99 protein-coding genes and 3 pseudogenes (2 of these 102 running past the window's edge) are annotated in these 115343 nt (G+C 70.1%); 64 read left to right on the forward strand and 38 right to left on the reverse strand.

The genetic code is table 11. The features are described from left to right. From ABXJ52_RS34325 to ABXJ52_RS34340, 4 genes are all read right to left on the reverse strand, one after another. Positions 1-371, reverse strand: the 5' portion of a protein-coding gene (locus ABXJ52_RS34325) for a peroxiredoxin (protein WP_367047610.1). Its footprint begins 139 nt before the window's first position; only the first 371 of its 510 coding nucleotides appear in the window; the start codon lies at positions 369-371; its stop codon lies beyond the left edge, outside the window. A gap of 809 nt (positions 372-1180) precedes the next feature. After that, a complete protein-coding gene (locus ABXJ52_RS34330; RefSeq protein WP_367047612.1) occupies positions 1181-2023 on the reverse strand; it encodes a SigB/SigF/SigG family RNA polymerase sigma factor in 843 nt (280 codons plus the stop codon). Positions 2024-2341: 318 nt separating this feature from the next. Further along, the gene (locus tag ABXJ52_RS34335; protein WP_367047613.1) at positions 2342-2581 is read right to left on the reverse strand and encodes a DUF5133 domain-containing protein; all 240 of its coding nucleotides are present in this window, start codon (positions 2579-2581) and stop codon (positions 2342-2344) included. 93 nt (positions 2582-2674) lie between these two features. Then, positions 2675-3613, reverse strand: a complete 939-nt coding sequence (locus ABXJ52_RS34340) for a LysR family transcriptional regulator (RefSeq protein ID WP_367047615.1) — start codon at positions 3611-3613, stop codon at positions 2675-2677. A 73-nt stretch (positions 3614-3686) separates the two neighbouring features. Between ABXJ52_RS34340 and ABXJ52_RS34345 the strand changes: the two genes are divergently transcribed. Then, a complete protein-coding gene (locus tag ABXJ52_RS34345; RefSeq protein ID WP_367047616.1) occupies positions 3687-4568 on the forward strand; it encodes an EamA family transporter in 882 nt (293 codons plus the stop codon). 80 nt (positions 4569-4648) lie between these two features. Here the strand turns inward: ABXJ52_RS34345 and ABXJ52_RS34350 are convergent, their stop codons facing one another. Further along, positions 4649-5557 carry an RNA polymerase sigma factor SigF gene (locus tag ABXJ52_RS34350; protein WP_367047617.1) on the reverse strand — a complete coding sequence of 303 codons (909 nt, stop codon included), beginning with the start codon at positions 5555-5557 and terminating at the stop codon, positions 4649-4651. Positions 5558-5862: 305 nt separating this feature from the next. Here ABXJ52_RS34350 and ABXJ52_RS34355 point away from each other — a divergent pair, with 305 nt between their 5' ends. After that, positions 5863-7023 carry a PP2C family protein-serine/threonine phosphatase gene (locus ABXJ52_RS34355; RefSeq protein ID WP_367047618.1) on the forward strand — a complete coding sequence of 387 codons (1161 nt, stop codon included), beginning with the start codon at positions 5863-5865 and terminating at the stop codon, positions 7021-7023. Positions 7024-7101: 78 nt separating this feature from the next. Here the strand turns inward: ABXJ52_RS34355 and ABXJ52_RS34360 are convergent, their stop codons facing one another. After that, positions 7102-7599: a MarR family transcriptional regulator gene (locus ABXJ52_RS34360; RefSeq protein ID WP_367047620.1), complete on the reverse strand. Its 498-nt coding sequence runs from the start codon at positions 7597-7599 to the stop codon at positions 7102-7104. Positions 7600-7968: 369 nt separating this feature from the next. Here ABXJ52_RS34360 and ABXJ52_RS34365 point away from each other — a divergent pair, with 369 nt between their 5' ends. After that, positions 7969-8697, forward strand: coding sequence for an FCD domain-containing protein (locus ABXJ52_RS34365; RefSeq protein ID WP_367047622.1), 729 nt, complete (start codon positions 7969-7971; stop codon positions 8695-8697). A 23-nt stretch (positions 8698-8720) separates the two neighbouring features. Here the strand turns inward: ABXJ52_RS34365 and ABXJ52_RS34370 are convergent, their stop codons facing one another. Together ABXJ52_RS34370 and ABXJ52_RS34375 are read right to left on the reverse strand one after the other, a co-directional pair. Next, a complete protein-coding gene (locus ABXJ52_RS34370; protein ID WP_367047624.1) occupies positions 8721-10337 on the reverse strand; it encodes a VWA domain-containing protein in 1617 nt (538 codons plus the stop codon). 18 nt (positions 10338-10355) lie between these two features. After that, a complete protein-coding gene (locus ABXJ52_RS34375; RefSeq protein WP_367047625.1) occupies positions 10356-11555 on the reverse strand; it encodes an AAA family ATPase in 1200 nt (399 codons plus the stop codon). A 215-nt stretch (positions 11556-11770) separates the two neighbouring features. Between ABXJ52_RS34375 and ABXJ52_RS34380 the strand changes: the two genes are divergently transcribed. Then, positions 11771-14182 (forward strand): phosphoketolase family protein, encoded by a 2412-nt coding sequence (locus tag ABXJ52_RS34380; protein ID WP_367047627.1) that lies wholly within the window; start codon positions 11771-11773, stop codon positions 14180-14182. 104 nt (positions 14183-14286) lie between these two features. Next, the gene (locus tag ABXJ52_RS34385) at positions 14287-14904 is read left to right on the forward strand and encodes a TOPRIM nucleotidyl transferase/hydrolase domain-containing protein (protein ID WP_367047628.1); all 618 of its coding nucleotides are present in this window, start codon (positions 14287-14289) and stop codon (positions 14902-14904) included. 68 nt (positions 14905-14972) lie between these two features. Here ABXJ52_RS34385 and ABXJ52_RS34390 read toward each other — a convergent pair whose 3' ends face one another. Next, entirely contained in the window at positions 14973-15215 is a 243-nt protein-coding gene (locus tag ABXJ52_RS34390) for a DUF6411 family protein (protein ID WP_367047630.1), read from the reverse strand. A gap of 186 nt (positions 15216-15401) precedes the next feature. On the opposite strand from ABXJ52_RS34390, the gene ABXJ52_RS34395 reads away from it, so the two are divergent. Then, positions 15402-16634, forward strand: coding sequence for a phospholipase D-like domain-containing protein (locus ABXJ52_RS34395; protein ID WP_367047631.1), 1233 nt, complete (start codon positions 15402-15404; stop codon positions 16632-16634). A gap of 19 nt (positions 16635-16653) precedes the next feature. Here ABXJ52_RS34395 and murJ read toward each other — a convergent pair whose 3' ends face one another. Continuing rightward, positions 16654-18339, reverse strand: a complete 1686-nt coding sequence (gene murJ / locus ABXJ52_RS34400; RefSeq protein ID WP_367047633.1) for a murein biosynthesis integral membrane protein MurJ — start codon at positions 18337-18339, stop codon at positions 16654-16656. 49 nt (positions 18340-18388) lie between these two features. After that, complete coding sequence (locus ABXJ52_RS34405; RefSeq protein ID WP_367047634.1) at positions 18389-19033, reverse strand: hypothetical protein; 645 nt, start codon at positions 19031-19033, stop codon at positions 18389-18391. A 360-nt stretch (positions 19034-19393) separates the two neighbouring features. Here ABXJ52_RS34405 and ABXJ52_RS34410 point away from each other — a divergent pair, with 360 nt between their 5' ends. The 5 genes from ABXJ52_RS34410 to ABXJ52_RS34430 all read left to right on the forward strand — a co-directional run bounded on the left by ABXJ52_RS34410 (position 19394) and on the right by ABXJ52_RS34430 (position 24881). Next, positions 19394-20386: a helix-turn-helix domain-containing protein gene (locus tag ABXJ52_RS34410; protein ID WP_367047635.1), complete on the forward strand. Its 993-nt coding sequence runs from the start codon at positions 19394-19396 to the stop codon at positions 20384-20386. A 118-nt stretch (positions 20387-20504) separates the two neighbouring features. Next, complete coding sequence (locus ABXJ52_RS34415; protein WP_367047637.1) at positions 20505-21134, forward strand: cysteine hydrolase family protein; 630 nt, start codon at positions 20505-20507, stop codon at positions 21132-21134. Between the two features lie 354 nt (positions 21135-21488). Then, positions 21489-21899 (forward strand): VOC family protein, encoded by a 411-nt coding sequence (locus ABXJ52_RS34420; protein WP_367047639.1) that lies wholly within the window; start codon positions 21489-21491, stop codon positions 21897-21899. Positions 21900-22083: 184 nt separating this feature from the next. Further along, complete coding sequence (locus tag ABXJ52_RS34425) at positions 22084-24477, forward strand: excinuclease ABC subunit UvrA (protein WP_367047641.1); 2394 nt, start codon at positions 22084-22086, stop codon at positions 24475-24477. Between the two features lie 197 nt (positions 24478-24674). Next, positions 24675-24881: a hypothetical protein gene (locus ABXJ52_RS34430; RefSeq protein WP_367047643.1), complete on the forward strand. Its 207-nt coding sequence runs from the start codon at positions 24675-24677 to the stop codon at positions 24879-24881. A gap of 18 nt (positions 24882-24899) precedes the next feature. Here ABXJ52_RS34430 and ABXJ52_RS34435 read toward each other — a convergent pair whose 3' ends face one another. Both ABXJ52_RS34435 and ABXJ52_RS34440 read right to left on the reverse strand, forming a co-directional pair. Further along, the gene (locus tag ABXJ52_RS34435) at positions 24900-25190 is read right to left on the reverse strand and encodes a hypothetical protein (protein WP_367047645.1); all 291 of its coding nucleotides are present in this window, start codon (positions 25188-25190) and stop codon (positions 24900-24902) included. Positions 25191-25408: 218 nt separating this feature from the next. After that, positions 25409-26080 (reverse strand): hypothetical protein, encoded by a 672-nt coding sequence (locus ABXJ52_RS34440; protein ID WP_367047647.1) that lies wholly within the window; start codon positions 26078-26080, stop codon positions 25409-25411. Between the two features lie 243 nt (positions 26081-26323). Here ABXJ52_RS34440 and ABXJ52_RS34445 point away from each other — a divergent pair, with 243 nt between their 5' ends. From ABXJ52_RS34445 to ABXJ52_RS34455, 3 genes are all read left to right on the forward strand, one after another. Then, a complete protein-coding gene (locus ABXJ52_RS34445; protein WP_367047649.1) occupies positions 26324-27802 on the forward strand; it encodes an esterase in 1479 nt (492 codons plus the stop codon). 124 nt (positions 27803-27926) lie between these two features. Further along, entirely contained in the window at positions 27927-28079 is a 153-nt protein-coding gene (locus ABXJ52_RS34450) for a hypothetical protein (protein WP_367047651.1), read from the forward strand. 138 nt (positions 28080-28217) lie between these two features. Then, positions 28218-29063, forward strand: coding sequence for an aldo/keto reductase (locus ABXJ52_RS34455; RefSeq protein ID WP_367047653.1), 846 nt, complete (start codon positions 28218-28220; stop codon positions 29061-29063). Here ABXJ52_RS34455 and ABXJ52_RS34460 read toward each other — a convergent pair. Together ABXJ52_RS34460 and ABXJ52_RS34465 are read right to left on the reverse strand one after the other, a co-directional pair. Further along, positions 29041-29601 carry a GNAT family N-acetyltransferase gene (locus ABXJ52_RS34460; protein WP_367047656.1) on the reverse strand — a complete coding sequence of 187 codons (561 nt, stop codon included), beginning with the start codon at positions 29599-29601 and terminating at the stop codon, positions 29041-29043. The two genes, ABXJ52_RS34455 and ABXJ52_RS34460, sit on opposite strands and share 23 nt — an antisense overlap. Before the next feature lie 82 nt (positions 29602-29683). Continuing rightward, complete coding sequence (locus ABXJ52_RS34465; protein WP_367047659.1) at positions 29684-31003, reverse strand: aminotransferase class I/II-fold pyridoxal phosphate-dependent enzyme; 1320 nt, start codon at positions 31001-31003, stop codon at positions 29684-29686. Between the two features lie 169 nt (positions 31004-31172). Between ABXJ52_RS34465 and ABXJ52_RS34470 the strand changes: the two are divergent. Beyond that, a pseudogene (locus ABXJ52_RS34470) lies at positions 31173-32102 on the forward strand (MFS transporter); the annotation flags it as partial. A gap of 366 nt (positions 32103-32468) precedes the next feature. On the opposite strand, the gene ABXJ52_RS34475 reads toward ABXJ52_RS34470, so the two are convergent. From ABXJ52_RS34475 to ABXJ52_RS34490, 4 genes are all read right to left on the reverse strand, one after another. After that, positions 32469-33536 (reverse strand): YncE family protein, encoded by a 1068-nt coding sequence (locus tag ABXJ52_RS34475; protein WP_367047663.1) that lies wholly within the window; start codon positions 33534-33536, stop codon positions 32469-32471. Between the two features lie 170 nt (positions 33537-33706). Continuing rightward, the gene (locus ABXJ52_RS34480; protein ID WP_367047665.1) at positions 33707-34654 is read right to left on the reverse strand and encodes an aminoglycoside phosphotransferase family protein; all 948 of its coding nucleotides are present in this window, start codon (positions 34652-34654) and stop codon (positions 33707-33709) included. Positions 34655-34682: 28 nt separating this feature from the next. Then, positions 34683-35627 (reverse strand): aldo/keto reductase, encoded by a 945-nt coding sequence (locus ABXJ52_RS34485; protein WP_367047667.1) that lies wholly within the window; start codon positions 35625-35627, stop codon positions 34683-34685. Between the two features lie 61 nt (positions 35628-35688). Further along, positions 35689-36723 (reverse strand): LacI family DNA-binding transcriptional regulator, encoded by a 1035-nt coding sequence (locus ABXJ52_RS34490; RefSeq protein ID WP_367047670.1) that lies wholly within the window; start codon positions 36721-36723, stop codon positions 35689-35691. A gap of 336 nt (positions 36724-37059) precedes the next feature. Here ABXJ52_RS34490 and ABXJ52_RS34495 point away from each other — a divergent pair, with 336 nt between their 5' ends. From ABXJ52_RS34495 to ABXJ52_RS34535, 9 genes and pseudogenes are all read left to right on the forward strand, one after another. Further along, positions 37060-38331, forward strand: coding sequence for an extracellular solute-binding protein (locus ABXJ52_RS34495; protein ID WP_367047672.1), 1272 nt, complete (start codon positions 37060-37062; stop codon positions 38329-38331). Then, positions 38332-39342, forward strand: coding sequence for a sugar ABC transporter permease (locus tag ABXJ52_RS34500; protein WP_367047675.1), 1011 nt, complete (start codon positions 38332-38334; stop codon positions 39340-39342). It abuts the gene before it with no gap. 101 nt (positions 39343-39443) lie between these two features. Further along, entirely contained in the window at positions 39444-40250 is an 807-nt protein-coding gene (locus ABXJ52_RS34505; protein WP_367049463.1) for a carbohydrate ABC transporter permease, read from the forward strand. Between the two features lie 74 nt (positions 40251-40324). Then, entirely contained in the window at positions 40325-41974 is a 1650-nt protein-coding gene (locus ABXJ52_RS34510) for a glycoside hydrolase family 13 protein (protein ID WP_367047677.1), read from the forward strand. After that, complete coding sequence (locus tag ABXJ52_RS34515; protein WP_367047680.1) at positions 41962-43047, forward strand: LacI family DNA-binding transcriptional regulator; 1086 nt, start codon at positions 41962-41964, stop codon at positions 43045-43047. Before ABXJ52_RS34510 ends, ABXJ52_RS34515 begins: the two co-directional genes overlap by 13 nt. A gap of 89 nt (positions 43048-43136) precedes the next feature. Continuing rightward, positions 43137-44534: pseudogene (locus tag ABXJ52_RS34520) on the forward strand (alpha-amylase family protein); the annotation flags it as partial. A 133-nt stretch (positions 44535-44667) separates the two neighbouring features. After that, entirely contained in the window at positions 44668-47373 is a 2706-nt protein-coding gene (gene pulA / locus ABXJ52_RS34525; RefSeq protein WP_367047683.1) for a pullulanase-type alpha-1,6-glucosidase, read from the forward strand. Positions 47374-47485: 112 nt separating this feature from the next. Then, complete coding sequence (locus tag ABXJ52_RS34530) at positions 47486-47875, forward strand: VOC family protein (protein WP_367047686.1); 390 nt, start codon at positions 47486-47488, stop codon at positions 47873-47875. Positions 47876-47966: 91 nt separating this feature from the next. Next, positions 47967-48524: a dihydrofolate reductase family protein gene (locus tag ABXJ52_RS34535; protein WP_367047689.1), complete on the forward strand. Its 558-nt coding sequence runs from the start codon at positions 47967-47969 to the stop codon at positions 48522-48524. On the opposite strand, the gene ABXJ52_RS34540 is transcribed toward ABXJ52_RS34535, so the two are convergent. Next, the gene (locus tag ABXJ52_RS34540; RefSeq protein ID WP_367047690.1) at positions 48509-49453 is read right to left on the reverse strand and encodes an MBL fold metallo-hydrolase; all 945 of its coding nucleotides are present in this window, start codon (positions 49451-49453) and stop codon (positions 48509-48511) included. The genes ABXJ52_RS34535 and ABXJ52_RS34540 overlap by 16 nt on opposite strands. A 108-nt stretch (positions 49454-49561) precedes the next feature. Between ABXJ52_RS34540 and ABXJ52_RS34545 the strand changes: the two genes are divergently transcribed. From ABXJ52_RS34545 to ABXJ52_RS34565, 5 genes are all read left to right on the forward strand, one after another. Next, positions 49562-49777, forward strand: coding sequence for a hypothetical protein (locus ABXJ52_RS34545; protein ID WP_367047692.1), 216 nt, complete (start codon positions 49562-49564; stop codon positions 49775-49777). After that, positions 49764-51131: an amidase gene (locus ABXJ52_RS34550; RefSeq protein WP_367047694.1), complete on the forward strand. Its 1368-nt coding sequence runs from the start codon at positions 49764-49766 to the stop codon at positions 51129-51131. The genes ABXJ52_RS34545 and ABXJ52_RS34550 overlap by 14 nt, the downstream gene beginning before the upstream one ends. 17 nt (positions 51132-51148) lie before the next feature. Then, positions 51149-51706, forward strand: a complete 558-nt coding sequence (locus ABXJ52_RS34555; protein WP_367047696.1) for a TetR/AcrR family transcriptional regulator — start codon at positions 51149-51151, stop codon at positions 51704-51706. 157 nt (positions 51707-51863) lie between these two features. Beyond that, complete coding sequence (locus tag ABXJ52_RS34560; RefSeq protein ID WP_367047698.1) at positions 51864-52745, forward strand: MEDS domain-containing protein; 882 nt, start codon at positions 51864-51866, stop codon at positions 52743-52745. Next, a complete protein-coding gene (locus ABXJ52_RS34565; RefSeq protein ID WP_367047700.1) occupies positions 52745-53176 on the forward strand; it encodes an ATP-binding protein in 432 nt (143 codons plus the stop codon). The genes ABXJ52_RS34560 and ABXJ52_RS34565 overlap by 1 nt, the downstream gene beginning before the upstream one ends. A 7-nt stretch (positions 53177-53183) precedes the next feature. Here the strand turns inward: ABXJ52_RS34565 and ABXJ52_RS34570 are convergent, their stop codons facing one another. Continuing rightward, positions 53184-53894 (reverse strand): class I SAM-dependent methyltransferase, encoded by a 711-nt coding sequence (locus tag ABXJ52_RS34570; RefSeq protein WP_367047702.1) that lies wholly within the window; start codon positions 53892-53894, stop codon positions 53184-53186. A gap of 83 nt (positions 53895-53977) precedes the next feature. Between ABXJ52_RS34570 and ABXJ52_RS34575 the strand changes: the two genes are divergently transcribed. After that, entirely contained in the window at positions 53978-54601 is a 624-nt protein-coding gene (locus ABXJ52_RS34575) for a helix-turn-helix domain-containing protein (protein WP_367047704.1), read from the forward strand. Positions 54602-54628: 27 nt separating this feature from the next. On the opposite strand, the gene ABXJ52_RS34580 is transcribed toward ABXJ52_RS34575, so the two are convergent. Next, positions 54629-56686 carry a phosphocholine-specific phospholipase C gene (locus ABXJ52_RS34580; RefSeq protein ID WP_367047706.1) on the reverse strand — a complete coding sequence of 686 codons (2058 nt, stop codon included), beginning with the start codon at positions 56684-56686 and terminating at the stop codon, positions 54629-54631. Between the two features lie 94 nt (positions 56687-56780). Between ABXJ52_RS34580 and ABXJ52_RS34585 the strand changes: the two genes are divergently transcribed. The 3 genes from ABXJ52_RS34585 (at position 56781) to ABXJ52_RS34595 (ending at position 61317) form a co-directional block, all read left to right on the forward strand. Further along, positions 56781-57986, forward strand: coding sequence for a damage-control phosphatase ARMT1 family protein (locus ABXJ52_RS34585; protein WP_367047707.1), 1206 nt, complete (start codon positions 56781-56783; stop codon positions 57984-57986). Positions 57987-58334: 348 nt separating this feature from the next. Beyond that, the gene (locus ABXJ52_RS34590) at positions 58335-60017 is read left to right on the forward strand and encodes an ATP-binding cassette domain-containing protein (RefSeq protein ID WP_367047708.1); all 1683 of its coding nucleotides are present in this window, start codon (positions 58335-58337) and stop codon (positions 60015-60017) included. A 64-nt stretch (positions 60018-60081) separates the two neighbouring features. Beyond that, positions 60082-61317: a glycosyltransferase gene (locus ABXJ52_RS34595; RefSeq protein WP_367047710.1), complete on the forward strand. Its 1236-nt coding sequence runs from the start codon at positions 60082-60084 to the stop codon at positions 61315-61317. A 268-nt stretch (positions 61318-61585) separates the two neighbouring features. Here ABXJ52_RS34595 and ABXJ52_RS34600 read toward each other — a convergent pair whose 3' ends face one another. From ABXJ52_RS34600 to ABXJ52_RS34620, 5 genes are all read right to left on the reverse strand, one after another. Then, positions 61586-62041, reverse strand: coding sequence for an RDD family protein (locus ABXJ52_RS34600; RefSeq protein ID WP_367047712.1), 456 nt, complete (start codon positions 62039-62041; stop codon positions 61586-61588). A gap of 161 nt (positions 62042-62202) precedes the next feature. Beyond that, positions 62203-62769: a DoxX family protein gene (locus ABXJ52_RS34605; protein WP_367047714.1), complete on the reverse strand. Its 567-nt coding sequence runs from the start codon at positions 62767-62769 to the stop codon at positions 62203-62205. Between the two features lie 98 nt (positions 62770-62867). Continuing rightward, positions 62868-63260 carry a hypothetical protein gene (locus tag ABXJ52_RS34610; RefSeq protein WP_367047716.1) on the reverse strand — a complete coding sequence of 131 codons (393 nt, stop codon included), beginning with the start codon at positions 63258-63260 and terminating at the stop codon, positions 62868-62870. A gap of 84 nt (positions 63261-63344) precedes the next feature. Continuing rightward, entirely contained in the window at positions 63345-64934 is a 1590-nt protein-coding gene (locus ABXJ52_RS34615; protein ID WP_367047718.1) for an alpha/beta hydrolase, read from the reverse strand. A gap of 100 nt (positions 64935-65034) precedes the next feature. Next, positions 65035-65850: an AraC family transcriptional regulator gene (locus ABXJ52_RS34620; RefSeq protein WP_367047720.1), complete on the reverse strand. Its 816-nt coding sequence runs from the start codon at positions 65848-65850 to the stop codon at positions 65035-65037. Between the two features lie 50 nt (positions 65851-65900). Here ABXJ52_RS34620 and ABXJ52_RS34625 point away from each other — a divergent pair, with 50 nt between their 5' ends. The 3 genes from ABXJ52_RS34625 (at position 65901) to ABXJ52_RS34635 (ending at position 68898) form a co-directional block, all read left to right on the forward strand. Next, positions 65901-66290, forward strand: a complete 390-nt coding sequence (locus ABXJ52_RS34625) for a cupin domain-containing protein (RefSeq protein WP_367047722.1) — start codon at positions 65901-65903, stop codon at positions 66288-66290. A gap of 240 nt (positions 66291-66530) precedes the next feature. Continuing rightward, complete coding sequence (locus ABXJ52_RS34630; RefSeq protein ID WP_367047724.1) at positions 66531-67799, forward strand: aminotransferase class I/II-fold pyridoxal phosphate-dependent enzyme; 1269 nt, start codon at positions 66531-66533, stop codon at positions 67797-67799. A 154-nt stretch (positions 67800-67953) separates the two neighbouring features. Then, complete coding sequence (locus ABXJ52_RS34635; protein WP_367047726.1) at positions 67954-68898, forward strand: hypothetical protein; 945 nt, start codon at positions 67954-67956, stop codon at positions 68896-68898. A 169-nt stretch (positions 68899-69067) separates the two neighbouring features. Here the strand turns inward: ABXJ52_RS34635 and ABXJ52_RS34640 are convergent, their stop codons facing one another. Beyond that, positions 69068-69625: a GNAT family N-acetyltransferase gene (locus ABXJ52_RS34640; RefSeq protein WP_367047728.1), complete on the reverse strand. Its 558-nt coding sequence runs from the start codon at positions 69623-69625 to the stop codon at positions 69068-69070. A 519-nt stretch (positions 69626-70144) separates the two neighbouring features. Next, positions 70145-70714, reverse strand: a complete 570-nt coding sequence (locus tag ABXJ52_RS34645; RefSeq protein ID WP_367047730.1) for a helix-turn-helix domain-containing protein — start codon at positions 70712-70714, stop codon at positions 70145-70147. A 70-nt stretch (positions 70715-70784) separates the two neighbouring features. Here ABXJ52_RS34645 and ABXJ52_RS34650 point away from each other — a divergent pair, with 70 nt between their 5' ends. The 7 genes from ABXJ52_RS34650 (at position 70785) to ABXJ52_RS34680 (ending at position 79929) form a co-directional block, all read left to right on the forward strand. Further along, entirely contained in the window at positions 70785-71678 is an 894-nt protein-coding gene (locus tag ABXJ52_RS34650) for an NADP-dependent oxidoreductase (protein WP_367047732.1), read from the forward strand. 128 nt (positions 71679-71806) lie between these two features. Next, the gene (locus ABXJ52_RS34655; protein WP_367049464.1) at positions 71807-72919 is read left to right on the forward strand and encodes a LacI family DNA-binding transcriptional regulator; all 1113 of its coding nucleotides are present in this window, start codon (positions 71807-71809) and stop codon (positions 72917-72919) included. 125 nt (positions 72920-73044) lie between these two features. Next, positions 73045-74655 carry an FAD-dependent oxidoreductase gene (locus ABXJ52_RS34660; protein WP_367047734.1) on the forward strand — a complete coding sequence of 537 codons (1611 nt, stop codon included), beginning with the start codon at positions 73045-73047 and terminating at the stop codon, positions 74653-74655. Positions 74656-74751: 96 nt separating this feature from the next. Then, entirely contained in the window at positions 74752-76881 is a 2130-nt protein-coding gene (locus tag ABXJ52_RS34665; protein ID WP_367047736.1) for a hydantoinase/oxoprolinase family protein, read from the forward strand. Next, positions 76878-77531, forward strand: coding sequence for a hypothetical protein (locus ABXJ52_RS34670; RefSeq protein WP_367047738.1), 654 nt, complete (start codon positions 76878-76880; stop codon positions 77529-77531). Before ABXJ52_RS34665 ends, ABXJ52_RS34670 begins: the two co-directional genes overlap by 4 nt. Before the next feature lie 4 nt (positions 77532-77535). Next, on the forward strand, positions 77536-78816 hold the full coding sequence (locus ABXJ52_RS34675; protein WP_367047740.1) for a TRAP transporter large permease subunit: 1281 nt from the start codon (positions 77536-77538) through the stop codon (positions 78814-78816). A 66-nt stretch (positions 78817-78882) separates the two neighbouring features. Next, a complete protein-coding gene (locus ABXJ52_RS34680; protein ID WP_367047742.1) occupies positions 78883-79929 on the forward strand; it encodes a hypothetical protein in 1047 nt (348 codons plus the stop codon). Positions 79930-79965: 36 nt separating this feature from the next. On the opposite strand, the gene ABXJ52_RS34685 is transcribed toward ABXJ52_RS34680, so the two are convergent. Beyond that, positions 79966-83085: a discoidin domain-containing protein gene (locus ABXJ52_RS34685; RefSeq protein WP_367047744.1), complete on the reverse strand. Its 3120-nt coding sequence runs from the start codon at positions 83083-83085 to the stop codon at positions 79966-79968. Between the two features lie 386 nt (positions 83086-83471). Here ABXJ52_RS34685 and ABXJ52_RS34690 point away from each other — a divergent pair, with 386 nt between their 5' ends. Then, entirely contained in the window at positions 83472-85604 is a 2133-nt protein-coding gene (locus ABXJ52_RS34690; protein ID WP_367047746.1) for a hypothetical protein, read from the forward strand. Here the strand turns inward: ABXJ52_RS34690 and ABXJ52_RS34695 are convergent, their stop codons facing one another. Continuing rightward, entirely contained in the window at positions 85605-86045 is a 441-nt protein-coding gene (locus ABXJ52_RS34695; protein ID WP_367047748.1) for an STAS domain-containing protein, read from the reverse strand. A 222-nt stretch (positions 86046-86267) separates the two neighbouring features. Between ABXJ52_RS34695 and ABXJ52_RS34700 the strand changes: the two genes are divergently transcribed. The 3 genes from ABXJ52_RS34700 (at position 86268) to ABXJ52_RS34710 (ending at position 88425) form a co-directional block, all read left to right on the forward strand. After that, complete coding sequence (locus ABXJ52_RS34700) at positions 86268-86567, forward strand: DUF6506 family protein (protein WP_367047750.1); 300 nt, start codon at positions 86268-86270, stop codon at positions 86565-86567. 284 nt (positions 86568-86851) lie between these two features. Continuing rightward, on the forward strand, positions 86852-87373 hold the full coding sequence (locus ABXJ52_RS34705; protein WP_367047752.1) for an N-acetyltransferase: 522 nt from the start codon (positions 86852-86854) through the stop codon (positions 87371-87373). Between the two features lie 92 nt (positions 87374-87465). After that, positions 87466-88425, forward strand: a complete 960-nt coding sequence (locus ABXJ52_RS34710; protein WP_367047754.1) for a GNAT family N-acetyltransferase — start codon at positions 87466-87468, stop codon at positions 88423-88425. A 26-nt stretch (positions 88426-88451) separates the two neighbouring features. Here the strand turns inward: ABXJ52_RS34710 and ABXJ52_RS34715 are convergent, their stop codons facing one another. Next, complete coding sequence (locus tag ABXJ52_RS34715; protein WP_367047755.1) at positions 88452-89390, reverse strand: oxidoreductase; 939 nt, start codon at positions 89388-89390, stop codon at positions 88452-88454. Between the two features lie 105 nt (positions 89391-89495). Here ABXJ52_RS34715 and ABXJ52_RS34720 point away from each other — a divergent pair, with 105 nt between their 5' ends. Beyond that, positions 89496-90083, forward strand: coding sequence for a TetR family transcriptional regulator (locus ABXJ52_RS34720; RefSeq protein ID WP_367049465.1), 588 nt, complete (start codon positions 89496-89498; stop codon positions 90081-90083). A 146-nt stretch (positions 90084-90229) separates the two neighbouring features. Then, positions 90230-90919, forward strand: coding sequence for a ribonuclease H (locus ABXJ52_RS34725; protein WP_367047757.1), 690 nt, complete (start codon positions 90230-90232; stop codon positions 90917-90919). 219 nt (positions 90920-91138) lie between these two features. Here the strand turns inward: ABXJ52_RS34725 and bla are convergent, their stop codons facing one another. Further along, positions 91139-92083 (reverse strand): class A beta-lactamase, encoded by a 945-nt coding sequence (gene bla / locus ABXJ52_RS34730; protein WP_367047758.1) that lies wholly within the window; start codon positions 92081-92083, stop codon positions 91139-91141. 188 nt (positions 92084-92271) lie between these two features. Between bla and ABXJ52_RS34735 the strand changes: the two genes are divergently transcribed. From ABXJ52_RS34735 to ABXJ52_RS34745, 3 genes are all read left to right on the forward strand, one after another. Then, positions 92272-93183, forward strand: a complete 912-nt coding sequence (locus ABXJ52_RS34735) for a LysR family transcriptional regulator (protein ID WP_367047760.1) — start codon at positions 92272-92274, stop codon at positions 93181-93183. Positions 93184-93274: 91 nt separating this feature from the next. Beyond that, positions 93275-94177: a serine hydrolase gene (locus ABXJ52_RS34740; RefSeq protein ID WP_367049466.1), complete on the forward strand. Its 903-nt coding sequence runs from the start codon at positions 93275-93277 to the stop codon at positions 94175-94177. Between the two features lie 186 nt (positions 94178-94363). Next, positions 94364-95149, forward strand: a complete 786-nt coding sequence (locus ABXJ52_RS34745; protein WP_367047762.1) for an SAM-dependent methyltransferase — start codon at positions 94364-94366, stop codon at positions 95147-95149. Positions 95150-95189: 40 nt separating this feature from the next. Here the strand turns inward: ABXJ52_RS34745 and ABXJ52_RS34750 are convergent, their stop codons facing one another. Then, entirely contained in the window at positions 95190-95537 is a 348-nt protein-coding gene (locus ABXJ52_RS34750) for a hypothetical protein (RefSeq protein WP_367047763.1), read from the reverse strand. A 225-nt stretch (positions 95538-95762) separates the two neighbouring features. Here ABXJ52_RS34750 and ABXJ52_RS34755 point away from each other — a divergent pair, with 225 nt between their 5' ends. The 6 genes from ABXJ52_RS34755 to ABXJ52_RS34780 all read left to right on the forward strand — a co-directional run bounded on the left by ABXJ52_RS34755 (position 95763) and on the right by ABXJ52_RS34780 (position 104215). Then, complete coding sequence (locus ABXJ52_RS34755; protein WP_367047765.1) at positions 95763-96773, forward strand: LacI family DNA-binding transcriptional regulator; 1011 nt, start codon at positions 95763-95765, stop codon at positions 96771-96773. A gap of 215 nt (positions 96774-96988) precedes the next feature. After that, positions 96989-98398 (forward strand): extracellular solute-binding protein, encoded by a 1410-nt coding sequence (locus tag ABXJ52_RS34760; RefSeq protein WP_367047767.1) that lies wholly within the window; start codon positions 96989-96991, stop codon positions 98396-98398. Beyond that, positions 98398-99357 (forward strand): sugar ABC transporter permease, encoded by a 960-nt coding sequence (locus ABXJ52_RS34765; protein WP_367047769.1) that lies wholly within the window; start codon positions 98398-98400, stop codon positions 99355-99357. The genes ABXJ52_RS34760 and ABXJ52_RS34765 overlap by 1 nt, the downstream gene beginning before the upstream one ends. An 18-nt stretch (positions 99358-99375) precedes the next feature. Continuing rightward, on the forward strand, positions 99376-100251 hold the full coding sequence (locus ABXJ52_RS34770) for a carbohydrate ABC transporter permease (protein ID WP_367047771.1): 876 nt from the start codon (positions 99376-99378) through the stop codon (positions 100249-100251). A gap of 79 nt (positions 100252-100330) precedes the next feature. Continuing rightward, the gene (locus ABXJ52_RS34775) at positions 100331-101938 is read left to right on the forward strand and encodes a glycoside hydrolase family 13 protein (RefSeq protein ID WP_367047772.1); all 1608 of its coding nucleotides are present in this window, start codon (positions 100331-100333) and stop codon (positions 101936-101938) included. 63 nt (positions 101939-102001) lie between these two features. After that, positions 102002-104215: a discoidin domain-containing protein gene (locus ABXJ52_RS34780; RefSeq protein WP_367047774.1), complete on the forward strand. Its 2214-nt coding sequence runs from the start codon at positions 102002-102004 to the stop codon at positions 104213-104215. 60 nt (positions 104216-104275) lie between these two features. Here the strand turns inward: ABXJ52_RS34780 and ABXJ52_RS34785 are convergent, their stop codons facing one another. Further along, complete coding sequence (locus tag ABXJ52_RS34785) at positions 104276-106501, reverse strand: MMPL family transporter (protein WP_367047776.1); 2226 nt, start codon at positions 106499-106501, stop codon at positions 104276-104278. 228 nt (positions 106502-106729) lie between these two features. Here ABXJ52_RS34785 and ABXJ52_RS34790 point away from each other — a divergent pair, with 228 nt between their 5' ends. The 5 genes and pseudogenes from ABXJ52_RS34790 (at position 106730) to ABXJ52_RS34810 (ending at position 112802) form a co-directional block, all read left to right on the forward strand. Further along, the gene (locus ABXJ52_RS34790; RefSeq protein WP_367047778.1) at positions 106730-107446 is read left to right on the forward strand and encodes a TetR/AcrR family transcriptional regulator; all 717 of its coding nucleotides are present in this window, start codon (positions 106730-106732) and stop codon (positions 107444-107446) included. 276 nt (positions 107447-107722) lie between these two features. Next, on the forward strand, positions 107723-109135 hold the full coding sequence (locus ABXJ52_RS34795; RefSeq protein WP_367047780.1) for a family 2B encapsulin nanocompartment shell protein: 1413 nt from the start codon (positions 107723-107725) through the stop codon (positions 109133-109135). 152 nt (positions 109136-109287) lie between these two features. Next, positions 109288-110415: pseudogene (locus tag ABXJ52_RS34800) on the forward strand (family 2 encapsulin nanocompartment cargo protein terpene cyclase); the annotation flags it as partial. Between the two features lie 14 nt (positions 110416-110429). Then, a complete protein-coding gene (locus ABXJ52_RS34805) occupies positions 110430-111314 on the forward strand; it encodes a geranyl diphosphate 2-C-methyltransferase (protein WP_367047782.1) in 885 nt (294 codons plus the stop codon). A 186-nt stretch (positions 111315-111500) separates the two neighbouring features. Continuing rightward, on the forward strand, positions 111501-112802 hold the full coding sequence (locus tag ABXJ52_RS34810; protein ID WP_367047784.1) for a cytochrome P450: 1302 nt from the start codon (positions 111501-111503) through the stop codon (positions 112800-112802). Here ABXJ52_RS34810 and ABXJ52_RS34815 read toward each other — a convergent pair. Next, positions 112727-113173 (reverse strand): tautomerase family protein, encoded by a 447-nt coding sequence (locus ABXJ52_RS34815; RefSeq protein ID WP_367047786.1) that lies wholly within the window; start codon positions 113171-113173, stop codon positions 112727-112729. The genes ABXJ52_RS34810 and ABXJ52_RS34815 overlap by 76 nt on opposite strands. Before the next feature lie 119 nt (positions 113174-113292). Here ABXJ52_RS34815 and ABXJ52_RS34820 point away from each other — a divergent pair, with 119 nt between their 5' ends. After that, positions 113293-114168: a LysR family transcriptional regulator gene (locus tag ABXJ52_RS34820; RefSeq protein WP_367047788.1), complete on the forward strand. Its 876-nt coding sequence runs from the start codon at positions 113293-113295 to the stop codon at positions 114166-114168. On the opposite strand, the gene ABXJ52_RS34825 is transcribed toward ABXJ52_RS34820, so the two are convergent. Beyond that, the gene (locus ABXJ52_RS34825; RefSeq protein WP_367047790.1) at positions 114159-114539 is read right to left on the reverse strand and encodes a hypothetical protein; all 381 of its coding nucleotides are present in this window, start codon (positions 114537-114539) and stop codon (positions 114159-114161) included. The genes ABXJ52_RS34820 and ABXJ52_RS34825 overlap by 10 nt on opposite strands. A gap of 243 nt (positions 114540-114782) precedes the next feature. After that, on the reverse strand, positions 114783-115343 hold the 3' portion of the coding sequence (locus tag ABXJ52_RS34830; protein ID WP_367047791.1) for an alpha-ketoglutarate-dependent dioxygenase AlkB. 69 nt of this gene lie beyond the right edge of the window; 561 of the gene's 630 nt are visible here — the last part of the coding sequence; its start codon lies off the right edge, out of view — the gene reads right to left on this strand; the stop codon is at positions 114783-114785.

Here is a 115343-nt window from a genome sequence, read left to right on the forward strand (position 1 = left end):
GGTCCGATGACGAAGGTGGCCCGCTTGGTCGGCAGGGGGCCGAAGCCGCGTGCCACGCCGAACCGGCCGCGCACCACGCCCTCCGGGTCGGACAGCAGCGGGAACCCGAACGTGTGCAGCCCCGCGAACTCACGCTGGCGCTCGACGGCGTCCGAGCTGATCCCCACCGGCCTTGCGCCCACCGCGGCGAACTCGGCTGCCAGGTCCCGGAAGTGGCACGCCTGGGCGGTGCAGCCGGGGGTCATCGCCGCCGGGTAGAAGAAGACCACCACCGGGCCTTCGGACAGGAGCGCCGAGAGGGTCGTGGGCGTGCCCGTCTCGTCGGGCAGGGTGAAGTCATCGACGAGGGAGCCGACTTGCACGCGGGTCATCGCTGAGCTCCTTGGCCGGGGTGGAGGCGGGCGGGCGAGAACATGAGGCTCCTGACGGCTCGGGATCGCGTGGCAGCGTGGGACGCGATACTACTCGGCGGTAAGAAGCCGGGGGTTCGGCTTGGTTCGCCCCCGGGGGCGCGGACGCGGGCTAGGGCGAGGGCGGGGGGCTCGCGGCGGTTGGCGGGTAGCGGCTGACCGGCTGACGGCTGACGGCTGCCTGGCCGATGGCCGCTAGATCGCCGTCTGGCGGTCTGGCGGTTTCGCGGTCTCGCCGTCTGGCGCCCTCGCGGTCTGGCCGTCTGGCGGTCTCGCGGTTTGGCCGTCTCGCCGTCGGGCGGGCTTGCCCTGGCGCCCTCGCTCTCTGACGCCCTCGCCGCCTGGCGCCCTCGCGCCCTCGCGGTCTCGCCGTCTCGCCGTCTCGCGGTCTCGCGGTCTCGCGGTCTCGCCGTCTCGCCGTCTCGCGGTCTCGCGGTCTCGCGGTCTCGCGGTCTCGCCGTCTCGCGGTCTCGCGGTCTCGCGGTCTCGCGGTCTCGCGGTCTCGCGGTCTCGCGGTCTCGCGGTCTCGCCGTCTCGCCGTCTCGCGGTCTCGCGGTCTCGCCGTCTCGCCGTCTCGCGGTCTCGCGGCTTCGCGGTCTCGCCGCCGAGCTTCACCGCCCCCGTCGGCGGTCTCCAGTGCGCAACCCCTGGAGCCGCGGGCCCCCGTAGCGCCCGCGCGGACTCCGCACTCCTCGTCGTCTGAGCCCCTGGGGCGGCCCTGGCGCCCCAGGGACTCGGCGCGGGCAGCGCACTTCACGTGCGGCCCGCGGTCATGCCGCCTGCGCGTGCCCGACGCCGTCCTCTCCGCGGACGGCCTCCGCGCGCACGCGGGCGCAGCTGGTGGTGATGAGGCGGGAGACGTGCATCTGTGAGATGCCGAGCTCCTCGGCGATCCTGCTCTGCGTCATGTCCTCGAAGAAGCGCAGGTACAGGATGGTGCGCTCACGCTCAGGCAGCCGCCGCAGGCCGGTCTTGGCGGCCTCGCGGTCGGTGATGCAGTCGTAGGCGGGGTCGGTCGCTCCGAGGGTGTCGGCCAGGCTGAACCCATCGGGGTCGGCGGAGATCTCGGCGTCCAGCGAAAGGGCGCTGTAGCTCGTCATGGCCTCCATCCCCTCGCGGACCTCGTCCTCGGTCAGTCCCGCGTGCTCTGCGATCTCCGCGATACCGGGTTCGGCGTCGCTGCCCGGCCGGTCCATGAGTTCGCGCCGTACGACCCGGACCTTGTTGCGCAGCTCCTGGACACGACGGGGAACCCGGACGTCCCACATGCGGTCGCGGAAGTGCCGACGCAGTTCTCCGGTGATGGTGGGGACGGCATAGCTCTCGAAGGCCCCGCGCTCGGGCTCGTACCGGTTGACCGCCTTGATCAGACCCATCGCGGCAACCTGCCGCAGGTCTTCGAGGTTCTCGCCCTTGTTGCGGAAACGGCTCGCCAGACGGTGTGCCATGGGCAGCCAGGCCGTCACGATCTCTTCGCAGAGCAGGTCGTACTCGGGTCCGCCCTCGAGCGTCGCCAGGCGCGCGAACGCCGCCTCGGTGTCGGGAGCGTCGTCGTGGAGGTGCCGGGTTCCCGTGCGACGGCGGGTGGAGGGGGCGGCGAGATCGGTAAGCATAAGGAATCGCTCCTCAGCGGTGGGCGAACAGGTGACCGCGGAGAAACGGGAGGGCCCGGAGCCGGACGTCCGACGGGAGTGGGCATACCGCTCCCCGCGAATGCGCCTCCGGTCCGAAGCACGAACTCCGCCTGCCCCCGGACTCGGAGGGGAAACAACCACCAGCTGGACGCGTTGCGTTCGGAGCCACGCGGCATCGGACTCCGAACCGCGTCGAGCGGCCGCACGGGGGTGCGGCCGCTCGATGGCTCCCCGGGCGGGGCCCGGTGTCATGGCGTCAGGGCGAGGGAGCACCGCCCGCGGTGTGCCGGCGGTGCGTCAGCAGGGTGCTTCTACGGACAGCAAGGAGTCGTCCGCGGGCCGGGCGCCGGGCAACTGGTGGCTCGCGGCCACCAGGGCGGCGTCGATGTCGCTGGTGCCGGTGGCCAAGCACAGGCTGTAGGCGACGTCTTCGTACTCCTGGCGGCTCTCGGCGCTTCCCTGGTCGGCCCGCAGCACGGCCAGGGCCTTGTAACGTTCCACCAGGTCTTCCAGGACCACGGGGTGTGCCAGCAGCATGAGCATCCTCTCTCGGGGGTTTGCGGTGCGACCGTCGCTTCGCCCGTCTGCCCGTGGCGGAACTGACCAATCCGCGGTGCGGTGAGGCGAGGGTCACTTCGGACGGGACCCCGCTGACGCCCCTGAGCGAGCCGACGCCGCGTCGCGCAGGGCGTGCAGCCCGGCGGCCACCAGAGGATGTGCCGCGCTGCCGCGCCGCACGGCGGTCAGGAAGCGTCGCGTGGGAACGGGCGTGCCGAGCAGCGGTACCCGTACGACCGCGTGTTGGGGGAGTGGCACGATCCCCGGCATGAGACAGATGCCGAACCCCGCGGCCACGAACGAGGAGACCGCGTACCACTCCTTGACCTGATGGGTGACGCGGGGAGTGAAGCCGGCCGCCGTGCACGCCGCCATCACCAGTGGGTAGGTGTCGTTGTTCGCCTTCTTCACGATCCACGACTCCCCTGCGGCTTCCGCGAGTTCGACTCCTTCGGGCCTGGCGAGCCGGTGCCCCTCGGGGACCAGCAGGTCCTGGCGGTCCGTCAGCAGCGGCGCCTGCTCGAAGCGGGCGTCCGTCACGGGCGGCGCGTCGGGGCCGGGCAGTACGAGGGCCACGTCGGCCTCCTCCGCGAGCAGCATCCGGTAGCACTCGGCGCTCTCTTCTTCGACGACCAGCGACTCCACCTGGGGATGGGTCTCCCGCAGCAGGGCGGCGGCCGGAGCGCCGAGCGCGGACAGCGCCGAGGACACTCCGCACATCCGCAGCGTGCCCCGCGTCCCCTCGGTGCTGACAGCCTGCTGGGCCAACTCGGCCCGGGCCGCTTCCCATTGCGTCCGTAGCGCGCTGGTGTGCCGCAGGACGATGTGCGCGGCCGGTGTCAGGCGGACCCGTCGCCCCTCGGGACTCAGCAGCTCCACTCCCAGATCGCGGGCCAGCAGCCGCAGTTGCTGAGATACGGCCGAGGGGGTCAGGTGCAGGGCCGCGGCGGTCGCGGTGACCGTGCCGTACTCGGCGAGCGCCTGGAGGACGTGGAGCCGGTGGTCGATCATGCAGGCAAGCCTAAACGGTCGTATGCGGAATCATTTGCTGGACGTGCACGTTCGCTGTGCTGAGCCTGGACGCATGACGAAGTTTCCCGCCCCCGCGCTGATGCTCGGCAGCGTGCTGAGCCTCCAGTTCGGGCAGGCCCTGGGCAAGCAACTCGCCGATGCCGTCGGCGCGCCCGGAGCCGTGGCCCTGCGCCTCGGCCTCGCCGCGGTGCTCCTGCTGCTCCTGTACCGGCCCTCATTGCCGCGCAACCGTACGGACGTGGCCCTGATCCTCGGCTTCGGAACGGCCATCGCCGGGATGAACCTGATCTATCCCGCGCTGCTCCTGCTGCCGCTGGGGCTGGCCAGCGCCCTCCAGCTCCTCGGCCCGATCACCCTGGCGGTGCTGACCTCACGTCGCTGGCGCGACGCGGGCTGCGCCCTCCTGGCCGGATGCGGGGTGTGCCTCTTCCACGTCCCCCACGGCGCCGGGTTCCCGCTCCCCGGCGTGCTGCTCGCGCTGGCCGCGGGAGCGTCGATGGCCGCCTACCTTCTCCTGAGCAAGAAGGCGGGAGCCCGGAGCGTGGGAGGCGGTTCGCTGGCCCTGGCGGTGAGTTGGGCGGCGGTTCTGACGCTCCCCCTGGGTGTGGCCGACGCGGGGACCGAACTGCTCACCCCTCGCAACCTGCTGCTCGGCATCGCGCTTGCCGTGCTCTCGGCCGTCATCCCGTACTCCTTGGAGCTGGCAGCTCTGCGGCGGCTGCCCGTCCGAACGGTGAGCGTCCTGACCAGCCTGGAGCCGGCGAGTGCGGGCCTGGCGGGCGTACTGGTCCTGGGCGAGGACCTGGGCGTCCCGCAGTGGCTGGCGTTGGCGTGCGTGGGAGCGGCGAGCGCCGGGGTGGTGGCCCCACGGCAGACGCCCGTCGGCGCCCGGCGTGAAAGCGAACGCACGGCAAGGGCCTCGGGACGTCCTTGACGCCCCGAGGCCCGCAGTTGGCGATCCGCTCACAGTGATCCCCCGGCAGAACTGTCCACCGGGGAGTTCAGAGGAGAGCGTCAGGCCAGCATCCCCCTGCGGAGCTTGGTGAGGGTGCCGGTGAGCAGACGGGAGATGTGCATCTGGGAGACGCCGAGTTCGGAGCCGATCTGCGACTGGGTCATCTCCTGGCCGAAGCGCAGTTCGAGGATGCGGCGCTCCCGTTCGTCGAGTTCGTCGAGGAGCGGTGCCAGGGTGTGCAGATTCTCGACGGCTTCCATGGCCGGGTCCGGTCCGCCCATCACATCGGCCAGGGTGCGCGTCGGCGTGGCCGCGCTCTCACCACCATCCGTGGGCGCCTCCAGGGAACCCGCGGTATAGCCGTTCGAGGCGACGAGGCCTTCGTTGACCTCTTCTTCGGTGAGGGAGAGGTAATCGGCGAGTTCCTTGACGGTCGGGTCATGGTCCAGATGGGCGGAGAGCTGCTCCTTGGCCTTGGCGAGCTCCGCGCGCAACTCCTGGAGCCTGCGCGGCACATGCACGGCCCAGGTGGTGTCCCGGAAGAACCGCTTGATCTCGCCGAGGATGTACGGCACGGCGAAGGTGGCGAACTCGACCTCACGGCTGAGGTCGAACCGGTCGATCGCCTTGATGAGGCCGATGGTGCCGACCTGGACGATCTCCTCCATGTCGCCGTTGCCGCGGTTGCGGAACCGGCGGGCCGCGAACTGCACGAGCGTCAGGTTCATCTCGATAAGGGTGTTACGTGCGTACTGGTACTCGTGCGTGCCCTCTTCCAGGGTCTGCAGCCGGTCGAAGAACAGCTTCGAAAGGGCTCGGGCGTCCTTCGGGGCAATCTTGTCGGTGTCCTCGATCCACGGCAGCTCGCCCTCGACGGCGGACACCTCACCCAGGGCCGGCGTCTCGCCCAGGCCAGGCGTCTCGTCGTTTCGTACGGTCTCGGCAGCCGATTCAGAGATCAGTGACATGTTTCTAACTCCCCTGGTCTACGAAGCTTCCTCGTACCGCCCCTGCCCCGGCTGGGGAGAGGCATGTGCGTTGACCCAATTTTTCTTGCTGTGGGGAAATAGTTGTCCCCGTGCATCGTACGATGTTGGAGGTTGCCCGGCGTTCGGCCAGGCAGTCGCCGGGCTGACAGTCCCAGCCACCGGAGTGACTCATCGGGCGCGCCGTGTTGGACTGAGTGCACGCCCCCAAACGCCGAAGGCCGACGGACGGGGTGTGCTGTCGGCTGGGTCCTCAATTCGGCGTGGCTTAGTGAGAAGCAGGAAACGTGGACAGATTCGCTGTCGTCGAGCGGGCGCTGCGCAGTGCGGCGCCCCATGCGCTGCTCGATGTCGTGACGGGGGCGTTGCGGGAGCAGTACGGGGTCGAGAGTGTGGAACTGCGGCTCGCCGACTACGGCTTGACGACCCTCCAGATGGTGGAGGACGTGCCGTTCACCACCGAGCCGGTGCCCATTCATGCCAGTCCGCAGGGCAGGGCCTTCGGTGCGCAGGAACCGCGCGTCGAGTCGGTGGTGGCGGGCACGGCGACCATTCATCTGCCGGTGACCGTCCGGGGTGACCGGATGGGCGTACTCACCGTCACCCTTCCCGAAGCGCGCTTCGAACCGGCCTACCTGCTGGAGATGCAGCGCATCTGTGAGGCGCTGGGCCACGAGATCCGGGTCGCCGAACGAGACACCGATCTGTACCTTCTCGCGCGCAGGGCCGTGCGCCTCACGCTCGCCGCCGAGATGCAGTGGCAGTTGCTGCCGGGGCGTTCCGTGTCGCGTCCGGAGTTCCAGTTGGGCGCACATCTGGAACCGGCGTACGCGATCTTCGGCGACAACTTCGACTGGTCGGTCTCGCCGCGCCACCTCACGCTCACCGTCACCAACGGCATGGGTCAGGGGATGGAGGCGGCGCTGCTCACCAACCTCGTGGTGAACGCGCTGCGCAACGCACGCCGCGCAGGCCTCGATCTGCCCGGTCAGGCGAGCCTCGCCGACCAGGCCGTGTACGCGCAGTACAGGGGCGAGTTGCACGCCTCCGTCCTGCTGCTGCGCTTCGATCTGGCCACCGGTGAGGTGGAGGCCGTCGACGCCGGCTCGCCCCGCATGTGGAGGTATCGCGGGCGAACGGTCGAGTCCGTCGACTTCGACGCGCAGCTCCCCCTGGGGATGTTCGAAGAGACGGCCTACGTCTCGGAACGCCTGCGACTGGAACCGGGCGACCGCATCCTGGTGGGCAGCGACGGGGTCTACGACAGTGTCTCGAAGGCGGGGGAGCGGTACGGGGAGCGGGCGCTTGCCAGGTCCCTGTCGGCACATCGTCTGCTGCCGGCGTCGCAGGTGCCGCAGGCGGTGCTGCGAGATCTCGGTGAATACCGTGACTCGTTGCCGTTGGACGATGACGCTCTCGTGGTCTGCCTCGACTGGTTCGGACGGTAGTCGAGGGCAGGGCGAGGGCGAGGCCGCAGAGGAAGGCGACGGCGGAGACGGAGCGGTCTGAGCGCTCGACGGCTTGGTCTAGCCGACCGAGCGCCAGGTTCTGACTCCGTCGTTGTCCTCGGCTTCGGTCGCCACGTCACGGAAGCCCCTGAGTCCTTCGAGCAGGGCACGGCGTGCCTTGGGCGGCATGGCGTCGATGGTGGCCATCAGTATGCTCTCGCGCCGCTTTCGCAGGTCGGAGAGGTAGGCCTTGCCGTGGCTCGTCAGATGAAGCTCCAGTTCCCGTCGGCTGACGGGGCTGGGTGTTCGTTCGATCAATCCCGTGGCCTGGAGGCGGTCGCACAGGCGGCTCACCGAAGGGGGAGCCGAGCCCAGGGCTTCGGAGAGCATCCGCAGGTTGATGCCCTCCTCGCGGTCCAGTGCGTAAAGGAGGCGCAACTGGGACGGTGAAACAGGTCGTCCCGTCGGGACAGCCTCACGCCCCCGCTCCCACATGACTTCGAGCAGTTCGATGAACTCGGAACCCGCATGAGCCGCATCCCGAGACCTGCGATCGGGTTCGGGACTCAGACCCATATCGATGACACTCCGATCGGCGTTGTCTCACTTGTACATCTTGCCACCGGGGCACGGTCCACACCCTCTGTCCCGGTCGGCCGGTGAAGACACTCAGGTCGCGGAGCCCGGGGGCCCCGATGGGGCACAGTGCGAGAGGGCGCCTGCGGAGCACGCGGCACCGGATCGCGTCTCGGCGCGGGCGGTTGTGCCAGGAAGCATAGTGGAAACCGCCCTGAGCTTTGCTGGCCGGTCGAGGATTTGCGGAACGATTCGCCGCTGGTGCCCGATCCGGCTCCCTCAGGCATGAGACGTCAGATGTCTGATGCCTTGCTAGCGTGGAGACTCGGCTCGGGTATCGAGAGGGGTCAAGAGGTGGGGAGGTCATCCGTGTCCGGTGCGAAGCCCGGCCGGCAACTGCTCCGGCAGGAAGTCGTCGAGGGCATCAAGCGCTACATCCTGGAGGAGCGGCTGCGCCCCGGCGACCCGCTGCCCACCGAGCCGGCTCTGTGCGAGGCGCTGGGCGCGAGCCGCTCCAGCGTGCGCGAGGCCGTCAAGATCCTCAACGCCCTGGACATCGTCCAGGTCCGCCACGGCCACGGCACCTACGTCGGCCGGCTGAGCCTCTCGGCCCTGGTGGAGAGCCTCACCTTCCGTGGGCTGCTCTCGCCGGGCGACGACTTCCAGGTCCTCGCCGACCTCGTCGACGTGCGCGAACTCGTCGAGCGCGGGATGGCCGACCGGATCGTCACCACGCTCAGCGCCGGCCAACTCGACGCGCTGGAGCGCCTCGTGGCTTCCATGCGCGAGGGCGCGGGGGAGGGGGCCGGGTTCGTGGCGGCGGACCGGGCGTTCCACGCGTTGCTCGTGGAACCGCTCGGCAATGAGCTCGTCGACCAGCTCTCGATGGCCTTCTGGGATGTGTTCGCGATCCTCGCGCCCCAACTGGACGGGTTCACGCACGCCGACGAGACCGAGACCATCGCCGCGCACCAGAGCATCGTGGACGCCGCGCGGGCCGGTGATGTCGCCGCCTTCCTGAAGTCCCTGGGCGAGCACTACGCGCCGGTGCGGCGCAGGATCGCCGAGGCTCGCACCCGGGACGCCGCGCGGGCCTGACCACCGACCGCATCTGACCGGGGTCAGATCACGCGGAAGAGATCGGCTGCCGCGTGGACGTCGGTGAGGTCCTCGACGGCGCGGAGGTTGTCGCACAGGGCATCGAGGACCGAGCCCGCCTCGGCGGCGGGCGGGGCGCCGACGGCCACACCGAAGACACGGAAGCCCAGCCGGCGCTTGGCCTCGTTCCAGCCGCGCGTCCATTCCTCGCTCACGCCGCACTCGTCGTCGGTGAGCAGCACGATGTCGCCGCGCGAGCGGGCGGCGTCGTCGAACTCCTCCTCAAGGAGGTCGACGGCTGCCGACAGCGGTCTCTGGTAGCTGGTGCCGCCGCCGAGGAAGGTCTCCGCGAAGTCGACGACCCGGGCGATGTCGGCGGCCTCGTCAGCCGGGAAGCGGAAGACCTGGAGCTTGTCGGCGGCGGCGAACAGGATGCCGACGAAGTCCCGGCCGGCGCGGCGGGCCTGGTCGAAGAGCGCCAGGGCGCACGCCTTGGCCCACGCCTCCCGGGTGACCCCGCCCGGCCCCTCCACATACATGGAGTGCGAGGTGTCGACGCAGGCGATGACGGCGCCCTTGCCGGTGGACTGCTCTCCTTGGTTGTCGTAGAGCATCAGTTCCCCGGCGGCGTAGCGTGCGGCGAACACCGCTCGCAGCTCGGGCAGGCCGAGGTTGGCCAGCTCGGAGGGGATGACGCGGGAGAGATCGTCGCCGAGGGTGACGCCGACGAGCTCCCCGGTGGCGTTCTCCACCTTGCGGGCGCGCTCGCCCTCGGCCATCTGCCGGAAGCGGCCGATCAGCTCGGCCCACTGCGCGAGACGGCTGGAGCGCAGCCGCTCGGCGAGGCGGGCGCGCTGTTCGAACGGCATCCGCTCCAGCCGGCCGGGGCCGACACCCCAGGCCCGCATCAGCGAGGCTTCCTCCCGCACGGCCTCGGCCGCCTGCGATGCCGCGTTCCGTGCGCCCGAACGGATACCGGGAGCCGCAGTCGCGATGGTCTGTTCGGCGTACTGGGCAGCCTGCCGCGCAGCCGTGTGGGCGGACTCGGCGGCGTCGATCGCCCGTTGGAGGGCGTCGGCTTCGGGGGCCTCCACGGCGCCCTCCGCGTCGGTGCTGTCAGCAGCCTCCTGGAGCGCCTCGCACACGGCGGTTGCCGCCTCCTCGGCGTCCTGCTGGGTCTTCGTCGCCCGCTCGGCCTTCTCCTGGGCATCGCGGGAGTGATCGAGGAGTCGGCGCAGTGCGGGGGCCTGGGCCAGTACGGCCATGGCGGCGGCGTAAGGATCACCGGCTGTCTCCCGGTGCAGCTCGGCGAAGTCCGGCGACCCCATCAGGGAGGCCATGACCTGGTGGTTGACCAGCCGGGACGGAGCCATGTGCGCGCGCTCGCGCAGCCGCGGGCCCGCCTTGTAGGCGGCCAGGAACACGTCGGTCAGAAGATCAGTGGCGTGGTCGTGCCGCTCGTTGAGTTCCTCGGCGAACTCGCGCAGCCCGGCCGACTGCTCGTAGGTGTCGCGCCACGCGAGCTGTTCGAACCGGTCCGCGAGCACGGCCGCCGTGTGCCGCTCGGGAGCGGTGGGGAGCGCGAGCCACTTCCCGGCGCCTTTCGCCAGCTCGTCCAGCCTGTGCGGTGTCTCGGCCATGTTCCTGATGCCCCGGTGTCAGACCTGGGCCTGCACCATGCTCGCGTCCACGCCGAGGGCCTCGGTGAGAACGCGGGCGCGGACGGCGCGCTGGCGGCCTGTGACGCGGTCGATGGCTGCGGTGGAGCGGCCGGCGCCCGCCGCCTCGGCACGCAGCGTCTCCAGACGCTTCCCCGCCATGGCGAGCTTGTTGTGGGCCTTCCTGATGACCCAGTCGCTCAGCGCCTCGCGGGACTGCCCGGCCATGGCGTCGAGCTGTGCCTCTATCTCCTCGATGGCGTCGGCGAGCTCGAGCGCCTCCTTGGCGTCGGGGTTCACCAGTTGCAGTACCTCGCGCTCGACGGTCGGGCGCTCGGCGGGGGAGTTCCACAGCACGTGGGTCAGGATCGACAGGTCGGTCTCGGCGACCGCCGGGCGGTCGTCGAGGTAGGCGGAAGCCTGGAGCAGGCCCACCGCTTGGCGCCAGCGGCGGTCGGACGCGATGAGCTCCTTGCGGCGCAGGGCGGCCCGCAGGGTGCATATCGCGTCCACGATCGCGTCAGGGACGTCCACGGCCGGGACGGCTTCGGCCACGGCGTGTTGCAACGCGGCCAGGTCGACCGTGGTCCGGGCCGGCGCCGCCGGGCGGCCCACGGCGGAGCGGACCAGTGCGGCGAAGTTCGAGGGGTCCGACAGATAGCCGACCTCGATCCGTACGAGCAGCCGGTCGTAGATCGCGGCCGAGTCCTCGCCGGTGGGCAGTTCGTTGCTCGCCGTGATGGCTCCGATCAGCGGGCAGCGGATGGGATCGCCCCCGCTCTCGGGGTGGTAGATCCGCTCGTTGAGGTAGCCCAGCGTCTCGTTCAGGGCGGCCGTGGAGCACTTGAAGATCTCGTCGATGAACGCCACGTGCGCGGTCGTGGCACGGCCCTCGTAGACCTGGCGGTACTCACCCCGGGCCAGCGCGGCGACGTCGATGGGGCCGAACATGCGCGTCGGCGCGGTGAACTTGGAGAGGAGGATCTCCCAGTACGACGCGCCGTCGACCCTGCCCGTCAGCTCGCGGGCCAGCTCGGACTTGGCCGTGCCGGGCGGGCCGAGCACCAACGAGTGCTGTCCGGACAGGAGCGTCACCACCAGCGTCCGCACCACGTCGGCCCGCTCGTAGAAGCGGTCCGACAGCTCGTCGCTGATCGCCCGCAGCCTCCTGGCCGTGTCCTGCGCTTCCGGTGCCCCCACCAATTCGCTCCTTGCCTCTACCCCGCCGGGTCCGGACTCCCGTACGGCCCCTCCGTTCTCCCGTACGGCCCCTTCGCCCGAGCACGATAGCCGTGTAGATCTCTCCCAGTGGGAACCCGGGGGCGCTGAACATGCGTCCGGCCGACTCCGGGAGGCGTGGGGCCCAGTGCGCCGCTACGTTGAGCGTGGCCGGTCATTTATCGGAAGGAACAGCCATGGGCGAATCCGCGGTGAACCCGGCCGCACCCACCGAACCACCCACCGATGCCGAACTGCGGGCGCTTGAGCGGTACTGGAGGGCGGCGAACTACCTCTCGGTGGGGCAGATCTACCTGATGGACAACGCCCTGCTGCGGCGCCCCCTCGCCGTCGAGGACATCAAGCCACGCCTCCTCGGCCACTTCGGTACCTCGCCCGGCCTCAACCTGGTGCACGCCCACCTCAACCGGGTCATCAAGGCCCGGCAGCTGGACACAGTCTGCATCTGGGGCCCCGGGCACGGCGGGCCCGCCGTACTGGCCAACTCCTGGCTGGACGGGACGTACACAGAGACCTACCCCGACGTCACCCGCGACGAAGAGGGGATGACCCGGCTCTTCCGCCAGTTCTCGTTCCCCGGCGGAGTGCCGAGCCACGTCGCCCCCGAGACGCCCGGCTCCATCCACGAGGGCGGCGAGCTCGGCTACTCCCTCTCGCACGCCTACGGCGCCGCGTTCGACAACCCCGACCTCCTGTCGGTGTGCGTCATCGGCGACGGAGAGTCCGAGACCGGACCGCTGGCCGCCTCCTGGCACTCCAACACCTTCCTGGACCCGGTGTACGACGGCGCGGTGCTCCCCGTCCTGCACCTGAACGGCTACAAGATCGCCAACCCGACGATCCCGGCCAGGCTGCCCGAGGGACAACTCGACGAGCTGATGCGCGGCTACGGGTACGAGCCCGTGCACGTCACCGGCGACGACCCCATGACGGTCCACCGTGACTTCGCCGCCGCCCTCGACCGCTGTCTCGACCGCATCGCGGCGATCCAGCGCGAGGCCAGGGCGGACGGCGCCGCCGAGCGCGCCAAGGACGCCCCCGGGCCCCGCTGGCCCATGATCGTGCTCCGTACCCCGAAGGGCTGGACCGGCCCCAGGACGGTGGACGGCAAACCGGTGGAGGGCACGTGGCGCGCGCACCAGGTGCCGCTGTCCAACGTCAGGGAGAGCGCCGAGCACCGCCACCAGCTGGAGGAATGGCTGCGCTCCTACCGTCCCGACGAGCTCTTCGACGACCAGGGGCGCCCGGCCTCCGGGCTCCTAGACATCGCCCCGCGGGGCACGCTGCGCCTCGGCGCCAACCCGCACGCCAACGGCGGGCTGCTCCTGCGCTCGCTGCCGCTGAAGCCGCTGGAGGAGTTCGCGGTCGACGTGGACAAGCCCGGCGCCACCATGAACGAGCCGACACGGGTGCTCGGCGGCTATCTGCGGCAGGTGATGGCCGACACCGCGGAGCGGCGCGACTTCCGGCTCGTCGGCCCGGACGAGACCGCGTCCAACCGGCTCGACGAGGTCTACGGGGCGTCCGGAAAGGCATGGCAGGAAGAGATCTACGACGTCGACGAAGACCTCACCCGGCACGGACGGGTGATGGAGATCCTCTCCGAACACACCTGCCAAGGGTGGCTGGAGGGCTATCTCCTGACGGGCCGTCACGGACTGTTCTCCTGCTACGAGGCGTTCGTGCACATCGTGGACTCGATGGTCAACCAGCACATCAAGTGGCTGCGCACCACCCGCGAGTTGCCCTGGCGCGCGCCCATCGCCTCACTGAACTACCTGCTGACCTCGCATGTCTGGCGCCAGGACCACAACGGCTTCTCGCACCAGGACCCCGGCTTCATCGGCCACGTACTCAACAAGAGTCCAGAAGCGGTACGGGTCTACCTGCCCCCGGACACGAACACCCTGCTCTCCACCGCCGAGCACTGCCTCGCCTCACGTGACTACGTGAACGTGATCGTGGCCGGCAAGCAGCCCGGTTTCGACTGGCTGAACCTGGACGAGGCACGGGCCCACTGCGCGCGGGGCGCCGGTGTGTGGACCTGGGCCGGCACGGAGGCCCCCGATCAGGAGCCCGACGTCGTACTGGCCTGTGCCGGGGATGTGCCCACCCTGGAGGTGCTCGCCGCCGCGAGCCTGCTCCGCACCCACCTGCCGAACCTCGCCGTGCGGGTGGTGAACGTGGTGGACATCGCGCGACTGATGCCGGAGGGCGAGCATCCGCACGGCATGCCGGACGCGGAGTTCGACGCGCTGTTCACCCGCGACAAGCCGGTGATCTTCGGATTCCACGGCTACCCGTGGCTGGTGCACCGGCTCGCCTACCGGCGCGCGGTCCACCCGCACATGCATGTCCGCGGCTACAAGGAACGCGGCACGACCACCACGCCCTTCGACATGGTGGTCGCCAATGACCTGGACCGTTTCCGCCTGGTGATGGACGTCGTCGACCGGGTGCCGGGCCTCGGCGTCCGTGCGATCGAGGTACGCCAGCGGATGAAGGACGCGAGGCTGCGCCACCACGCCTATGTGCGCACACACGGCGTGGACCTGCCGGAGGTGCGGGACTGGGCCTGGCAGGACTGAAGGCCTGGCAGGACTGAAGGCCCGGCAGGACTGAAGGCGCGGCAGGCTGATCCGGCCGTCGAATTTCGGGTGCCGTGGCGAGGGTGTCGGTGCAGACTCGCCCCATGGCGGACATGGGGGCGTTCCGGGACGCGGTCACCGACTGGGCGGCCGACGGGCTCGGCAGGGCGGCCAGTGAGTTGGCCCTGCGGGCGGGGGTGCGGACGGCGGTGCTGCTCGAGGGGCCGAGTGATCGCGAGGCCGTCGAGGCGCTGGCAGTGCGGCATGGCCGGGACCTGGCCGCCGAGGGGGTCTGCGTCGTCCCGATGGGCGGCGCGATGAGCATCGGCCGCTACACCGAGCTCCTCGGGCCGCCGGGCCTCGGGCTGCGTCTCGCGGGACTGTGCGACGTGGGCGAGCGGCCCTTCTACGACCGTGCTCTGGAGCGGGCGGGGGCGTCGCGCCGGGATTTCTTCGTGTGCGTGGCGGACCTGGAGGACGAACTCATCCGCGCACTGGGCACGGCGAGGGTCGAGGAGGTCGTCCGGGCCGAGGGGGACCTGCGGGCCTGGCAGACCTTCGTCCACCAGCCCGCACAGCATGACCGGCCCCGGCAGCAGCAGTTGCGGCGCTTCCTCGGAACGAAGAAGGGGCGCAAGATCCGCTACGGCCGCCTCCTGGTCGAGGCCCTGGACCCCGGAACGACTCCGGCCCCGCTCGATGACCTCCTCGCGAGCTTGTGAGGATGACCTCCTCGCGAGCTCGCGAGGAGGGTCAGAAGGGCACGGTGGGTCAGAAGGGCATGCGGCGGTCAGAAGGGCATGCGGCCCCGGGTCCGCCGGCCGGCCGAGCCGCTGCGGCCCACCGCCTTGGAACTGCTGCGGAACGGCTTGCTGAAGAGCCGGCCAAGGATGCCGGGGGCCTTGCTACCGGCGCGTGAGCCGGCCCCCAGAGTGCGCTGGGTTCCCCGCTCGGGGTGTCGCGAGAGACGCGGCACGAAGAAGGCGAGTACGGCCAGAACGATACAGACAGCGACTATGCCGACAATGATCACGAAAAGCTCCCTGTGTCGAGGCGTTCCTGCCGTGTTCCCTGCCCGGCGAGGTGTATGCCGGGGCCCACCCCCGTCCCCCTCACGGCCTCGGCATTCCGACCGGTACAGTCGGCTCGCCGCTCAGCCCGTGCCGGACCGGGCGCCGCGGCCCGATGCTCTCTCGTCGCGTACCGGCCAGGTGACACCATGACCAGTACGAAGGAACCGCCCGAGCTGACTCCGCGGGCCACGGAAGGGGCGGTCGCGCCGGTCGCGCCATCCGTGGAGGACCGGGTCACGCGGATACGGCGGCGCCTCGAGCGGCTGATAGGCATCGCGGCGACCGAGGGGAACGCGCTCACCCCCCTGCGCAACGGCGACGAGATCTTCGCGGCGATGCTCGCCGGAATCCGCCGTGCCGAGCACACCGTGGACATGATGACGTTCGTGTACTGGAAGGGTGACATCGCTCTCCAGTTCGCCGAGGCGCTCGCGGAGCGGGCCCGTGCCGGGGTGCGGGTGCGGCTGCTTCTGGACGGGTTCGGCAGCCGCCTGATCGAGAGCGAGCAGCTCGACGCGATGGAGCGGGCGGGGGTGCAGGTCGCGTGGTTCCGCAAGCCGCTGTACCTCTCCCCGCTCAAGCAGAACCACCGCTGCCACCGCAAGGTGCTCGTCGTCGACGAGGAGACCGCGTTCACGGGCGGGGTGGGGATCGCGCAGGAGTGGTGCGGCAACGCACGCAACGAGCACGAGTGGCGTGACACGCATGTCGAGGTGCGCGGGCCCGCGGTGGACGGCATGGCGGCGGCGTTCGCACAGAACTGGGCGGAGTCCCACGACGAGCTCTTCGACCACCGGGACCGCTTCATCGAGCAGCAGCCGCGGGGCGAGGCCATCGTGCAGGTGGTGCGCGGCTCGGCCAGCCTCGGCTGGCAGGACATGCAGACCTTGATCCGGGTGATGCTGGAGTCGGCCGAGGAGCGCTTCCGGCTGTCCACCGCGTACTTCTCCCCGGACGCGTACTTCATCGAGCTGCTGTGCGACGCCGCGCGGCGCGGGGTCGAGGTGGAGATCCTGCTGCCGGGCCCGCACACCGACAAGCGGGTCAGCCACCTCGCAGGCCAGCACTACTACGAGGATCTCACCGCCTGCGGGGTGAAGATCTTCCAGTACCAGCCGACGATGATGCACGCGAAGATCATCACTGTCGACGGTGTGGCCTCGCTCATCGGCTCGACGAACTTCAACCGTCGCTCCCTCGATCACGACGAGGAAGTCATGCTCGCGGTCCTCGACCCGGAGTTCACCGCAACGCTCGACGACCACTTCGAGGACGACGTGACGGCCAGCGAACTGATCAGACCGGGCCGCTGGAAGAGGCGCTCCGTACTCCAACGGATCAGAGAACTCTCCGTCCGCCCGATCCGCCGCTTTCTGTGACGTGGGGCCCTGGCCGGACTCAGCGCATTCCGGGTAGCCGCCGGAGTTCGCTGATCTTCATCAACCGCGCGAGGAAGAGGTATCCGAGGACCGTCGTGCACACTCCCGCAGCGAGCGCGGCGGCGGTCGGCCACGTTCCACTTCCGGGCCCGGCGCACACCTGTGCGACGGCCCAGCCAAGACCTGCGGCGGGGCCCGCGGCACAGAACAGCTTGCCGTAGGTGCGGCGCAGGCTGCCGTCGTCGATGCGGGCTCCGAGTTTCCTGCGCAGCAGGTACGCCGTGAGCGCGAGGCCGGCCAGGTAGGACAGGGTGTAGGCCCCCGCCATGCCGACGACCGCCCAGCGGGTGGGCAGCAGCAGATGGCAGACCGTGGCCAGAACGATGTTCACCCCCGCGATCCAGGCCGCCATGAAGAAGGGCGTACGCGTGTCCTCCAACGCGTAGAAGCCGCGCAGCAGGAGGTACTGGGCGGAGAACGGGATGAGGCCGAGGGCGAAGGCCTGCAGCATGTACCCCAGAGGGCGGGCCGATGCGGCATCCGCCGCTCCGTGGGCATACAGCAACGACGCGATCCGCGGCCCCAGGGCGAGGAAGAGGAACGCGGCGGGCACGATGACCACGCCGCTGACCCGCAGGGCCCGGGACAGATCCGCGCCCAGGTCCTTGACTCGCCCTTCCGCCGCGGCCCGGCTCATGCGCGGCAGCAGGGCCGTGACCAGAGACACCGTCACGATGGACTGGGGGAGCAGCCAGATGGTCTGCGCATAGGTGTAGGCGGAGTAACCGGCACCGGCCTCGGGCAGCTCCTGGTCGGCGGTGTTGGCGTAATTCGTGACCACTGTCAGGGCGGCCTGGTTGGCCAGGACGAACAGCAGCGTCCACTTCGCCGCGTGGACGCTGCTGCCCAGACCGGTGCCCCGCCAGTCGAAGCGCGGCCGGAACCTGAATCCCGCCGCCCGCGCGAACGGGATGAGCGCCAGGGCCTGCACGGCGATACCCGCCGTCGTGCCGAGTCCGAGCAGCCGTACCTGACTGGTGGTGATGTCCTCCACCTTGTCGGGAACCGTCATCAGCGTCAGGTAGGCGGCGAACATGCCGATCAGCACGACGTTGTTGAGGACCGGCGTCCACATCATCGCGCCGAACTTCTCACGGGCGTTGAGGATTTGTCCGTAGATGCTGAACAGGCCGTAGAAGAAGATCTGCGGAAGCAGGAACCTGGCGAACGTCACCGTAAGCTCGTACGCCTCGTGATGCTCCGGGGTGTCGCGCATGTACAGGCCCACGATCTGTGGAGCCGCCCACACCGCGAGCGCCGTTCCGACGCCGAGCACGCACACCACGAGCGTGACCAGACGTTGCTCGTAGGCACGGCCGCCGTCGGGTTGTGTCGTCCTGGCCCGCACCAACTGCGGTACCAGGACGGCGTTGAGTGCTCCACCGATCAACAGCGTGTACAGGCTTGTCGGCACGGTGTTCGCCGTGTTGTAGGTGCTGGCCAGCAAGCCCGTGCCCAGCGCGGCGGCTTGCAGCACCTGCCGGATGAGACCCGTCGCCCGCGACACCACCGTGCCGACAGCCATCAGCATCGACGAACGGGCCAGCCCGCCCTGCTTCTTCTTACGCCCGGCGGCAGCATGCCGTCCGCTCGTCCGCCGCTCCGGCGGCATGGTCCGCGCCGCCGGGCTCGCCCCCTTAACCATGCGGTCAACCTACGTTGCCCGGCAGCCGCGGCTGTTGCCGCCCCAGGGTTCACCCCGTGATGGATCCGGTGTACTCCGGGTAGTCCAGGTCGTAGTCCTCGCTGTCGCGCTGCACAGTGACGACGATTTTCTTGCCGTACTTCGTTTCGAGCGCGTTGTCGTCGGTCTTCGTTGTGGACACCCCGGGAGCCAGGCGCCCTTCGAGCGGCTCCGCCCCCTTCTCGAAGGCGGTCACCGAGGCCTGGCCGCCCTTTGTGGCGCCCTCGATGATGAGGGACAGGTCGTTCAGGGCGACGGCGGACTTTCCGGAGTTCGTCAGCTTCAGTTTCACGCGGAAGTCGGTGTTGCCCGGCTCGGCCGACTCCATCAACTCGGTGTCGTAGTCCGTGAACACCTTCGCCTCCGTGACGGACACCTTCAGGCCGTCGGGCCACGTATAGGACTCGCCGAACTTCAGGCCTTTCGGCTTCGCCTCAACTCCGTCTGCGTCGGCTCCCGCGCCCTCGTCGGAGCAGTACTTCGTCCAGTCGGCCTGACTGATGTCCTCGTCGGCGCAGTCGACCTTCTTCGGCGCCGAGTCCTTCGAGCCGTTCGACGACTTCGCGTCGGCCTTGTCACCACCGCCACTGCCGCTGCACGCGGTGAGCGCGGCCAAGAGCATGGCGGCCAGAGCCGCAGTAGCGCGAACGCGCATATTTCCCCCCAAGGTTGAGCCAGGCGAGACACGGTAGCCGCTCAACCACGATCACGTTGAGGTCGGTGAGGTACGTGAGTCCGGCCGGAGCCGTCCGGAACCGAGTGGAAGAAACCTCCGGCCACCAACGAGCAACGCCTTGTGAGCCGTTGGCGCTCCAGCGTCGCTGGCGCCCGGGCCAGGATCTCCTCGTCTGGTCATGGGCTGCGGAAGTGCTCCGGTCTCGGTGGCGATCTCGGCCGCCGGTCGTTCCTTGTCGCCGAGCAGCTCCATCACCCGCGGTCGGACGGTCGCGCGCATGTCCGGATGTGACAGAGAACCGTCATTGCGGCCATCGGTGGCGGCGGTGAGGATGGAGCCATGTCCACTCCGCACCGCGTCGTCATCGCGGTCTTCCCCGATGTCGATCTCCTCGACGTCACCGGCCCTGCCGAGGTCTTCGCGCTGGCCGGCCGGGAGACCGCGGGCCGCGCCGACTACCAGGTCCGCCTCGCCGGGCCCGTCGCAGGCGAGATCCGTACGTCGGCGGGGGTACGCCTGGTGGCCGACCTCGGCTTCGACGAGGTGGGCGGGCAGGTGGACACCCTCCTGGTGCCCGGCGCCGTCGACATGACGGACGAGGGGCCGATCGCCCGCATCGACGCGGACGTCGTGGAGTGGGTGAAGGCCACCGCACCGCACGCCCGCCGCGTGGCTTCGGTGTGTGTGGGCGCGCACGTCCTCGCCGCGGCCGGACTCCTCGACGGGAAGACGGCGACCACCCACTGGTCGACCGCCGCCCAGCTCGCCGCCGAACACCCCGCCGTCACGGTCGACCCGGACCCCATCTTCGTACGCACCGACCGGGGCCGGTTGTGGACCGGGGCCGGGATCAGCGCTTGCCTGGATCTCGCGCTGGCGCTCGTGGCCGAGGACCAGGGCGAGGACGCGGCCCTGGCGGTGGCCCGGCAACTGGTGATGTACCTCAAGCGCCAGGGCGGTCAGAGCCAGTTCTCCGTACCGCTCAGCCGCCCCGCGTCCGCCCGGCGCGACATCGACGAACTGCGGCTGTGGATCGCCGAGCACCTCGACGAAGACCTGTCGGCGGCGGCACTGGCGGCCCGGATGTGCCTGAGCGAGCGGCACTTCGCCCGGGTGTTCAAACAGGAGACGGGCACCAGCCCGGCGGACTACGTGGAAGCCGCTCGCGTCGAGGTGGCGCGCCGCCTCCTCGAGACCACCGACAGCCCGCTCGACCAGGTCGCGACCGCCGCCGGGCTCGGCTCGGTGGAGACGCTCCACCGAGCGTTCAACCGACAGCTCGCCACCACCCCGGCGGCATACCGCCGCCGCTTCCGCGTCCAGACCACCTGACCCTCCGCACCCCCGCCGGTACCCCAGGCCACACAAGCAGGCCCTGCGGCTTCGCCATGCCTCATTCCGCCATGCCGTATCCGGCATCCACCGCGCAACACGAAAGGCACCTCACACCATGAGCACCTCCACGAATCAGCCCTCCACGACCCTGCGTGACGTGATCGGCCTGGACAGCCGGCCGCCCCGGCTGAGTGAATCCGCGCTGATCTTGATCGACTTCCAGAACACCTACCGCACCGGCGTCATGGCCCTGGACGGCGCGGAGGAGGCGCTCGCGGCAGGCGCCCGCCTGCTGGAACGCGCCCGTGCGGCCGGCACCCCGGTCGTCCACATCCTCAATGACGGCGGCGAAGGATCCCCGTACGACATCCGTGCTCACATCGGGGCCATCAGCGACGAGGTCGCCCCGGTGAGCGGCGAGGCGGTCGTGGTCAAGCAGTTCCCCAACTCCTTCCACGCCACCGAACTGGAGAAGACGCTCACCGGCCTGGGCTTCGCCGCGGGCAGCGGCAAGGATCTGGTGCTTGCCGGGTTCATGACTCACATGTGCGTCAACCACACCGCTCAGGGCGCCTTCAACCTCGGCTACCGCCCCACCGTCGTCGCCGAAGCCACCGCCACCCGCGCCCTCGCCGCCCCCGACGGCACCGTCCTGCCCGCCGCCGCACTCCAGAGCGCCGCGCTGACGACGGTCACCGACCTGTTCGGAACAGTTGTTCCCTCCGTCGACGGGGTCCCGGCCTGAGCATGCACCTGATCCCGGCCTGAGCATGCACCTCTTTCGTGTCATAGGACACGTCATTACCCGGCGCCGTCCTGGGTAGGGGGTGCATGATCGCCTGGGCTCAAGCCCAGGAAGCAACACCGGAACCACGGAGGTATCCATGTCCTCGAAGCGACGTCGCAAGAAGAAGGCCCGCCGCAAGAACGGCGCGAACCACGGCAGCCGCCCCCAGTCCTGACGGCGGGCGCGGCGATCGGGGGCGGCACCATCTGGTGCCGCCCCCGAAGCATGTCCCGACCCGACCCGACCACACCGGACCGGAACGGTCAGGAATCGAGAAGCACCGGCACCCGAGCCGCGCCTAGCGTGAAGTCCATGGACGTCACCCTGCACGCGAGCTTCCTCCCGCACAGCGACCCCGACGCCTCCCTGGCCTTCTACCGCGACATCCTCGGCTTCGAGGTCCGCCACGACATCGGGCACGACGGGATGCGCTGGATCACCGTCGGCCCCGCCGGCCGGCACGGTACCTCCCTCGTCCTTCAGCCCCCGGCCACCGGCCCCGGCATCACCGACGCCGAGCGCCGCACCATCGACGAGATGATGGCCAAGGGGACCTACGCCGGCATCCTGCTGGCCACCGCCGACCTGGACTCCACCTTCGCGCGGCTCCGTGCCGAGGACGCCGAGATCGTCCAGGAGCCGACCGAGCAGCCTTGCGGCGTACGCGACTGCGCGGTCCGCGACCCCGCGGGCAACCTGCTCCGCATCCTGGAGCTGGGCTGAGGGCGCCGGACCCGAGATCGCGCGCACCGAGCCGGCACCGCCAAGCGGAAGAACGGCGACCCGTTGCCGCGAACACGCCGACGAAGTAGAACCTGACGTATCGCTCGACGATGATCAGATCGAGCCAGGCGGCACCGACGGACCCGCGCAGGCGGCTCCGCACGACAGATGGAGACAAGACACCATGAGCCCGGCCAAGAGAAAGACCGCGCAGTCGCCTGCGCTCCACGCCGCCGACAGTCACGACTTGATCCGTGTGCACGGCGCGCGCGTGAACAATCTCAAGGACGTCAGCATCGAGATCCCCAAGCGGCGCCTCACGGTGTTCACCGGAGTCTCGGGCTCGGGCAAGAGTTCGCTGGTGTTCAGCACGATCGCCGCCGAGTCGCAGCGGATGATCAACGAGACGTACAGCGCCTTCGTGCAGGGCTTCATGCCGACGCCGGCCCGCCCCGAAGTCGACGTACTCGACGGTCTGACGACGGCGATCATCGTCGACCAGCAGCGGATGGGCGCCGACCCGCGCTCCACCGTGGGCACCGCCACCGACGCCAACGCGATGCTGCGCATCCTGTTCAGCCGGCTCGGCAAGCCACAGATCGGCCCGCCCAGCGCCTACTCCTTCAACACCGCGTCGGTACGGGCGAGCGGCGGGATCACCGTCGAGCGCGGGGGCGACAAGACCAAGACCGTGAAGGCCACCTTCAACCGCACCGGCGGCATGTGCACGCGCTGCGAGGGCCGGGGCTCGGTCTCCGACATCGATCTCACCCAGCTCTACGACGACTCCAAGTCGCTCTCCGAGGGCGCGTTCACCATCCCCGGCTGGAAGTCGGACAGTCAGTGGACCGTGCAGGTCTACGCGCAGTCGGGCCTCGTCGACCCGGACAAGCCGATCCGCAAGTACACCAAGAAGGAACTGCGGGACTTCCTCTACGGGGAGCCCATGAAGGTCAAGGTCAACGGCGTCAACCTCACCTACGAGGGGCTGATCCCCAAGATCCAGAAGTCGTTCCTCTCCAAGGACAAGGAGGGGATGCAGCCGCACATCCGGGCCTTCGTGGAGCGCGCGGTCACCTTCACCACCTGCCCCGAGTGCGACGGCACCCGTCTCAGCGAGGGGGCCCGGTCCTCGAAGATCAAGAAGATCAGCATCGCCGACGCCTGTGCGATGGAGATCCGCGACCTGGCCGAGTGGGTCCGCGGCCTCAAGGAGCCCTCGGTCGCTCCGCTGCTCACGGCGTTGCAGCAGACCCTCGACTCGTTCGTGGAGATCGGCCTCGGCTACCTCGCACTCGACCGCCCCGCGGGCACGCTGTCCGGTGGCGAGGCACAGCGCGTCAAGATGATCCGGCACCTGGGCTCCTCGCTCACCGACGTCACGTACGTCTTCGACGAGCCCACCATCGGCCTGCACCCGCATGACATCGAGCGGATGAACAAGCTGCTCCTTCGCCTGCGGGACAAGGGCAACACGGTCCTCGTCGTCGAGCACAAGCCCGAGGCCATCGCGATCGCCGACCATGTCGTCGACCTCGGCCCCGGGGCCGGTACGGCGGGCGGAGCGGTCTGCTTCGAGGGCACCGTCGACGGACTGCGGGGCAGCGACACCGTCACCGGGCGCCACCTCGACGACCGTGCCGCGCTCAAGGAGACGGTGCGGAAGCCCTCCGGCACGCTGGAGATCCGCGACGCCACCCGCCACAACCTCCAGGGCGTCGACGTCGACGTCCCGCTGGGGGTGCTGTGCGTCGTCACCGGCGTCGCGGGCTCCGGCAAGAGCTCACTGATCCACGGCTCGATCCCCGCGTCCGAGGGTGTGATCTCGGTCGACCAGGCGCCGATCAAGGGCTCGCGGCGCAGTAACCCGGCCACGTACACCGGACTGCTCGAACCGATCCGCAAGGCGTTCGCCAAGGCCAACGACGTGAAGCCGGCGTTGTTCAGCGCCAACTCCGAGGGTGCCTGCCCCACGTGCAACGGCGCGGGCGTCATCTACACCGACCTCGGGATCATGGCCAGTGTCGAGACCCTCTGTGAGGACTGCGAGGGGAAGCGGTTCCAGCCCGCGGTGCTCGAATACACCTTCGGTGGCCGGGACATCAGCGAGGTACTCGCGATGTCGGTGGCCGAGGCGGAGGAGTTCTTCGGCGAGGGCGAGGCCCGTACGCCCGCCGCGCACAAGATCCTCGAACGCCTCGCCGACGTGGGGCTCGGCTACCTCAGCCTCGGGCAGCCGCTCACCACGCTCTCCGGCGGCGAGCGGCAGCGGCTCAAGCTGGCCACCCACATGGCGGACAAGGGCGGCGTCTACATCCTCGACGAACCGACCACGGGCCTGCACCTCGCGGACGTCGAGCAACTGCTCGGCCTGCTGGATCGCCTCGTCGACTCCGGCAAGTCGGTCATCGTCATCGAGCACCACCAGGCGGTCATGTCGCACGCCGACTGGATCATCGACCTCGGCCCCGGCGCCGGACACGACGGCGGCAAGATCGTCTTCGAGGGCACGCCGGCGGATCTCGTCGCCGACCGCTCCACGCTCACCGGCGAACATCTCGCGGCGTATGTCGGCTGACCGGCGGGGCACGGCTCCAAGGCTCGGCTGCTCTCGTTTGGGTACGAATCCGAAGATTGCACGCAGACGGTCCATGGAGTCAGTAATCTGCGTCTGACGTCCCATTGAGCCCGTGGCATCCGCATGCCACGGGCTCAATGCCGGACGTGGGCGGATTCCTGAAGGTGCCGGGAGCGGAAAGGAACGTTGGACTGCGCATGAGCGATGCGGGCAACGGAATTCCTTCGCCGCGGCCGCCCCGTGCCGGGACAAGGACCGGTGGCGAAGAGACCGCGTCGCCGTCCCCGATCTACGACGCGCTGGTACGGGAGTGGCAGGCCCGGAACCGGGAGGTGCCGCGTACGCCGGCCCCGCGCTCGCGCTGGGAACGCGTCGACCCGCAGGACCTGTTCCACCGGGGCTGACCGGCGGGCGTCGACGCGTCATGTGAGCGGCGCCGCCGGATGGGCGTGAGTGCTGAGCCAACGGCAGATCGCCAGGGCGACGGTGTCGTCGAGGGTGCTCAGCGCGTCGATGGCCTTGGCGTCGTCGGGGTGGGGAGGGACCGCGGCCGTGGTGAGCGTCGCGTGCAGGCTCAGACGGTGCCGGTCGCGGGGCGTGAGTGCGGCCGGGGGTGCCATGTCCAGACGCTGCGTCGGGTCGGGCGGGGGCAGCAGGAAGTCGGCCTCCGCGTCCCAGTTGACGGTCGGCAGGATGGTGGCGGGTGAAGTCATGGCGGCTTCCTCACGACGTGCGGGCGATGCCTGTGTCGGACAGGAAGCGGTCGGGTGGCTCTCCGGTTGCGCGGGTCCCGCCAAGACACCCGAATGCGCTAATCATTGGGCGTCCAGGGCTCGTACGCTCCGCTCGGCAGGGGGAGTTGAGGCTCCACCCGTGACCCCGTGACCCCGTGACCCCGCGTCCCCGTGACCCCGTGCGCCACGCGCCCGCCTCACGCCGACTCGTACCACCCCAACGCCCCGCTGCCTTCTGACGGGTCGAACGACTGGTGCAGTGCCACCAGCGCGGCCACCACCCGTGGGTCCACCTCCTGGCCGAGCACGCGGTACTCGTCGGACAGACCCCGGAACACGAGACGCGCCCGGCCGGAAGGGTCGCGCCAGATGATCCGGCGCGGGGCGCCGAAGCCGCCGTCGCCCTCGCCCAGGAGCGAGGTGATGCCCCACACCAGGCTGAGCGGCAGTCCGACGGGCCACCACAGCGCCCACCACACCAGACGGCCCCGACACCCCTGAAGGGCGGGCCCCGTGACGGGCTCCACGGTCCACCGTGTGCGGCCGAGGCGCAGGAGGGGGCGCCGCCGGAAGGTGATCCTGGCGAGCGGGGTGCCGCCGGCGTCGTCGACGCGGTAGGCGGCGGGGCGTCCGCTCGTGCGGGAGCCGAGCGTCTGCTCGGTGGTCACCCGCGCGACCGGCGCCCGGCCGTCCGGAACTATGTGGAAGGCGCGCAGCGAGTGGCGGTTGTCCCGCTCGGGGCCGGCGGGGTCACGGCAGAGGCGGCCGATCACGCCGTCCGCGTCGGGCTGTTCACTGCCGCCCCACCTGACGACGACGGGGGGATTCGGCGCGTACATCACCCGGTAGGTCACTCGGTTCTGGGGCACGCGCTGTCTCTCCCGTCCTGCGGCGGCGGTCCTTCCGCGGCCGTGATCGAAATACTCGTGATCTGAACACTCATGATCGCAACGGCCATGATCTCAGAGGAGTTTGCGCTTCCCTCACCCGATCGGGAGAACGCGTACAACCCTTCTGCCCCATCCGGTGTCGAACAGGGCGCCGGACAAGGAACGGGCCCTTTCCGGACACCCTCGCGCCTGCCCGGCCACCTTCCTTCATAGGAGCCGCTCGTGCGCAAGAACCGATCGGCCGCCCTCGCCGCGGCCTCATTCCTCCTCCTCACCGGGGCGGGCATCGTTGCCGCTCCCTCCGCTGTCGCCGGCACTCCTGGGGGGACGCACGCCGACGACCGCAACAGTGACTTCAACGGCGACGGATACGAGGATGTGCTGGTCGGAGCCCCCGGGGCGACGGTCAGCGGCCAGAAGGGCGCCGGTCTCGTCACGGCGCAGTACGGCTCCTCCAGAGGCATGAACACCACCTCCGTCGGCAGATTCAGCCAGTCGACGGCAGGCGTCGCGGGCGCCGCGGAGGCGGGCGACGGCTTCGGGAAGGCCGTCGCCACCGGCGACCTCGACGGCGACGGCTTCGACGACGCGATCGTCGGCATCCCCGGCGAGGACATCGGCGACACCGCGGACGCCGGTGGCGTCGCGATCCTGTGGGGCTCGAAGCAGGGCCTCAGCGGCGCGGCCAGCGACTGGCTGGAGACCCAGGAGCCCACCAAGGGCGAGCAGTTCGGCGTGGGGCTCGCGGCGGCGCACCTCACCGGCGAGACCCCGGGCGACGTGCTGGCCGTACTGGACCGCGACGACCTGGAGCTCTTCGCGTACGACGCCGCACCGCAGGCCGACGGGCAGGCCCCGCTGCGGCGTCAGGCCTCCGAGCGTCTTTCCGCGGCGGCCGAGGAGCGCGACATCCTGCCGAAGTCACTGACCACCGGCGACTACGACGACAACGGCTACGCCGATCTCATCGTGTCCGGCGTGACCGTGGGCGACGAGCCGGGGCACGGCTGGTCCTCGTACTTCAAGGGGAGCGCCGACGGTCTCACGTACGACAGCGATCTGCGCGGCGGGCCCGCGGCGGCGTCCGGCGACATCAACCACGACGGGTACGACGACCTGGTGACCGGCGAGCCCAACTCCCCGGACGACGGCGGGGAAACGCTGACCGGCGGCCTGGTCGGCGTCCGCTACGGCGCCCCGGAAGGCCTCAAGGACGAGGCCAAGTGGTGGACGCAGGACAGCGTGGACGTGCCCGGCGTGGCGGAGCGCGGTGACGGCTGGGGCGCCGATCTGTCCGTGGCGGACACGAACGGCGACGGTTACGCGGACGTCGCGATCGGCGCTCCGGGCGAGGACATCGGCACGGTCGCCGACGCCGGGGCGGCCTGGGTGCTGCGCGGCTCCGAGCACGGCCTGACGGGGGTCGGCGCCAAGTCCTGGGACCAGAACTCCGCGGACATCCCCGGCGTCCCCGAGAAGGGCGACAAGTGGGGCGCCCAGATGCGCCTGACGGACCCCAACCGCGACGGCCGCTTCGGTCTGCTGGCCGCCGCCCCCGGCGAGAACGCCGGTGACGGAGTGGTGTGGGTCCTGTCCGCGGGGACGGGCGGCGTCACAGCGTCCGGCTCCTGGACGTACGGCGGGGATTCGCTGGGCACGCCGGGCAAGGGCGCGGCGTTCGGCGCGGCGATCGACGAGTAGGTCGCGCGGCAGTAGGCGCCGTGGCCCGAAAGGGCCTACCGGCAGAGCGTCCGGACGCGGTCGTGAGTGGCCTCCGTATGATCACGGCCATGTGCTCACGACCGCGTTCGCAGGCTGAACAGGCATGACGGATAGTCGAGTTGCCATCGTCACGGGCGGCGGGACGGGCATCGGTGCCGCCACGGCCCGGCAGCTGAGCGCGGCCGGACAAGCGACGCGGCTCGTGCCCGCGGGCAGGCCGGGTGAGCCGGAGGCGGTCGCGGAGGCGGCGGCGTGACGGCGGTGGACCCCGGCACCTCCGCGTTCGAGTTCAGCATCGCGCCACGTGCCTGAGGAACCCGCCAAGGTCCTTACGCAGCAGGTGCGTTGACCGCACGGGTAACGTGACGCGTCGACTGAGGGGTGGACGCTTCACATGACATCGAGCAATTTCCGTATCGGCGGCGAGATCGACGTACGCCGGATCGGGTTCGGGGCGATGCGGCTCCCGACCGAGGCCGGGGCGGCGAGGGAGGCCTCCGTCGCGGTGGCCAGGCGCGCCGTCGAGCTGGGCGTCACGCTGATCGACACGGCGTACATGTACGGGTGGGGCGCCAACGAGGAACTCCTGGCAGAGGCGCTGCACCCGTATCCGGACGACCTGCTCATCGCGACCAAGGTCGCGATCGAGCGGCCGGCTCCCGGCGAGGAGGCGCAGGTCAACGGCCGGCCGGAGTTCCTGCGTGAGCAGGTGGAGCAGGCCCTCCGCCGGCTGCGCGTCGAGCGGATCGGGCTCCTCCAGATGCACCGTCTCGACCCGAAGGTGCCGCTCGCCGATCAGCTCGGGACGCTGCGAGAGTTCCAACTCGCAGGAAAGATCGGCCATGTCGGCCTGTCGGAGGTCACGGTCGACGAGCTCGACGAGGCACGGCGGACCGTCGACGTGGCGAGCGTGCAGAACCGCTACAGCCTGCTCGATCGTGAGCACGAGGCCGTGCTCGACGCCTGCGAGGAGGCGGGGATCGCCTTCCTGCCCTGGCGTCCCGTCCACCCGGCGGCCTCGACCGCGACAGCGGGGATCGCGGCCGTCGCCGCCGAACTCGACGCCACCCCGGCGCAGATCGCCCTGGCCTGGCTGCTCGACCGCTCCCCGGTCGTCCTGCCGATCCCCGGCACGGCCTCGCTCGACCACCTGGCGGAGAACGTGGCGGCGGCAGAGCTCCGGCTGAGCGCGGACCAGCGCGAGCGCCTGGACCGCATCACGCCTGCCCCTGCTGGATGAGCTCCGCGGGACGGTCGATGCGGTAGAGGTAGTGGGCGCGGTCGTCGATGGGGTTGTCCGGTTCCAGTGACACCTCGGCGACCCGCCGCAGGCCCGCCTTCTCCAGGGCGCGCCACGACGCGGGATTGCCCACGTGTACGGGCACGAGTACCGCCGTGGCCTCGGGATAATCGCTCCAGGTGGCCGCGAGGACCGCCCGGATCATGCGTGTGCCGAGGCCATGGCCGACCCTCCGGGGGTCGCCGATGAGGTAGTCGATGGACGCGGCACCCGGAGGGATCTCGACCTGGCCGACCAACTCACGCATGTCGTCGGGGTAGTCGGCGAGGCGGCAGCGCTGGACGAGGCCGAACGGTTCGCCGTCGAGCAGCATGAGCAGGTCCTCAGACGCCTCCTCGCCACGGGCCGCAGGGCCGAAGTCGCGCGCCACCGCCTCGGGTGACGTCTCGTGGTTCCACCAGCGCGCGACGTGCGGCTGCTCCAGCCACTGCCGCAGCAGGGGGAAGTCCGGTTCGTCGAGTCGACGCCAGCTGATCATCAGGGCACCTCGGGGGAGAAGTCGGGGGAGGCTTGGGGGCGGAACCATGGCAGCTGCGGCCATTCTCCCGCCTGCCGCGGGCTCAACCCCCGTACGTGGCCTCGGACTCGCCGAGCACCGTGGCGAAGTCCTGCGCGAACCGGGCCGCTTCCGTCACCTCCAGTGTGGCCGTGGTGATCCGTACGGCGGTGGGGGCGGCAATGCGGAAGCGTGAGCCGGCGGCCACCCACCACCCCCGTGAGCGCAACCCGTTGACCACCGCGGACTCGTCCCGCACCGGCACACATACGTTCAGTCCGCTCGCCCCGTGCGCGGCAACCCCGCGCCGCGCGAGCTCCTCGACGAGCGCATCGCGCCGCTCGGTGTACGCACGCTCGGCGCGCCCCACCAGCGCACGTGCCTGGGGGTCGGCCATCGTGCGCTCGACCGTCTCCTGCAGCAGGTGACTGACCCACCCCGACGTGAGCAGCATCCGCCCCTCGTGCCGGGCCAGCGTGGCCGCGTCGCATGCCAGCGCGGCCCACCGCAGGTCGATGCCCAGATGCTTGGACACGGTCCTCACCTGTGCCCAGCGTTCGAGCCCGCCCGCCGCCAGCGAGTACGAGGGCGCCCCCGCGACTTCCGCGTTGTGATCGTCCTCGATCACCAGGACGTCCGGGAACTCGCCGAGCGCTTCGAGCAGGGCGTCGCGCCGCTCCTCCGAGAAGCAGCCGCCCATCGGGTTCTGTCCCCGGGGGCTGCACACCACCGCCCTGACCCCCGCCCTCAGCGCACCGCGCAGCGCCTGGGGTCTGATCCCCTCGTCGTCCACCGCGACGGGCACCATGCGCAGCCCCAACGCCGTTACCAGGTCCAGGAGATGGTGGAAGCCCGGGTCCTCGACGGCCACCGCGTCGCCCGGCTTCAACTCGGCGGAGAGCAGCCGGGCCATGCAGTCGAGTGCTCCGTGCGCGAAGGTCACCCGGCTGTCCGGAATCCCGTCCCGTGCGAACCACTCACGGGACAGCTCCTCAAGCCCCGCGCGGCGCGGCGACCCGCGGTGCGAACCGCTGACGGGCACCACTCGCTCGGGCGGCAGCAGCACCGGCAGCAGCGCCGGGTCCGGATGCCCGCCCGCCAGATCGCGCACCCCTGGCGGCACCTTCGGCGGGCGGCGCGCCCCGACCGCGGGGGTCTGTGCGACCACCGTGCCGCCACGGCCCCGCGTCACCACGATCCCGCGCTGCCGGAGCTCCTTGTAGGCCGTCGCCACCGTCCCCGCGCCGACACCGAGCTCGTCGGCGAGCCTGCGCACCGGGGGGAGAGCGTCCCCCGGGCCCAAACCGCCCTCGGCCACGGCCTGTTCGACCGAGGAGGTAATGCCCTTGGCGGTCGTACCACTGATCGCATATTGTGCTGACACGTAATCAAATATGTATCAGTACAAAGTCATACGTCAAGTCGCAAGCCAAGGGGGAGTGGTGAGCATCAGTCGTGGGCGGGCCGCGCTGTACGAGCGCATACCAGGGGGTCTCGACGGCCGTCGCATGCTCTGGATCGCCTTGATCAACAAGGCGGGAACCGGGCTCTGGATGGGGGCGGCCGCCCTCTACTTCACTCTGGTCACCGGGCTCTCCGTCGCCGAGGTCGGCGTACTCATGGGCGTCTCCGGGGCCGTGGGCATCGCTGGGGCGCCGCTCGCGGGCCACCTCGCCGACCGCTTCCCCGTCACGCGCGTCATCATCGGCGCCCAACTCCAGCAGGCCATCGCCCTGTTGGCCTTGCTGACGACGGACGACTTCTCGCTGCTCCTGCTGTACTCGGCCGTGAGCAGCCTCGCCGACCGGGGCGCCAACGTCCTCACCAAGCTGTACGCCGCCCGTATCGCGGGCCCCGACCGCACCAGGTGCCAAGCCGTCCAGCGCACCGTGTCCAACGCGGGGTGGGCCATCGGCGGTCTGGCCGGCGCGCTCGCACTCGCCGTCGGCACCACCCACGCCTACCAGGCCCTGCTCGTCGGCAATGTGCTCAGCTTCCTCGTCGCGGCGGTCCTCACGCTGCGCTGCGCGGAACCACCGTCCCCGTCCCGAGTGGTCACGGACTCCACGGCATCCGCGCTCCCCGCCCCGCCGTCGAGCCCGTGGCGTGACCGCCCCTATCTGTTCTTCACCGCCACCGAGGCGGCGCTCTTCCTGGACGACGCCGTGCTCCAGGTCGGCATGCCCCTGTGGATCGTCCACGCGACGGACGCCCCGCACGGCCTCGCCCCGCTGCTCATGGTCCTCAACTGCGTGCTCGTCGTCTGCTGCCAGGTACCGCTGTCCCGCTTCGGGAGCACGCCGGACGCGGCCCGTGCCCTCCTCCTGCCCCTCGCCGCCTGCTTCGTCGTCGGCTGCGCCGCGATGACCACCTCCGTGGCGGGCGGTACGTGGGTGGCCGTCATCGCCCTGGTGGTCGCGGCGATCGCCTTCACCTTCGCGGAGATACTGCACGCCATCGCGTCCTGGGAACTCTCCATCGCGCTCGCCCCCGACGACGCCCAGGGCGCCTACCTCGGCGTACACGGCCTGTCCTCGTCGGCCCAACGCAGCGGTGGGCCGCTCCTGGTCACCGCTGTGATCGCAGCGGGCCCTCTGGCCTGGCCGCTGCTCGGCGCGGGCGTGATCGCCACGGTCGCGGCGCAGAGCCACCTCGTACGCAGGAGGCTGCACCGGTCGAACGGGCCGGCGGATGCGCCCGGCGGCGCGCGGCGCGCGGCGCGAACGCGGTCAGCGGCTCGGGGCGTAGCCCGTCGCCGCACGGTGGGCCCGACCGACGACATCCCGCCCGCCACGACTGCGTGGCGGGCGGGGAGGTGTACCCGGTGTGGCGTCGGTTGCCGCGGTGGCTCAGCGGCCGATGCGGATGCGGTGCGCCTGGTCCTGGCCCTCGGGGCCGGAGCCGGACTTGTCGAGCACGAACGCCGTACCGCCCGTCACCTGCACGTGGTTGGGGTTGGCGCCGGTGGCCAGGGTCTCGACGACGGAGCCCTTGGCGGGGTCGACGACCGTGACGGTGCCGGGGGTCCGGTTGGCGACGAGGACGTTGCCCGAACGCCGGTCGGTGGCGACCGACAGGGCGCCGGCGCCGGTCGGCACGGACTTCTTCACGGTGCCCTTCTTGAGGTCGACGACCGAGAGGCCGCCGGCGGCCTGGTCGGCGGTGTAGGCGGTGCGGCCGTCCTTGGAGAGCGCGATGGAGATCGGGCCGTCACCGGTGGGGATGAGACGCGGGCTCTCGCTTTTCCGGGTGATCTCGATGATGCGGTCGCCGTTGAGGTCGGCGGCGTACGCGGCGCCGGTCCGCGTGTTCACGGCGAGCCCTGCCGGGCCCGCGCCCTCGACCGTGACGCGCTTCTTCTCCTTGAGGGTGCGGGTGTCGAAGGCGACGACGGTGCCGTCGCCGAAGCCGCTCGCCCACGCCGTGTCGTGCTTGGCGTCCACGACGACCTCACGGGCGTGGTTCACGCCCGGCAGCGACGTGAGGTGCTTGCCGGTGCGCTGGTCGTAGACGGCGACGGAGTTGTCGCGGGTGTTCGTCGTCCAGACGGTGTTGTGCTCGTCGTCCACGGCGACTCCGTAGACGGCCTCGACCGCGCCGGTTTCGGCGTTCGTGACCGGAGGCGTGTAGCCGGCCTTCACCTTCAGCGTGCGCGGGTCGACCTTCAGCAGGGTGGAGTTGGTGACGGGCGGCCTGCCCACCGCGGAGGTGGCCCACAGCACGTTGTTCCGCTCGGAGTACGCGGACTGGTAGAGACCCTTCACGAGCGGCGCGGACTCGACGGTCGAGCCGGCCGCTTTGCCGGAGTGCTGACCGGGCTGCGCGGACGCGACACCGGTCAGGGCCATCGAGCTGCCCGCGGCGAGCGCGACGGCGACTGCGGCGGTACGGCGGATGCGGCAAGTGAGTGAGGTCATGCTGCGTCAATCTCCTTGACTGAGGCGCCTCCAAGAGAGGCGATCACTCGATAACTTAGCTTAGGCTTACCTAAGTTGCACGTGGGTCATCGTGTGGCACCCGTCACAACTGACCCGACGGCCCCGAGCGGGACACCTACGCGGCCAGGCCACGACCGTCCGACCGTCCTTCAGGACAACAGCTCCGCCGTGTCCAGGAACGGTCGCCCCAGCTCCTCCGCGCCGAAGTCGAGCACGTAGAGGCCGGTGGAGACCCGCTCCAGGTAGCCCCACTCCCAGATCGCCTGCTCGTCCATGCCTGTCCGGTTCGCGAGCAGCGCGCAGTACGAGCGGATCAGAGCGCGGGCCGCGGCCTTGTCCCTGCCTCTCAACTCCGCGCACCAGTCGCGGAGTACGACCCCCAGGTCGTAGGTGGGGTCCGCCACGAAACCGTCCGGGTCCACGAAGACGAAACCGGCCTCGGCCCCGGCCCGGGGCGCGGTGACCCGCAGCGCGTTGCCGGGGTGCGGGTCACCGTGCACGACGACGCAGTGGTCGGGGTCGAAGGCGGCGGCGCGGCGTTCGGCGTACGTCAGTGCTCGGGTCACCGCACGCTCCGAGCAGGGGCGGCCGAGGCTCTCCCACAGCCGTGCGACCAGCTCGCCCAGGGCGCCGGCCTTCTCCTCGGCGCGGTCTGCGGTGAGTTCCGTGGCACGCGGCACCCGCCAGGCGCTCCGGAGCATCGCGCACAGCGTCTCGATCTGCTGCGGGGGAGCGAGGCCGAGCCGGTCCATCGAAGGGCCGAGCGCTTCCTGGAGCATCGCGTGCCGGTCCACGTCGTGGGCCAGGAGCCTCACATACCCCCGGCCTTCCGCGAGGCGCAGGGTCCGCACCTGGCTCGCGAAGTCCGGTGCGGGAAGGGACACCTTGAGCACCGCGTTCCGGCCGTCCCGGGTGCGGGCCCGCGCCACGTAGGAGGTGGTTCCGCCGGGCAGCGACGGGCCGGCCTCGATCGACATGCGCCGCTCCAGATCCCTGACGAGAGCGGGCAGTTCGGCCAGCCACCGCTCGCCGACGCCTCCGAGGCTGAGGGCCTTCTGGCGTACGAGGGGCTGGACTTCGACGGCGGGTTCGCTCACGGCGTCGATTATGGCCGCAGGGGTGCGCCTAGGGCAGCGGACCGCCCCGGGCCGTGATCCACAGGTCGTACCACTCCTCGTGGGTGAGTTCCGGCTCGCGGTGCACCGCGTCCCGGCAGGCGAGGATGCGGTCGGGGCGGCTGGTGCCGATGACGGGGGCGACGCGCGCCGGATGCCGCTGGAGCCACCACAGGAGGATCGTCTCCGGGGTCGTCCGCTTGCGTGCCGCCAGGTCGGCGACGAGCCGTGCGGTGGGGGTCTCGCCGCCACCGGTGAACCGGCCCCGGGCGAGGGCGCCCCAGGCCTGCAGCTGGATGCCGTGGGTGGTGCAGTACTCGAGCGTCCCGTGCGGGAAACCGCTGTCGGCGGCGGCAGGGGTGTTCACGAGCACCCCTGCCTCGATCCAGTCGCGGCTCTCCAGGCTCATCTCCAACTGGTTGGCGACCAGCGGTACGTCGAGGTGGGCCCGCAGATGCGCGATCTGCGCGGCGCTCATGTTCGACACGCCGAACCGGCGCACCAGGCCCTGCCCGTGCAGCGAGGCGAGCGCCTTCGCGATCTCCTCCGGTCCCGTCAGCGGATCGGGCCGATGCAGGAGCAGTACGTCGATCACGTCGGTGCGCAGCCGTGTGAGGCTCTCCTCGACCCGCTGGACGATGGTCGGCCCCCGCAGGTCGTACAGGCCGGGCCGGACGCCGTCGGTCAGGCGGATGCCGCACTTGGTCTGCAGGACGATGCGCTCGCGCAGCCCGGACGCCCTGGACAGGACCTCACCGAAGACCGACTCGGATTTTCCGTGCCGGTAGATGTCGGCCTGGTCGAACACCGTGATGCCCGCCTCCAGGGCGGCCTCCACGGCGGCCTCGGCCGCGGCGATGTCCGCGGCGGCGTACGGCGTGGTGTCCCAGGTGCCACCGAGTCCCATGCACCCGTACAGCACACGGCCGGTTGTCACGTCGGTCCGCGATGCCATGTCTCTTCCTCCGTGTCGCTCCGTGTCGCTCCGTGCAGCCGCGTTTCGCCGCGTGGACGGCCTAGGCGTCTCGGCGCTCCGGCCGGCCGGACGCGGTCGATCCGCGGACCACGAGCTCCGGCATGAAGAGGAACTCGCTGTGCGGCGCGGGAGTTCCGCCGATCTCCTCCAGGAGGGTGCGGACCGAGGCCTGCCCCATCGCCTGGACCGGCTGGCGGACGGTGGTCAGCGGTGGGTCGGTGAACGCGATGAGCGGGGAGTCGTCGTAGCCGACCACCGAGATGTCACGCGGCACCGCCAAGTCCCGTTCCCTGGCGGCCCGGACGGCGCCGAGCGCCATCATGTCGCTGGCGCACACGATCGCCGTGCAGCCCCGGCCGATCAGCGTGCCCGCCGCGGCCTGGCCGCCCTCCAGGGTGTAGAGGGAGTGCTCGACGAACAGCTCGGAGTCCGCGGGGGACATCCCGAGGCTTTCGCGCATGCCGATCTGGAAGCCCTCGATCTTGCGCAGTACGGGCACGAAGCGCTTGGGGCCCACGGCGAGCCCGATGCGGGTGTGCCCCAGGGAGGCGAGATGGGTGACGGCGAGCCTGGCCGCGGCGCGGTCGTCCGTGGAGACGAAGGGGCCCTGCACCTTGGGGGAGAAGCCGTTGACGAGGACGAAGGGCACGCCCTTGCCGCGCAGCACTTCGTACCGCTCCATGTCGGCGGTGGTGTCGGCGTGCAGACCCGAGACGAAGATGATCCCGGAAACGCCGCGGTCCACCAGCATGTCGGTGAGTTCGTCCTCGGTGGAGCCGCCGGGTGTCTGGGTGGCGAGGACCGGCGTGTAGCCCTGGCGGGTCAGGGCCTGGGCGATGACCTGGGCGAGCGCGGGGAAGATCGGGTTGTCCAGCTCCGGCGTGATCAGGCCGATGAGGCCGGCGCTGCTGCGTCGGCGCAGCGGCGAGGGACGTTCGAAGCCGAGCGTGTCCAGGGCGGCGAGGACGGATTCGCGGGTGGCCGCTGCCACGCCGGGCTTGCCGTTGAGAACACGGCTGACGGTGGCTTCGCTCACTCCCGCCTGCGCTGCGATGTCGACGAGCCGTGCGGTCATGCGGGGACTGTACCGGTGATCCGCCGGATTGCACACCGGTTGTGGAAGCTTGCAGAAAGTGCCGGTCCTGCAAGGAGCTTGCGGGGCCTTCCAGGTGACCTGGGGAGGGTCAACTGCCACCTCAGGGGCCTGTCAAGCGCAGCAAGGGCAACCGTAAGGACACACGGCGGTAACGATCAGCAGCCCTTGCTGAAATTTCTCGCAAGGTCTTTCGGTGGCTTTTCAATCCTGTTACGTTCCCTGGCAACCCGGCGCCGCGTCGAGTGCGGCTCGTAGGAGGCAGCTCTGTTGGGGGTCTCGCCTCCCCTTGTTCCGGGATCAGTTGAAGGAGTTCACATGCGGCGTGGCATAGCGGCCACCGCAATGGTCGCGGCCCTGGCCCTGACAGCGGCGGCGTGCGGTGGCGATGACGGTGACAGCGGCAAGAAGGGCTCGGGCAAGCTGTCCGGAACCGTCACTTTCTGGGACACCTCGAACGACGCGGAGAAGGGGACCTACGAGAAGCTCGCCAAGGGCTTCGAGAAGCTCCACCCGGACGTCAAGGTCAACTACGTGAGCGTCGCGTTCGGCGAGGCCAACGCCAAGTTCAAGAACGCCGCGGGCGGCAACTCCGGCGCCCCCGACGTGATGCGCACCGAGGTCGCCTGGGTCGCGGACTTCGCCAACCTCGGCTACCTCGCCCCGCTGGAAGGCACCCCCGCACTCGACAAGGCGGACGACTACCTCCCGCAGGCCGCGGCCAGCACCAAGTTCAAGGGCAAGACCTACGCCGCGCCGCAGACCATCGACACCCTGGCACTCTTCTACAACAAGAAGATGCTCAAGGCCGCCGGTGTCGAGGCGCCCAAGACCTTCGACGAGGTGAAGAGCGCCGCGAAGAAGATCAAGTCGAAGTCCGGCAAGACCGGCCTCTACCTCCGCGGCGACGATCCGTACTACTACCTCCCGTACCTCTACGGCGAGGGCGGCGACCTCCTCGACACCAAGAACAAGAAGATCACCGTCGACGACCCGCAGGGCGCCGCGGCCTTCAAGGTCATGAAGGACCTGGTCGACTCCAAGGCCGCCACCACCGACGCGAGCGACGGCTACAACAACCAGCTCAACGCGTTCAAGGACGGCGACGTCGCGATGGCACTCGACGGACCCTGGTCCATCGAAGGCGCCATGCAGGGCAAGGAGTTCAAGGGCGACAAGGGCAACCTCGGCATCGCTCCGGTCCCCGGCGGCAGCGACCGCCAGGCCTCCCCGCAGGGCGGCTGGAACCTCGCGGCCTACGCAGGGTCCAAGAACCTCGACGCGAGCTACGAGTTCATCAAGTACATGAGCTCGGCCAAGGTGCAGCAGCAGACCACCGAGAAGCTGAGCCTGCTGCCCACCCGCACCTCGGTGTACGACGTGAAGTCCGTCAAGGACAACCAGATGGTGCAGTTCTTCAAGCCGGCCGTCGACAAGTCGGTGGAGCGGCCGTGGATCCCGCAGGCCAACGCCCTGTTCGAGCCGATCCGGCTGCAGATGGAGAAGGTGCTCAGCGGCAAGACCTCGCCCGACGACGGGGCGAAGGGTGTCGGCGACGCCTACCGCAAGCTGCTGAAGGACTACAAGTAAATGGCTGTTGACAGCAGCCAGACCCTGACCGGGGCCGTGGACGCGAAGGGCGTCCACGGCCGCGGCCGGGGGACCGGCAAGACTCCCGGGCGCCTGCGCAGGTCGCTTTCCACGCACTGGTACGCGTGGAGCATGGTCGCCCCCGTGGTGGCCGTGATCGGCGTGATCATCGGATACCCGCTGGTGCGGGGCCTGTACCTGTCGACGACCGACGCCAACGAGGCGAACGTCGAGCGCACCATCGGCGTCAATCACATCCCTGCGACCTACGAGTCCGTCGGCCTGGACAACTACACCGCGGTCTTCAACGACGGCGTTTTCTGGGACCGGCTGACCTGGACGGTCATCTGGACCGTCTCCTGTGTGGCGATCTCCTTCGCGCTCGGCCTCGCGCTGGCGAACATGCTCAACCGCAAACTGGCGGGGCGCTCCCTCTACCGGATGGCGCTGATCCTGCCGTGGGCGGTGCCGGCCTTCGTCTCCGTGTTCACCTGGCGGCTGCTCTTCAACGAGAAGAACGGCATCCTCAACAAGATCCTCGCCGGCGGCGGCATCGACGCGATCCCGTGGCTGAACGACCCCACCTGGGCCAAGCTCTCGGTGATCACGGTCAACGTCTGGCTCGGCGTCCCGTTCATGCTGGTCGCCATGCTCGGCGGACTCCAGTCCATCCCCGGGGAGCTCTACGAGGCCGCGGAGATGGACGGCGCGAATGCCTGGCAGCGCTTCCGGCACATCACGCTGCCGGGTCTGCGGACCGTCAGCAGCACCGTGATCCTGATCAGCGGCATCTGGACCTTCAACATGTTCCCGGTGATCTTCCTGCTCACCCGGGGCGGTCCGGGAGACGCCACCGAGATCCTGGTGACGTACGCCTACCGGCTGTCGTTCGTCGTGAGCCCGCGCGACTTCGCGGGGTCCGCGGCCTGGGGCGTCATCATTCTGCTGCTCCTTTCGCTCTTCGCGGTCGTCTACCGCCGCGCGCTCCGCAAGCAGGGAGAAGTGTGGTGACCACCGTGACCGACCCGAAGAAGTCGTCGTCCTCGCCGTCCTCGTCGGACTCGTCCGCGAGCCGGCGCAAGAAGGTCAGGGAGCGCGGCGAGCGCGGCCCGCTGGCCTCGGTGGCGCTCCACGTGGGCCTGCTCGTCGCATCGGCCACCGCGGTGCTTCCGCCGCTGTGGCTCCTGATCACCTCGTTCAAGCCGACGAGCGAGGCGTTCTCCACCGACGTGGTCAAGGACTTCACGTTCCGCAACTACGACCACGTCGTCAACGACACCGAGTTCCTGAGCTGGCTCGCCAACTCGCTGCTCGTCGTGGGACTGACCACGGTGATCGGTGTCTTCATCGCCGCGACGACCGGTTACGCCGTCAGCCGCTTCAAGTTCCCCGGCATGCGGCCGCTGATGTGGCTCCTGCTGATCACGCAGATGTTCCCCGTCGCTGTGCTCATCGTGCCGCTCTACAACCTTCTGGCGAGCCTGGGCCTGCTCAACCAGCCCATCGGCCTGGTCGTCACGTATCTGACGATCGCCGTGCCGTTCTGCGCCTGGATGATGAAGGGGTACTTCGACACCATCCCGGTGGAGATCGACGAGGCCGGGCGGGTGGACGGGCTCAACCCGTTCGGCACCTTCTGGCGGCTCATCGTGCCGCTCGCCAAGCCCGGTCTCGCCGTCACCGGCTTCTACAGCTTCATCACCGGCTGGGCCGAAGTCGCCTACGCATCCGCCTTCATGACCGGCGAGGAGAACCTCACCCTGGCGGGCGGCCTGCAGACCTTCGTCAATCAGTACACCAGCGACTGGGGGTCACTGACGGCCGCGGCCGTGATCGTCGCCGTGCCCGCCGCGCTGATCTTCGGCTTCGTGCAGCGCCACCTCGTCTCCGGTCTCACGGCCGGTGCGACGAAGTCCTGACACGAAGCCCTGATACGGCACACACGTACGGCACACACCCCCCTCGCACTCGACCTCTCGATCTCAGGGAAGACATGACCCAGCATCTCGCTGCCCCTGCAGCCCCCGCCTCCGGCACGCACACGGACTGGTGGCGTGGCGCGGTGATCTACCAGGTCTACCCGCGCAGCTTCGCCGACGGCAACGGTGACGGAATGGGCGACCTGGACGGCGTCCGTGCCCGCCTTCCCTACCTCAGGGATCTCGGCGTCGACGCTGTCTGGCTCAGCCCCTTCTACTCCTCACCGCAGGCCGACGCCGGCTACGACGTCGCCGACTACCGCGCGATCGACCCGATGTTCGGCAGCCTCCTCGACGCCGACGCCCTGCTCCGGGACGCCCATGACCTGGGCTTGCGCGTCATCGTCGACCTGGTTCCCAACCACTCGTCCGACCAGCACGACTGGTTCCAGCGCGCCCTGCGCGAGGGCCCGGGATCGCCGCTGCGTGAGCGCTACCACTTCAGGACGGGCAAGGGCGAGCACGGTGAACTCCCGCCCAACGACTGGGAGTCCGTCTTCGGCGGCCCGGCCTGGACGCGGACACCGGACGGCGAGTGGTACCTGCACCTCTTCGCGCCCGCGCAGCCCGACTTCAACTGGGAACACCCCGCTGTGCACGACGAGTTCCGCTCGATCCTGCGCTTCTGGCTCGACATGGGTGTCGACGGCTTCCGCGTCGACGTCGCCCACGGCCTGGTCAAGGCCGAGGGCCTGCCCGACATCGGCCGCAGCGACCAGCTCAAGCTGCTGGGCAACGATGTCATGCCGTTCTTCGACCAGGACGGCGTGCACGAGATCTACCGCAGCTGGCGCAAGGTCCTCACCGAGTACGCGGGTGAGCGGATCCTGGTCGCCGAGGCGTGGACGCCCACCGTCGAGCGCGCCGCCGCGTACGTGCGCCAGGACGAGATGCACCAGGCCTTCAACTTCCAGTATCTGGGCACCCATTGGGACGCCGCCGAGCTGCGCGAGGTCATCGACGCGTCGCTGGCCGCGATGCGCCCCGTCGGCGCCCCGGCCACGTGGGTGCTCTCCAACCACGACGTCACCCGCCACGCCACGCGGTTCGCCAACCCGCCCGGACTCGGCACCCAGCTGCGCACTGCCGGCGACCGCGCGCTCGGCCTGCGCCGCGCCCGCGCAGCGACCCTCCTGATGCTGGCACTGCCCGGCTCCGCCTACGTCTACCAGGGCGAGGAACTGGGCCTGCCGGACGTCACCGAGCTGCCCGACGAGGTGCGCCAGGACCCCTCGTTCGTCCGGGCGAGCGGGCAGGACGGTTTCCGTGACGGCTGCCGGGTGCCGATCCCCTGGACCACCGAAGGCTCCAGTTACGGGTTCGGCGCGGGCGGCAGCTGGCTGCCGCAGCCCACAGGGTGGGGCGAGCTCAGCGTCCAGGCGCAGACCGGTGACCCCGCGTCCACCCTGGAGCTGTACCGCAGCGCGCTCGCCGTGCGCCGCGAGCAGCCCGGCCTCGGCGCGGGCGACTCGCTGGAGTGGCTGGAGGCGCCCGAGGGGGTTCTCGCCTTCCGCCGGGAGAGCTTCGTGTGCACGGCGAACACCACCGGCGCGGCGGTGCGTATCGCGGTCCCCGGCCGCATCCTCCTGTCCAACGCCGAGGTGGAGACGGCGGACGGCAAGGTCGAGCTGCCGGCCGACACCACCGTCTGGTGGGCGGTGTGACCCTCTCCCCGCCGCGGGACGCCGACCGGGGAGACCGGGGCGTTCCGCGGCTCGCGGACATCGCGGCCCAGTCCGGCGTCAGCGAGGCCACCGCGAGCCGGGTGCTCAACGGCAAGCCGGGAGTGGCCGCGGGCACCCGGCGTCGGGTGCTCGCCGCCCTGGACGTGCTCGGTTACGAGCGGCCCATGCGGCTCAAGCGGCACAGCGCGGGCCTGGTCGGTCTGGTCATCCCCGAGCTGAGCAACCCGATCTTCCCCGCCTTCGCGCAGGTCGTCGAGCAGGTCCTTTCCGGGCACGGATACACGCCGATGCTGTGCACCCAGATGCCGGACGGGGCCAGCGAGGACGAGCTGGTCGAGCAGTTGGAGGAGCGCCGCGTCAGCGGCATCGTCTTCCTCTCCGGGCTGCACGCCGACACCACGGCCGACCCGACGCGGTACCTCGAACTGCACGCCAGACGTGTGCCGTTCGTCCTGATCAACGGCTACAACGAACACATCCCGGTGTCCTTCGTCTCGCCCGACGACCGCGCGGCCGTCCGGATTGCGGTGCGCCACCTCGTCGACCTCGGCCACGAGCGGATCGGTCTCGCTATCGGCCCCACCCGCTACGTCCCTTCGCTGCGCAAGGCGGAGGGCTTCACGGCGGCGCTGCACGCGCTGCTCGGTCTGGAACAGGCGCAGGCCGAACCGCGCGTGCAGCGCACGCTGTTCACGGTGGAGGGCGGGCACGCGGCGGCCAGCGCCCTGCTGGACCAGGGATGCACGGCGATGGTCTGCGGCAGCGACATGATGGCGCTCGGCGCCGTCCGCGCGGCGCGTGAGCGGGGCCTGTCGGTGCCCGGGGACGTCTCCGTGGTCGGCTTCGACGATTCGCCCCTGATCGCCTTCACGGACCCGCCGCTGACCACGGTGCGCCAGCCGGTGCAGGCGATGGCGAGCGCCGCGGTGGGCGCGCTGATCGAGGAACTGCACGGAAACCCCGTACAGCACACGGAGTTCGTCTTCCAGCCCGAGCTCGTGGTGCGTGGATCGACGGCGCAGGCGCGGCGCCGAGTGTGTGCGGAGGGTTGACCGGGGTTCTCGAGGGTCGTACGGTCTCGACCGAAAACGGCGTCGCAATATTTCTGCAACATCCTTCAAAGGCCATGCAGGAGGCCCTCATGACCGGCCGAAAGAGCAGAGTCCGCAGACCCTTCGCCGCCGCCCTCGCCCTGGTCGCGGGCGCCGCGGGCAGCATCGTCGCCGGAGCGCCGCAGGCGCAGGCCGCGCCGCCCGGCGCCAAGGACGTCACCGCCGTGCTCTTCGAGTGGAAGTACGACTCGGTGGCCAAGGCGTGCACGCAGCAGCTCGGCCCCGACGGCTACGGCTACGTGCAGGTCTCCCCGCCCCAGGAGCGCATCCAGGGCGAGGCGTGGTGGGCCGCTTACCAGCCGGTCAGCTACAAGATCGGCAGCCGACTAGGTGACCGGGCCGCGTTCAGGAACATGGTCGACACCTGCCACGGGGCCGGGCTGAAGGTCGTCGCCGACGCGGTGATCAACCACATGACGAACGCCTCCGGTACGGGCTCGGCGGGATCGTCCTTCACCAAGTACGACTACCCCGGTACGTATTCGGGCGCGGACATGGACGACTGCCGCTCGGACATCAGCAATTATCAGGACCGTTGGAACGTCCAGAACTGCGAGCTGGGCGGCCTCGCCGATCTCGACACCGGTGAGGAGTACGTACGGGGGCGGATCGCGGCCTACCTGAACGATCTGCTGTCCCTGGGCGTCGACGGCTTCCGGGTCGACGCGGCCAAGCACATCCCCGTGGACGACCTGAAGAACATCAAGTCCCGGCTCAGCAACCCCGGCGTCCACTTCAAGCAGGAGACGATCTACGGCGCCGGAGAGGCGGTGTCCCCGAGCGAGTACACCGCCACCGGCGACGCCCAGGAGTTCCGCTACGGCTGGGACCTCAAGCGGGTGTTCAACGACGAGAAGCTCGCGTACCTGAAGAACTTCGGCGAGGGCTGGGGCTACCTGCCCGGCGGCTCGGCCGCCGTCTTCGTCGCCAACCACGACACCGAACGGCACGGCCAGACGCTCACCTACAAGGACGGCGCGAACTACACCCTCGCGCACGTCTTCATGCTGGCCCTGCCCTATGGCTCACCGGACGTGCACTCCGGATACGAGTTCAGCAGCAACGACGCCGGATCGCCGAACGGCGGCCAGGTGAACGCCTGTTACAGCGACGGCTGGAAATGCCAGCACGCCTGGCCCGAGATCAGGAGCATGGTCAAGTTCCGCAACACCGCGCGCGGGACCGGCGTGACCAACTGGTGGGACAACGGCAACGACGCCATCGCGTTCGGCCGGGGTGACAAGGCGTACGTGGTCATCAACCACGAGGGCTCGACCGTCGACCGGACCTTCCAGACCGCACTCGCCGCGGGTAGCTACTGCGACATCCAGAGCGGCAGGAGCGTCACCGTCAACGGCTCGGGCCAGTTCACGGCCGCCGTGGCGCCGAACACCGCCCTCGCGCTGCACACCGGGGCCAGGAGCTGCTGACCGCAGCCCGCCCGCCGCATGACCGGCCGCCCGGCCTTCGCTTCCCCGCCGCCGGGCGGCCCCGCTCCCGCACCCCCCCGCACGCTTTCACCCCGTACCTCCCGTCATTGATCCGCAAGGAGAACCGCCCGTGACCGGCTCCCCGCGCCGCACCCTCGTGGCCACGGCCCTCGCTCTACTCGCCGCCGTCGCACCCCTGGCGTCCCTGGCCGGCGCCGCGCCGGGGGCACCGGCCGCCGCCGACGCGCCCGCCCCACTCGACCTGGCCACGTCCCGGGCCCAGTGGATCGACGAGAACACCGTCGCCTGGGACGTCCAAGGGGACGCAGCATCACAGGAGTTGGTGTATGCCCGCGACGGCCGGCTCTCCCTCACGGACGGCGCACTTGCCGGCGAGGGGCGGCGGATCCGCCTTGCCCCGGTCGACGGCGGCCTCACCGACGCCCAGCGCAAGAAGTATCCGCACCTGAAGGGTTACGCGGCCTTCGCCGTCGACCCGCGGGACCGGGACCGGATCCGACATGCCCTGACCGGCCAACTCGTCGCCACCCGCAGCAGTTCCGACGGCACCCTCCTCGCCGCCACCGGCGTACAGACGCAAGGCGTCCTCGACGACCTCTACAGCGCCACCGCCACCAAGGCGGCCCTCGGCCCGCAGTTCCGCGACGGCCGCCCCACGCTGGCCCTGTGGGCCCCCACGGCGCAGTCCGTCAGCCTCGAACTCGACGGTAAGCGCGTGGCGATGCGGCGCGACGACACCAGTGGTGTGTGGTCCGTCGCCGGGGGACGCGGCTGGTCGGGGAAGCAGTATCGGTACGTCGTGAAGGTGTGGGCGCCCAGCGTCCAGAAGGTCGTCACCAACAAGGTCACGGACCCCTACTCCACGGCGCTCACCGCCGACTCGCGGCGCAGCATCGCCGTCGACCTCGACGACCCGAGGCTTGCGCCCAAGGGCTGGGAGCGCCTGAAGAAGCCGAAGGCAGAGCCCCTGCGCGACGCGCAGATACAGGAGCTGCACATCCGCGACTTCTCCGTGGAGGACAAGACGGCGCGTCACCCCGGCAAGTACCTGGCCTTCACCGACACGAAGTCCGACGGTATGAAGCACTTGCGCAAGCTGGCCAAGTCGGGGACGTCATATGTCCACTTGCTGCCCGCTTTCGACATCGGCACCATCCCCGAGCGAGCCGCGGACCAGGCCACACCCGACTGCGACCTGACGGCGCCCGGCCCGGACTCCGAAGAGCAACAGGCCTGCGTCACCAAGACCGCGGCCAAGGACGCCTACAACTGGGGTTACGACCCCCTGCACTACACCGTGCCGGAGGGCAGCTACGCGAGCGACCCCGCCGGTACCCGCCGCACGGTCGAGTTCCGGCAGATGGTCCAGGGCCTCAACGGCTCAGGCCTGCGCACCGTCATGGACGTCGTCTACAACCACACGGTGGCGAGCGGCCAGGCCGACAAGTCCGTACTCGACAAGATCGTGCCCGGCTACTACCAGCGGCTGCTCCCCGACGGCACGGTCGCCACCTCCACGTGCTGCGCCAACACCGCGCCCGAGAACGCGATGATGGGCAAACTCGTGGTCGACTCACTGGTCACCTGGGCCAAGGAGTACAAGGTCGACGGCTTCCGCTTCGACCTGATGGGTCACCACCCCAAGGCGAACATCCTTGCTGTGAGAAAGGCCCTGGACGCCCTGACCGTCGCGAAGGACGGCGTCGACGGGAAGAAGATCGTCCTCTACGGCGAGGGCTGGAACTTCGGTGAGATCGCCGATGACGCCCGTTTCGTCCAGGCCACCCAGAAGAACATGGCGGGCACGGGCATCGCCACCTTCTCCGACCGTGGCCGCGACGCGGTGCGCGGCGGCGGCCCCTTCGATGAGGACCCCGGCGTGCAGGGCTTCGCCAGCGGCCTGTTCACCGACCCCAACGCCTCGAAGGCGAACGGCACCCCGGTCGAGCAGAAGGCGAGGCTGCTGCACTACCAGGACCTGCTGAAGGTCGCCCTCACGGGCAACCTCTCCGCGTACAGGTTCACGGACTCGGCGGGAAGGCGGGTCAAGGGCTCCGAGGTCGACTACAACGGCGCACCGGCCGGATACGCGGCGGCCCCCGGCGACGCCCTCTCCTACGCCGACGCCCACGACAACGAATCCCTCTACGACGCCCTCGCGTTCAAGCTCCCCGCGGACACCACGGCCGCCGAGCGCTCCCGCATGCAGGTCCTCGCGATGGCGACCGCGACCCTGGCCCAGGGCCCTTCCCTCTCCCAGGCGGGCAGCGACCTGCTGCGCTCGAAGTCGCTGGACCGCAACTCCTACGACAGCGGTGACTGGTTCAACGCCCTGCACTGGAACTGCCGGGACGGCAACGGCTTCGGGCGAGGCCTGCCCCCGGCCGCCGACAACAAGGACAAGTGGCCCTACGGAAAGCCCCTACTGACGTCCAAGGCCCTGACGCCGGGCTGCGCCGAAATCAACGGCACATCGGCCGCCTACCAGGACCTGCTCAAACTGCGCGCGACGGAGCCGGCGTTCTCCCTGACCACGACCGCCCAGGTCCAGTCCCAACTCGCCTTCCCCCTCTCGGGAACGCCGAAGGAAACCCCGGGCGTCATCACCATGCAGCTCGAAAACCTCATGGTCATCTTCAACGCAACCCCGAAGCCCCAGAAACAGAGCGTCACCCTTCCGAAGGGCGCCACATACTCCCTCCACCCGACCCAGGCAAAGGGCGCGGACGAGGTGGTCAAGTCCGCGTCATACGAGAGGGGTTCGGACACGTTCAACGTCCCTGCTCGCAGCGTCGCGGTCTTCGAACGAGACTGAGCGTCTGCTCCCTTTCGCAGCTCGTCGCACGCGCACGTGCCGCGTTAGCGTGGGCCCCTCAGGGAAGGCAGTGGAAGTCACTGCAAGCGATACCAGGCGGGGAGATCTCGACGTGGCCAGTAAGTTCACCGAGCTTGCGATCGACTGTGTCGATCCCGATGCGCTTGCCCAATTCTGGTGCGCCGTCCTCGGTTACGAGGTGCAGGAGGCGGAGGACGGGTTCATTTCCATCGGTGCGCCTCAAGAGCCTGGCGGCGCGCAGTGCGTCGGGCCAGTTCCGCCCACGCTGGGGTTCGCGCGGGTGCCTGAGGGCAAGGCCATCAAGAACCGGCTCCACATCGACGTCAACCCGACCGACAGGGAGCAGGACGAAGAGGTCCGTCGACTGCTCGGACTCGGTGCTCGGCACGCCGACGTCGGCCAGACCGGCGACGAGAGCTGGGTCATCCTCGCCGACCCCGAAGGGAACGAGTTCTGCGTCCTCGCGACTCGCCGCCCCTGAGAAGCGGCGCCCCCGCGGCACTGTGGCCGCGATGATGGGCTCCGACCGGTAGGAGACCGCAGACTCACGCGTCCGTAGTCGAAGGAGCCACATGGCCAAGCTCATCTACTCGATGATCACCTCGCTCGACGGCTACGCCGAGGCGGCGGAGGGCGGCCTCGGCACCGGCGCCGAGGACCCGGAGGTGCACACCTTCATCAACGACCTCTTCCGCCCCGTCGGCACATATCTCTACGGCCGACGGATGTACGAGACGATGGTCTATTGGGAGACCGCGCACACCGAGCCCGACCAGCCGCCGCACATCCTGCAGTACGCCCGCGACTGGCAGGCCGCGGAGAAGATCGTGTACTCCACGACGCTCGATTCGGTGTCCAGCGCGAAGACCCGAATTGAGCGCACCTTCGATCCGGAGGCGGTGCGCAGACTCAAGGCGGAGGCCGAGCACGACCTCACCGTCGACGGCCCGAACCTCGCAGGCCAGGCGATCGCAGCCGGCCTGGTGGACGAGTACCACCTGTTCATCACCACGAGCGTGGTCGGCGGCGGCAAACGCTTCTTCCCCGACGGCGTGCGCCTCGATCTCGATCTCGCCGAGGAGCGCGCCTTCGACAGCGGCCTGATCTACGCGCGCTACCGGACCCGCTGAGTCGACGCCGGTACGAGGCGGTATGCGCCGCCCTCGGGGATCACGTGGCCCGCGGTGGGCGGCGGGAAGTGGCTGCCCAGCAGAAGAGTTCGGGTGTCGACGAGCGAACTGAGCAGTTCCTGGCGGGTCCTGGTCGCGGCTGCGGGGTCGATGTCCACGCAGCTGCCCAGGTCGGGGTGGACCAGCTGGACCGGGTGATGGATGCAGTCGCCGGTGATGAGCGCGCTCTCGCCGCGACTGCTCAGTTCCACCGCCACCTGGCCCGGCGTGTGGCCCGGGGTGGGGCGCAGACGGACCCCCGGCGCGATGTCCAGCGCGTGGCCCCTGCTGCCGGTGGTTCCGAAAGGGACGTCGACCAAGTCCAGCAGACCTGCCTCCCAGATGGGGTGCACGGAGTCGCGGAACATCTGGCGCCTCGCCTCGTCCATGTCGACGCCGGCCCAGTAGTCCCATTCGGTGCGCGTCGTGACGTAGCGGGCGTTGGGGAACGTGGGCGCCCAACTGCCCCCGTCCGCCCGCGTGTTCCAGCCGACATGGTCCGTGTGCAGGTGCGTGAGAATGACGAGATCCACTGTCTCGGGTGCGAAGCCGGCCGCCGTAAGCCGCGCCAGGTAGTCACTGTTCAGGTGGTCCCACGCGGGGTTGGCCCGCTGCTTGCCGTTGCCGATGCCGGTGTCCACGAGCACGCGGAGCCCGTCCACCTCGACCGCGAAGCTGTGGCTTGCAAGCCGCAGGACGCGCTGTTCGTCCGCGAAGTCCGGCTGGAGCCAGGGGACTTGATCGACGATCTCCGGAGTTGCTCCGGGCAGCAGCCAGGGGCCCGTCTGCTGTGGCATCTGCACCTCGTCGATACGGCGGACGGTGAGGTCTCCCACCGTCCAGGCCGGGGCGCCGGTGTGGGGGTTGACGTGGGGCGCGGTCGTGGACATGCGGTTCCCTTCTGGCGGCTAAAAGCAACGTGTTTGCTTTAAGGGAGCGTAGGGTCTAGCGTCCCGTTAAAGCAAACCATTAGCGTTTGAGTGTCGAGAGGGCCGCACATGAACATCGCTGAACTCACCCCGCAGGAGGCCGCCCGAGGGGCGCTCCGGGCGGGCCTGCCCCTGACGAGCGACCGTCACGAAGTGGTGGCCCTGACCGTCGGCCACATCCAGTCCGTCATCGCCACCCTCCGCGAACTGGACTTCGGCGAGACGCCGCCCGCGATGTCCTCGGCGCCTGCGGCCGGACAGGAGGGCGTCGATGCAGCCGTATGAGCTGTCCCTGGCCGACGCCTCCCAGGCCATGGCCGCGAAGAAGCTCTCCCCGGTCGAGCTGACCGCGTCGGTGCTCGACCGCATCGGAGCGGTGGACGAGCGACTCCACGCCTACGTCACCGTCGACGCGGACTCCGCCCGGAAGTCGGCGGAACGGGCCGAGCGTGAGATCGCCCAGGGGGAGTCGCGCGGTCCGCTGCACGGGATACCCATGGGTCTGAAGGACCTGATCGACGTCGAGGGCATGCCCACCACGGCGAGCTCACGCGTCAGGTCCTGCCATGTCGCCGCGCGCGACAGCGCCGTCGCCACGCGCCTGTCCGACGCCGGTGCGGTGCTGCTGGGGAAGACCCACACCCACGAGTTCGCCTACGGCCTCACCACTCCCCAGACGCGCAACGCCTGGGACCACGGCCGCGTCGCCGGTGGGTCCAGCGGCGGCTCAGCCGTGGCCGTCGCGGCGGGAGGGGCCACCTTCGCGCTGGGGACGGACACCGGCGGTTCGATCCGCGTGCCCGCGGCGCTGAACGGCGTGGTTGGCCTCAAGCCGACGTACGGCCTGATCTCCCGCCGGGGAGTGACCTCCCTGTCCTGGTCCCTGGATCATGTCGGCCCCCTCACCCGTACGGTGCGGGACGCCTCGCTCGTCCTTGCCGCGTTGGTGGGCCGGGACGAGTACGATCCCGCCTCCCCGGCGTCGGAAGGTGACCTTTCAGGGCTACGGGTCGGAGTGCCGCGCAACTACTACTTCGAGCGGATCAGCCCGGAGGTGGAGAAGGGCGTGCGCCGGGCCATCGGGCGGCTCCAGGAGCTGGGGGCCGAACTCGTCGACGTAGAGATCCCGTTGACGCGCTATATCCAGGCCACTCAGTGGGGTCTGATGGTCCCGGAGGCGACGTCGTACCACGAGCGGACGCTTCGCTCGGTGCCCGATCTGTACACGCCGGACGTCCGCGTCCTGCTGGAGGCGGGCGAGTTCGTGTCCGCCGGTGACTATCTCAGGGCCCAGCGCGCGAGGACGCTGATGCGCGAGGCCTGGGCCCACATGCTCGCCCGCGTCGACGTGATCGCCGCCCCGGCGGTCCCGATGACGGCCGTCGAGGCCGGACAGGGCAGTGTGCGGTGGGCGGACGGCACGGTGGAGGCCGTCTCCGACAGCTACGTCCGTCTCTCCGCGCCCGCCAACATCACAGGGGTGCCCGCGCTGACCCTGCCCGTGGGGAAGGATCACGCGGGCCTGCCGATCGGCATGCAACTCATGGGGCGCCCGCTCGACGAGGCGACCGTGCTGCGGGTCGGGCACGCGTACGAGATGATCCATGGCACCGCGCTAGAAGCAATGAATTCGCGTTAAGGGATTAAGGTGGAGCCATGAGTCCCAAGCCCATGGTCCGGCCCGGAGGGCGCAGCGCCCGAGTTCAGGAGTCAGTGCACGCGGCGGTGCGTGAGCTGCAGGCCGAGCTGGGGCGCGAGGCGCTGACCGTTCCTCTCGTCGCGGCTCGCGCGGGGGTGACGCCGTCGACCGTCTACCGCCGGTGGGGAGACCTTCAGGAGCTCCTGTCCGACGTCGCGGTCGAACACCTGCGCCCCGAGGAGGCGCCGGCCGACCTCGGCACCCTGCGTGCGGACCTCGGCGCCTGGGCCGAGCAGTTCCTCGACGAAATGGCCTCCCCGCCGGGGCGCGCGTACATCAGGGACGCCCTTCTCGGGGACCCGGACGGGAGCAACGCCGGCCACTGCTCCGCCTACGCCGCGCAACAGATCGACATCGTCCTGGCGCGCGCGGCGGAGCGAGGCGAGGCCGCGCCGGACACGGAGCAGGTCGTCGACCGGGTCGTGGCCCCGATGATGTACCGCATCCTCTTCCGCCCCGGCCAACTGGACGCCGCTTACGCGCGCGCACTCGTGGACCACGCCCTCTCGGAGTAGTCCCGAACCGGCAGCAGACGCCGAACGGAATTCGACGAGCAGAACCAGCACGGAACGAATCAACTATCCGCGCAGGCCCGTCGGCACGGGGTAAGGACCGCTAGCGTGTGGCCCCGGACCTGTTCCCGTCGGGCCACCTCGGCCCCGGAGGTGAGAGATGGCGGATACCGGCTCGGCGTCGGTCGGTACGATCCCTGTCCAGCATCTCCGGTCCGGTGACCACGCGTTCGTCAGTTACGGCGACGACGACGCGGGCCGCGACGTGGTATCCGCCTTCACGTGGGCAGGGCTCGTACAGCGCGAGAAGGTGATGGTCTTCGCCGCGCCCCACCTGGACGACGAACGGGTGTGGGCCCGGCTGGACGCGCCGGGAGCCCTGCTGGGATCCGCCCGGGAGAGCGGGCAGTTGGTGCTCAGCAGCATGCGTGCCCTCATCCATCCCGAGGAGGCGTTCACCCCCCACCGCCAGTGGGAGCGCATCACGGAGGAGACCGAGCGGGCCCTGGCGGAGGGCTACACCGGGCTGCGCACCTATATCGACATGCACTGGGTGGGGGCCCTGGGCGCCGACATCGAGGTGATGACGCACCGCGAGTCCCACGCTCAGCATCTGTTCACCGGCCGCCCCTACACCGAGATCTGTGCCTACGACACCCGCTGGTTCGAGCCCGACGTCGTGACGGCCATGCACAAGGCGCACCCCTGTCGGCTGCTGCCGCACCTGGGGGCTCTGCACGCCGAACTGACGGAAGGCAGGGTGCGGTTGGTCGGTGAAGCGGACCTCGCCACTCGGGAGCAGTTCATCGGTGCCGTGCGTGAAGGGCTCAGGCGGGCCGAGGAATCCCGGCAGCCGCTGGTCGTGGACCTGTCCGGTCTCGTGTTCCTCGGCGTCGCTTGCGCCGTGGACCTGCTGCGGCTGGTTCTGGAACATCCGCACGGCCCGGTCCGGGTCCACTGTCCACCGACATCGGCCCGCATACTGCGCCGAGCCGGCGCCGATCAGGTGCCTCACATGGTGCTCAGCGAGGTGGTCCGCTGATGACGACCGCGCCAGGCCCGCACGACGAGGCCTCTCCCGTCACCCTGCTGGAGTCTCGTTTCACGCAGGACGACCTGCCCCGGCTGCGTATGCTCGTCGCGCAGTTCGCCGACCACCAAGGGCTGACCGAGCCACGGCGCAGCGAATTCATCGTGGCCCTGGACGCGGTGGCGGTCAACGCCGTCGAGCACGCGGGCGGCGGCGGCACACTGGTCCTGCAGCGCAGCAACGGCCATCTGGCCTGCCACATCCACGACGTGGGCCTCGGCTTCAGCGCCGACGTCGTCCCCGACCTGGCCCCCGGCCTCGACGGCCGCGCGACCGGCCGAGGCCTGTGGCTCGCCACCCTGCTCACCGACGAGCTCACCATCTCGGGCGGCCCCGACGGCAGCAGGGTGACCCTGGCCGTGCGGCTCCCCGGCCCTCACTGATGCGTCGTCACCGGCTGAACCGGCGCCGCAGCTTGACCGTGTAGTTGGTCCGGGTGGAGGGCGCTCCGTCCGGGGCCGTCAGAGAGTGTTCGTGGGTTTCGCAGGCGAGTACGTCCCACTGCCCGGCCGGCAGATCGAGCGAGGCCAGGACCTTCTCGGGGGTGGGGAAGTCGACGCCGGGGTGAGGTTCGGTCTCCCAGGCGGGAAAGCCCATGTGGCCGACGATCAGGAGTGTGCCGCCCTCGGCGACGGCCGCGGCGGCGGCGCGCAGGATCTGCTCGCGCGGCATCTCGTGCAGGGAGTGCAGGAACTGGGCGCAGACCAGGTCGTAGCTGCCGGCCGGGAAGGAAGCGCCCAGGTCGTGGTGCTGCCAGTCCACGCGGTCGGCGACCCCGGCCTGGTCCGCGTGCTCGGCCGCGCGGGCGAGGGCGACGCGGGAGATATCGGTGGCGGTGACGCGCCAGCCCTGCCGCGCGAGCCAGATCGCGTCGCCTCCCTCTCCGCAGCCCAGATCGAGGGCGCTCCCGGAAGTGAGCCCCTCGGTCTCGCGGACGAGGGCGGCATTGGGTTCGCCGCTCCACAGACGGCCGCTCTGGTTGTAGCGCTCGTCCCAGAATGCCTCGGCCGATTCGGCGGCGGAGACGGCGGTGCCGGAAGCGGCGTGGGTGCCCGAAGCGGCGTGGGTGCCGGGCGTGGGGTCGGTCGTGCGGTCGCTCATGTGGGCTCCTTCTGCTCTGCGGCAACCCTGCGCGCGGCCCCGGCCGCTTGACAAAGATATTTGCCGACCCGGCAAATGGAGGGATGGGCGACGATGCCGAACTCACGGATGTGCTGACCGCCGTCGGGCCGAGGCTGAGGGCGCTGCGGAAGGCGCGTGGCGCCACCCTGGCCCGGCTGAGCGAGGAGACCGGCATCTCCCTGAGCACGCTCTCGCGCCTTGAGGCCGGACAGCGGGAGCCGACCCTGAAGCTCCTGCTCCCGCTGGCCAAGGCGTACGGCGTACCGCTCGACGAACTGGTCGGCGCGCCCCAGACGGGTGATCCGCGGATCCACCCGCGGCCGTTCCTGCGCCACGGCAACACGTGGGTGCCCCTGACCCGCTACCTCGGCGGAATGCACGCCTACAAGCAGGTCATGCCGGTCGCCAGGAACGGCAACCGGCAGACCACGCGCCCCGAGCAGGGCACGCACGAGGGCTACGAGTGGCTCTACGTACTCTCCGGCCGCCTGCTCCTTGCCCTGGGCGACCACGACCTGGTGCTCACCGCGGGCGAAGCCGCCGAGTTCGACACCCGCACCCCGCACGGGTTCTCCAACGCCGGCGACATCCCCGTCGAATTCCTCGCCCTGTTCGGGGCCCAGGGCGAGCGCATGCACGTACGCGTCAGGCCGGGCGGCGGCGAGGGAGACGACGGGGACCAGTAACTCTGAGAGGCAGTCGGGGCGGCAGGGTCAGGCCGTGCGGAGCGCCGGGTCGCTGGTGCCGGGCTCGCCCGTCTCGACGTGCCCCGCCAGCCGCCGCAGATAGGCGCTGTCACTGTCGGACCGCACCCGCAGGTCGTACCAGCGCTTGCTGTGGCCGAGGTCCACTCGGCGGGTCTTGCGCCCGCCCGCGGCGACGGTGAGCTCAGTGCTCTTGTCGCCGTAGGCGTTGGTGATGGTCAGGCGGCAGGCGGTCTTGGCGTGGTTGATGAACGTGAGCTCGATGCGACCGCTGCTCTCGTCGTGACGGCCGATGACCTCCGGGCCCGGGGTCGCGGCCGTGCCCTCGTACGTCCGCAGATAGCCGCCCGGCCCGTGCACCGTCAGCTCGTACGTCCCCTCCGAGGGGGCGGTGCTCCACGTGTCGGAGATCTTCTTGCCCGCCGATGCGGTGTACGTCCAGGGCCCGTCGTCGCGGTTGCCGGACGTGACGAGGAAGCAGGCGCCCGTCTCGTCACCCGGCGTGAAGGTGAGCTCGACGTTGCCGTCGGCGGGCTTGACGGCCGCGGTGACCAGGGGTGTGTAGGGCAGGGGCCGGGTGGGCCGCGCGCCCTTCTCCTGCTTGGGCAGGGCGGGGGAGGCCGGCGGGGAGTGCTGGTAGCTGCCGTGCCGTTCCTGGTCCGGCGGCTCATAGGCGTCGGTGCTCGGCAGGTCCGCGCGCTCGGTGTGCTTGAGGCTGAAGTCGAAGGCCGATGTGAGGTCGCCGCAGATGGCGCGGCGCCAGGGGGAGATGTGCGGTTCGTGGACGCCGAAGCGGCGCTCCATGAACTGGATGACGGAGGTGTGGTCGAAGACCTCGGAGCAGACGTAGCCGCCGGTGGACCACGGGGAGACGACGAGGGTGGGCACCCGCATGCCGAGCCCGTAGGGGCCCGCGCTGTAGTCGCTGTCGCCGGGGAAGTGGTCGAGCTCGGTGTCGACGGTGGACGCGCCCCAGGAGGAGTCGGCCGGCGGGTAGGGCGGGGGCACGTGGTCGAAGTAGCCGTCGTTCTCGTCGTACGTGATGATCAGGGCGGTCTTGCTCCACACCTCGGGGTCGGACGTCAGTGCGTCCAGAACCTGCGAGATGTACCAGGCCCCGTAATTCGCGGGCCAGTTGGGGTGCTCGCAGAAAGCTTCGGGGGCGGCGATCCAGGAAATCTGCGGGAGTTTCCCCGCCTTGACGTCGGCGCGCAGGTCATCGAGGAGATGACCGCCCTCCTTGACCTTCGTTCCCTTCCTCGCCTTTTCGTAAAGGGGGTCACCCGGCTTCGAGTTGCGGTACTTGTTGAAGAACATCAGCGAGTTGTCGCCGTAGTTTCCGCGGTAGGCGTCCTCCAGAACGCCCCACAGCCCGTCCTCCGTGAGGCCGTCACCGATGTCCTGATAGATCTTCCACGACACCCCGGCCTTCTCCAGGCGCTCGGGATAGGTGGTCCAGTCGTAGCCGACTTCTTCGTTACCGAGGACCGGACCGCCGCCCTTCCCGTCGTTTCCGGTATGCCCGGAGTAGAGGTAATAGCGGTTGGGGTCGGTCGCGCCCATGAACGACGAGTGGTAGGAGTCGCAGACCGTGAAGGCGTCGGCCAGCGCGTAGTGGAAGGGAATGTCCTCCCTGGTCAGATAGGCCATCGTCCCCGGCGACTTGGCCGCTATCCAGTCGTCGTACTTTCCTTTGTTCCACGCCTGATGGCCGGTCTCCCAGTCGTGGTCGAGGCCGGCGATGAACTGCATACCCAGGTCGTCGGCGTCGGGATGATAGGGCAGGACTTCCTCACCGTCGCCGGACTGGTGCCATACGGACTTTCCGCTCTCCAGGGTCAGCGGACGGGGGTCACCGAAACCGCGGACGCCGCCCAGCGTGCCGAAGTAGTGGTCGAAGGAGCGGTTCTCCTGCATGAGGACCACGATGTGCTCGACGTCGTCGATCGATCCCGACCGGGCGGAGGCGGGGATGTCGGCGGCGCGCATGATGCTGGCGGACAGAGCCGCGACGCCGGCGGTGCCACCCGCTGCCTGGAGGAAGCGTCGACGGTTGAATGCGGGCATGAAGATGTACCTCTGAAACATGGGGGATAGAGGACCGGTCACCGTAGACCGGCCTGCCCTCGGCATTCAAATAGTGAGAAGAAAAGGTGAAGGAATGAACGACGCAGCCGACGCGAACGACGCGGCCAGCGCCGCCGACGCAGCCGAAGCACCCGTCATCCTGAGCAACGCACCCGGCTCCTTCCCCAGAAGCGTGCTCGCGGAGCGGCATCCCGCGCTCATCAAGAAGGTCCGCGACGCCTTCCCGTACGGCCCTCGGCAGCATCGCGCCCTCGACGCTCTCCTGACGCAGGCCACGGAGGGCGTGATCGAGCCGCTGGGGCCCGAGGCGCACGACCGTCACCTGTGGGAGCGATGGGGGCGCGAGTACTTCGGCCTGTCCTGGTTCGACGTGCCCTTCCTGTGGGCCGAGAGCTACTTCTACCGCCAACTCCTCACCGCTGTCGGTTACTTCGAGGCCGGGCCCTGGCAGGGCATCGATCCGTTCCGCCCCTTCAAGCAGGCCGAACTCCACACCGGGGAGGCCGACGAGGAACTGGCCGCACTCGACCGCCTGGCCCCGCGTCCCGTCGACGAACAGCGCCAGGCCATGCTCCTCGGCTCCCTGTGGGGCAACCGCGCCGACCTCGGCTTCGCCGTGGGCGGCGGCGGTTCCGGGACCGTCGAATCGCGGCTCGTCGCCGACGACTCCGAACTGCTGTGGTCCCTGCTCCCCGAAGGCGGCGCGGCCACGCTGTGCCTGGTCGCGGACAACGCCGGACGCGAGCTGCTGCCCGACCTCATCCTCATCGACCACCTCCTGCACCTGCGGCGCGCGGAGCGGGTCGTGCTGCACATCAAGCCCTACCCGTACTACGTCTCGGACGCCATGACCGCCGACGTGATCGACTGCCTGCACCGTCTCAAGGGCGCACGGGGCGTCGCCGCGGAGGTGGGCCAACGCCTGTGGTCGGCCATGGGTGACGGTCGGATCACCGTACGCAGCCACGCCTTCTCCTGCGCCCCGCTGCCGTACGCGCGGATGCCCGAGGATCTGCGCCGGGAATTCGCCGAGGCCGACGTGACCGTCATGAAGGGCGATCTGAACTACCGGCGCCTGGTCGGCGACCGGCTGTGGCCCGCCACCACGCCGTTCGAGGAGCGCACCGCGTACTTCCTGGGACCGGTGGCCGCCCTGCGGACACTGAAGTCCGACGTGATCGTCGGGCTCGACGGACGGACCGAAGCGGCGCTCGTCGCCGCACACGGCCAGGGATGGCGCACCAGCGGCACCCACGCCCTGATCCAGGCACGGCCGTGACCCCGAGAGCCGTAACCCGCAGAGCCGTGACCTGGAGAGATGGCGTAAGGCTTTGCCAATCTCCCCCAAGGTCGTTATCGTCTCGAACGGTCCTGTTGTCTCCGATAGAGGTGGACGTTGCGCATCTGAGGTTCGCGATCATCGCGCCGTACGGCCCTCGCCGTACGCCCGTCACGCCGCAGCCCGGCCTTGCCGTGCCGCCCGTGACCCCGCGTGGATGCGACCTCGGTGCATGAGCCGTCCCTCGATCTCCCGGACCGCCGCACCCCTCTCTCTCGGCTGGTCGCCGCGTGGTGCTCGCATACGACGCCCCCCCGCCCACTGCGCCCTGCGACTGCGAGATTCATCATGTCTGTACCCACCACCCCCAGCGCCTCCCTGACCTGCTCCGCCCTCTCCTTCCAGTGGCCGGACGGCACGAGCGTCTTCGACGGTCTGTCCGTCAGCATCGGCAGGGGTCGCACCGGACTCGTCGGCGCCAACGGCACCGGCAAATCAACCCTGTTGCGCCTGCTCGCCGGTCAACTGCGCCCCTCCCAGGGGTCGGTGACCGTCGGCGGCACCCTGGCCCATCTCCCGCAGAACATCACCCTCGACACGACCCTGCGCGTCGACCAGGCCCTGGGCATCGCCGAGCGGCGTGCCGCACTGCGCGCCATCGAATCCGGCGACGTACGCGAGGAGCACTTCGAGACGGTCGGCGACGACTGGGACGTCGAGGAGCGGGCCTTGGCCCAGCTGGGGTCACTCGGCCTCGGTGACATCGAACTCGACCGGGCGGTAGGACAGTTGTCCGGCGGGGAGACCGTGCTGCTGCGCCTGGCAGCGCTCCTCCTGGAACGCCCGGACGTCCTCCTCCTCGACGAACCGACCAACAACCTCGACCTGTTCGCGCGCCGCAGGCTCTACGAGGCCGTCGACTCCTGGCGCTCCGGCGTCCTCGTCGTGGTCAGCCACGACCTCGACCTGCTCGAACGCGTCGACCGCATCGCCGAGCTGCGCTCCGGGTCGGTGAGCTGGTACGGCGGCGGCTGGTCCGCCTACGAGGAAGCCCTTGCCACCGAGCAGGAAGCGGCGGGACGGATGCTGCGGGCCGCGGAGGCCGACGTACGCCGCCAGAAGCGTGAACTGGAGGAGACCCAGGTCAAGGTGGCCCGTCGCCAGCGGCACAGCAAGAAGATGGACGCCCAGCGGCGCGCCCCGCGCATCGTGGCGGGCGAGAAGAAGCGCTCCGCGCAGGAGTCGGGGGACAAGCTCCGGGGCCTGCACGAGGAGCGGCTCAGCGAGGCACGCGAGCGGCGCGAGGAGGCCGCGGACGCGATCCGCAACGACGCCGAGATCCGCGTCAGCCTCCCGCACACCGCTGTGCCGGCGGGCCGCACCGTGCTGACCCTGCGCGAACTGCGCCCCCGCTTCGGTACGTTGCGGGAGGGCACCCTGCATGTGCAGGGACCCGAGCGGATCGCCCTCGTCGGGCGCAACGGCGCCGGCAAGACGACGCTGCTGCGCACCCTCACCGGGGAGTTGGCCCCACTGTCCGGCGAGGTCAGGACGTCGGTGCCGCTGCGGTTCCTGCCGCAGCGTCTGGATGTCCTTGACGACGGGCTGAGCGTCGCGGCGAACGTCGCCCGCCTTGCTCCCGGGCTCACCGACAACCACATCCGTTCGCAGCTGGCGCGCTTCCTCTTCAAAGGGGCTCGTGCCGAACAACTGGCGGGCACCCTGTCGGGCGGCGAGCGCTTCCGTGCCGCGCTCGCGGCGATGATGCTCGCCGCGCCGGCCCCTCAGCTGCTGATCCTCGACGAGCCGACCAACAACCTCGACCTGGCCAGTGTGCGCCAGCTCACCGGCGCGCTCGAGTCGTACGAGGGAGCGCTCCTGATCGCCAGTCACGACCTGACGTTCCTGGAGTCGATCGGCGTCACGCGCTGGGTGCACGTCGCGGAGGAACTCCAGGAGACCACCGCGGACGAGGTCCGCGACCTCTTGGCGGCACGCGGCCGGGCGGATGCCGGAGAATCCTCGGCCTAGGCCAGGAACCGACTGGCCCGGGCAGGGCCTGGGCCAGAACCTGACAAGAAAGGGGAGTCACCAAGTGCGTGTGTTGTTGTCTACGTACGGTTCGCGCGGGGACGTCGAACCGCTGGTGGGACTCGCGGAGCGGTTGCGGGAGCTCGGCGCGGAGGTGCGGGTGTGCGCGCCGCCGGACGAGGACTTCGCGCAGCGGCTGGACGCTGTCGATGTGCCCTTGGTGCCGGTGGGCCGGTCGGCGCGCGCCCTGACGAACGCCGCGCCGCAGCCGTCGTCCCTGCCCCAGCGTGCCGCCGAGTTGATCGCGAGCCAGTTCGATGCGGTCAGCGCGGCGGCCGAGGGGTGCGACGTGGTGGTGGCGACCGGCGTGATGCCGGCCGCGGCCGGTGCGCGGTCCGTGGCCGAGAAGCTCGGCATCCCTTCCGTGTCCGTGACCTTCCAGCAGATCACTCTGCCGTCGCCGCACCACGCGCCACTGGCGTACGCGGGCCGGCCGTTCCCGCCGGACGTGACGGACAACCGGGTGTTGTGGGACCTGGACGCCGAGAGCATCAACGCGCTGTTCGGCGAGGCGCTCAACACGAACCGGGCGTCGGTCGGCCTGCCCCCGGTAGACAACGTCCGTGACTACGTCATCGGCGACAAGCCGTGGCTGGCGACGGACCCGGTCCTCGACCCGTGGCACCACACACCGGACTTCGACGTCGTGCAGACCGGCGCGTGGATCATGCCTGACGAACGGCCGCTCCCCGCCGAGCTGGTGGCGTTCCTGGACGCCGGAGAACCACCGGTCTACGTGGGCTTCGGCAGCATGCCGATGGGCGCGTCGAAGGAGGACTCGCAGGACGCGTCCCGGGTTGTCGTCGATGCGGTCCGCGCGCAGGGCCGCCGTGTGCTCGTCTCCCGCGGGTGGGCCGACCTGGCCCCGCTCGACGACCGGGACGACTGCTTCGTCGTCGGCGAGGCCAACCACCAGACCCTGTTCGGCCGGGTGGCCGCCGTGGTGCACCACGGCGGCGCGGGCACCACGACGACCGCCACGCGCGCCGGAGCGCCCCAAGTGGTGGTGCCCCAGGCGACGGACCAGCCGTACTGGGCCGCCCGCGTGGTCGACCTTGGCATCGGCGCGGCACACGACGGCCCGACCCCGACCATCGCCTCCCTGTCCGCCGCGCTCGGGACGGCCCTGACTCCCGAGACCCGCGCGCGGGCGAAGTCGGTGGCCGCCACGATCCGCACGGACGGCGCGGAAGTGGCGGCGAAGCTGCTGCTCGACATGGTCGGCCGGGGGGAGGGGTGACCGGCTAGCGCGGGTGACTTCGGCTGCGGGCTGCCCATCCCGCCCTTGGTCGTCCGCTGTCGGCCGCGCTCGGGATAGCCCTGACTTCTGAGGCCTGTGCGCGGCCGGGGTTGGTGGCGAGCACGTTGCGGATGGACGGCGCGGAAGTGGCGGCGAAGCTGCTGCTCGACTTGGTCGGCCGGGGGGAGGGGTGACCGGTTCGTGCGGGTGAGTCTTCGGGCGGCCCACGCCGCGTCGGCCGCCGGGCGGTGGCCGTGGCGGTTTCGCGTCAAGTACGGTGCGCCCGACGTCCCACACGGATGCCCACCGCGTCCTGCTGCGCGACATCGCTGTCCGTCGCCAGATGGACGGGGACGAAGACGACCATCCAGTAGAAGCCGAACAGCCAACGGCCGGTGAGCCGGACGAGACCGGGTCGTCGACCGTCGGTAGCGCGGCCCACACGCAGCCCCGAGATCATCTTGCCGAGGCTGGCCCTGGCGGCCTGAGTGAGCAGGACGTGGTTGGCGAAGGAGACTCCGACGGCCACGCCGAGGGCCAGCCCCCACACCGCGGGGGAGAGCGGCCGCACCTCGACCACTCCGTCACTCACCTTCACACCGGCGGCGCCACCGGCCGCGAGGCCACCCACCAGAGCGAGGAGCCCGTCGATGACAGCCGCGGCCACTCTGCGCGCCTGAGAGGGCGCTACGACACGGGCGGGGGCGTACTGCTGACTGACCACGCTCTGCTTCCCGATCTCTTCCCTGTCCACTGCCCACTGTCCGAACCGGACCGGTGAACCGGCCGACTCAGGCTGCACGCTACTGTCCGAGATCGCGCGAGCGCCTTGGGGCCCCGCCGGGAAGGGACCGGTCCGGCGGGGCGCTTCGACGGCCTCTGCCGTCAGTCGTGCAGGGCCACGAGCACGATCGCGGCCGAGACCGCGCCGAGGGTCACGGCCGCGAATCCGTGGGAGAGGCGGTGTGTGCGGGGGACGGGCAGGAGGTGGTCCACGGCGAACCTGCCGGGGCCGGCGAGGGCCAGGCTCACGGCCGCGGTGAGCAGGACCAGGTCGTACTCGATGCCGGAGGGGTTGAAGAAGCCGTTGCCCCACTTCATGGCGATGGCATTGAGCATGATCCCGACGATGCCCGCCCCGGCGAGCGGGGTGAGCAGGCCGATGGCGAGGCCGAGGCCGCAGAGCGTCTCCGTCAGACCGGCGACCGTGGCCATGGTCTTCGGGGCGGAGTAGCCGTCGCTCGCGAAGAACCCGGCGGTGCTGTCGAGGCCCGCGCCGTTGAACCAGCCGAAGAGCTTCTGGCTGCCGTGGACCGCCATGGTCAGACCGACCGCGCAGCGCAGCAGAAGGAGGCCGATGTCACCGCCGTACTGCGCGGGGGCGAGCGGGGAGTTGGTGCCGCGGAGAGCGGCGGTGTGTGTGCTGGTGGACGTGGAAGAGGAAAGGGGCATGCGGATCTCTCCTGTTGATCGATGCAGGTGGTGCGGTGAGGTGGTGATGTGGTGACGCCGACCGGTCCCGTCGGCGGGTGCGGGTGGAGAGATCCCGTCTACGTCCTGATGACCTGGGTTCTGTAGAGGTCGACGGACGTCGCGTCCGGGGGAGAGGCGCCGGGCAGTTCAGGGGCCTCGTCCCACGGCTCGTACGGCGCGGGCGTCGCCTCGAAGGAGGGCGAACTGGTCCGCTCGGGAGCGGGCAGTGCCTCGCGCGGCGCCCTGTTCTCGCCCTCGTGACAGCCACGTCCGCCGTCACGTCCGCCATCAGGTCCGCTGTCCCGGCTGTCGGCCACCCGCTCGGCGTACGAACCGTCGGGCACCGCCGTCGCGACAGCGGTGCCCGACAGACCGTCGATCCCGAGCAGGGAGATGAGGAAGAGAAAGGCCATGGCGAGCAGAGCCGTGCGCACCGCACCGCCCTGGAGTCGCATCTCCCGTGTGGCCATGTCCGACCGATGGTAGGTCAGAGCGGGCGGCGGGCACAGGAGGAGACCCCTGGCGGAGCAAGAAGCAGCGGCGCGGCTCGCCGTCTACCGTCGGGCACACGTGATGTCGCGGGCCGGAAGAGCGCCGGTGCGCAGGTAGTTGTTGACCGCGCGGTCGGCGCAGGGAACGGGGCGTAGTCCTTCGAGACCGCGGCCGTACACCCCGTGCGAGCGGATGTCCGCCGTGATCAGGCGGGAGCCGGTCAGTCTGCGGTGCAGGGCCAGGGCTCCGGCGTAGGGGACGTTGTTGTCGCGGCGGGCCTGGAGCATCAGTACGGGTACGTCGTTGGAGATGACCGTGCCCGGTTCGAGGGGCGCCGCGGCCCAGAACGCGCACGGGGCGATCATGCCGTTGACGTACGGGCCGAACACGGGCTGGGTGGCACGGCTGCGCACGCTGTTCCTCCAGTACGTCTCCGGGTCCTTCGGCCAGCCGCCGGCAGGCCAGCCGCCGTCACCGCACATGAAGAGCGCCCCGCCCACCATGCTGTCCGCGAGGTCGGGCGAAGCGAGCAGCTCCAGCATCGCGGCGAGCTCGGGGCCGGGCTGGACCGGCTTTCCCGCCGCCGCGTCGACCAGGTCCCGGACGATGGCGGCCAGCGTCGGGTCGTACTCCGCGTGCTGGATCGGCTGCTTCAACAGCAGCCGCAGAACAGGGGCGTTGAGCCGTTGCCCCTGGACGCTGACCGGCTGACGCTCGGCCTGCGCGAGGAGCCGCTCGACGCGCATCCGTACGTGCGAGGCAGTGCGGCCGAGCCGGTACGTGCCGTGGTGGCGGGCGGTCCAGGCGGCCCATGCGTCCAGCGCTTCCTCGGCCGGTGCGCCCGAGCTTTGGAACAGTTCGTACTGGGAGGCGGACGGGTCGGTCGAGGAGTCGATGACCATGCGGTCCGTGCGGTGGGGGAACAGCTGGGTGTAGACGGCGCCCAGGTCGGCGCCGTAGGAGATGCCGTAGTAGGAGAGCTTCCGCTCGCCGAGGGCGGCCCTGATCACGTCCATGTCGCGAGCCACGTTGCGCGAGGAAGCGTGTGGCAGCAGTTCCGCGTTGTCGCCGTGCTCCGAGCAGCGCCGTGCCGTGTCCCGCGCGGCCCGCACCGACGCGTCGAAGTCCGCGCGGGGCGATGTCGAGGGGCCGGGCGGGGCCGGCGGCTCGGCCCGCGCGCAGGTGATCGGGGAGCTTTCGCCGAGGAACCGCGGGTCGAACCCGATGAGGTCGTAGCCGTCCGCCACCTGCTTCAACGCGGGCCGCAGGGCGAGGGTGTTGGCGAGGCCGCTGCCGCCCGGACCACCGGGATTGGACAGCAGGATGCCGCGGCGGTGGGACGAGGACTTGGCCTTGACGCGCGAGACGGCGATCTGGAGGGTGCGGCCGCCGGGGGCGGAGTAGTCGAGGGGGACCTTCACCTTCGCGCACTGCGCCCCGGCCGCGTTCAGCTCCGCCTGTGCCTGCGAGCAAGGACCCCAGCTCAGCCGCTGCCGCTCGTAGGCCGAGATCGGGCCGGTGGCCAAGGAAGAGGCCGCGGCCCGGGAAGGGGCCGCCGTCGAGGGCAGGGAGGTCGCCGTCGACGGCGCTGCTCCGGCGAGCAGCCCGGCCAGGCTCAGGCCTGTCGCGAGTGAGGGGATGACGCCGCGCATCGTGCTCCTTGGGTGTGCCTGAGGCAGGGACGGACGGAGTCGACGCTAGGAGCAAGGGAGGTGACAGGACATCAGGTCACCTGGTCGACGCGTCCGGGGGTTAACCCCCGCCTGCGCCCCGGCGATAGCGGCCGGGCGTCGTACCCACGTGGCGGGTGAAGTGCCGGTTCAGATGGGCCTGGTCGTGGAACCCCACACTGGTCGCGACCTCGGCGGGGCGATGGCCGTCGAGCAGCAGGTGGCGCGCCCGGTCGATGCGCTTGCCGGTGAGGTAGGTGTGCGGTGGCAGGCCGTAGGTCTGCCGGAAGCAGCGGATCAGGTGGGTGGGGTGCGCGTGCAGCGCGTCGGCGGCCTCCTGCAGCGGGAGGCCGGTGACCGTCCGGGAGTCCAGGAGTTCACGCAGTTTCGTGGCGAGGCGGTTGGCCTCGCGGCCGGGTGTGCGGGGCCGCAGCGCGTCGAGGTGGACGTGGAGCCGCTCGCGGACGAAGGAGAGGCGCGACTCGGCTTCGAACTCGTCTCCCGTGTGGCCGAGCGAGGCATGGAGTTGGTGGATGCGCCGGCGCAGCAAGGGGTCCAGAAGGATCGGCCCGTCCACCGCGCCGCCGACCAGGCGCCGGGGGAGCACGGAGTCATCCAGATAGAGGACGCGTTTCCGGAAGCCCGATTCGGTGACCGTCCGTCCGTCGTGCGGCACGCCCGGAGGCAGCAGGAGGACGTTGGCGGTGCCGGTCGCGTCATGGCGGCGGCGGTCGAGCGCGAAGTCGACGGCCCCGTCGTCGAGGATCATCAGGTCCCACGTGTCGTGGGTGTGAGCCGGATACGCGTGGTCGGTGAAGTGCGCGTGGAAGACCTCGGCGATCCCCGGAACCGACGGCCGCCAGGCGTTGATGGACGTGCGGGGCCGCTCTTCGCTCATGCCAGGAACGTACAAGACCGTCCGAGTCCGGTCGCGGCAGGCTCGTGGTCATGGAAAACGAACACCGCACGTCCAAGAAGTCCGTCCCCGTCAACATCGCCGACAAGCTCGCGGGGTTCAGCGAACTGTGGTCGCAGAAGACAGTGGCCACCCTCAACGACTACGAGGTCAAACTGGCCAAGTTGCACGGGGAGTTCGTCTGGCACAGCCACGAGGACACCGATGAACTCTTCCTGGTGATCAGCGGGCGCCTGACCATCCAGCTGAGGGACGGCGACGTGACCCTGGCACCTGGCGAGCTGTTCGTGGTCCCCCGCGGCGTCGAGCACTGCCCGGTGGCGGACGAGGAGACCGCCATCCTGCTCTTCGAGCCCGCGGGGACACTGAACACCGGCGACGCCGGCGGCCCCATGACCAAGGCCGCCGAGCTCGTCTCCTGATCCCGTAGATCCCGACCCCGTAGATGCGGGCCCCGTCGATGCGGGGCTCTCATCACGTCGGGTGTTGTGAGGGCGGTCACATCAAGGGGCCGCGATGGTCTCTCCTGAGAGTGACGAGCACCACCTGCCGGGGCATACGCGGGCCATCGCTTTGTATCCTCGGCAGGCAGTGCCGACACCTCCGTCGCAGACCCGGGCAGCTCACAGGGCCGGGCGGCGCCGACAACGTAAGGACACACCATGACCACCGAGCTGAGCCCCGACGCCGTGACCGGGCTCCTTGAGCGGGCCCGCCAGGACTACCAGGACCTCGCAGGACGCGGGCTCTCGCTCGACCTCACGCGCGGCAAGCCGGCGCCCGAGCAGCTCGACCTCTCCGAGGACCTGCTGAGCCTGCCGGGCGGTCGGCACACCTCCGCGGACGGCACGGACGTACGCAATTACGGTGGTCTGCAGGGTCTGGTGGAGCTCCGGGAGATCTTCGCGGACGTGCTCCAGGTGCCCGCCGGGCAGCTCCTCGCGCTCGGCAACTCCAGCCTCGAGCTGATGCACGACTGCCTGGTGCACGCCCTGCTGAGCGTGGTGCCCGGCGCCGAGTCGCGCTGGGTGGACCAGGAGCGGATCGCGTTCCTGTGCCCGACTCCGGGCTACGACCGGCACTTCGCGCTCTGTGAGCGGTTCGGGATCGACATGATCCCGGTGCCGATGACCGCCGACGGCCCGGACATGGACGTCGTGGAGCGGCTCGTCGCGGAGAACCCGGCGGTCAAGGGCATCTGGTGCGTCCCGAAGTACAGCAACCCCGACGGTGTCTGCTACAGCGACGAGACCGTCTCCCGCCTCGCCTCGATGCAGGCCGCGGCGCCCGATTTCCGGATCTTCTGGGACAACGCGTACGCCGCGCACCACCTCACCGCGGAGCCCGTCGAGATCGCCGACCTGCTCACCGCCTGCGCGGACGCCGGCAACGCGGACCGCGTCTTCGTCTTCGGCTCCACCTCGAAGATCACCGCCGCCGGCGCGGGCGTCGCCTTCTTCGGCTCGTCGCCCGCGAACCTGAAGTGGCTGCTCGCCAACAACGCCAAGCGGTCGATCGGCCCGGACAAGATCAACCAGCTGCGGCACGTCATGTTCCTGCGCGACGCCGACGGGGTGCGCGCCCACATGGAGCGCCAGCGCGCCCTGCTCCAGCCGAAGTTCGAAGCGGTGGCCCGGATTCTGGAGGCGGAGCTCGGAGGCACCGGCCTCGCCCGCTGGACCGACCCCAAGGGCGGTTACTTCGTCACGCTCGAAGTGACCGACGGCTGCGCCAAGGAGGTCGTACGCCGTGCCGCGGAGGCAGGCATCGTGCTGACCCCGGCCGGCGCCACCCACCCCTACGGCGACGACCCGCGCGACGCCACCATCCGCATCGCGCCCAGCTACCCGAGCCTGGCGGAGCTGGAGCAGGCCATCGCCGGACTCGCCGTGTGCGTACGGCTCGTGGGGTACGAGCAGCGGGTCGCCTAGCTCCGAGGACACTCACGGGCAGAGCCTGAAGCCCCGAAGCGGGAACGTGTGCCATCGCGTTCCCGCTTCGAGGCCTCGGCCCTGGTGACACCAGCCCGGTTCCGGCCAGTAAACTGCGCGCGCTCAGAAGCGTCGCAGGAGGCAAGGGGGAACCGTGGCACACGGGGGATATCAGGGCTGGGGCCCGGGGAACGGTCAGCCGCAGGGCGGTGGCCCCCATCCGTACGGACCGCAGGGCGGTGGCCCGAACCCGTACGGACCGCCGCAACCCGGGCCGTACCCGCCCGCGCCCCCGCAGCCGTATCCCTACCCGCCGCAGCCCGTCCGGCGGCGGCGCTCGGGGTGCGCGCTCTTCCTCGTCTCGCCCCTCATCCCACTCATCCGCTCCGCCCGCCGCCGCGCCGAGGCGATCTTCAACCAGCCCGGCGCCGGCCGCGTCGCGGACCCGCTCGTGAGGAAGGTGCAGCTGGGGCGCGCGATCGCCGGTGCGGCCGCCAGCCTCCTCCTCGTCTACACCTACGGCGCGGACGACGGCTGGAGCGGGGTCGCCAACGACGGTGTCGTGAAGCTGATCCTCGCCCCGCTGCTGCTCATCTTCACCGGGCCGCTGGTCGTCCTGGGCTTCATCCGCTACGCCCCCGCCGCGCAACGCCGCGTACTCCGCTCCCGGCTGCGAGCGCCCCTCAAGGCCGTGGCCTGGTACGTCGGCATCCTGGCGGGTGTCGTGCTCGTGCTGGCTGGCAGCGCCCTGGTGCTCAAGCAGAACCACGGCACGCTCGTGAACGGCCTCATCGCGCTCGCTCTCCTCATCGGTCTCGCCTGGCTGCTGCCGTTCCTCCTCTTCGCCTCCGCGTACGCCGCCCGCTATGCCTTCAACACGTCCAACGTGCACGCCGCTCTCCCGGCCGCGCTCACCGTCGTACTCGTCTGGGAGCTGATGCTCTTCAGCGTCGCGCTCGAAGGGGGCCTTCCGCACGGGCCACCGGCCGCGCAGTGGTGCGCTGTCCTCGGTGGCCCGGTGTCCGTGACCGCGGTGGCCCTGTGGGAACTGCACCGCATGCGAAGCCGCCACGGTGTGCGCGTTCGCACCTACGGGTGACCCGCATACCTCGCCCCGCAGGAGCCAGGACATACTCGGCGTCGCTGCCGAGGAGCGGCTGCGGCTGCGGGCCGATGCCCGTGCCGTCGCCGCGGAGTTGCGTCCGTTGGCCGAGCGGGGTCTTTCCCACCTGCGGAGCCTGTCCGTCGGACGCGCCGGCCTCTGACAACTAGCGCTCTTCGAGAACCATTTCCCGCTCGAGCTTGGAGGGATCGCCCGTCATCGTGACGGTCTCCCCGGAGCGTACGAACCCGTACCGCCGGTAGAAGCTCTCGGCTCGCGCGTTGTCCTCGTGGACGTACAGGCGCACCCGCGTCACATCCGGCACCGACCACGCCCACGCGACGGCCGTCTCGAAGAGTGCGTCGATCACTCCGCTCCCGCGGTGGTCGGGGCGCACGTAGACACCGACGAGATGCGCCTGGCGCTGTTGAACGGGTCCGCCGAACACGTCGTCGCTGTCCGCGTCCTCGATGAGCACGGTCACTGAACCGATCCAGATCCCGCCGGGCCCCTCGGCCACGAACTGGCGCACCCGCGCGCCGTCGGCCGCCTTCTCGGCCCGCTCCTGCCAGAAGGAGTCCGGCTGCGCTACGGCCTTCTCGTACGTCTCGAGAAAGGCGATCGGAGCCACCGGATCCTGTAGCGACGAGAGCCGCAGCTCCTTCACCTCCGGCCACTCGTCGGCACGTACCGGACGGACGACTTGGCGGGAAACCTGGTTCATGCTGCCGCACCCTACGCGAGCCCTGCCGGGGATGCCGCGGCATTTTCGCAGGTCCACGGGCCGCTGCCGCGCACCGGGGGAGAGGCTCACTCCTCAGGCACCGCTGCCCGGCCCTCGGTGGACGAATCCGGCCATGTTGAGGGCATGTTCGGGCAAGTTGCTGCTCATCGGTGCCCCTCACACCTATGGTGAGAGGGACATGACTGGGTGCCAGGGGGTGAGACCGATGGCTTTCACTGAGATTGCCGTAGCCGTGATCACGGCCGGGCCTGCCTATATCGCGGTCTACTTGGCCGCACGCAAGGCCCAAGGTGAGCCGGCGCAACCGCAGGCTTGTGCACAGCACGCCGTCTGCGAGCAGTGCACGGGTCGAACCACGAGGGACGGCGTGCCGGACAGTGTCATGCACTGGACCTTGGCAGCCTGACCTGGCTCCCTCCACCCCCTCCACTTCGCAATACCGCACCGGGCCCGCCACCTTCAGGGTGGCGGGCCCGGCGCGTGCGCGGGGCTGTGAGGTCAGGCGGCCTTCCAGGCCGCCTCGATCATCCGGAAGATCTCGTCCACCGCGGCCTCCGGATCGGCCGCATCGCGAGCCAGCGAAAAGGCGTCGATCGCGAACCGCGCGATCGCCCGGCAGGCCGTCGCGGACTGTGCCAGGCCGGGATCGGCGGCGATGACCCCCGCCACCGCCTCCGCGTGACGCAGCCTCATCGACTCCTCGTACTCCCGCAGGGCGGGTGAGGCGTCGATCATGCGCCAGAGCGGGGCGGCTTCGTCCGCCGTGCAGTGCCGCACCAGAGCCAGGATCTCGCGGTGCAGCGCGGGAACGAGCGGCTCGTCCGGCGCCCGGTCGGTGACCGCCCGGGTGAGGCGTTGCTCGAAGTTCTCGTCCTGCTCGAACACCAGCGCTTCTTTGGCGGCGAAGTGGGAGAAGAGCGTGGTCACGGCCACGTCGGCCTCGGCGGCCACGTCGCGGATGCCCACCGCTTCGTACCCGCGTTCAAGGAAGAGCCGCAGGGCGGTCTCGGCGATCTTCTGGCGGGTCGCGGCCTTCTTGCGCTCGCGACGTCCGGTCGGCACGGTCATTCACTGATGCTACCAGTTACAAAATCATAACCGTTGTTAAACACTAACCGTTAGTGTTATGTTCGGCGACATGAAGAGAGTGAGCTTCACCGAGTTCGGTGGCCCTGACGTACTACGACTCGAAGACGCCGATGAGCCCCACGCGGGCCCCGGCCAGATACGCATCGCCGTACGGGCGGCAGGCGTGAACCCCGTCGACTGGAGGGTCCGCGAAGGCCAGAAGCTGGGAGCCCATCCGGTCGAGTTGCCCGCCGGAGTCGGACTGGACGCCTCCGGTGTCGTGGACGAGGTCGGTGAGGGCGTCGAGGGCGTCGAGGTCGGAGACCGCGTGTTCGGCGAAGGCTCGTGTACGTACGCCGAGTTCGCCGTGCTCGGGGCCTGGGCCCGGATGCCCGAGGGGCTGACGTTCGAAGAGGCGGCCGGCTACCCCTCCGTGGTGGAGACCGCGCTGCGCATCATCGGCCAGGTCGGTGTGCGAGCCGGGCAGACGCTGCTGGTCAGCGGTGCGTCCGGGGGAGTGGGATCGGCGGTACTGCAGATCGCCCGCGAGCGCGGCATCAAGGTGATCGGTACGGCGGGGGCCGCGAACCAGGACTATCTGCGAGGCCTGGGTGCCGTCCCCACGACGTACGGCGCCGGCTGGGTCGAGCGGGTGCGGCAGCTCGGACACGTCGACGCGGCCCTTGACCTGGCAGGTTCGGGCGTCATCCGCGAACTCGTCGAACTGACCGGGGATCCACGGAAGGTGATCTCCATCGCCGATCTCGGTGCGCCGGAGTCCGGCGTCCGGTTCTCCGGCGTGGCCGGGAGCGTGCCGGAAGCACTCGCCGAGGCCGCCGACCTCATCTCGCGGGGGAAGCTCCACATTCCGGTCGAGAAGTCGTACACGCTGGCCGACGCCGCGGCGGCGCACATCGACAGCCAGGCCGGCCACACGCGCGGGCGCCGGGTCGTGGTCGTCTGAACTGATTCCCGCGCAGGCGCGCGGGTGGCGGAAAAAGTCCGTTCCCGTCTCTTGACCCGTGGTCCCGAGCCCCGCACAGTACTCGTTAATGCGCATAACTAATACGCATTAACGACGGAGGGGCAGTGGTGGACCAACCCAAGAAGCGGGCCGCGCGAGGCAGGGCGTCCGCCCCGGCAGGGCGCACCGGACGGCCGCGCCAAGCCGAGGTCGCCCGGCTCGCGGGGGTCTCACAGGCCACGGTGTCGTTGGTCCTCGCCGGCAAGAAGCAGGGCGTGGCCATCTCGGACGAGACCCGGCAGAAGGTGCTCGACGCTGCCGCAAGACTCGGCTACGTACCCGACCCGGCGGCCCGGCGCCTCGCGGCGGCACGCAACGGCCTGCTCGGTGTCTTCAGTTTCACGGCCACCTTCCCCACGGACGTGCAGCACTCGTACTACCCGTTCCTGGTGGGCGTGGAGCAGGAAGCCGCCGCACAGGGATACGACTTGGTGCTCTTCACCGGGTCGAGTACCGGCGGCGCGGGGGCCGGCGGGCCGCGCGCGCTCAACAGGGCGCGGCTCGCCGACGGCTGTCTCTTTCTCGGCCGTCACGCCCCGGTGGACGAGCTGCGCAGGCTCGTGGACGACGGGTTTCCCGTGGTCCACCTGGGCCGCAGGGAGGAACCGGAGGGACTCGCCTGGGTCGGCGCCGATTACGTGAGCGCCAGCCGCGAAGTCGTCCAGCGGCTCGCCGCCCTGGGGCACCGTCGCATCATCCTCGTACGCGAGGACGACGACGCACCCGCTTCGACCGACCGCGAACAAGGCTTCCTGGAGGGTCTGGAAGCCGCGGGGCTGCCCGGTGGGCACGCTGCCGTGTTCCGCAGTGCGAAGCCGCAACGCGAGCTGGGTCCGGACCACTTGCGGCGGTGGGCGGCAGAGGGTGTCACCGCGTTCGTGGCCGAAGAGACCGACAGCGGCGCCGCCTGGCGAGCGCTGAGCACGGCTGCCCGCGACGCCGGTCTGCGATGCCCCGACGACATCTCACTCGCGGTGCTCGGTAGCCCGCCACCGGATCTCGCGGACGAGCCGCCGCCCTGCGGATTCGACATCCCCCGCGCACAGTTGGGCGCGGCCGCCGTACGCCTGCTCGCCACGCTCGTCGCGGGCGAGGACGCTGCCGACCCCCTGGTGGCCTGCACATTCCGGCCAGGCGCCAGCACGGGGCCCCCACCTGATGCGCTCCCGGACAGCGCGTGACGCCCGCGGGCGCACCCGAGGTGCTCCCGGACAGCGCATGACGGCCGCGGGTGGCCGCGCCCCACCGGGCGCTCCCCGCCTCCCACAGCACAACCACGTACAGCACAGCCAGCACTAGGAGAACCGTGATCCCTGAACCGGACATCCTCATCGTCGGTGGCGGCCTCGGTGGCGTGGCCGCCGCGCTCGCCGCCTGCCGGGCCGGCCGGACCGTCGTCCTCACCGAGGAGACCGACTGGATCGGCGGCCAGCTCACCTCCCAGGCGGTGCCGCCCGACGAGCACCCCTGGGTGGAGCAGTTCGGTACGACCGCCTCGTACCGCAAGCTGCGCGAGTCGATCCGGGACTACTACCGCCAGTGGTATCCCCTGCGTTCGGAGGCGCTTGCCCTGACCGGTCTCAATCCGGGAGCGGGCCGGGTGAGCAAGCTGTGCCACGAGCCCCGCGTCGCCCTCGCCGTCATGGAAGGCATGCTCGCGCCCCATATCGCCTCGGGACGGCTGACTCTGCTCACCGAACACTGGGCCGTCGCCGCCGAGTCCGACAACGATGTCATCACCTCGGTGACCCTGGAGAACCTGCGCGACGGGGACCGCACCACGCTCCACGCCCGCTACGTCATCGACGCCACCGAGACCGGCGAACTCCTCGAACTGGGCGGTGTCGAGCACGCCGTCGGCGCCGAGTCACGCGCCGATTTCGGCGAGCCGCACGCACCCGCCGAAGCGCAGCCCCTCAACCAGCAGGGCATCACCGTCTGCTTCGCGCTCTCCCACCACGAGGGCGAGAACCACGTCATCGAGCGCCCCGTCGACTACGACTTCTGGCGCTCCTACCAGCCCGACTTCTGGCCGGGACCGCTCCTCGGCTTCCTCGCCCCCGACCCGCGTTCGCTCGAAGCGGTCCCGCGTACGTTCGTGCCGAACCCGGAGATCGACCCGCTCGCCGTCAACGCCGACCAGAGCGCCGACGCGGGCGACAAGGAACTGTGGGGCTTTCGCCGCATCCTCGCCCGCAAACTGCACCGGCCGGGCGCCTTCGACTCCGACATCACCCTGGTCAACTGGCCCCTCAACGACTACTGGTTGAAGCCGCTGATCGGTGGCGGCGAGCAGACCTCGGTCCAGGCACTCGCGGAGGCGCGGCAGTTGTCGCTCTCGGTCCTGTACTGGCTGCAGACCGAGGCGCCCCGCGAGGACGGCGGCACCGGCTTCCCCGGCCTGCGCCTTCGCCCCGACATCACGGGCACGGCGGACGGCCTGGCCAAGGCGCCCTACGTGCGGGAGTCGCGGCGGATCAAGGCCGTCACCACTGTCACCGAGCAGGACGTCGCCATCGATGTCGTCGGCCCTTACGGGCGTACGAAGTACCGGGACTCGGTGGGCGTCGGCAACTACCGGATCGACCTGCACCCCTCCACCGGCGGTGACAACTACATCGATATCGGTTCGGTGCCGTTCGAGATTCCGCTCGGCGCCCTCGTGCCACGCCGGGTCCGCAATCTCCTGCCCGCGGGCAAGAACATCGGCACCACCCACATCACCAACGGCTGCTATCGCCTCCACCCCGTGGAATGGAACATCGGCGAGGTGGCCGGCGCCCTGGCCGCGCACTGCGTGTCCGAAGGGGTCGAACCCCATCAAGTCCAGGGCGAGGACAAGAGGTTCGACGAGTTCGCCCGGCTGCTCGACCGAGACGGAGTGCAGCGCCACTGGCCCGACGTACGCGGCTACTGAGAGCCGACCGCTCTCACAAGTGCCGGGTGGGACAGCTCCACCTGTCCCACCCGGCCCGCCCGCGCACCGCCAACCCGCACAAGGAGGTGCCCAACCATGACCACCCACCGCATCCGCGTCGGCATCGACGTGGGCGGAACCTTCACCGACGCCGTGGCCGTAGACGCCACGACCCTGGAACTCCTGGGACAGGTGAAGGTCCCCACCAGCCACCATCACGAGGACGGCGTGGCCCACGGCATCGTGGAAGCACTGAGCCGTCTGCTGGAAGAGACCGGCCGCGCACCCGAGGATGTCGCCTTTCTGGCGCACGGCACGACACAGGCTACCAACGCCCTGCTGGAGGGCGATGTCGCCACCGTGGGCCTGCTCGGCATCGGGACAGGCCCCGCCGCCGCCCTCACCCGCAGGCTCGCCGCCCTCGGCAAGCTCCAACTCACCCCGGGCAAGAGCCTCCCGCTCGTCTACGCCCACGTCACGGACCCCGAGGACGCGGCGGCCGTCCGGCGCGCCGCCGACTCGCTGGCCCAGGAGGGCGCCCAAGTCCTCGTGGCCACCGAACCGTTCAGCGTGGACCGTCCCGAGGGCGAGCGGTCCGTGGTGTCGGCGGCGCGTTCCGCCGGGCTTCCGCTGACCGCCGCGCACGAGATCACTTCCCTGTACGGGCTGCACAAACGCACCCGTACGGCCGTGGTCAACGCGGCGATCCTGCCGCGCATGCTGGCCACCGCGGACCTCGTCGACAGCTCCATCACCAAGGCCGGAGTCGACTCACCGCTGATGGTGATGCGCTGCGACGGCGGCGTGATGTCGCTGGACGAGATGCGGCGCAGACCCCTCCTGACGGTCCTCTCGGGCCCCGCGGCAGGCGTGGCGGGCGTGTTGATGCAGGAACGGATCAGCGAGGGCGTCTTCCTGGAGACCGGCGGCACCTCCACCGACATCAGCGTCGTCCGGCGCGGCAAGGTGGCCGTCCAGCACGCCACGATCCTCGGCAAGAAGTCCTACCTCAACGCCCTGGACGTACGCACCGTCGGAGTCGGCGGCGGTTCCATGGTCCGGACCGGCGGCGGGAAGGTGACCGGCGTCGGGCCCCGCAGCGCCCATATCGCCGGGCTGCCGTACGCGTGCTTCGCGACCCTCGACGACCTGCGCGACGCCACGCTCACCACCATCCGCCCGATGCCCGACGACCCGGCGGACTACGCCGTACTCGACGCCGCGGGCGGCCGCTTCGCTTTCACCATGACGTGCGCGGCCAACGCGGCAGGACGCGTGCCCGAGGGCGACTTCGCCCGCAGCGACCAGGAAGTCGCCAGGGCGGCCATGGTCCCGCTCGCCCAGGCGCTCGGCGTGGACGTCGCCACCGCGGCGGCCCGACTCCTCGACGTGGGGACGGCGCACGTCAAGAAGGTCGTCGACACGATGATCCGTGACTACCGGATGGACAAGGACACCGCACTGCTCGTCGGCGGAGGCGGCGGCGCCGCGTCCGTCACCCCGCACCTGGCCGAAGTCAGTGGCCTGGAGGGGCGGATCGCCCGCCACAGCGAGGTGATCAGCCCCATCGGAGTCGCGCTCGCGCTGGTCCGTGAGCAGATCGAGCGGACCATTCCCGGAGCCGGACAGGAGCAGATTCTCGCCGTGCGGGCGGAGGCGGAGGCGGCCGTCGTCGCGCAGGGCGCCGCCGCCGACGGTGTCGAGGTCGAGGTCACCGTCGACCCGCAGACCAGCACCGTGCGGGCCGTGGCCACCGGCGCCACCGAACTGCGCACCCAGGACCGCGCGCACCGGACGGACGAGGCGGAACGGCTACGGACGGCGGCCGCCAGCCTCAAGACCGACCCCTCCCAGGTCACGGTCCTCGCCGGTACCTCCGCCCACACCGTGTACGGGACCGAGGTGAGGCGCACCCTGCGCGCCACCCGGCATCCGGTACGGATCGTCGACGCCGACGGAGTCATCCGCCTCCACGTCCCCGACGCCCGCGTGGAGGCCACCAGGGTCGCCGACGCCCCCGACGTCCTGGCGAAGCTGGTGCGCGAGACCACCTCGTACGGCGACGGCGGCGTCCGCGCACCGGCCGTGCGGCTGCTGCTCGGCTCCCGGATCGCGGACCTCTCGGGCGTGCTCGATCCCGGGGCGCTGCTGGCGCTGGCCCGCAGCGAACTCGACGCGCGCGCCGCTGACGAGCCGGTCATCGCCGTGCTCGAGGTACGCATATGAGCACGCCCGCGCGCTCCTCCACGAGCGACCTCACGGCGCCGCCGCCCGAGGCCCTCGACGACCTGGACCACGCCGTCCAACTCCTCGCCGCGACGCCGACCCACGAGGGTCGCGATCCGCAGCTGCTTCGCCAATGGGCGCGCACGGCCGAGGAGTTCGGTGCCGCGCTGGCCCCTGTGCCGTGCCGGGCCAGGATCGTGGAGCGCTCCGACGGCCTGGAGCGTGGCCTCCTCGCCCGCTACACCTCACGTCCGACTCCGACGGTGGAGCTCTACACCGACACCCTCGCGGCGGCCGACGCGCTGATCGACGAACGGGGCTGGCGGCAGTGGTACCCGCCAGGATCGGTGCGCGCGGCGGCCCTCGCCCACGAATCCGTGCACGAACACCTCCACCACGGCCCGGCGAAGGCCGCGCTGAAGCGGGCCCTCGGCCATGTCGTCCTGCGCGCGGGACGGCTGCGGCTGTACGGGCATGTCGCGGGCGCGGAGGAGATCGCCGCCCACGCCCATGCCCGTGCTGTCTGCGGGCTCGGCCGCAGCCCCCTTCTTCTCACGGCTGCGCTCGGCGACGCCGTGACCCGAGTGACCCATGAGACCCAAGCGATCCACGAGATCCAAGTGACCCACGAGACCCACAGAGGGAAGTAGCGCCATGGGCGTTGTCATCTTGATCGTCATGGCGGTGGGTGTCGCCGCCATGCTCACCCGCAAACTCCCCACCGCCTTCGCCCTGGTGCTGCTAGGCGTCGTCATCGCACTCGCCGCCGGCGCACCGCTGACCGGCAAGGAGAGCGTCTTCGACACCGTCCTCCAGGAGGGCGCCCCGATGCTCGCGTCGACGATGATCGCGGTGCTGCTCGGCTCGTGGCTGGGCAGACTCCTCGACGAGACGGGCATCGCCGGGACCATCGTCCGCAAGATCGTGGAGTTCGGCGGCGACCGGCCCACGGTCGTGGCACTCGGTGTGCTCGCCGTGTCCGCGCTGGTCGGCACGGTCACCGGCTCGGCGCCCGCCGCCATGCTGGCCGGCATCATCGGCATCCCCGCGATGGTCGCCGTGGGCATCCCCAAGGTCACCGCGGCGGGCACCATCCTGATGGGCATCGCCGTCGGAGTCCCCTTCGAGCTCCCCATCTGGCAGTTCTTCTCCACCGCCTTGGACCTGTCGGTCGCCACGGTGCGCGACTTCATGGTGAAGCTGTTCCCGCTGGCCCTGGTCGCCGCCGTCGCCTTCGTCCTCGTCGAGTCCCGCCGCCGCGGGGTCGAGCACACCTGGGCGCTGAAGACGGCCGTCGACAAACGCCGCTCGCGCCGCGAACGGCTCGGCGACGCACCGTGGTACGCGCTGCTCACTCCCGTGGTGCCCCTGGTCCTGGCCCTCGGCCTCGAACTGGCCATCATTCCCTCGCTGTTGGCCGGTGTGCTCTACGCCCTGGTCACCACGACCCGCCCGCGCGACATGAACAAGCGCCTCCTTCGCACCCTGTACGGCGGCTTCGAGGTCGCCGCGCCCCCGATCGCGCTGTTCATCGCGATCGGCATCCTGCTCGCCGCGGTGAAACTGCCGGGCGCCATCGAGGCGCTCGAACCGCTGGTCAAGGCCGTCAGCCCGCAGAACCCGGTGCTTTTCGTCCTGGTCTTCACCCTGCTGGTGCCGCTGTGCCTCTACCGGGGGCCGCTGAACGTCTACGGCCTCGGCGCGGGCATAGCAGGCGTCCTCATCGCCGCCGGCATCTACCCCGCCATCGCCGTGCTCGGCATCGCCGCCTCGTACAACCAGGTCTTCGGCGTCGCCGACCCCACCAGCACCCAGACCGTGTGGAGCGCCCAGTACGCGGGCGTCGGCCCGCAGCAGGTCATGGTGCGCACGCTGCCCTACGTGTGGGCCGTCGCGCTCGGCGGATTCTGTGTCACCGCCGCCACCTACCTCTGACACCGCCACGCCCGTCTGACCCTGCCAGGCACCTCTGACATGCACCTCCCGGGACGGAGAACAGCAATGAACGAGCCGCAGCACGACACCGCACAGCACGACACCGAGCAGCACCACCCCCGGCCCTTCCCGCGCCGCGTCTTCCTGCGCGGAGCCGCCGCCACCGGAACCGCCCTTGCGGTGGGTGCCACGACAGGGGGCACGGCCGCGGCGGCCCCGGGCGGCTTCCCCGACTACACCTACGTGAAGACGGTCCTGAAGCCCGGCGACCTCGCGTACAACCCCACGGGCGAGATCATCTTCCCGTGCCTGCGCGGCACCGTCGGCCGGATCTCAGGCGCTCTGGGCCGCTACTACCTCTACTACGCACCGCATGACGCCCCCGGCGGCATCTGCCTGGCCTACGGCGACTCGATCGAGGGGCCCTTCACCGAGTACGCGGCCAACCCCATGGTCACCAACGACTGGCAGCCCCATTACAAGGTCAGCCATGTCTCCTCGCCCCATGTGCTGTGGAACGAGGACGCGAAGGAGATGTGGCTGTACTTCCACGGCGAGAACACCACGACACGCCTCGCCCGTTCCAAGGACGGCATCCACTTCACGTACGACAAGGTGGTGCTCTCCACCTCGATGCTGCCGAGCGGCTCCACCGAGACGTCCTACGCCCGCGTGTTCCGTCACGACCTGCCATCCCGTGGCGCCCGCTACGTGATGCTCTTCATGCTGAACAACACCACCAACCACCGTGACATCGGCTGGGGTTGGTCGCCCGACGGCCGCAACTGGACCTTCGACCAGACCCCGCTGATCCGCCACGGGGAGGTGGGAGCGCAGAACGTGGGCGGGCCCCACCTGCTGACGCGCGGGGACAGCGCCTACGTCGTCTACAACACCGACAAGGCCAGCGGCGGCAACATCCTGATCACCGAGGTCGGCAAGGACTTCTCGCGCCGTGACCACCTCGGGATCTTCCACGACTCGATGACGGGCGCGCCGGACAACGGGCGCAGCGCGTCACCGAGTTTCGGAACGGAGAACGGCGTGCCCTACATGATGTACGAGGCGGGGGAGCGGCTTCAGGGGGCGATAGCCCTGGCCCGGGCCAAGTAGCCCTGCCCCCCTGGAGCCGCTCCCCTCCGCGTGAGGTCAGCGCGCGGTAACGGTCAACGCGGTCAGTGCACCTCCGGAGCGGGCGGTGACACGCAGCGCCACATAGCGTGCCGTGCGGTCGACGCGCAGGGTGCCGCGCGTCGACAGCCGTGCGGCGCCGTCGTACGTGCGGCCGTCCACGCTGAACTCCACCTGTGCGGTGGGGGCGTGGCCGCCGCGCCACCGGGTGCGGATCTCGCTGACGCGCTGTTCCGCGCCGAGGTCGACGACCATGCGATCGTCCTGACCCGCGGTCCACGCGGTCGCCTCATCACCGTCCACCGCCGCCCGCGGGTCCGACATGCCGGGCGGCAGCGGCGACGTCGGGAAGGTCATGCGGCCGAGCGCCAGGTCGGAGAGGGGGTACGGCGTGGCGCGAGGCACGGTGACCGTGGTCGTGCGACCCGCGCGGACCGTGGCCCCGACCCGTCTGCCCTGCGCCGAGACGGTGACCCGGCAGGCGGGACCGCTCAGCCGCACGGTGCAGCCGTCGACGACCTCGGCACGCAGGCCCACGGGAAGGCGGCCGGCGGACAGAGTGATGCGGGTCGGCGCCAACACGGCCGATGCGGCGGGAAGTTCGGCGCGCAGGGCCGTGCCGGACTCCGTGAGGGTCTGGACGCCCTCGTAGAGTCGGACCTCCCCAGCGGATGTGCGCGGGATCGTCACCGTCGCGCTCACCGGGTCGCCGGAGAGGTTGAACAGACTCAGGTAGTGCTCGGTGAGGGCGGCCTTGACGTCAGCGGTGTCCGCCGAAGGCGTCTTGCGGGCGGCCGCCGCGCGCAGTTCCGATGGCGTCGCACCGGGCAGTCCTTCGATCAGCAGGCTTTCGGCCGGTCCGTCGGACAGCACGACCGTGTCGCCGTACACCGCGATCGGATGGGCGCCACCACGCACGACAAGACCGGCACGGCCGTCGATGTCCAGCCACTGCCCGCGGCTGGTGAGATCCGGCCGTGGCCAGGCGACCAGATCAGTCCACTCCTGTCCGTCGGCCGACCCCTGGAGCCGGTAGGCCCGGCCCGCCGCGGCCTCCCAGCGCAGGGTCACCCTGTCCACGGACCGGGCGGAACCGAGGTCGACGGCGATCCAGCTGTCCGGCCGTGAACGGTCCGCGCGCGACACCGCCCAGCGGCTCGAACCCCCGCCGTCGATCGCGAGAGCCGCCTCCTTGCCCGGTTCGAAGGAGGACGCCGTCGCCGCAGCCCCGTCGCCGCGTGCCAGGTCCTGCCCCGAGGCGCCGTCGCGTATCTCGAACGCGTACAGCGAATAGCCGTACGACGGGTCGGGCCGCACCCCCAGCATGCGCAGGTGCCGGAACTGCCCGCGCGGAAAGCTGAGTTCGGCGACGCGGGGCCCCGCGGACGACTGGCCCTCGGTCTTCGCCTTGACGGTGGCGCTTGCATCGGCGGCTCGATAGGTACGGCTGCCGTCCAGGCCCGGCACGCCCGGCATGGACAGGTTGCGCACCTCCAGGTGGCCCTCGCCGTCCGCCGTGCCCGATGTCGCGTAGACGACCGCGCCCGAAGGCAGGGTGGTGAAGCCCGCATGCCCGTGGTCCAGCGTCAGCAGGCTCGCGCTCCCGTCGAAGCCGTCCCGCGGCCGCGTGTACGTGACGGCGGACCGTTTGACGACCTTCGCCCCGGTGCCGGGCAGGAACATGGGTGTCGGGCCGCTGAGTGCGAACAGCCAGTCGTCGTGGGCCGGCTGCCAGGCGAACTTCACGAACCCCGGCTTGCTGACGGCGCCCGCCCAGGCGCCGGGGGACTGGTGGGAGACGAGGCCGGGGCCCGCGCCGTGATCGGTGACGCCGCTCGCCTGCTCGAAGAGCTCACTCGGGGAGAGAGGGCGAACGCGCGGCTGTCCTGAGCGGTCCCGCCACTCGTGCAGGAGGTAGCTGATGGCCAGTTCGGCGCGTGCCTCCGGCTCGTACTTGGGCTCGCCCGAGAACTTCGCGATGCGGTACTGCGGCGGATACTGCTGGTACGCCTCCAGACGTTCGGCGAGGGCGCTTTCACAGGCTGCCGCGGCACGATCGCCGGCGACCTGGGCGAGGAAGGCGAGGGGGATGACGTCGCGGCCGTAGAGGTGTTCACGGTCCGCGACCATCGGCATCAGGGGCTCGCCCGCGTCGCTCATCACGCCGAGCAGCGTGCGCCACAGTGGAGCGGCGTTGGGCTGGGCGGTCAGCACTTCCGGCAGGTCCTGGCCCGCCGTGAGGAAGTGGGCGGAGTTGCGGCCGGACGTACGCCAGAGTTCTTCCTGGTAGTGCGGGCCGAACGACCCATGATTCTCGACGATGAAGGTGTCGTACAGGTTCTGCGCGGTGTTCTCGCTGACGGCGACGCCGTCCACCCGGGCGGGGTTGGCGAGGTCGGCCGCGGGCAGCCCCGCCTCGTTGCGGCTCCACCGGCCGAAGGCGGCGCGCCACGAATCGAGCCGCTCGTCGTCGCCCGCCCAGGCCAGGGCAGGCGCGAGCGTCTGGGCGTAGATGCCCATCTCCTCGAGTTTGGTGTCGCCCTCGAAGCCGCCCGTGAGCCCGTGGGGTGACCAGTCGCCGGAGTCGGGGTCGTCGCCCGTACCCAACTCCACGGTGTACTGGGCCTGTTCACGGACGATGGTGTCGACGTTCCGCCGGGTCGCCTCGTCGAGATCGTCCCAGAGCAGGCGCGCCGCCAGGACGAAGTACGACTGGAAGGTGGTGTCGAAGAACAGCTTCCGGCCCCACTCGGTGCCACCCGTCAGCCGGTTCGATGCGGCGAAGTGCTTCAGTGTGGCGAGTGTGCGGCTGCGCAGCGTCTCCCTGGAGACTCCCGCGCGCTCGGCGTCGTAGGGGCCACGGGTGAGCAGTACCGCGTTGCCGAGCACGACGGCGAAGCCGAAGTCCTTGTTCGTGTAGTGGCCTTGGGCCGCGTCCCACTGGGTCTCGGACCAGCGCGTGTGGGACAGCAGGACGCGGTAGTACGTGTCCGCGACGGCGTCCTGCTCCAGGGGGCCCGCCTCGGCAGCCGTCGCGGACCCCGTGCCGAGTGTGAGCGGGAAGGCCGCCACGGCACCGGAAACCCCTAGGAGCTGCAGAGCCTGACGTCGGGTGGGGCCCCAGGCGTGTTGCGGCATTGTGCGCGACCTTCCCTTAGACAACGTTGTCAGAGTGGGGTCATTCTTCGGGGGTGTCGTCGGCACGTCAAGGGTTCTGCTGCATCACGGGTCACTTCCCGATCGCGTTACGGGGCCCTTGAGGATCCGGTGGTCGGATCGTTCCCGCCCTGTTGACCGGTGCGCCCGCGCGATGCTTAGGTGGCGCGAGTTCGGAAAGCGCTTGCTGTCCTACGTCGTCGGGAGCGGCGGCGAGTTGGAGTGGCTGAGTGTCCGTCCGCGCGGGCCTTAGGGGCGCGCCGTTCCGAGGGGTTCCGTGCGGGGCGTGGAACGAGGTGCCCGTGCGCTCTGACAACGATGTCAGATCGGTGAGTCGGGCGAATTCAACGACGAAGGATGGTGCCGCAATGTCCCCACTGAGCCGTCGTCTCTTCCTTGGCGCGGCCTCGGCCGCCTTGGTGGGCGCGGGTACCGGGACCGGAACCGCAGCCACGGTCTCGGACAGCATCGCGCGAAGGGCCAGACACTGGACCTTCGAGAACGACTCCCTCAAGGCCACCGTCACCTACGAGCGAGGCGGCATCCAGCTCAGCAGGCTCCGCAACAAGCCTGCCGCACGCGACTACTTGAGCGGGCCCTCTCTGCTCTTCGCCCATGAACTCGACGACGGTGACACCGTCCGCGCGGACGACGGAGGGTGGACCCTGGGGGCGGCGAGCAGGGAACTCATCACCGTTCGCACGAAGGAGAAGTCCTGGCGGGTCGGCGAACGCATCCGCATCCCGCTGCGCAGAGCCACGCCCCGCCGGTTCGCCGTCACCCTGGTCTTCGAGATCTACGACGGTGAAGCGGGTCTGCGGTACTACACCCTCGTCCGTAACGAGGACGCGGCCCGCGAACTCACCCTGACCCGCTCCACGATTCTCGATCTGCGCCTTCCCGACGAGCCGCACACGCTCCACTACGTCCCGAACATGAAGTGGTTCAGCACCCGCGGATCGCTGAGCACAGAACCCGTCGGCAAGTCCTGGCCGAAGAAAGCTCTCACCGTGTACGACTCGGGGGACGGCTGGAGTGTGAGCCCCGAGCTCAACTGGAAGACGCAGCGCGGCAACGGCAATCACGAGACCGACTACATGCTGCCGCCGTTCGCCGGGATCAACGCCTGGCACGAGCAGGCGAGCGTCTCGGTCGACACACACCCCGAATCGCTGCGCCTGACGCTGTTCCCGCAGGAGGAGTTCGAGTACCTCGCGGTGAATCTCACCGTCTTCAAGGGCGATGTCGTCGACGGCAAGATGGCGGACGAGCTGCACTTCCGCAAGCGGTTCAAGTACCACCACACGACCACGCTGTTCCACCAGAACGACTGGGACTACCGGGGAGGCCCGGGTCAGGAACTGCCCCCCGGCTACTACTACGACGTCGTCATCCCGCAGACCAAGCGGGCGGGCCTCGACATGGTGATGCTCGACGACTACTGGAACACCACCCGCGACACCATCGAGCCCAGTGACTCGATGAAGAAGGCCATCACCAGCCTGGGCACACTCTCCAAGACCCTCAGGGACAACAGCCTCGGCTTCGGCCTGTGGTTCTCCCTCTCCGGCGGCGGACACCTCCAGGGGCGCGACCTCGCCGACCCGGCCCAACTCGCCTACAAGAGGCGGCAGATCGAGTCCCTGCTCAACGATCACGGTGTCACCCAGCACATGATCGACCTGACCGAGTACTGGCAGAACGAGAGGACGACGGCGTACTCCCACGCGGGCGACAACGTCTACCGCAAAGCGGTTCTCACTCGGAGCATGCTCGACGACCTGGTGACCGAGAACCCGCAGTATCTGCCCAAGCTCACCAGCGAACTCGACATCGCGCCCACCCAGGGCGACCGCAACAACGGCCTGCTGCACATCGCGTACAACGGCTGGAACACCTCCAACGGCGGCATCACCGGAGAGGACCTGTCGCTGCGCACCGCGCTCACCGCGTTCGGGCATCTGCCGATGAACTCGACGTACATGAACGGCGGCAAGATGACCGGCCGCATGGAGGACTACTACTCCTACATGGCTGTACGCGCGGTCAAGTTCGGCCAGGACCCTGGTGACGAGGCCAAGTGGCCCGATGCGGCGGTGAAGTTGATGGGCGTGTTCAACGCCTGGCGGAGGAGGCCGGAAATCACGGCCTTGACGGGCGGTCAGTTCCTCCCCGTCCACCTGGGCCAGGGGTGGGGTACCGCCGAGTGGGACAGCAGCGAAGGCCCGTACGTATGGATGTGGACGGATGACCGGCGCCGCCGGGCCCTGCTGATCGCGACCGGGGCCGGCACGGCGCAGACCCGTGTCGACGCCAAGGTGCGCTGGCTGGAGGACCGTACGACCTACGGCGTCACCGACATCACGATCGACGACGACGGCACGCAGGCCCGCGCCGCGAAGGGGGAGTTCACCGGCGAACAACTCCGTGTCGAAGGGCTGCCGGTCGATCTGTCCGAGAACACTTCGAAGGGCAAGGCCTTCTGGTTCGAGGCCAGGTGATCAGGGGCCAGGGGGCGGGGTGTCGGCCGCCGCACCGTCCGAGCGGGGTGATGGCGCGGGCGGCCATGTGGGGCGGTGCGCGGGGGGCAGGGCAAGCAGGGCCTGGCCCACCGTGAGATAGCGGGGCAAGATCTCCGTGCTGCCGGTCAGCGTCAGGAGTTCGGCGAGATGCCGACCGGCTCCCGCCAGCAGCAGCTGGCCCTCGCGGCGCCTCAGCAACCACCGCACTCCGAGCAGGCAGTTGAGCCCGCGGGAATCGCAGAACACCAGCGCCGTCACATCGAGCACGAGATGTCGATGACCCGCCATGACGGAGGCGCCGAGGGTGCGCAGAAAGAACTTCTCTCCGCTCTGGTCGAGTTCACCGCTCACCCGCAATACAGCGCACTCGTCACACCGTGCGAGCTCGTGGATGATGAGGCGATGGGTCTGCGTCGGCATCGCGCCTCCCTGTGGCCGCCCCGTTCCGGGTCCCCAGTCCATCCCTCCCCACGCCTCGCCCCTCCCATCCCGACACGGGGGCGGGCAAGTGACGCCGCCCACGCCCCCTGACCGGTCGGTAACCACGGGTGGTGGCATAGAACTGCGAGGGGGTTCGGCCGTCAGGCCGGGCGCCACATTGATGACCGATCCGGGTGACCGGGGATTGAGGGGGATTTACTCATGGCGCTCACCAGTTGGGGCTTCATCTACACCGCGGCAGGCAGCGAGGCGAGTGGTGAGGTGAACGTCGTCGACACGGGGCAGTGCCGCACGGTGCTCGTGGGGGTGCCCAAGCCGGAGGACGGCATCGAGGCCGCGCGCCGTCTGGTCGGTGAAGGTGTGCAGATGATCGAGCTGTGCGGAGGCTTCGGGCCCGTGTGGGCCGGGCGCATCATCGAGGCGATCGACGGCGCGGTCCCGGTGGGCGTCGTCGGTTACGGGCCCGAAGCGGTCGACCAGGTGCACGCGATCTTCTCCTGAGCCCAGAGGCGGGGCGGGCTCGGCCTTCCCCGCCCGGAGCGGCCGGATGGTAAGATCTTCGGTGTTCGTGTGATCCGGTATCGAGGATGTTGGGAGTTGGGGCTGATGACCGCGCTCAAGGCCACTGCCATGCGCAGCGCCCGGACCACCCTCACGTCCCGGGTCGCGGCCTGACCTCAGCTGGATTCGCCCTCGCTGGGAGCGTGAGCTCGCGGGGCACCACCCACACGAACCCACCATGAAACGGATCTCCGTCCATCATGAGCAATTCCAATTCCCATTCCATGAGCAATTCCCCGAGCCACACCTGGATCACGCGCGCCGAGACCAGCGCTGACATCCCCGCCATCCGTGCCGTCGTCGTCGCCGCGTTCGACACCCCGGCGGAGGCCGACCTCGTCGACGCGCTGCGCGCCGACCCCGCGTGGATCGACGGCCTTTCCGTCGTCACCGCCGACCAGGACGGCAAGATCGTCGGCCACGCGCTGCTGACCCGCTGCCGCATCGGGGACACCCCGGCCCTGTGCCTGGCTCCCGTCGCCGTACTCCCCGAGTACCAGAAGACCGGTGCCGGTTCCGCGGCGATCCGGGCCGCGCTCGACGTGGCCAGGGACCGGGGCGAGCGCTTCGTCACCGTCCTCGGGCACCCGGCGTACTACCCCCGGTTCGGCTTCACCCGCGCCTCCGCGTACGGGATCGGCATCAGCATCGAGGTTCCCGACGAGGCCATGATGGCTCTCGCCCTCGACGCGGGTCACCCGCTGCCCAGCGGCATGGTGCGCTACGCCGCGCCCTTCGGCATCTAGCCGAAACCTCGCCGTGCCGGGGCCGCCACGGCCCCGGCACGGCCCGGAAAAGTCGGTTGCGCACCCACCGTCCGGCGCCGGAGAGTGGGCGCATGACCACGCCCGCCACCCTTCCGTCCGGCCTTACGGTGCGCCCCGCGACGCTCGACGACGCGACGGCGGTGTGCGCGCTGCTCAACGAGATCGACCTGCTGGAGATCGGTCGCACGGACACCGAACTCGCCGATATCCAGGGCTACTTGAAGCATCCGGAGGTCGACCTGGAGCGCGACTCCTGGTTGCTGTTCGACGACGGGCGGCTGATTGCGTACGGGCTGCTGTGGGACGAGTCCGGCGGCGAGCAGATCGACACGGAGTGCTACGCGCTGCCCGGTCGGCCCCAGGCCACCCGCCAGCTGTTCGACCTGGTGGAGGCGCGTGCGGCGGAGCGGGCCGCCGCCAACGGAGCGGACCGGGCGGTGGTGCACCTGCACCTCAACATCGCCCCCACCATCGACCCGCGTGCGCTGCGCGGACGCGGCTGGACGACGGTCCGGCGCTACAACTCCATGGTCCGCCCCCTGTCCACGGCCACGGACCGGCTGCCCGAGCAGCCGCCCGGCGTGAGCCTGCGCCCCTGTCTGGCCGAGGAGGACCGGCGGCGCGCCCACGCGCTGCTTCAGGAGACCTTCGCCGACCACTTCGACTTCCACCCGCGTACGTACGACCAGTGGCTGGACGACATCGACGCCGAGCGCGCCGACTGGTCCCTGCTGTGGATCGCGCACGTCGACGGCGTCGGCGACGCGGCGGTGCTGCACGCCCGCAACGACCGCACCTCGATGGCGTGGATCAGCAGTCTCGGAGTGTTGCGCCAGGTCCGGGGCCGGGGTCTGGGCAGCTATCTCCTGCGCCACGCCTTCGGCCACTGCGCGGCGCTCGGCCGCGAGCGGATAGGCCTCGGCGTGGACACCAGCAACAGCAGCGGCGCTCTCGCCCTGTACGAGCGCCACGGCATGACCCTCGACTTCGCTCTCCAGGCCTGGGAGCTGATCCGCCCCGTCGCGCGCTGACGGATGCCTCCTGAGCCGGCGCCCCGCTACACGGCCGCCGGAAACGCGAACCGTACGCCGGTCAGCCGCTCCGAGAGATCCCACAGCCGCCGCCCGGTCTCCGTGTCCGTCGCCACGGGAGCCAGTTGCACCCGCGTCGGCGCGCCGCGCAGCTCGGCCATACCGCCGGGACCGATGAACTGACCGCTCTCCACTGCTGGTTCGGTCGCCGCGTACAGCTGGGGGAGTGCGCCGTCAGCCGGGCGCTGGGCGAACAGCGGGTTGCCGATGCGGCCGAGCAGCACGCGCCACAGGCCGATCGGAGTGCCCGTCTGGAGGTGGGTGGCGGTATAGCCGGGGTGGGCGAGCACGCTGCGCACCGGGCTGCGTGACTCGGCGAGGCGGAGGTGGAGTTCGCGGCCGAAGACGGCGTTGGCGAGCTTCGACTGGTTGTAGTAGCCCATGGGCTTGTAGCCGCGCTCGCCCGTCAGGTCGTCGAAGCGGATGCACCCCTGCCGATGGTTGATCGAACTCACCGTCACCACGCGCGGATCGGTCCCCGCGGCCAGCAGGTCGAGCAACAGGCCGGTGAGCGCGAAGTGGCCGAGGTGGTTGCAGGCGAACTGCAGCTCGTGGCCCTGCCTGCTGAGCGTGCGAGGCGGCGCCATCACGCCCGCGTTGTTGATGAGCACGTCGAGGCGCGGGTGGTCGGCGCGCAGCCGATCGGCGAAGCCGCGGACCGAATCGAGGTCGGCCAGGTCGAGGCGGCGCACTTCGAGGCTCGCGTCCGGCTGTCCCGCGGTGATCTCCGCTACCGCTCGCCGGCCCTTCTCTTCGTCGCGGACCGCTAGGACCACGTGCCCGCCTTGCCGGGCGAGTGCCCGGGTGGTCGCCAGACCGAGGCCGCTGTTGGCTCCGGTGACGACGAACACCCGCTCGGTCTGGTCGGGGATCTGCTCGGTTGTCCAGCGCTGTTGCTGCGTCATGCGGCACATGTTGTCGCCGGTGGCACTCAGTGTCAAGAGGCGCCTGAGTGTCATGAAAGGCATGGCGTGTACCATGAGCAGGTGAGTCCGCGACCCGAAGTGACCATGGCCGAGCGCAAACGGCAGCTCGTCTCGAACGAGTTGACCGAAGCGGCGCTGCAGCTCCTTGCCCGAAAGGGGTTCGACGCGGTCACCATCGACGAGATCGTGACCACGGCGGGCGTCTCCCGGCGGACGTTCTTCCGTTACTTCGCCTCCAAGGAGGACGTGGTCGTCCAGTTCCTGGCCGACATGGGAGTCGGTATCCACGCGGAGTTGGCGGCGCGACCCGCCGACGAGCGGCCCTCCGTGGCGCTGCGGCACGCGGTCTGGGTTCCCCTCGCCGCATGTGGCGACCACTGCGAGCGGGTGCTGCCCGTGGTGCGGCTGATTCTGCGCACCCCGGCCCTGCGCGCCCGCTTCCTGGAGCACCAGGCGCAGTGGGGCGACGACCTGACGGGGGAGGTGGCGCGACGTCTGGGGCGCGACGCGGGCGTGGATCTGTACCCACGGCTGGCCGCCGGGATGGCGCTGTCCGCCTTCGACGCCGTGCTGCAACGGTGGAGCGACAGTGACGGCGTCGAGGATCCGGCCGCGCTGACCGACCGGGCCTTCGCCGTCATCGCCCCCGCGCTGGACGCGTCGGAAGCGTAGGCCCGGGGGCCCTGTCGGTGGCCATCTCGGTGGGCCGGTGTCGGAGGGACAGTGCCGGCGGGCCGGTCCCGGCGGGAGGGCGCCGGCGGGCCGGTCCCGGAGGGGCGGTGGCCTCCATGCCTCTCGCGGGCTGGCATCATCGAGGGATGTCTGACTTGATCATCGCCGCCTGTGACGGAGCCGCGAAGAAGAATCCCGGCCCTGCGGCCTGGGCCTGGGTGGTCGCCGATGCCGACGAGCGCCCGCAGCGGTGGGAGGCGGGGCCGCTCGGTGACACGACCAACAACGTGGCCGAACTGACGGCCCTGGCCGAGCTGTTGGAGTCCACGGACCCGGCCGTGCCGCTGGAGGTCCGCATGGACAGTCAGTACGCGATGAACGCGGTTACCAAGTGGATCGCGTCCTGGAAGCGCAACGGCTGGCTGACCGCGGCGAAGAAGCCGGTGGCCAACAAGGACCTCGTCGTCCGCATCGACGCACTCCTCCAGGGCCGGGCCGTGACCTTCCGGCACGTCGCGGCCCACCAGGCGGACGGTGACCACCTCAACGCGATCGCCGACGTCGCGGCCAGCGACGCCGCGACGACGCAGCAGTCCGCCGGAACCGCACACGGCGCCCTCACGATCCCGGAGCCCCGGCCCGAGCGCATGACCGCCTCACCTGCCGCCGCCCGGCCGCGCAAGAGCGCCACCTCCCGGTCGGGCAAGGGGAGTTCGGGCGGCGTCATCAAGGCCAAGTTCCCCGGCCGCTGCCACTGCCAGAAGCCCTACGCCGCGGGAGAGAAGATCGCGAAGAACGCGCACGGCTGGGGTCACGTGGAGTGCCGGGACGCCTGAGGCCTGGGCCATGCGCGCTCACGTGCAGGGGCGCGGCGGCGGGCGGGGCCGGCGGGACGAGGACGCTAGGAGGGGCCGTCGGGTAGGCGGCCAGGGCCGGTGAGCGGTGCGGTATCCGTCATCCTGGGGCTCCTTGTCGAGGCTGGTCGTTACTGGGTCCTCGCTGGTCCTGGCGCGGCCAGGCTGGTCCTGGCCGCTCGCCCCTTGGCGCGACTCCTGCTACGACAGCGAGTCGACGGCCACCGAGGTCGCTTCCGCGATGAGCTTGTCGGAGGGTTCGGCGTCCTTCTTGCCTCGGTTCGACAGGATCGCCATGACGATGGGGGCGCTGTCGGGGGGCCAGACCACGGCGATGTCGTTGCGGGCGCCGTAGTAGCTGCCGGTTCCCGTCTTGTCGCCCACCACCCAGTTCTTGGGCACACCGGCCCGGATGGTGTGGTCCCCGGTGGTGTTGCTCTTCAGCCACTTGGTGAGCTGGGCGCGCTCGCCCTTGCGGAGAGCGTCCCCGAGGACGAACGCACGCAGGTCCTTGGCCAGCGCCCGGGGCGTGGACGTGTCGCGCTTCTCGCCGGGAACCCATGTGCTCAACTCGGGCTCGATGCGGTCCATTTGCGTGACGTCATCGCCCATCTTCTCCAGGACGCCGTCCAGGCCCTTGGGCCCGCCGAGCTGGTCGAAGAGCAGGTTGGCGGCGGCGTTGTCGCTGTAGCGGACGGCGGCGTCGCACAGTTCGCCCAGGGTCATCCCGGTGTCGACGTGCTTCTCGGTCACGGGCGAGTTGGCGACCAGATCGTCCTTGGAGTACGTGATCCTCCGGTCGAGGCCGCTCAGGGAGTACTTGCGCAGCACGGCTCCGGCGGCGAGCGCCTTGAACGTGGAGTTGTAGGCGAAGCGCTCACCGGCGTTGTAGGCGACCTCGCGTCCGGTGCCGGTATCGATGGCGTAGAGGCCGAGCCGCGCGTCGAACTTGCGCTCAAGTGCCTTGAGACCGGGGGCGAACGGCTTCTTCGCCCCCGCGGGCTTCGTGGTTCCTGCGGACGTCGTGCTCGCCGTTGACGGCGACGACGAAGCCGATGGCTCGTCATCGGCGCAGGCCACGAGCGGTACGAGGCAGAGCGTGGCGACCGCGCCGAGAGCGGCGCGACGGACGCGGGTGAGCTGCATGGGCAAAACCTCCGGGGCGCCGCAGAGACTGGGCGCATAGCTAGAGACCGGGCGTATGGCGGACGGGGCGGCACGGTTCCGTTGCTTTACGTGGTCGTGCGTGCCAGAGCCACCCTCGCCCCGCCGTGCGTATGCGGTCCAATACGCTCCTGCGTGGTTCCATGCTGATCTGGCATAGGATCCGGGGCGTGGATCTGGTGGGAGCGTGTCGCGCGTTCGTCAGCGTGAGCGAGTACGGCAGCTTCACCGACGGGGCGGCCGCGGCGCGGATGTCCCAGTCGGTGGCCAGCCGTCGCGTCGCCGCGCTCGAGGAACGCTTCGGTGAGCCGCTGTTCGAGCGCACCTCGCGCCGCGCGGTTCTGACGCCCTTCGGGCGGGACATGCTGCCGACAGCCAGGCAGCTCGTGCAGGCGGCGGACGTGCTCCTCGACGAGGCGGAAGCGGTCAAACGCAAGCCCTGGCGGCTCGCGGTGCCCGGCATCTGCTCGACGGCCGGCCTCGCCCGTCTCGTCGCCGAGGCACGCGGCGACGGAGTCACACTCGACCTGCGGGTGGCGGCGCCGACCCGGCGCAGGGAGCTCCTCCACGCCCAGCAGGTGCGCGCCGCGCTGCTCGCGGTACCCGCGGACGAGGCGACATGGTCCGTGCCGCTGGGGCTCGCCGGTGTCGGTGACCCCGGCGTGCGGCGCGTCTTCCTCGAGACCCTCCGGGTCGGCCGCGCGGCCACCGGTCCGGCCCGCCGCGTCTGGATCCAGCCGGAGGACGACGTGCCGCACATCCGCGATCCCCTGACCCGGCTGCGCGACGCGCTGGGCCTGCGGCCCGCGCAGCTCGTCGCCGCGGCCGACCTGACGAGCGCCGCAGCCGAAGTACTGTGCTCGGGCGACCTGTTGCTGTGTTCCCTCGCGCAGGCCGAGGAACTCGCCCTGACCTGGCGGCCCATCGGTGAGGTCACCCTCGGCCGGGGGTTCGCCCTGGCCGCCGCGGCGGACGGCAATCCGCAGCACATCGAAGCGCGCCTCGGCGACGCCATCGCCCGCTGCCTGGGGGTGGGCGACGAAGCCGTCCGGGCCGGGACGGCGCAAGGAGCGGGGCATTGAGCGGCGGCACGAACTCCGGCACGAACGTCGGCATGGGGTCGGCACACACGCCGGTATGGGGGTTGGCATGAACGGTTACCGGCGCGGCGGCGTGAGCACCGAGGCCCTCCTGCGCGATCTGCGCGGGCAGTTGCGCGACGGGGGCCTTCACGGCTGCCTGCTCGTGCGGGACCTGCACACAGGAGACGAGCTGGGGATCGAGGCGGACACCCACCTGCCGTCCGCCTCCTTGGTCAAGGTCCCGCTCGCGCTCGCCACGCTCGAGCGGATCCGGCGGGGTGAGCTCGACGGAGCGACGGTGCTCGACGTGCGGCCGGGGCGGGTCACCACGCCCGGCCCCACCGGGCTGAGCCGATTCCGTCACCCCGCCCGGATCGCGATCGACGACCTGCTCTACCTCAGCACCTGTCTGAGCGACGGAATGGCCGCCGACGCGCTGTTCGAGCTCACACCGCCCGCTCAAGTCAGCGCCATGCTGCACGAGTTCGACATCCGGGGCATCGCCGTACGGCACAGCGTGGACGAGCTGTCCGACACTCCCGTGGAACGCTTCGACGCCGACCAGGTCCACCTCGCCCACGCTCTGGCCATCGACGCGGGTACCAGCGGCCGTGGTCACCGCGTGCCGCAGCTCGACACCACCCGGGCCAACACGGGCAGCGCCCGCACCTTCGTCGATCTGCTGCAAGCCCTGTGGACGCCGTCGAAGATCCACCCGGATGTGGCCCAGCGGCTGCGCGACCTCATGGCCCACAACGTGCTGCGGCACCGGCTCACCCCGGATTTCAGCTCCGACGCGAGCACCTGGTCCTCCAAGACCGGCAGTCTCCTCAACCTGCGGCACGAGATCGGCGTCGTGGAGCACTCCGACGGCCAGACCTTCGCGGTCGCCGCCCTGACCGAGTCCCTCGTGCCGGCCGGCGCGCAGCCCGGCGCCGACGCCCTCATGGCGCAGGTCGCACGCAGCCTGCGCGACCACCTCCGGCAGCTGTAGCCAGGGGCGCCCGGCAGCTTCGACCGCTGCGGCGAGGAACTCCCTCACCAGCCACAAGAGTTGACCGCATAGCCGGTAGGGGCGGAAGATCCCCGGCCTGTAGGGTCGGAGAATCCTCGCCGGCCGGGTCGGGGGCACGGCGCCCACCGCACAGCGAAACCGGCCGGACACGTAGTGGAGCCATGGATGACTGCAGACGACGCCAACGTCCACATCGACACCAGCAAGCCGCACCCGGCGCGTGTCTACGACTGGCTTCTGGGCGGCAAGGACAACTACCTGGTCGATCAGGAGATGGGCGAGAAGCTGCCGCCCGAGGCGCGCGCGAACGCGGCGCGCAACAGGGCGTTCATGCAACGCGCCGCGGCCTGGCTCGCTGACAACGGTGTCAGACAGTTCCTCGACATCGGCACCGGCATCCCGACCGCGCCGAACCTCCACCAGATCGTCCAGGCGATCGCCCCCGACTCCCGGGTCGTGTACGCCGACAACGACCCGATCGTGCTGCGGCACGCCGAGGCCCTGCTGGTCAGCAGTCCGGAAGGGGCCACGGACTACGTCCAGGCGGACGTGCGCCGCCCCGAAGCGATCCTCGACCACGCTCGCGAACTCCTGGACTTCAAGCAGCCCATCGCGCTCTCGCTCATCGCCCTGATGCACTTCATCACCGACGAGGAGGACCCGTACGGCCTCACGCGCACCCTGGTGAACGCGCTGCCGTCCGGGAGCTATCTGGTGCTGTCCCACGGCACCACCGACGAACACCCCGAACTCGCGGACTCCGTCACCGACACCTACAAGAAGGGGCAGGTGCCCCTGAGGATGCGGCGCCGCGCAGAGGTCGAGCGCTTCTTCGAGGGACTGGAGCTGGTCGAGCCCGGCCTGGTGACGGCGACGCACTGGTACAAGGAATCACCGGCACCGAAGGCCGAGTTGAGCGGCTTCTACGTCGCTGTCGCCCGCGTCCCCTGAGGGATCAGGAACAGGCTCAGCTGAGGGCTCAGGAACAGGCTCAGGAGAACAGCACCGACCGCAGCTTCAACCGCTCGCTCGCGCCACCGGTGTGGGAGCGCAGCGTGAAGGTGTCGCCGGAGCAGTCCGCGTTCGTGAAGAGGATGGCGAAGGAGTCGGTGCGGTTCCGGGGCGAGTGCGCGGGCGGCTGGTGGTACTCCTGAGCCGCCTCGGGGAGCATGACGCACTCGCCGCTGTGCGGGTCGTGCAGCGTGGCCTGCTGTTCCTCACCCGTGCTGTCGACGTACGTGTAGTGGAAGTCGCCCGCGGCGGCGTGGGCGGAGCCGGGCAGGGTCAGGATCAGTGCGGCGGCGCCGGCCGCGGCGGTGAGTGAGTGACGAAGACGCATGGGTCGCTTCCTTTGCTCGGAACTTTGCTCGGAACGGCGAATGGGACGTGAACGCATCCCGCATTCCCGCCCTGACCAGCCAGTGCTACCGGAATCCGGAAAATGCCGCCGGCGAAACGATCCGCCCTCACCCGTTCGGTCCCGGCCAGGGCTCCGCCCGGGCGATCCGGAACGGATTCAGCAAGCACGCAAACAGCGCGCAAGACTTGCACTATTCTTGCGTGCATGACGCGACGACTTGCTCAGGTGGCGCGGAAGGTCGGGGTCAGCGAGGCCACGGTCAGCCGGGTGCTCAACAACAAGCCGGGGGTCTCCGACGCCACCCGGCAGTCCGTGCTCTCGGCCCTGGACGTGCTGGGGTACGAGCGGCCCACTCAACTGCGAGGTGAGCGGGCACGGCTCGTGGGGCTCGTGCTGCCCGAGTTGCAGAACCCCATCTTCCCGGCCTTCGCGGAAGTGATCGGAGGGGCGCTCGCCCAGCAGGGCCTGACTCCCGTGCTGTGCACCCAGACCAAGGGAGGCGTCTCCGAGGCGGACTACGTCGAGTTGCTGCTGCAACAGCAGGTGTCCGGTGTCGTGTTCGCCGGTGGTCTCTACGCGCAGGCGGACGCCCCGCACGAGCACTACAAGCTGCTCGCGGCGCGCAAGATCCCGGTGGTCCTCATCAACGCGGCCATCGAGCGGCTCGGTTTTCCCGCGGTGTCCTGCGATGACGCGGTCGCGGTCGAGCAGGCCTGGCGGCACCTGTCCACGCTCGGCCACCGCCGCATCGGTCTGGTGCTCGGGCCCGCCGACCATATGCCGTCGCAGCGCAAACTCGCCGCGGCCCGCGCGATCGCCGAGCAGGCCGGCGCCGAGCTCCCGGAAGAGCATGTCTCGCGGGGGATGTTCTCGATCGAAGGGGGTCAGGCCGCCGCCGCACGACTCCTCGACGCGGGGGTCACGGGCATCGTCTGCGCGAGCGACCCGCTCGCGCTCGGCGCGGTGCGCGCCGCGCGCCGCCGGGGCCTCGGTGTCCCGCAGGACGTCTCGGTCGTCGGCTATGACGACTCGGCGTTCATGACCTGCACCGAACCTCCGCTGACCACGGTGCGTCAGCCGATCGAGGCCATGGGGCGCGCCACGGTCGAGTTGCTCGCGCTCCAGATCGCGGGGAGCGCGGTGCCCACCGAGGAGCTGCTCTTCGAACCGGAGCTGGTGGTGCGCGGCTCGACGGGGCAGCCGTCGCTGGAGTAGTGCGGGCCCAGCCACAGGTGGCGGCCGAGCCGCAGGTCGCCACTGCCCTCGTACTGTCGATTTATTGCAATCATAACGCGAGATATTGCGCAGCTCTGTCGACGGTGCTTGAGTAAGCGCCGCCACACAGTCCGCGCAGCTGTGGGCTCTTCCCTGCTCCTGCCATGTCGTCCCTGCCCGTAGGGGCAGGCGGCACTGTCCAAAGGGGTCCACCGATGAGCAGCTCGACCCGCACCCACCGCCGTACGGCCACGATGGCCGTCGCCTCCGCGCTCGCCCTCACCGCCCTGGCCGCCTGCGGCACCAGCAGCAGCGGCGGCGAATCCGACGGGGACAACGGTGCCGACACGGCCAATGCCGCCGCCCCGCTGGACCCGAAGACCAAGGTGACGCTCACCATCGACTGCATGCCGCCGGCCGCCGAGAAGGCGGAGCTCAAGCAGTGGAAGGAGGACGTCAAGACGTTCAACAAGAAGTACCCGAACGTCACGCTCGAGGGGAAGCAGACCGACCCCTGCCTGGAGCCTCCCCGCTTCACGGCGATGCTGAAGGCGAAGTCCCAACCGGACGTCTTCTACACCTACTTCACCGATCTCCAGCAGGTCCTGGACAACGACGGCGCCCAGGACATCAGCGCGTACGTCAACGACAAGTCCGTACCGGCGCTGAAGGACATGGACCCGAATGTCCTGGGCGTCATGAAGAAGGGCGACAAGCTCTACGGCCTGCCCTTCAGCAACTACACCATGGGCCTGCTGATCAACCGGAAGCTCTTCGAGAAGGCCGGGCTCGATCCGAACTCGCCGCCCCAGACCTGGGCCGAGGTCCGCACGGCCGCCAAGAAGATCGCCGCCCTGGGCGACGGCGTCTCGGGCTTCGGCGAGTACAGCGCCGGCAACAACGGCGGCTGGCACTTCACCGCCACCACCTACGGCCTCGGCGGCGACATCGTGAGCAAGGACGGCACCAAGGCCGCCTTTAACAACGACACCGGCAAGCAAATCGTCGACAACCTCAAGGCGATGCGCTGGGACGACAACAGCATGGGCAAGACCCAGCTGTTGAAGTGGGGCGACCTGCAGAAGCAGATGGCCGCCGACAAGCTCGGCATGTTCCTCGCCGCGCCCGACGACATCACGTACATGGTGCAGAACCTCGGCGCTAAGTACGACGACTTCGGGATGGGGCCGATACCCGGCCAGAAGGCCACCCTCTTCGGCGGCAACGACTACATGATCAAGAAGGGCAGCTCGCCCGACCAGATCAAGGCCGCGGTCGCCTGGATCAACTTCAAGTTCCTCAGTGTCGGCAAGGGCCAGTTCGACTGGGCCCGCACCAAGGCCGACGGTCTGCCCGTCGGCCTGCCGCAGCCGAACTTCTGGACCGGCGGCAGCAAGACCAAGGACGACAAGGCGCGCGAGGACAGTGCGACCATGCCCGTCGAGAACTTCCAGGCGTTCACCGACAAGCCCGTCACGGGCAAGGCAGAGCCGCCCAAGGCCCAAGAGGTCTACAAGGTCCTCGACACCCTGATGTCGGCCGTCCTCACCAACAAGGACGCCGACGCGGACAAGCTCCTCAAGACCGCCGAGCAACAGGTCAACCAGGTCCTGGCCAACCAGTGATGTCCGCCCCCACCCTCCACAAGAACGAGGCCCGCAGGCCCGCACCGCCGTCCGGCGGCCGGGCCTCCGGACCCGAACACGGCGCGTTCCGACGGGCGTTGAAGCGCAACCTCACCGCCCACGCCTTCCTGATCGGCGCACTCCTGTGCTTCTCGATCTTCTCCTGGTACCCGATGGTCAGGGAGTTCATCCTGGCCTTCCAGAAGACCGAGAACGGCGAGACGATCTGGGCGGGCTGGTCCAACCTCACCTACATCTTCAACGACCCGGCGTTCTGGCAGGCCTGGCGCAACACCCTCCTGTTCACCGGACTCGCGCTGATCCTCGGTTTCGCCGTGCCCTTCGCCATCGCCCTGATCCTCAACGAATTCCGGCACGGACGCGGCTACTTGAGACTGCTCGTCTACCTCCCGGTGATGCTGCCGCCGGTGGCATCGGTCCTGCTCTTCAAGTACTTCTACGACCCCGGATACGGCCTGTTCAACCGGATCCTGGAATCCGTGGGCCTACCCGGGCAGGCCTGGCTGCAGGACACCGACACCGCGATGCTCTCCGTGGTCGTCGCCGCCACCTGGATGAACATGGGCGGCGCGACACTGATCTACCTGGCCGCGCTGCAGTCGATCCCCGGAGAGCTGTACGAGGCGGCCGAGCTGGACGGCGCGGGCATCTTCCGTCGCATCTGGCACGTCACCATCCCGCAGACCCGGCTGATCCTCTCGCTCATGCTGCTCCTGCAGATCATCGCCACCATGCAGGTGTTCGTGGAGCCGTTCCTGCTCACCGGCGGCGCGGGCCCCGAGGGCGCGACCCTGACCGTCGTCCACCTCATCTACCAGTACGCGTTCACCTTCAACAACTACGGCAGCGCGGCGGCGCTCGGCCTGGTCCTGCTCGTACTGCTCGCCGGATTCTCGGCGGCGTACGCACGACTGAGCCGCGCCGGCAGCGAAGACTAGCCGGGGGAGACGACGGACATGAGCACACGCACCCTGATCTCCCCCGCCCAACTGGCCCGCCCACGCGGCAAGTTCCTCTACTGGACCGCGTTCACCGTAGTGACGGTCCTCTTCACTCTGGTCTTCATCGGTCCGCTGTACTGGATGGTCACCAGCGGCCTCAAGTCCCCGCAGGAATTCGCCCAGACACCGCCCAGCCTGATCCCCGACTCCGTGCATCCGCAGAACTACGCGGACGCCTGGGGCGTGATGGACCTGGCCAGGCTCCTGTTCAACACCCTGTACTACGCGTTCGGGGCGCTCGCCTTCCAGCTCGTCTTCGACGTGGCCGCCGCCTACTCGCTCTCCAAGCTGCGGCCCGTCTTCGGCAAGGCCATCCTCGGCGCAATGCTCCTCACCCTGATGATCCCGGCCACCGTCCTGGTCGTTCCGCAGTACCTGACCGTCCTCGACGTGCCGGTCGTGGAGCGCAACCTCATCAACTCTCCCTGGGCGATCTGGCTTCCCTCGGTGACCAACGCCTTCAACATCTTCCTGCTCAAGCGGTTCTTCGACTCCATACCGCGCGAGCTCCTGGACGCCGCGGCCATCGACGGCGCCTCGTCCATGCGCACCCTGCGCTCGGTGGTCCTGCCGCTGTCCCGGCCGATCCTCGGCGTCGTGTCGATCTTCGCGGTGGTCGCGGTCTGGAAGGACTTCCTCTGGCCGATGCTCACGCTGCCCGACCCCGCCAAGCAGACCGTCAACGTCGGCATCTACTCCCTGGCCGCCAGCGTCTCCGAGAACTGGCTCCTCGCCGCCCTCGCCATCGCCTCGCTGCCGACCCTGATCATCTTTCTGATCTTCCAGCGCAACATCATGAGCGGCCTGACCGCCGGCAGCCTCAAGGGCTGACCCCCAGGCCCCGCCCCACGCACCCCGCCACCGCACCGAGCCCCGGCGACGGGGTCCCACCTGCCCGAAAGGAACTCACGTGGCAGTCACCTCCCCGACCGATGCCTCCTGGTGGCGCTCGGCCGTCATCTACCAGGTGTACGTACGCAGCTTCGCGGACGGTGACGGCGACGGCACCGGCGACCTCGCCGGCGTCCGCGCCAAGCTGCCCTACCTCGCCGAACTCGGCGTCGACGCACTGTGGTTCAGCCCCTGGTACCTCTCGCCCATGGTCGACGGCGGCTACGACGTCGCCGACTACCGCGTCATCGACCCGGCCTTCGGCACCGTCGCCGAGGCCGAGAAACTGATCGCCGAGGCCCGCGCGCTCGGTATCCGCACCATCGTCGACATCGTCCCCAACCACGTCTCCGACCAGCACGTGTGGTTCAAGGCGGCCCTGGCCGCAGGCCCCGGCGCTCCCGAACGCGAACTCTTCCACTTCCGCCCCGGCCGCGGCGCACACGGCGAACTGCCGCCCAACGACTGGCCGTCCCAGTTCTCCGCCGCCGCATCCACCTGGACCCGCGTCGACGACGGCGAGTGGTACCTCCACCTCTTCGCCCCCGAGCAGCCCGACCTCAACTGGGCCCACCCGGCGGTCCGCCAGGAGCACGAGGACGTCCTGCGGTTCTGGTTCGACAGGGGAGTGGCAGGCGTACGGATCGACTCGGCGGCCCTGCCCGCCAAGGACCCGGCCCTGCCCGACTTCACCGAGGGAGTCGACCCGCACCCCTTCATCGACCGCGACGAGCTGCACGACATCTACCGCTCCTGGCGTGCCGTCGCCGACGAGTACGACGGCGTCTTCGTCGGAGAGGTCTGGCTCCCCGACGCCGAACGCTTCGCCCGCTATCTGCGCCCCGACGAGATGCACACCGCCTTCAACTTCGCCTTCCTGTCCTGCCCTTGGGAGCCGGGAAAGCTGCGTACGTCCATCGAGGCGACCCTCGCCGAACACGCACCCGTGGGAGCTCCCGCGACCTGGGTGCTGTGCAACCACGACGTGACCCGCACGGTCACGCGTTACGGCCGCGACGACACGGGCTTCGACTTCGCCACCAAGGTGTTCGGCACCCCCACCGACCTGGCGCTCGGCACCCGCCGCGCCCGCGCCGCGGCCCTCCTGGCCCTCGCCCTGCCCGGCGCCGTCTACATCTACCAGGGCGACGAACTGGGCCTCCCCGAGGCCGACATCCCCCGGGAGCACATCCAGGACCCCATGCACTTCCGCTCCGGCGGCACCGACCCCGGCCGCGACGGCTGCCGGGTTCCCCTGCCCTGGACGGCCGCCGAACCGCACGCGGGCTTCGGGTCGATGGCCGGCCCCTGGCTGCCCCAGCCCGAGGGCTGGCCCTCGTACGCCGCCGACCTCCAGGCGGCGGACCCCCGCTCCATGCTCACGCTCTACCGCGCGGCCCTGCGCCTGCGCCGCGTCGAACCGGGCTTCGGCGACGGGCCGTTGACCTGGCTGCCGGCCGCCGACGGCGTGCTGGCCTTCGTACGCGAACCGGGCCTTGCCTGCGTCGTCAACCTCGCCCCCGAGCCCTGTGAACTCCCCGCCCACACCCGCCTCCTGCTGGCGAGCGGCCCTCTGGACGAGGAGCGCCGTCTGCCGCGGGACACGGCGGTCTGGCTGCGCATCTGACAGCGCGCCCCTCCCCGAGACCGAGCACTGACCTCCCCACTCACAAGGAAGGTGCACCACTCCATGACCAGACATGACAGGAGCACTACAAGGACGAGAACGAGTGCCACGCGCAAGTGGTACGCCGCCGTGGCCACCGCGGGCCTCGTCGGCACCCTCGTTACCGGCTTCACCGCCACCGGCGCGCAGGCCGCCGAGACGGCAGCGGGCGCCACCCTGCCCTTCACCTCCGTCGAGGCGGAGAGCGCGACCACGAACGGCACCAAGATCGACCCCGACTACACCCAGGGCACGGTCGCCTCCGAGGCGTCGGGCCGCCAGGCGGTGCGGCTCGCGGCGGGCCAGAGCGTGGAGTTCACCCTCCCCAAGGCGGCCAACGCACTCAACGTCGCCTACAACGTGCCCGACGGTCAGTCGGGCACGATGGCCGTGTACGTCAACGGCCAGAAGATCTCCAAGACGCTCGCCGTCACGTCGAAGTACAGCTACGTCGACACCTCCTGGATCGCGGGCTCCAAGACCCACCACCTCTTCGACAACGCACGGCTGCAGCTCGGCCAGAACCTGCAGTCCGGCGACAAGGTGAAACTGGAGGCCACCGGCACCCAGGTCACCGTCGACGTCGCCGACTTCGAGCAGGTCGCGGCGGCCACCTCCAAGCCCTCCGGCGCGCTCTCGGTCACCGACAAGGGCGCCGACCCCACCGGTCAGGGTGACTCGACGCAGGCCTTCCGCGAGACCATCGCGGCGGCCAAGGGCGGCACGGTCTGGATTCCGCCGGGCGAGTACAAGCTCACCCAGTCGCTCAACAACGTCGACAACGTCACGATCCGCGGGGCAGGCAACTGGCATTCGGTCGTGCGCAGTTCACGCTTCGTCGACCAGTCGAGCGCGCCCACCGGCAAGGTGGGCCTGCACGACTTCGCGGTGATCGGCGAGGTCACCGAGCGGGTCGACAGCAGCCCGGACAACTTCGTCAACGGATCGCTCGGCCCGAACTCCGCCGTCTCGGGCATGTGGCTGCAGCACCTCAAGGTCGGCCTCTGGCTGACGGGCAACAACGACAACCTGGTCGTGGAGAAGAACCGCATCCTCGACATGACCGCCGACGGCCTCAACCTCAACGGCACGGCCAAGGGCGTCACCGTACGCGACAACTTCCTGCGCAACACCGGCGACGACGCGCTCGCCATGTGGTCCCTCAACACCACCAACAGCGACTCGACCTTCGAGGGCAACACCATCTCGCAGCCCAACCTCGCCAACGGCATCGCCATCTACGGCGGCCGGAACATCACCGTCAAGGACAACCTCATCCTCGACACCAACGCGCTCGGCAGCGGTATCGCCATCTCCAACCAGAAGTTCCTGGACCCGTTCTTCCCGCTGGCCGGCACCATCACCGTCTCCGGCAACACCCTCGTACGCACCGGGGCCATGAACCCCAACTGGCAGCATCCCATGGGCGCGTTGCGCGTCGACGCGTACGACAGCGCCATCGAGGCCACGGTGAACATCACCGACACGACGATCACCGACAGCCCCTGGAGCGCGTACGAATTCGTGTCGGGCGGCGGGACCGGCAAGGCCGTGAAGAACGTCAGCATCGACCGCTCGACCATCGACAAGGTGGGCACGGTCGTCGTCCAGGCCGAGACGCCCGGCGCGGTGAAGATGTCCAACGTCAAGGCCACCGGGGTGGGCGCGGCCGGTGTCTACAACTGCCCCTACCCGACGGGCTCCGGCACCTTCACCCTCACCGACGGTGGCGGCAACACCGGCTGGGACAGCACCTGGGACGACTGCTCGACCTGGCCGCAGCCCGGCGGCGGCAACCCCGACCCCGACCCGGACCGCAACCTCGCCAAGAACCGTCCGGCCACCGCGACCGGCTCCGTCGACGTCTACACGCCCGGCAAGGCGGTCGACGGTGACGCGGCCACGTACTGGGAGTCCGCGAACCACGCCTTCCCGCAGTCGATCACCGTCGACCTCGGCAAGGCCGAAGCGGTGCGCAGGCTCGTCCTGAAGCTGCCGCCGCCCGCTGCCTGGGCGGCAAGGACGCAGACCCTGTCCGTCCAGGGCAGCACCGACGGCGCCACCTTCAGCACGCTGGCCGAGTCGAAGGACTACCGCTTCGACCCGGCGAGCGGCAACAAAGTGACCGTCACGCTGCCCGCGTCCGCTCCCGACGTCCGCCACCTGCGGCTGCGCGTCACGGCCAACACGGGCTGGCCCGCGGCGCAGTTCAGCGAGGTGGAGGCGTACCTGTCCTGAACGACGGATGCCCCGCTCGCCCCCGGCCACGGCCGGGGGCGAGCGGGGCATCCCTCTGCTCTAGTTCTTCACATAGGGCGACTCGGTCGCGAGCTCCGCTGCGGCGGCGGGCGCGGGGCCCGACTCGCTGAGGCCGAACCGTGCGTGGAACCTGCGCAGGTAGCCGGGCGCGTACCAGGCCGAGCGGCCCAGCAGACGCATCGCGGCGGGTACGAGGATGCCGCGGACGGCGACGGCGTCGATGAGAATGGCGAGACCGCTGCCCAGACCGAACATCTGCATGAAGCTCAGCTTGGCCGTGCCGAAGGCGAAGAAGCTCACCGCGAGCAGGCAGGCCGCCGCGGTCACGATGCGTCCGGTGTGTCCCAGGCCGTTGGTCACGGCGGACTCGTTGTCCTCGCCCAGGTCGTGGAGCTCCTTGATACGGCTGGTGACGAACACTTCGTAGTCCATCGAGAGGCCGAAGGCGATGCAGAACATCAGCACCGTCATGGACACCTCCATGGGTTGCGCCGTGAAGCCCAGCAGCGAGGAGAGGTTGCCGTCCTGGAAGATCCACGTCATCACGCCGAGAGTGGCGCCCAGGCTGATCATGTTGAGGAGGAGCGCCCGCAGTGGCTGCACGATGCTGCCGGTGAACAGGAAGAGCAGGAGGAAGGTGGTGAGGGCGACCAGGGCCACGGCGAGGGGAAGCCTACTGCCGATGGAGTCTTTGGAGTCGACCAGTTCGGCGTCGACTCCGCCCACCAGGGGCTGTGATCCGGCGGGCGCGTCGATCGCCCGCACTTCCGCCACCAGGCCCTGGGCCGCGTCCGACTTCGGAGGCAAGGTGCTCACGACGGTGATCTGCTGCGCGTCGGGCCGGCCCAGGGCCTTGTTGCCGGGTATGGCCGCCTCGGACCGTCCGTCGGTGTAGGTGCCCTGGCTGGTCTCGACGCGGGCCACGCCCTTGAGGCCGGACAGGTCAGTGGCGTACGTCTGCAGGGGGGCCTTGCTCAGGGGGTCGTCGATGACGACGTGGAGTGCCGCGTCGTCGTTGCCGTTGAACTTCTCCCGCAGTACGGACGAGACCTGGCGGCTCTGTGCGTCCTCGGGCAGCACGCGTTCGTCCGGTGTGCCGAAGGTGATGCCAAGGAGCGGGCTCGCCGCGAGGAGAAGCACCGCGAGCACGGGCAGTGCGGTGAGCGCGGGGCGCCGCATGACGGTGCCGGCGAGGCGTCCCCACAGGGGCGCGCGGCCGGTGGGCCGCCCACGCCTCGCCCACGGCAGACGTCCGCTGTTGACCCGGTGGCCCAGGACGACGAAGAGGGCAGGCATGACGAACAGGGTGCTGATGGCGGCGATGGCGACGACACCGACCCCGGCGTAGCCGAACGAGCGCAGGAAGTACTGCGGGAACACCAGCAGGGCCCCGAGCGCGGCAGCCACGGTCGCGGCGGAGAACGCGACCGTGCGGCCCGCGGTGCTGACCGTGCGGCGGACGGCGTCCTCCACGCATGCCCCTGCCGCGAGTTGCTCGCGGAAGCGGCTGACCATGAGCAGGGCGTAGTCGATCCCGAGGCCCAGCCCCAGGGCGGTGGTCAGGTTGATGGCGAAGATGGACACGTCGGTGACGCTGCCGAGGACGAAGAGCTCCGCGAACGTGCCCGCGATGGCGATGAGACCGATGATCAGCGGCAGCAGGGCCGCAACCAGACTGCCGAAGACGAGCAGGAGCAGGACGAGGGTGAGCGGCACGGCGATGGCTTCGGCCAGGAGGAGATCTTCGCCGGACTGTGTGCCCATCTCACTGGTCACGGCCGCGCCACCGCCCGCCTGGATGGTGAGCGCGCCCTTGTACGGGCCGGCGTAGGCGTCGATGACGCCCTTGGCGTTCTCGTCCCGCTCCAGGTCGTCGCCCTTCACATGGGCGAGCACCATGGCTTCACGTGCGTCCTTGGAGCGCAGGTCGGGGCTTGCCGTGTCCCAGTACGAGATCACGTTCCCGAGGTTCTTCTCCTTCTTGAGGTCGGCGACCAGGGCCTTGCCGTTCTGTCGGGCTTCCGGTGCGTCGACGCGGCCTTCGGAGGTGCGGACCAGCAGGACGAGGTTCGTCTCTCCGTCGAACTTCTCGTCGATGACCTCCCCGGCCCGGGTGGACTGCGAACTCGGGTCGTCGTAGCCGCCTCCCAGCAGCTTGCCGAAGGCGCCGGCGCCCAAGGCACCCATGAGGGCCAGGGCGACGACGGCCACGACGAGTATGAGCCGGGCCCGGCGGATCGCCAGTTCGGCTATGCGTTCAAACACGTCCGCTCTCCTTTGGTGTCCATGCGGCGAAAGCGGCGCGATGCGGCCTGAAGGAGGGGACGCGAAACGGCCGGAACAGGTGCGGTGTCGCACTCTTCGTCGCCGCGACCGACGTTAGTGAGAGGACAAGAAATTTGGCAGTGTTAGATTTTCTTCACGCCCCTCAACTACGGTCGCCCACAAGGGTGATCGCCGTTCGGTCACCGCACCCCCGTAGAGGAAGCCGCCATGGTCACGCCCTCCCTGCGCGAGCGCCGCCGCGCCGCCGCCACGCGAGAGATCCTGGACGCCGCCGAGCTCCACATAGCCGAACACGGGCCCGCGGCCCTGTCCCTGCGGGCGATCGCCCGCAGCCTCCAGATGACCGTGCAGGCCCTCTACCACTACTTTCCGAGCCGGGACGCGCTCGTCACGGCGCTCGTCACCAAGGCGTACGACGACCTGGCCGACGCCGTGCAGGCCGCCGTCGACTCCGCGGAGGACGGCTCGGACCTGCCGCGCCTCGTGGTCGCGGCCGAGGGCTACCGTCGTTGGGCCATCGCACGCCCCGAGCACTTCCAACTCCTCTACGGCACACCCCTACGGGACTACGCGGCACCCGCGGAGGGCACGACCACCCAGGCGACGCGCAGGATGAGCGCCATCTTCGAGCGCGAGCTGTTCGCCGGGTACAGCGCGGAGCAGCTCGCCGCGGCTGAGGCCCCCGTGCTCTCGCCCGCGCTGAGGGAACACCTGGAACAGCTGCCGCACTTCGGCGGGGGGCGCCTGCCACCGGCCGCCACCGCGCTCTTCCTGAGCGCCTGGGGGCATCTGCACGGGCTCGTGGTCCTTGAGGTGTTCGGGCACACCTCCTTCCTCGGCGAACACCAGGCCGAGATCTTCCGCGTGGCGATGCGGAACCTGCTGGAGGACATTCGTCGCAGAATCCCCGGAGACCGGACCTGACGGGTCATCAAACGGCGCTGGAGTGACGGTGGATACGTGGGGCGAGCATCCTCCGGCCAACTGGCCAGAACGCGGTGGGTTGTTCAGATAAACCCCGCTCCGAGCAAGATCACCGCTTCGAGTGCTGCCGCCGGTCTTATCGGGCGAGGCGGGCGCAACAGCCGTTAAATGGTCTCTGGATCCGGGCGAAATCCTTGAGATTACGCCTCTACTTCCAACTTTCGCCGGTTGGCACGTCTATGCCGGTTAACACCCCTGCGAAGGAGAGCTCGCCCGATGACCGTTGACACCAGCCCGGAAGCCCAGCTGGAGCCGCCCCGGCAGACCAGCCTCGGCACCGCGGCTGCCCGCAACCTCGCCACCACGACCAAGTCCGCCCCGCAGATGCAGGAGATCACCTCTCGCTGGCTGCTGCGGATGCTCCCCTGGGTGGAGACCAAGGGCGGCACCTATCGCGTGAACCGCCGCCTGACCTACACCGTCGGAGACGGCCGCATCGAGTTCGTCCAGGACGGCGGCGACGTCCGGGTGATCCCCCGGGAGCTCGGGGAACTGGCCCTGCTGCGCGGCTTCGACGACAAGGAGGTGCTGACCGAGATCGCCGGCCGGTGCGTCCAGCGTGACTTCCGCGCCGGAGAGGTACTGGTCGAGCGCGGCGCCCCGGCGGAGGAACTCCACCTGATCGCCCACGGCAGGATCAGCCAGAAGTCCGTCGGCAAGTACGGGGACGAGGTCGGCGTCGGCGTACTCGCCGACGGCGAACGGTTCGGGGAGAACGCCCTTCTCGACGACGACGCCCGATGGGAAAGCACCGCCACCGCCGAGACCTCCGGCACCCTGCTCACGCTCTCCCGCGCCGACTTCGCCTCCGTGCTGTCATCGGCGCCCGAACTCCAGGCCCACGTCGACGAGTTCCGCAGGCTCCCTCGGCAACGCCAGAACAAGTACGGCGAAGCCGAGATCGCGATGTCGGCCGGTCACGCCGGCGAGGTCGCGCTGCCCGGCGCCTTCGTCGACTACGAACTCAAGCCGCGGCAGTACGAACTCTCCGCCGCCCAGACCATTCTGCGGGTCCACACCAGGGTCACCGACCTGTACAACGGGCCGATGAACCAGATGGAGGAGCAACTCAGGCTCACCATCGAGGCGCTGCGCGAGCGCCAGGAACACGAAATGATCAACAACCGCGAGTTCGGCCTGCTGCGCAACGCCGACTTCAAGCAGCGGATCCAGCCCCACTCGGGGCCGCCGACCCCGGACGACCTCGACGAGCTGCTCTGCCGCCGCCGCGGTACCAAGCTCTTCCTCGCCCACCCCAGGACGATCGCGGCGATCGGACGCGAGCTCAACTCCCGCGGTATCTACCCCGATCACGTCGACCTCGGCGGCCAGCAGGCGCCTGCCTGGCGCGGGGTCCCGATCCTGCCCTGCAACAAGATCCCCATCAGCAAGGAACAGACCAGCTCGATCCTCGCCATGCGTCTCGGTGAGGACAACCAAGGCGTCGTCGGCCTGCATCAGACCGGGCTTCCGGACGAGTACGAGCCGGGCCTGTCGGTGCGCTTCATGGGCATCAGCGACCAGGCGATCACCTCGTACCTGGTCAGCACCTACTACTCCGCCGCCATCCTGGTGCCCAACGCCCTCGGCGTGCTGGAGAACGTGCAGATCGCACGCAGGCCCGCGTAACGCAGGCAGGCCTGGCGGATCCGTCGGAAGGTCACGACAGCCCGGACCGCCCCGGGCCGGGCGGCCATGCCCGGATCCGGGAGCACACCCCTCTCACCAAGGAGCCACGGATGCCCGAACCCGGGTCTTCCCCTCTGCCGTCGAGCCCGCCCACCATCCCTGCCCTGGAGCGCATCCTGCGCGGCCCCAGCGGTCTCGGCACGGCGGGCCTCCAGCTGGGCCGGCGGGAGGAGCCGCAGCCGCCGGCGCCCAAGGAGCCCAAGGAGCCCAAGGAGCCCCAGGAGACCGAGGCGCCGGCGGAGGCGCTTCAGATCCCGGGCCTCTACTACCACCCCGTGCCGGAGCCCGACCCCGCCCGGGTGGCGGAGGTCAGCCGCAGGATCAAGGACTGGGCGGTGGACGAGGTCGAGCTGTACCCCGACGAGTGGGAAGGCCAGTTCGACGGCTTCTTGGTCGGGCGGTACATGGTCGCCTGCCATCCGGACGCCCCGACCATCGAACATCTGATGGTCGCCACCCGGCTCATGGTCGCCGAGAACGCGGTCGACGACTGCTACTGCGAGGACCACGGCGGCTCGCCCATCGGCCTCGGGGGACGCCTTCTCCTGGCACACACCGCACTCGACCCCCTGCACGCCACGAAGGAATACCAGCCGCAGTGGGCCGAGTCGCTCCACGCGGACGCCCCGCGGCGCGCCTACCGCTCCGCGATGGAGTACTTCGTCCAACAGGCCACCCCCTCCCAGGCCGACCGCTTCCGGCACGACATGGCGCGACTGCACCTGGGGTACCTCGCGGAGGGCGCCTGGGCCCAGACGGACCACACCCCCGGAGTGTGGGAGTACCTCGCGATGCGGCAGTTCAACAACTTCCGCCCGTGCCCCGCCATCACCGACACCGTAGGTGGCTACGAACTCCCCGCGGACCTGCACGCCCGGCCCGACGTGCAGCGGGTCATCGCGCTCGCCGGGAACGCCAGCACCATCGTCAACGACCTGTACTCGTACACCAAGGAACTCGCCAGTCCCGGACGGCACTTGAACCTGCCCGTGGTGATCGCCGATCGCGAGAACGTCTCCGACCGGGAGGGCTACCTCAAGGCGGTCGAGGTCCACAACGACCTCATGCACGACTTCGAGGCCGAAGCCGCCGCCGTGGCCACCGCCTGCCCCGTGCCGAGCGTGCTGCGCTTCCTGCGCGGCGTGGCCGTGTGGGTCGACGGCAACCACCACTGGCACCAGACCAACACCTACCGCTACAGCCTGCCCGATTTCTGGTAAGGACGGAATCATCTGTGACCAGCACTGAACTCACCACCGTCAGCGGTGCCACCGCGTTCGTCCCCGCCCCGGCGACGCCCTACCAAGGCGACATCGCGCGCTACTGGAACAACGAGGCGCGGCCCGTGAACCTGCGTCTGGGCGACGTCGACGGGCTCTACCACCACCATTACGGCATCGGGGACGTCGACCACGCCGCCCTGGGGGACGCCGGCGACAGCGAGCACGAGAAGAAGCTGATCACCGAGCTGCACCGCCTGGAGTCCGCGCAGGCCGAGGTCCTCCTGGACAACCTCGGCTCCGTCGGGCGTGACGGCACGCTCGTGGACGCTGGCTGCGGCCGTGGCGGTTCGATGGTGATGGCCCACCAGCGTTTCGGCTGCAAGGTCGAGGGCGTCACCCTGTCCGCCAAGCAGGCCGACTTCGCCAACCAGCGCGCCCAGGAACTCCGTATCGAGGACCATGTCCGAGCCCGCGTGTGCAACATGCTCGACATGCCCTTCGAGACCGGGCAGGCCGCGGGCTCGTGGAACAACGAGTCGAGCATGTACGTCGACCTGCACGACCTCTTCTCCGAGCACTCGCGGATCCTCGAGGTCGGCGGCCGCTATGTGACCATCACCGGCTGCTGGAACCCGCGGTACGGCCAGCCCTCGAAGTGGGTCTCCCAGATCAACGCGCACTTCGAGTGCAACATCCACTCCCGCCGCGAGTATCTCCGCGCCATGGCCGACAACCGTCTCGTGCCGCAGGCCGTCATCGACCTGACGCCCGCGACCCTGCCCTACTGGGAGCTGCGGGCCACGTCGTCGCTGGTCACCGGCATCGAGGAGGCGTTCATCAACTCGTACAAGGACGGCTCCTTCCAGTACGTCCTGATCGCGGCCGACCGCGTCTGACCGTCCGGTCGTCGCGAGGGGCCGGGCTCTCCAACCGAGGCCCGGCTCCTTCGGCTCGCCAAGTGCGTGCGTGAGGCGTCCTGTTGCGTGCCGCGCGGCCTCACCTACAGTGCGTGTCGCAAGACCGACCTCGATGACCCCCGCGTCCTTGACGACAACGGTCAGCCGCCGACCAGGAGCAGCCCTGTGGCCACTCGCCGCGTACCCGAGCTCGACCCCGCCCAGGTCGCACAGTGGCAGGCCGGGGGAGGGGAACTCATCGATCTCCTCGCCCGGGTGCGCGAACAGCTCGGCGGGGTGGCCGCCTTCCGTACCGGTCCGCGACCGACCGTCCTGGTCACCGACCCCGAGGCCGTACAGCACGTGCTCGCCCTCCACCCCGGCCGGTACGTGAAGCGTTCACACCGCGCCCGACTGCTGATCGGTGACGGAGTCCTGGCCGCGACGGGCGAGGCGTGGCAGAGCCAACGGAAGCTGCTCCAGGCCCAGTTCACCGGCCGGGGCATGCGTCGCTACGAGCAGCGGATCGCCGGGGCCGCCCGGACCTCGGCGGCGCGCTGGGCCGAGTACGCCCGTACGGGGCAGGAATTCGACGTCGGCGACGAGATGCGCCGCTTCGCCCTGGACACCATCTGGCGTTCCCTGACGGGTCACCCCCTCGACGCGGAGACAGAGAGCGAACTGACCGCCGTACCCGCCGTGGTGGCCGCCCTGCCCAGCCTGCCAGCCGACGGCGCCGCGGCCCGGGGAGCGGTCGCCGCCGAACTGGCCGGCATCGACGCGGTGGCGAGCCGCGCCATCGCCGCCGCGCGCGGCCACGAGGCAGGGCCCGACGGCCCTGGCCTGCTGCACGTACTGCTCGACGCCGCCGAGACGCGCCCCGAGTACACCGACGGGCTGATCCGCGACGAACTCGTCACCCTGCTCGTCGCCGGGCACGAGACCACCGCCACGACCCTCACCTGGCTCTGTCTCTTGCTGGACCGCAACCCGGAGGCACGGGACCGGGCCCTCGCCGCGGGCGCCGACGGCTCGCCCGAGCGACAGCAGGCCATCCAGGCGCTCGTCCACGAAGCGCTTAGGCTCTATCCGCCCGCCTGGATACTGCCGCGCAGCGCGGCGCAGGACGACCACCTCACCGGGTACGAGATCGAGGCGGGCACCGACGTACTGGTCTGCCCCTACCTCACGCACCGGGACCCCCAACTCTGGTACAAACCGGGCCGGTTCGACCCCGCGCGCTTCACGGCACCCGGTCGACGCCCGGCCCACCCGGGAAGCTATTTCCCGTTCGGCATCGGCCCCCGGGCCTGCCTGGGCCTGCAGTTCGCTCTCCGCGAGTCGACCGCCCTCCTCGAACTTCTGCTGCCGACCCACGTCCCGCGCTTCCGCTCCACCCCGAAAGGGGCCGTCTACGGCATCACCGTCCGCCCCGACGGCCCGACACCCGCGGTGCTGGGCGCCGCCGCCGAGGCGGTTCGCCGGTAGTGGTCGAACTGGGTCACCCCGTTGTAGCCGTAGCTCTCGGGATGCAGCTCGTGCAACGCGACCCCGCCCCGGGCGAGCGGCCCGAGGACGCCCGTCAGGAGCCCCCCGGCCTCGGCGATGAAGGCCGCCTTCTCCGCGGCGTTGTTCGTGCCGAGGGTGATGCTGACCTCGACATGCGCGTCGAGCGCGCCGGTCAGCTGCTTGCCGTCGACGTAGTACCGGGCGGCCGGGACCACGTCGAGGTGGACGATGGTTCGCGCACGGGACTTGCCGAGGGCCGTCACCGCGAGACCGGTGAGGCCCTCGGCCAGGGCGCGCTGTGTCGCGGCGGGAAGGTCGGCGTCGGTGACGGTGACACGGATGTACGGCATGGCTCTCCTCGGTACGCGCTCTGTGTCGTGCCGGCGGGCGTCGGCGGCACGGAGCAACACTCGCCGACCTGCGACGATGGATCCAACGCACCGAAGTCATAGCTCTATGAGGCCGCCGCATGACCGTGAATCTTCCCCAGCTGAGGGCCTTCGTCGCCGTGGTCGAAGCGGGCGGTTTCAGCGCGGCGGCCGACGAGCTGGGCATGAGCCAGTCCGCCGTGTCGCACGCCGTAGCCAGCCTCGAACGCGAGCTGACGGCTCCGCTCCTGGTCCGCTCCGCGCCGGCGCGCACCACGGCGCTGGGGGAGCGGGTCCTGCCGCACGCCCGTACCGCCCTGTCGGCGTCACGGTCCGTGGAACGGATCGCGGCCGAGGCCGCCGAGACGTTGTCCGGCACCGTCCGGCTGGCCTGCACGCCGACGGTCTGCCAGGGGCTGATCCCCGGCCTGCTCCGGCACTGGGCGGAGGACCAACCGGGGGTCACGGTGCGGGTCTTCGAGGGCAGCAGCTCGGAAGTGTCCGCCTGGCTGGCGGACGGCGTGGCCGACGCGGCCATCGTGATCGACCCGCCGCCGGGGCCCGGCATCCACCTGGCCGAGGACCACTACCGGGCCGTGCTGCCCCGTGACCACCCCCTGGCGGACGAACCACGCGTGCACATCGGGGACTTGGCGGACGACAGCTTCCTGATCTCGCCCGACAACTGCGAGGCCCGCATCCGTACGATCCACACGCGGGCCGGGCTTCCTTTCGCCCCCGCCCACCGGGTGCGTGACCTGACGACGCTGATCGGCATGGTGCAGGCGGGCATCGGTGTCACGGTCCTGTCCGAGGCCTCCCGCTCCCTGCTCCCGCCCGACCTGACCCTGCTGCCCCTGAACCCCGACACATCCCGCACCCTCGCCCTGACAGGGCCCCAAAACCGCCCCTGGCACCCGGCGATCCCCTCACTGGCACAGTCGGCAGCCGGCCACCTTGCGCGGCCTCAGTTCTGAGCGCTCTCCAAGTCGTCTTGGTGGTTGCGCAGGCGGATGCTGACGTATCCCGCGGTCAACAGCCCGCTGCCTATCGCCGTCAGCGGGACGGAGACCACCAATGCCGCGAGCGGCTGGGGCCAGCTGCGGTCGGACGCGCACTGCAGTGCATCGGTGTGTGCGCCGGCGGGGCCCTCGTAGTAGAGATCCCTGGGTTCGGCGTTGACCGGGGCGGGGCAGTCCACAGCGTTGTACGTGGAGTCGTACGAGGTGAACACCTGCCATGCGGCATAGAGCCAGAGCAGCGAGGCACATGCCAGCAACCCGATCCCCCAGCCCTGCAGTCGGTTCGCCCGCGTCCGGAAGTTCTGTTCGACCGCCAATGGGTGCATGTGCACTCCTCGTGTTCGACCGGGCAGAAAAAAGCCCCGGTCCCTTACCCGGGACCGGGGCTTGCTGTGAGCGCTGGGCAGGCCTTGCACCTGCATTTCCCCGCAGGAAGCGGGGCGTCTTTCCTTGGACGACCAACGCCGGGTCCGTTGCCAGGAGTTCCTGGCCGCAGACGCAAGATCAACTGTAGCGCATGCAGCGGGCTCGCCGCACGCCGCCGCTCCCGTACGACGGCTGACGGCCGGTCACTGTACTCCATGCGGTCGGAACTGGATGCTGATGCGCCCGCCCGCAGCCCTTGCCGACTTGGGGATGGCGTGTTCCCAGGTGCGCTGGCAGGAGCCGCCCATCACGATCAGATCGCCGTGCCCCAGCGGGCGTCGGACGACCTCGCCGCCGCGGCGTGGGCGCAGCAGCAGGTCGCGGGGGGCTCCCACGGAGAGGATGGCGACCATGGTGTCCTCGCGGGCGCCCCGGCCGATGCGGTCGCCGTGCCAGGCCACGCTGTCGCGCCCGTCGCGGTAGTGGCACAGGCCGGCCGTCGTGAAGGCCTCGCCGAGCTCGGAGGCGTAGTGCGCGGAGAGGGCCGCGCGGGCCTCGTCGAGCACGGCGTGGGGGAGCGGTTCTCCGGCGCGGTAGAAGGCGAGCAGGCGCGGGACGGCCACGACCCGCTCGTACATCTGGCGGCGCTCGGCCTTCCACGGCACGTCCGTGGCCAGTCGTTCGAACAGGGTGTCGGCGCCACTGAGCCAGCCCGGCAGGAGGTCGATCCACGCACCGTCGCCGAGGGCCGTCCTGCGGATGCC

The organism is Streptomyces sp. Je 1-332 (genome assembly GCF_040730185.1).
GTDB lineage: Bacteria > Actinomycetota > Actinomycetes > Streptomycetales > Streptomycetaceae > Streptomyces.

What these genes read in the sequence shown, in the direction of transcription:
- ABXJ52_RS34330 (WP_367047612.1), bottom strand. Translation starts at nt 2,023, where the DNA reads ATGCTTACCGATCTCGCCGCCCCCTCCACCCGCCGTCGCACGGGAACC.
- ABXJ52_RS34335 (WP_367047613.1), bottom strand. Translation starts at nt 2,581, where the DNA reads ATGCTGCTGGCACACCCCGTGGTCCTGGAAGACCTGGTGGAACGTTAC.
- ABXJ52_RS34340 (WP_367047615.1), bottom strand. Translation starts at nt 3,613, where the DNA reads ATGATCGACCACCGGCTCCACGTCCTCCAGGCGCTCGCCGAGTACGGC.
- ABXJ52_RS34345 (WP_367047616.1), top strand. Translation starts at nt 3,687, where the DNA reads ATGACGAAGTTTCCCGCCCCCGCGCTGATGCTCGGCAGCGTGCTGAGC.
- ABXJ52_RS34350 (WP_367047617.1), bottom strand. Translation starts at nt 5,557, where the DNA reads ATGTCACTGATCTCTGAATCGGCTGCCGAGACCGTACGAAACGACGAG.
- ABXJ52_RS34360 (WP_367047620.1), bottom strand. Translation starts at nt 7,599, where the DNA reads ATGGGTCTGAGTCCCGAACCCGATCGCAGGTCTCGGGATGCGGCTCAT.
- ABXJ52_RS34370 (WP_367047624.1), bottom strand. Translation starts at nt 10,337, where the DNA reads ATGGCCGAGACACCGCACAGGCTGGACGAGCTGGCGAAAGGCGCCGGG.
- ABXJ52_RS34380 (WP_367047627.1), top strand. Translation starts at nt 11,771, where the DNA reads ATGGGCGAATCCGCGGTGAACCCGGCCGCACCCACCGAACCACCCACC.
- ABXJ52_RS34385 (WP_367047628.1), top strand. Translation starts at nt 14,287, where the DNA reads ATGGCGGACATGGGGGCGTTCCGGGACGCGGTCACCGACTGGGCGGCC.
- ABXJ52_RS34395 (WP_367047631.1), top strand. Translation starts at nt 15,402, where the DNA reads ATGACCAGTACGAAGGAACCGCCCGAGCTGACTCCGCGGGCCACGGAA.
- murJ (WP_367047633.1), bottom strand. Translation starts at nt 18,339, where the DNA reads ATGGTTAAGGGGGCGAGCCCGGCGGCGCGGACCATGCCGCCGGAGCGG.
- ABXJ52_RS34405 (WP_367047634.1), bottom strand. Translation starts at nt 19,033, where the DNA reads ATGCGCGTTCGCGCTACTGCGGCTCTGGCCGCCATGCTCTTGGCCGCG.
- ABXJ52_RS34410 (WP_367047635.1), top strand. Translation starts at nt 19,394, where the DNA reads ATGTCCACTCCGCACCGCGTCGTCATCGCGGTCTTCCCCGATGTCGAT.
- ABXJ52_RS34415 (WP_367047637.1), top strand. Translation starts at nt 20,505, where the DNA reads ATGAGCACCTCCACGAATCAGCCCTCCACGACCCTGCGTGACGTGATC.
- ABXJ52_RS34420 (WP_367047639.1), top strand. Translation starts at nt 21,489, where the DNA reads ATGGACGTCACCCTGCACGCGAGCTTCCTCCCGCACAGCGACCCCGAC.
- ABXJ52_RS34425 (WP_367047641.1), top strand. Translation starts at nt 22,084, where the DNA reads ATGAGCCCGGCCAAGAGAAAGACCGCGCAGTCGCCTGCGCTCCACGCC.
- ABXJ52_RS34430 (WP_367047643.1), top strand. Translation starts at nt 24,675, where the DNA reads ATGAGCGATGCGGGCAACGGAATTCCTTCGCCGCGGCCGCCCCGTGCC.
- ABXJ52_RS34435 (WP_367047645.1), bottom strand. Translation starts at nt 25,190, where the DNA reads ATGACTTCACCCGCCACCATCCTGCCGACCGTCAACTGGGACGCGGAG.
- ABXJ52_RS34450 (WP_367047651.1), top strand. Translation starts at nt 27,927, where the DNA reads ATGACGGATAGTCGAGTTGCCATCGTCACGGGCGGCGGGACGGGCATC.
- ABXJ52_RS34455 (WP_367047653.1), top strand. Translation starts at nt 28,218, where the DNA reads ATGACATCGAGCAATTTCCGTATCGGCGGCGAGATCGACGTACGCCGG.
- ABXJ52_RS34460 (WP_367047656.1), bottom strand. Translation starts at nt 29,601, where the DNA reads ATGATCAGCTGGCGTCGACTCGACGAACCGGACTTCCCCCTGCTGCGG.
- ABXJ52_RS34475 (WP_367047663.1), bottom strand. Translation starts at nt 33,536, where the DNA reads ATGACCTCACTCACTTGCCGCATCCGCCGTACCGCCGCAGTCGCCGTC.
- ABXJ52_RS34485 (WP_367047667.1), bottom strand. Translation starts at nt 35,627, where the DNA reads ATGGCATCGCGGACCGACGTGACAACCGGCCGTGTGCTGTACGGGTGC.
- ABXJ52_RS34490 (WP_367047670.1), bottom strand. Translation starts at nt 36,723, where the DNA reads ATGACCGCACGGCTCGTCGACATCGCAGCGCAGGCGGGAGTGAGCGAA.
- ABXJ52_RS34495 (WP_367047672.1), top strand. Translation starts at nt 37,060, where the DNA reads ATGCGGCGTGGCATAGCGGCCACCGCAATGGTCGCGGCCCTGGCCCTG.
- ABXJ52_RS34500 (WP_367047675.1), top strand. Translation starts at nt 38,332, where the DNA reads ATGGCTGTTGACAGCAGCCAGACCCTGACCGGGGCCGTGGACGCGAAG.
- ABXJ52_RS34510 (WP_367047677.1), top strand. Translation starts at nt 40,325, where the DNA reads ATGACCCAGCATCTCGCTGCCCCTGCAGCCCCCGCCTCCGGCACGCAC.
- ABXJ52_RS34535 (WP_367047689.1), top strand. Translation starts at nt 47,967, where the DNA reads ATGGCCAAGCTCATCTACTCGATGATCACCTCGCTCGACGGCTACGCC.
- ABXJ52_RS34540 (WP_367047690.1), bottom strand. Translation starts at nt 49,453, where the DNA reads ATGTCCACGACCGCGCCCCACGTCAACCCCCACACCGGCGCCCCGGCC.
- ABXJ52_RS34545 (WP_367047692.1), top strand. Translation starts at nt 49,562, where the DNA reads ATGAACATCGCTGAACTCACCCCGCAGGAGGCCGCCCGAGGGGCGCTC.
- ABXJ52_RS34550 (WP_367047694.1), top strand. Translation starts at nt 49,764, where the DNA reads ATGCAGCCGTATGAGCTGTCCCTGGCCGACGCCTCCCAGGCCATGGCC.
- ABXJ52_RS34555 (WP_367047696.1), top strand. Translation starts at nt 51,149, where the DNA reads ATGAGTCCCAAGCCCATGGTCCGGCCCGGAGGGCGCAGCGCCCGAGTT.
- ABXJ52_RS34560 (WP_367047698.1), top strand. Translation starts at nt 51,864, where the DNA reads ATGGCGGATACCGGCTCGGCGTCGGTCGGTACGATCCCTGTCCAGCAT.
- ABXJ52_RS34565 (WP_367047700.1), top strand. Translation starts at nt 52,745, where the DNA reads ATGACGACCGCGCCAGGCCCGCACGACGAGGCCTCTCCCGTCACCCTG.
- ABXJ52_RS34570 (WP_367047702.1), bottom strand. Translation starts at nt 53,894, where the DNA reads ATGAGCGACCGCACGACCGACCCCACGCCCGGCACCCACGCCGCTTCG.
- ABXJ52_RS34575 (WP_367047704.1), top strand. Translation starts at nt 53,978, where the DNA reads ATGGGCGACGATGCCGAACTCACGGATGTGCTGACCGCCGTCGGGCCG.
- ABXJ52_RS34580 (WP_367047706.1), bottom strand. Translation starts at nt 56,686, where the DNA reads ATGCCCGCATTCAACCGTCGACGCTTCCTCCAGGCAGCGGGTGGCACC.
- ABXJ52_RS34585 (WP_367047707.1), top strand. Translation starts at nt 56,781, where the DNA reads ATGAACGACGCAGCCGACGCGAACGACGCGGCCAGCGCCGCCGACGCA.
- ABXJ52_RS34590 (WP_367047708.1), top strand. Translation starts at nt 58,335, where the DNA reads ATGTCTGTACCCACCACCCCCAGCGCCTCCCTGACCTGCTCCGCCCTC.
- ABXJ52_RS34605 (WP_367047714.1), bottom strand. Translation starts at nt 62,769, where the DNA reads ATGCCCCTTTCCTCTTCCACGTCCACCAGCACACACACCGCCGCTCTC.
- ABXJ52_RS34610 (WP_367047716.1), bottom strand. Translation starts at nt 63,260, where the DNA reads ATGGCCACACGGGAGATGCGACTCCAGGGCGGTGCGGTGCGCACGGCT.
- ABXJ52_RS34615 (WP_367047718.1), bottom strand. Translation starts at nt 64,934, where the DNA reads ATGCGCGGCGTCATCCCCTCACTCGCGACAGGCCTGAGCCTGGCCGGG.
- ABXJ52_RS34620 (WP_367047720.1), bottom strand. Translation starts at nt 65,850, where the DNA reads ATGAGCGAAGAGCGGCCCCGCACGTCCATCAACGCCTGGCGGCCGTCG.
- ABXJ52_RS34625 (WP_367047722.1), top strand. Translation starts at nt 65,901, where the DNA reads ATGGAAAACGAACACCGCACGTCCAAGAAGTCCGTCCCCGTCAACATC.
- ABXJ52_RS34630 (WP_367047724.1), top strand. Translation starts at nt 66,531, where the DNA reads ATGACCACCGAGCTGAGCCCCGACGCCGTGACCGGGCTCCTTGAGCGG.
- ABXJ52_RS34640 (WP_367047728.1), bottom strand. Translation starts at nt 69,625, where the DNA reads ATGAACCAGGTTTCCCGCCAAGTCGTCCGTCCGGTACGTGCCGACGAG.
- ABXJ52_RS34645 (WP_367047730.1), bottom strand. Translation starts at nt 70,714, where the DNA reads ATGACCGTGCCGACCGGACGTCGCGAGCGCAAGAAGGCCGCGACCCGC.
- ABXJ52_RS34650 (WP_367047732.1), top strand. Translation starts at nt 70,785, where the DNA reads ATGAAGAGAGTGAGCTTCACCGAGTTCGGTGGCCCTGACGTACTACGA.
- ABXJ52_RS34665 (WP_367047736.1), top strand. Translation starts at nt 74,752, where the DNA reads ATGACCACCCACCGCATCCGCGTCGGCATCGACGTGGGCGGAACCTTC.
- ABXJ52_RS34670 (WP_367047738.1), top strand. Translation starts at nt 76,878, where the DNA reads ATGAGCACGCCCGCGCGCTCCTCCACGAGCGACCTCACGGCGCCGCCG.
- ABXJ52_RS34675 (WP_367047740.1), top strand. Translation starts at nt 77,536, where the DNA reads ATGGGCGTTGTCATCTTGATCGTCATGGCGGTGGGTGTCGCCGCCATG.
- ABXJ52_RS34680 (WP_367047742.1), top strand. Translation starts at nt 78,883, where the DNA reads ATGAACGAGCCGCAGCACGACACCGCACAGCACGACACCGAGCAGCAC.
- ABXJ52_RS34685 (WP_367047744.1), bottom strand. Translation starts at nt 83,085, where the DNA reads ATGCCGCAACACGCCTGGGGCCCCACCCGACGTCAGGCTCTGCAGCTC.
- ABXJ52_RS34690 (WP_367047746.1), top strand. Translation starts at nt 83,472, where the DNA reads ATGTCCCCACTGAGCCGTCGTCTCTTCCTTGGCGCGGCCTCGGCCGCC.
- ABXJ52_RS34695 (WP_367047748.1), bottom strand. Translation starts at nt 86,045, where the DNA reads ATGCCGACGCAGACCCATCGCCTCATCATCCACGAGCTCGCACGGTGT.
- ABXJ52_RS34700 (WP_367047750.1), top strand. Translation starts at nt 86,268, where the DNA reads ATGGCGCTCACCAGTTGGGGCTTCATCTACACCGCGGCAGGCAGCGAG.
- ABXJ52_RS34705 (WP_367047752.1), top strand. Translation starts at nt 86,852, where the DNA reads ATGAGCAATTCCCCGAGCCACACCTGGATCACGCGCGCCGAGACCAGC.
- ABXJ52_RS34710 (WP_367047754.1), top strand. Translation starts at nt 87,466, where the DNA reads ATGACCACGCCCGCCACCCTTCCGTCCGGCCTTACGGTGCGCCCCGCG.
- ABXJ52_RS34715 (WP_367047755.1), bottom strand. Translation starts at nt 89,390, where the DNA reads ATGACGCAGCAACAGCGCTGGACAACCGAGCAGATCCCCGACCAGACC.
- ABXJ52_RS34720 (WP_367049465.1), top strand. Translation starts at nt 89,496, where the DNA reads ATGGCCGAGCGCAAACGGCAGCTCGTCTCGAACGAGTTGACCGAAGCG.
- ABXJ52_RS34725 (WP_367047757.1), top strand. Translation starts at nt 90,230, where the DNA reads ATGTCTGACTTGATCATCGCCGCCTGTGACGGAGCCGCGAAGAAGAAT.
- bla (WP_367047758.1), bottom strand. Translation starts at nt 92,083, where the DNA reads ATGCAGCTCACCCGCGTCCGTCGCGCCGCTCTCGGCGCGGTCGCCACG.
- ABXJ52_RS34745 (WP_367047762.1), top strand. Translation starts at nt 94,364, where the DNA reads ATGACTGCAGACGACGCCAACGTCCACATCGACACCAGCAAGCCGCAC.
- ABXJ52_RS34750 (WP_367047763.1), bottom strand. Translation starts at nt 95,537, where the DNA reads ATGCGTCTTCGTCACTCACTCACCGCCGCGGCCGGCGCCGCCGCACTG.
- ABXJ52_RS34755 (WP_367047765.1), top strand. Translation starts at nt 95,763, where the DNA reads ATGACGCGACGACTTGCTCAGGTGGCGCGGAAGGTCGGGGTCAGCGAG.
- ABXJ52_RS34760 (WP_367047767.1), top strand. Translation starts at nt 96,989, where the DNA reads ATGAGCAGCTCGACCCGCACCCACCGCCGTACGGCCACGATGGCCGTC.
- ABXJ52_RS34765 (WP_367047769.1), top strand. Translation starts at nt 98,398, where the DNA reads ATGTCCGCCCCCACCCTCCACAAGAACGAGGCCCGCAGGCCCGCACCG.
- ABXJ52_RS34770 (WP_367047771.1), top strand. Translation starts at nt 99,376, where the DNA reads ATGAGCACACGCACCCTGATCTCCCCCGCCCAACTGGCCCGCCCACGC.
- ABXJ52_RS34780 (WP_367047774.1), top strand. Translation starts at nt 102,002, where the DNA reads ATGACCAGACATGACAGGAGCACTACAAGGACGAGAACGAGTGCCACG.
- ABXJ52_RS34790 (WP_367047778.1), top strand. Translation starts at nt 106,730, where the DNA reads ATGGTCACGCCCTCCCTGCGCGAGCGCCGCCGCGCCGCCGCCACGCGA.
- ABXJ52_RS34795 (WP_367047780.1), top strand. Translation starts at nt 107,723, where the DNA reads ATGACCGTTGACACCAGCCCGGAAGCCCAGCTGGAGCCGCCCCGGCAG.
- ABXJ52_RS34815 (WP_367047786.1), bottom strand. Translation starts at nt 113,173, where the DNA reads ATGCCGTACATCCGTGTCACCGTCACCGACGCCGACCTTCCCGCCGCG.
- ABXJ52_RS34820 (WP_367047788.1), top strand. Translation starts at nt 113,293, where the DNA reads ATGACCGTGAATCTTCCCCAGCTGAGGGCCTTCGTCGCCGTGGTCGAA.
- ABXJ52_RS34825 (WP_367047790.1), bottom strand. Translation starts at nt 114,539, where the DNA reads ATGCACCCATTGGCGGTCGAACAGAACTTCCGGACGCGGGCGAACCGA.